At 35.8% G+C, this 115,343-nt stretch carries 83 protein-coding genes, 1 tRNA gene and 1 other RNA gene (2 of these 85 running past the window's edge); 37 read left to right on the top strand and 48 right to left on the bottom strand.

Features of this window, described 5'->3' with window-relative positions; genetic code table 11:
• The 4 genes in view from dnaA to AC1B0Z_RS00890 are tightly spaced (at most 58 nt apart) and all read left to right on the top strand, a layout consistent with a single transcriptional unit that may run on beyond the window.
• A protein-coding gene (gene dnaA / locus AC1B0Z_RS00905; RefSeq protein WP_483793624.1) for a chromosomal replication initiator protein DnaA crosses the window boundary here: on the top strand, positions 1-725 show its 3' portion. The gene continues 703 nt to the left of window position 1, outside the view; the window shows 725 of its 1,428 coding nt (coding positions 704-1,428); its start codon lies off the left edge, out of view; the stop codon is at positions 723-725.
• A 13-nt stretch (positions 726-738) separates the two neighbouring features.
• A complete protein-coding gene (locus AC1B0Z_RS00900) occupies positions 739-1,191 on the top strand; it encodes a low molecular weight protein-tyrosine-phosphatase (RefSeq protein WP_483793623.1) in 453 nt (150 codons plus the stop codon).
• A 58-nt stretch (positions 1,192-1,249) separates the two neighbouring features.
• Positions 1,250-2,674 carry a PQQ-dependent sugar dehydrogenase gene (locus tag AC1B0Z_RS00895; protein ID WP_483793622.1) on the top strand — a complete coding sequence of 475 codons (1,425 nt, stop codon included), beginning with the start codon at positions 1,250-1,252 and terminating at the stop codon, positions 2,672-2,674.
• Positions 2,674-3,384 (top strand): SAM-dependent methyltransferase, encoded by a 711-nt coding sequence (locus AC1B0Z_RS00890; RefSeq protein ID WP_483793620.1) that lies wholly within the window; start codon positions 2,674-2,676, stop codon positions 3,382-3,384. The genes AC1B0Z_RS00895 and AC1B0Z_RS00890 overlap by 1 nt, the downstream gene beginning before the upstream one ends.
• A 7-nt stretch (positions 3,385-3,391) precedes the next feature.
• Here AC1B0Z_RS00890 and AC1B0Z_RS00885 read toward each other — a convergent pair whose 3' ends face one another.
• The 5 genes from AC1B0Z_RS00885 to dapF form a co-directional block, all read right to left on the bottom strand.
• Positions 3,392-4,057 carry a lysozyme family protein gene (locus AC1B0Z_RS00885; RefSeq protein ID WP_483793619.1) on the bottom strand — a complete coding sequence of 222 codons (666 nt, stop codon included), beginning with the start codon at positions 4,055-4,057 and terminating at the stop codon, positions 3,392-3,394.
• Positions 4,058-4,168: 111 nt separating this feature from the next.
• Positions 4,169-5,077, bottom strand: coding sequence for a DUF2279 domain-containing protein (locus AC1B0Z_RS00880; protein ID WP_483793618.1), 909 nt, complete (start codon positions 5,075-5,077; stop codon positions 4,169-4,171).
• Positions 5,078-6,121 carry an endolytic transglycosylase MltG gene (mltG, locus tag AC1B0Z_RS00875; RefSeq protein WP_483793617.1) on the bottom strand — a complete coding sequence of 348 codons (1,044 nt, stop codon included), beginning with the start codon at positions 6,119-6,121 and terminating at the stop codon, positions 5,078-5,080. It abuts the gene before it with no gap.
• Positions 6,122-6,646: a GNAT family N-acetyltransferase gene (locus tag AC1B0Z_RS00870; protein ID WP_483793615.1), complete on the bottom strand. Its 525-nt coding sequence runs from the start codon at positions 6,644-6,646 to the stop codon at positions 6,122-6,124.
• Entirely contained in the window at positions 6,643-7,416 is a 774-nt protein-coding gene (gene dapF / locus AC1B0Z_RS00865; protein ID WP_483793613.1) for a diaminopimelate epimerase, read from the bottom strand. The genes AC1B0Z_RS00870 and dapF overlap by 4 nt, the downstream gene beginning before the upstream one ends.
• 126 nt (positions 7,417-7,542) lie before the next feature.
• Here dapF and AC1B0Z_RS00860 point away from each other — a divergent pair, with 126 nt between their 5' ends.
• From AC1B0Z_RS00860 to AC1B0Z_RS00840, 5 genes are all read left to right on the top strand, one after another.
• On the top strand, positions 7,543-8,946 hold the full coding sequence (locus AC1B0Z_RS00860) for a trypsin-like peptidase domain-containing protein (RefSeq protein WP_483793611.1): 1,404 nt from the start codon (positions 7,543-7,545) through the stop codon (positions 8,944-8,946).
• A 100-nt stretch (positions 8,947-9,046) separates the two neighbouring features.
• Positions 9,047-9,568, top strand: a complete 522-nt coding sequence (locus AC1B0Z_RS00855; protein ID WP_483793609.1) for a hypothetical protein — start codon at positions 9,047-9,049, stop codon at positions 9,566-9,568.
• A gap of 7 nt (positions 9,569-9,575) precedes the next feature.
• Positions 9,576-10,310, top strand: a complete 735-nt coding sequence (locus AC1B0Z_RS00850; RefSeq protein WP_483793608.1) for an LVIVD repeat-containing protein — start codon at positions 9,576-9,578, stop codon at positions 10,308-10,310.
• Positions 10,311-10,516: 206 nt separating this feature from the next.
• Positions 10,517-11,965: a glyceraldehyde-3-phosphate dehydrogenase gene (locus AC1B0Z_RS00845; protein WP_483793606.1), complete on the top strand. Its 1,449-nt coding sequence runs from the start codon at positions 10,517-10,519 to the stop codon at positions 11,963-11,965.
• Positions 11,966-12,103: 138 nt separating this feature from the next.
• Entirely contained in the window at positions 12,104-12,724 is a 621-nt protein-coding gene (locus tag AC1B0Z_RS00840) for a tRNA (guanine-N1)-methyltransferase (RefSeq protein ID WP_483793604.1), read from the top strand.
• A gap of 69 nt (positions 12,725-12,793) precedes the next feature.
• Here the strand turns inward: AC1B0Z_RS00840 and fsa are convergent, their stop codons facing one another.
• From fsa to ffs, 4 genes are all read right to left on the bottom strand, one after another.
• The gene (fsa, locus tag AC1B0Z_RS00835) at positions 12,794-13,447 is read right to left on the bottom strand and encodes a fructose-6-phosphate aldolase (protein ID WP_483793602.1); all 654 of its coding nucleotides are present in this window, start codon (positions 13,445-13,447) and stop codon (positions 12,794-12,796) included.
• Positions 13,448-13,744: 297 nt separating this feature from the next.
• Positions 13,745-14,164 (bottom strand): hypothetical protein, encoded by a 420-nt coding sequence (locus tag AC1B0Z_RS00830; protein WP_483793601.1) that lies wholly within the window; start codon positions 14,162-14,164, stop codon positions 13,745-13,747.
• Positions 14,165-14,207: 43 nt separating this feature from the next.
• On the bottom strand, positions 14,208-15,011 hold the full coding sequence (locus tag AC1B0Z_RS00825; RefSeq protein ID WP_483793600.1) for an SDR family oxidoreductase: 804 nt from the start codon (positions 15,009-15,011) through the stop codon (positions 14,208-14,210).
• A gap of 69 nt (positions 15,012-15,080) precedes the next feature.
• An RNA gene (gene ffs / locus AC1B0Z_RS00820) (signal recognition particle sRNA small type) lies at positions 15,081-15,179 on the bottom strand.
• Between the two features lie 89 nt (positions 15,180-15,268).
• Here ffs and AC1B0Z_RS00815 point away from each other — a divergent pair.
• Positions 15,269-16,312: a glutaminyl-peptide cyclotransferase gene (locus AC1B0Z_RS00815; protein WP_483793598.1), complete on the top strand. Its 1,044-nt coding sequence runs from the start codon at positions 15,269-15,271 to the stop codon at positions 16,310-16,312.
• Positions 16,313-16,366: 54 nt separating this feature from the next.
• Here the strand turns inward: AC1B0Z_RS00815 and AC1B0Z_RS00810 are convergent, their stop codons facing one another.
• The 6 genes from AC1B0Z_RS00810 to AC1B0Z_RS00785 form a co-directional block, all read right to left on the bottom strand.
• A complete protein-coding gene (locus AC1B0Z_RS00810) occupies positions 16,367-18,601 on the bottom strand; it encodes a TonB-dependent receptor (RefSeq protein ID WP_483793596.1) in 2,235 nt (744 codons plus the stop codon).
• Positions 18,602-18,722: 121 nt separating this feature from the next.
• A complete protein-coding gene (locus AC1B0Z_RS00805) occupies positions 18,723-19,193 on the bottom strand; it encodes a hypothetical protein (RefSeq protein WP_483793595.1) in 471 nt (156 codons plus the stop codon).
• Positions 19,186-22,305 carry a non-ribosomal peptide synthetase gene (locus AC1B0Z_RS00800; protein ID WP_483793594.1) on the bottom strand — a complete coding sequence of 1,040 codons (3,120 nt, stop codon included), beginning with the start codon at positions 22,303-22,305 and terminating at the stop codon, positions 19,186-19,188. The genes AC1B0Z_RS00805 and AC1B0Z_RS00800 overlap by 8 nt, the downstream gene beginning before the upstream one ends.
• 16 nt (positions 22,306-22,321) lie before the next feature.
• The gene (locus AC1B0Z_RS00795) at positions 22,322-22,555 is read right to left on the bottom strand and encodes an acyl carrier protein (protein WP_483793593.1); all 234 of its coding nucleotides are present in this window, start codon (positions 22,553-22,555) and stop codon (positions 22,322-22,324) included.
• 1 nt (position 22,556) lies between these two features.
• Positions 22,557-24,119, bottom strand: coding sequence for an amino acid adenylation domain-containing protein (locus AC1B0Z_RS00790; RefSeq protein WP_483793592.1), 1,563 nt, complete (start codon positions 24,117-24,119; stop codon positions 22,557-22,559).
• Position 24,120: 1 nt separating this feature from the next.
• The gene (locus tag AC1B0Z_RS00785; protein WP_483793590.1) at positions 24,121-25,272 is read right to left on the bottom strand and encodes an acyl-CoA dehydrogenase family protein; all 1,152 of its coding nucleotides are present in this window, start codon (positions 25,270-25,272) and stop codon (positions 24,121-24,123) included.
• Positions 25,273-25,721: 449 nt separating this feature from the next.
• Between AC1B0Z_RS00785 and AC1B0Z_RS00780 the strand changes: the two genes are divergently transcribed.
• Positions 25,722-26,348 carry a hypothetical protein gene (locus AC1B0Z_RS00780; RefSeq protein ID WP_483793589.1) on the top strand — a complete coding sequence of 209 codons (627 nt, stop codon included), beginning with the start codon at positions 25,722-25,724 and terminating at the stop codon, positions 26,346-26,348.
• Between the two features lie 75 nt (positions 26,349-26,423).
• Here the strand turns inward: AC1B0Z_RS00780 and AC1B0Z_RS00775 are convergent, their stop codons facing one another.
• A complete protein-coding gene (locus tag AC1B0Z_RS00775; RefSeq protein WP_483793588.1) occupies positions 26,424-27,488 on the bottom strand; it encodes an ornithine cyclodeaminase family protein in 1,065 nt (354 codons plus the stop codon).
• Between the two features lie 235 nt (positions 27,489-27,723).
• On the opposite strand from AC1B0Z_RS00775, the gene AC1B0Z_RS00770 reads away from it, so the two are divergent.
• Genes AC1B0Z_RS00770 through AC1B0Z_RS00745 form a run of 6 tightly spaced genes read left to right on the top strand, consistent with a single transcriptional unit; the run spans position 27,724 to position 38,343 of the window.
• A complete protein-coding gene (locus tag AC1B0Z_RS00770) occupies positions 27,724-28,950 on the top strand; it encodes a HupE/UreJ family protein (RefSeq protein ID WP_483793585.1) in 1,227 nt (408 codons plus the stop codon).
• Positions 28,951-28,995: 45 nt separating this feature from the next.
• Positions 28,996-31,935, top strand: a complete 2,940-nt coding sequence (locus AC1B0Z_RS00765) for a non-ribosomal peptide synthetase (RefSeq protein ID WP_483793584.1) — start codon at positions 28,996-28,998, stop codon at positions 31,933-31,935.
• Positions 31,936-31,946: 11 nt separating this feature from the next.
• Entirely contained in the window at positions 31,947-32,738 is a 792-nt protein-coding gene (locus tag AC1B0Z_RS00760) for a class I SAM-dependent methyltransferase (protein WP_483793582.1), read from the top strand.
• Positions 32,735-35,200: a condensation domain-containing protein gene (locus AC1B0Z_RS00755; RefSeq protein ID WP_483793581.1), complete on the top strand. Its 2,466-nt coding sequence runs from the start codon at positions 32,735-32,737 to the stop codon at positions 35,198-35,200. Before AC1B0Z_RS00760 ends, AC1B0Z_RS00755 begins: the two co-directional genes overlap by 4 nt.
• 11 nt (positions 35,201-35,211) lie before the next feature.
• Complete coding sequence (locus tag AC1B0Z_RS00750; protein WP_483793580.1) at positions 35,212-37,620, top strand: condensation domain-containing protein; 2,409 nt, start codon at positions 35,212-35,214, stop codon at positions 37,618-37,620.
• 9 nt (positions 37,621-37,629) lie between these two features.
• Positions 37,630-38,343 carry a 4'-phosphopantetheinyl transferase family protein gene (locus AC1B0Z_RS00745; protein ID WP_483793579.1) on the top strand — a complete coding sequence of 238 codons (714 nt, stop codon included), beginning with the start codon at positions 37,630-37,632 and terminating at the stop codon, positions 38,341-38,343.
• A gap of 5 nt (positions 38,344-38,348) precedes the next feature.
• Here the strand turns inward: AC1B0Z_RS00745 and mnmE are convergent, their stop codons facing one another.
• A complete protein-coding gene (mnmE, locus tag AC1B0Z_RS00740; RefSeq protein ID WP_483793578.1) occupies positions 38,349-39,737 on the bottom strand; it encodes a tRNA uridine-5-carboxymethylaminomethyl(34) synthesis GTPase MnmE in 1,389 nt (462 codons plus the stop codon).
• Between the two features lie 350 nt (positions 39,738-40,087).
• Between mnmE and AC1B0Z_RS00735 the strand changes: the two genes are divergently transcribed.
• Positions 40,088-40,540 (top strand): hypothetical protein, encoded by a 453-nt coding sequence (locus AC1B0Z_RS00735; RefSeq protein ID WP_483793577.1) that lies wholly within the window; start codon positions 40,088-40,090, stop codon positions 40,538-40,540.
• A gap of 96 nt (positions 40,541-40,636) precedes the next feature.
• Here AC1B0Z_RS00735 and AC1B0Z_RS00730 read toward each other — a convergent pair whose 3' ends face one another.
• The 5 genes from AC1B0Z_RS00730 to AC1B0Z_RS00710 form a co-directional block, all read right to left on the bottom strand.
• Positions 40,637-41,476 carry a CvfB family protein gene (locus AC1B0Z_RS00730; protein WP_483793576.1) on the bottom strand — a complete coding sequence of 280 codons (840 nt, stop codon included), beginning with the start codon at positions 41,474-41,476 and terminating at the stop codon, positions 40,637-40,639.
• Positions 41,477-41,757: 281 nt separating this feature from the next.
• Positions 41,758-42,096: a DUF2853 family protein gene (locus tag AC1B0Z_RS00725; RefSeq protein ID WP_483793574.1), complete on the bottom strand. Its 339-nt coding sequence runs from the start codon at positions 42,094-42,096 to the stop codon at positions 41,758-41,760.
• Between the two features lie 87 nt (positions 42,097-42,183).
• Positions 42,184-43,944 (bottom strand): 2-succinyl-5-enolpyruvyl-6-hydroxy-3-cyclohexene-1-carboxylate synthase, encoded by a 1,761-nt coding sequence (menD, locus tag AC1B0Z_RS00720; protein WP_483793573.1) that lies wholly within the window; start codon positions 43,942-43,944, stop codon positions 42,184-42,186.
• Between the two features lie 52 nt (positions 43,945-43,996).
• On the bottom strand, positions 43,997-45,112 hold the full coding sequence (locus AC1B0Z_RS00715; protein WP_483793572.1) for a chorismate-binding protein: 1,116 nt from the start codon (positions 45,110-45,112) through the stop codon (positions 43,997-43,999).
• 4 nt (positions 45,113-45,116) lie between these two features.
• Positions 45,117-45,542 carry a PaaI family thioesterase gene (locus tag AC1B0Z_RS00710; RefSeq protein WP_483793570.1) on the bottom strand — a complete coding sequence of 142 codons (426 nt, stop codon included), beginning with the start codon at positions 45,540-45,542 and terminating at the stop codon, positions 45,117-45,119.
• A 39-nt stretch (positions 45,543-45,581) separates the two neighbouring features.
• Between AC1B0Z_RS00710 and AC1B0Z_RS00705 the strand changes: the two genes are divergently transcribed.
• Positions 45,582-46,151, top strand: coding sequence for a GNAT family N-acetyltransferase (locus AC1B0Z_RS00705; protein WP_483793568.1), 570 nt, complete (start codon positions 45,582-45,584; stop codon positions 46,149-46,151).
• Here the strand turns inward: AC1B0Z_RS00705 and AC1B0Z_RS00700 are convergent.
• Positions 46,148-47,320, bottom strand: a complete 1,173-nt coding sequence (locus tag AC1B0Z_RS00700) for an alpha/beta hydrolase-fold protein (protein WP_483793567.1) — start codon at positions 47,318-47,320, stop codon at positions 46,148-46,150. The two genes, AC1B0Z_RS00705 and AC1B0Z_RS00700, sit on opposite strands and share 4 nt — an antisense overlap.
• A gap of 152 nt (positions 47,321-47,472) precedes the next feature.
• On the opposite strand from AC1B0Z_RS00700, the gene AC1B0Z_RS00695 reads away from it, so the two are divergent.
• On the top strand, positions 47,473-48,327 hold the full coding sequence (locus AC1B0Z_RS00695; protein WP_483793565.1) for an AraC family transcriptional regulator: 855 nt from the start codon (positions 47,473-47,475) through the stop codon (positions 48,325-48,327).
• 10 nt (positions 48,328-48,337) lie between these two features.
• Here AC1B0Z_RS00695 and AC1B0Z_RS00690 read toward each other — a convergent pair whose 3' ends face one another.
• Genes AC1B0Z_RS00690 through AC1B0Z_RS00675 form a run of 4 tightly spaced genes read right to left on the bottom strand, consistent with a single transcriptional unit; the run spans position 48,338 to position 51,563 of the window.
• Entirely contained in the window at positions 48,338-49,237 is a 900-nt protein-coding gene (locus tag AC1B0Z_RS00690; RefSeq protein ID WP_483793563.1) for an SMP-30/gluconolactonase/LRE family protein, read from the bottom strand.
• 34 nt (positions 49,238-49,271) lie between these two features.
• Complete coding sequence (gene murA / locus AC1B0Z_RS00685) at positions 49,272-50,579, bottom strand: UDP-N-acetylglucosamine 1-carboxyvinyltransferase (protein ID WP_483793562.1); 1,308 nt, start codon at positions 50,577-50,579, stop codon at positions 49,272-49,274.
• An 8-nt stretch (positions 50,580-50,587) separates the two neighbouring features.
• On the bottom strand, positions 50,588-51,217 hold the full coding sequence (locus AC1B0Z_RS00680) for a DUF4290 domain-containing protein (protein WP_130963912.1): 630 nt from the start codon (positions 51,215-51,217) through the stop codon (positions 50,588-50,590).
• Between the two features lie 52 nt (positions 51,218-51,269).
• Complete coding sequence (locus tag AC1B0Z_RS00675) at positions 51,270-51,563, bottom strand: DUF493 family protein (protein ID WP_483793560.1); 294 nt, start codon at positions 51,561-51,563, stop codon at positions 51,270-51,272.
• Between the two features lie 90 nt (positions 51,564-51,653).
• Between AC1B0Z_RS00675 and AC1B0Z_RS00670 the strand changes: the two genes are divergently transcribed.
• The 5 genes from AC1B0Z_RS00670 (at position 51,654) to AC1B0Z_RS00650 (ending at position 56,190) form a co-directional block, all read left to right on the top strand.
• Entirely contained in the window at positions 51,654-52,196 is a 543-nt protein-coding gene (locus tag AC1B0Z_RS00670) for an AAA family ATPase (RefSeq protein ID WP_483793559.1), read from the top strand.
• The gene (locus AC1B0Z_RS00665) at positions 52,193-54,100 is read left to right on the top strand and encodes a RecQ family ATP-dependent DNA helicase (protein ID WP_483793558.1); all 1,908 of its coding nucleotides are present in this window, start codon (positions 52,193-52,195) and stop codon (positions 54,098-54,100) included. Before AC1B0Z_RS00670 ends, AC1B0Z_RS00665 begins: the two co-directional genes overlap by 4 nt.
• Positions 54,097-55,044 carry a methionyl-tRNA formyltransferase gene (fmt, locus tag AC1B0Z_RS00660; RefSeq protein ID WP_483793557.1) on the top strand — a complete coding sequence of 316 codons (948 nt, stop codon included), beginning with the start codon at positions 54,097-54,099 and terminating at the stop codon, positions 55,042-55,044. Before AC1B0Z_RS00665 ends, fmt begins: the two co-directional genes overlap by 4 nt.
• A gap of 189 nt (positions 55,045-55,233) precedes the next feature.
• Complete coding sequence (locus AC1B0Z_RS00655; RefSeq protein WP_130935332.1) at positions 55,234-55,506, top strand: HU family DNA-binding protein; 273 nt, start codon at positions 55,234-55,236, stop codon at positions 55,504-55,506.
• Between the two features lie 123 nt (positions 55,507-55,629).
• Positions 55,630-56,190: a YqgE/AlgH family protein gene (locus AC1B0Z_RS00650; protein WP_483793555.1), complete on the top strand. Its 561-nt coding sequence runs from the start codon at positions 55,630-55,632 to the stop codon at positions 56,188-56,190.
• Here the strand turns inward: AC1B0Z_RS00650 and AC1B0Z_RS00645 are convergent.
• Positions 56,187-57,029, bottom strand: coding sequence for an aminotransferase class IV (locus AC1B0Z_RS00645; RefSeq protein ID WP_483793553.1), 843 nt, complete (start codon positions 57,027-57,029; stop codon positions 56,187-56,189). The two genes, AC1B0Z_RS00650 and AC1B0Z_RS00645, sit on opposite strands and share 4 nt — an antisense overlap.
• Before the next feature lie 60 nt (positions 57,030-57,089).
• Positions 57,090-57,482 (bottom strand): START-like domain-containing protein, encoded by a 393-nt coding sequence (locus AC1B0Z_RS00640; RefSeq protein WP_483793552.1) that lies wholly within the window; start codon positions 57,480-57,482, stop codon positions 57,090-57,092.
• A gap of 132 nt (positions 57,483-57,614) precedes the next feature.
• Between AC1B0Z_RS00640 and AC1B0Z_RS00635 the strand changes: the two genes are divergently transcribed.
• Positions 57,615-57,688, top strand: a tRNA-Met gene (locus AC1B0Z_RS00635).
• A gap of 332 nt (positions 57,689-58,020) precedes the next feature.
• Here the strand turns inward: AC1B0Z_RS00635 and AC1B0Z_RS00630 are convergent.
• From AC1B0Z_RS00630 to AC1B0Z_RS00605, 6 genes are all read right to left on the bottom strand, one after another.
• A complete protein-coding gene (locus AC1B0Z_RS00630) occupies positions 58,021-59,064 on the bottom strand; it encodes a Gfo/Idh/MocA family oxidoreductase (protein WP_483793551.1) in 1,044 nt (347 codons plus the stop codon).
• 290 nt (positions 59,065-59,354) lie between these two features.
• On the bottom strand, positions 59,355-60,653 hold the full coding sequence (locus AC1B0Z_RS00625) for an MFS transporter (protein WP_483793549.1): 1,299 nt from the start codon (positions 60,651-60,653) through the stop codon (positions 59,355-59,357).
• Between the two features lie 109 nt (positions 60,654-60,762).
• Entirely contained in the window at positions 60,763-62,169 is a 1,407-nt protein-coding gene (gene uxaC, locus AC1B0Z_RS00620; RefSeq protein WP_483793547.1) for a glucuronate isomerase, read from the bottom strand.
• A 58-nt stretch (positions 62,170-62,227) separates the two neighbouring features.
• The gene (gene uxuA, locus AC1B0Z_RS00615; RefSeq protein ID WP_483793545.1) at positions 62,228-63,403 is read right to left on the bottom strand and encodes a mannonate dehydratase; all 1,176 of its coding nucleotides are present in this window, start codon (positions 63,401-63,403) and stop codon (positions 62,228-62,230) included.
• Positions 63,369-64,382, bottom strand: coding sequence for a Gfo/Idh/MocA family protein (locus AC1B0Z_RS00610; RefSeq protein ID WP_483793544.1), 1,014 nt, complete (start codon positions 64,380-64,382; stop codon positions 63,369-63,371). The genes uxuA and AC1B0Z_RS00610 overlap by 35 nt, the downstream gene beginning before the upstream one ends.
• 22 nt (positions 64,383-64,404) lie before the next feature.
• Positions 64,405-65,259 carry an SDR family oxidoreductase gene (locus AC1B0Z_RS00605; RefSeq protein ID WP_483795222.1) on the bottom strand — a complete coding sequence of 285 codons (855 nt, stop codon included), beginning with the start codon at positions 65,257-65,259 and terminating at the stop codon, positions 64,405-64,407.
• Positions 65,260-65,788: 529 nt separating this feature from the next.
• Here AC1B0Z_RS00605 and AC1B0Z_RS00600 point away from each other — a divergent pair.
• From AC1B0Z_RS00600 to AC1B0Z_RS00580, 5 genes are all read left to right on the top strand, one after another.
• Positions 65,789-78,400 carry a M14 family zinc carboxypeptidase gene (locus AC1B0Z_RS00600; RefSeq protein WP_483793543.1) on the top strand — a complete coding sequence of 4,204 codons (12,612 nt, stop codon included), beginning with the start codon at positions 65,789-65,791 and terminating at the stop codon, positions 78,398-78,400.
• Between the two features lie 221 nt (positions 78,401-78,621).
• Positions 78,622-85,584 (top strand): choice-of-anchor D domain-containing protein, encoded by a 6,963-nt coding sequence (locus AC1B0Z_RS00595; RefSeq protein ID WP_483793542.1) that lies wholly within the window; start codon positions 78,622-78,624, stop codon positions 85,582-85,584.
• Positions 85,585-85,785: 201 nt separating this feature from the next.
• Positions 85,786-88,971, top strand: a complete 3,186-nt coding sequence (locus tag AC1B0Z_RS00590) for a LamG-like jellyroll fold domain-containing protein (protein ID WP_483793541.1) — start codon at positions 85,786-85,788, stop codon at positions 88,969-88,971.
• 164 nt (positions 88,972-89,135) lie between these two features.
• A complete protein-coding gene (locus tag AC1B0Z_RS00585) occupies positions 89,136-94,037 on the top strand; it encodes a LamG-like jellyroll fold domain-containing protein (RefSeq protein ID WP_483793539.1) in 4,902 nt (1,633 codons plus the stop codon).
• Between the two features lie 138 nt (positions 94,038-94,175).
• Positions 94,176-98,093: a DUF8202 domain-containing protein gene (locus tag AC1B0Z_RS00580; RefSeq protein ID WP_483793538.1), complete on the top strand. Its 3,918-nt coding sequence runs from the start codon at positions 94,176-94,178 to the stop codon at positions 98,091-98,093.
• Between the two features lie 56 nt (positions 98,094-98,149).
• Here AC1B0Z_RS00580 and hisS read toward each other — a convergent pair whose 3' ends face one another.
• From hisS to rpsF, 6 genes are all read right to left on the bottom strand, one after another.
• The gene (gene hisS, locus AC1B0Z_RS00575) at positions 98,150-99,529 is read right to left on the bottom strand and encodes a histidine--tRNA ligase (protein WP_483793537.1); all 1,380 of its coding nucleotides are present in this window, start codon (positions 99,527-99,529) and stop codon (positions 98,150-98,152) included.
• Between the two features lie 154 nt (positions 99,530-99,683).
• Complete coding sequence (locus AC1B0Z_RS00570) at positions 99,684-100,154, bottom strand: DUF6495 family protein (RefSeq protein ID WP_483793535.1); 471 nt, start codon at positions 100,152-100,154, stop codon at positions 99,684-99,686.
• A 92-nt stretch (positions 100,155-100,246) separates the two neighbouring features.
• On the bottom strand, positions 100,247-101,134 hold the full coding sequence (locus AC1B0Z_RS00565; protein WP_483793534.1) for a glycerophosphodiester phosphodiesterase family protein: 888 nt from the start codon (positions 101,132-101,134) through the stop codon (positions 100,247-100,249).
• A gap of 156 nt (positions 101,135-101,290) precedes the next feature.
• Positions 101,291-101,743, bottom strand: coding sequence for a 50S ribosomal protein L9 (gene rplI / locus AC1B0Z_RS00560; RefSeq protein WP_483793532.1), 453 nt, complete (start codon positions 101,741-101,743; stop codon positions 101,291-101,293).
• 13 nt (positions 101,744-101,756) lie between these two features.
• The gene (gene rpsR / locus AC1B0Z_RS00555) at positions 101,757-102,053 is read right to left on the bottom strand and encodes a 30S ribosomal protein S18 (protein WP_130965196.1); all 297 of its coding nucleotides are present in this window, start codon (positions 102,051-102,053) and stop codon (positions 101,757-101,759) included.
• 2 nt (positions 102,054-102,055) lie between these two features.
• On the bottom strand, positions 102,056-102,394 hold the full coding sequence (gene rpsF / locus AC1B0Z_RS00550) for a 30S ribosomal protein S6 (RefSeq protein ID WP_130965197.1): 339 nt from the start codon (positions 102,392-102,394) through the stop codon (positions 102,056-102,058).
• 200 nt (positions 102,395-102,594) lie between these two features.
• Between rpsF and AC1B0Z_RS00545 the strand changes: the two genes are divergently transcribed.
• Positions 102,595-103,290, top strand: a complete 696-nt coding sequence (locus tag AC1B0Z_RS00545; protein ID WP_092580221.1) for a LytR/AlgR family response regulator transcription factor — start codon at positions 102,595-102,597, stop codon at positions 103,288-103,290.
• A gap of 116 nt (positions 103,291-103,406) precedes the next feature.
• On the opposite strand, the gene priA is transcribed toward AC1B0Z_RS00545, so the two are convergent.
• The 6 genes from priA to nadC form a co-directional block, all read right to left on the bottom strand.
• Complete coding sequence (priA, locus tag AC1B0Z_RS00540) at positions 103,407-105,857, bottom strand: replication restart helicase PriA (RefSeq protein WP_483793531.1); 2,451 nt, start codon at positions 105,855-105,857, stop codon at positions 103,407-103,409.
• A gap of 22 nt (positions 105,858-105,879) precedes the next feature.
• Positions 105,880-106,308: a DUF2147 domain-containing protein gene (locus AC1B0Z_RS00535; protein WP_483793529.1), complete on the bottom strand. Its 429-nt coding sequence runs from the start codon at positions 106,306-106,308 to the stop codon at positions 105,880-105,882.
• A 92-nt stretch (positions 106,309-106,400) separates the two neighbouring features.
• Positions 106,401-107,369, bottom strand: a complete 969-nt coding sequence (locus tag AC1B0Z_RS00530) for a T9SS type A sorting domain-containing protein (protein ID WP_483793527.1) — start codon at positions 107,367-107,369, stop codon at positions 106,401-106,403.
• Positions 107,370-107,371: 2 nt separating this feature from the next.
• Positions 107,372-108,409: a right-handed parallel beta-helix repeat-containing protein gene (locus AC1B0Z_RS00525; protein WP_483793526.1), complete on the bottom strand. Its 1,038-nt coding sequence runs from the start codon at positions 108,407-108,409 to the stop codon at positions 107,372-107,374.
• Positions 108,410-108,604: 195 nt separating this feature from the next.
• Positions 108,605-109,555 carry a YihY/virulence factor BrkB family protein gene (locus tag AC1B0Z_RS00520; protein ID WP_483793525.1) on the bottom strand — a complete coding sequence of 317 codons (951 nt, stop codon included), beginning with the start codon at positions 109,553-109,555 and terminating at the stop codon, positions 108,605-108,607.
• A gap of 97 nt (positions 109,556-109,652) precedes the next feature.
• Positions 109,653-110,513 carry a carboxylating nicotinate-nucleotide diphosphorylase gene (nadC, locus tag AC1B0Z_RS00515; RefSeq protein WP_483793523.1) on the bottom strand — a complete coding sequence of 287 codons (861 nt, stop codon included), beginning with the start codon at positions 110,511-110,513 and terminating at the stop codon, positions 109,653-109,655.
• Between the two features lie 110 nt (positions 110,514-110,623).
• Here nadC and rlmH point away from each other — a divergent pair, with 110 nt between their 5' ends.
• The gene (gene rlmH / locus AC1B0Z_RS00510) at positions 110,624-111,097 is read left to right on the top strand and encodes a 23S rRNA (pseudouridine(1915)-N(3))-methyltransferase RlmH (RefSeq protein WP_483793521.1); all 474 of its coding nucleotides are present in this window, start codon (positions 110,624-110,626) and stop codon (positions 111,095-111,097) included.
• On the opposite strand, the gene AC1B0Z_RS00505 is transcribed toward rlmH, so the two are convergent.
• Positions 111,098-111,397, bottom strand: coding sequence for an HPF/RaiA family ribosome-associated protein (locus tag AC1B0Z_RS00505; protein WP_483793520.1), 300 nt, complete (start codon positions 111,395-111,397; stop codon positions 111,098-111,100).
• A gap of 152 nt (positions 111,398-111,549) precedes the next feature.
• Between AC1B0Z_RS00505 and AC1B0Z_RS00500 the strand changes: the two genes are divergently transcribed.
• The 4 genes from AC1B0Z_RS00500 to AC1B0Z_RS00485 form a co-directional block, all read left to right on the top strand.
• Positions 111,550-111,933: a thiol-disulfide oxidoreductase DCC family protein gene (locus AC1B0Z_RS00500; protein WP_483793519.1), complete on the top strand. Its 384-nt coding sequence runs from the start codon at positions 111,550-111,552 to the stop codon at positions 111,931-111,933.
• Between the two features lie 236 nt (positions 111,934-112,169).
• Positions 112,170-112,757: a non-canonical purine NTP diphosphatase gene (locus AC1B0Z_RS00495; protein WP_483795220.1), complete on the top strand. Its 588-nt coding sequence runs from the start codon at positions 112,170-112,172 to the stop codon at positions 112,755-112,757.
• 45 nt (positions 112,758-112,802) lie between these two features.
• On the top strand, positions 112,803-115,022 hold the full coding sequence (locus AC1B0Z_RS00490; protein ID WP_483793518.1) for a RelA/SpoT family protein: 2,220 nt from the start codon (positions 112,803-112,805) through the stop codon (positions 115,020-115,022).
• Positions 115,023-115,044: 22 nt separating this feature from the next.
• Positions 115,045-115,343 carry the 5' portion of a Fur family transcriptional regulator gene (locus AC1B0Z_RS00485; RefSeq protein ID WP_483793517.1) on the top strand. The gene runs 169 nt beyond the window's last position, so only the first 299 of its 468 coding nucleotides appear in the window; the start codon lies at positions 115,045-115,047; its stop codon lies off the right edge, out of view.

Raw genomic sequence — 115,343 nt, 5'->3', positions numbered from 1 at the left:
AAATCATTGATGTTTTAATTATTGATGATGTACAGTTTCTTTCTGGTAAATCAGGGACACAAGATGTATTTTTCCATATTTTTAACCATTTGCATCAAAATGGCAAACAGGTAATTTTAACCAGTGACAAGGCGCCTGTTGACATGCAAGACATTGAGCAACGTTTGCTATCCCGTTTTAAATGGGGGCTTTCTGCTGAGTTACAACATCCTGATTTCGAGACTCGTGTTTCTATACTAAAGAACAAGTTATATCGTGACGGTGTTGAAATGCCTGATGAAATAGTGGATTACGTCGCCAAAAATATTAAGACTAATGTACGGGAATTAGAGGGTGCAATTATTTCATTAATTGCACAATCCTCTTTCAATAGAAAAGAGATAACACTTGACCTTGCGAAACAAATCGTTGAGAAATTTGTTAAAAACACAAAACGTGAAGTATCTATTGACTATATACAAAAAGTAGTATCAGATTACTTCCAAATGGATGTAGACACCTTACAATCCAAGACACGTAAGCGTCATATTGTACAAGCAAGACAGCTAGCTATGTTCTTTGCTAAGAAAATGACTAAAGCCTCATTGGCAAGTATTGGTTCCCAAATTGGTAAACGCGATCATGCAACAGTACTTCACGCATGTAAAACAGTAGACAACCTTTCTTCCACGGATAAACAGTTTAGAAAATACGTAGAAGATATAGGTAAAAAACTTTCAGTTTAAATTAAATACAAAAATGACTAAAATTCTGATGGTCTGTTTAGGCAATATCTGCCGTTCTCCATTAGCTGAAGGCATTTTAAAATCCAAACTTCCACAAGACAAATTTGTAATTGATTCTGCAGGAACTGCCGCTTACCATATTGGAAGCAAACCAGATCCCCGCTCTATTTCAGTAGCCAAAAAATACGGTATTGATATTTCGCACCTTAGAGGCAGACAATTTGTTAAACAGGATTTTGAAGTATTTGATTTTATTTACGCAATGGACGAGTCAAATTTTAATCATATCATGGCCATGGCCGAAAATGACAATGATTCATCTAAGGTGAAACTTATTTTAAATGAAATCATGCCAAACGAGAATTTGAGCGTTCCAGATCCTTATTATGGTGGAGATCAAGGCTTTGAAAATGTGTTTCAAATGCTTGATGAAGCCTGTGAAATCATCAAAACTAAACTGGTTTAACACCTAACAATCACTCCATTCGTTTCATATTTAGTAACTTTATACAAAAAGATACGTTATGAAACCGCTTTTTCCCATTACACTGGCATTCCTATTATCGATGTTAAGTTTTAGTCAAACTGTTACTTTATCATCATTTGCCTCAGGCTTCAATAATCCAGTTGAAGTGGTAAATGCAGGCGATGGCCGTCTTTTTGTTGTAGAGCAAGCAGGCATTGTTAAAATTTTAAATGCTGATGGTTCTGTCAATCCAATACCTTTTTTGGATATCTCCTCAATAGTTGGCTCTGGTGGTGAACGCGGGTTATTAGGTTTAGCTTTCGCACCAGATTACACAACTTCTGGTAGGTTTTATATCAACTATACTGATAACTCTAGTACCCAAACACCAAATACAGTAATTGCGAGATACACCGTTAGCGCAAATCCTGATGTAGCAAATGCATCATCAGGCACAATATTGCTGACATACCAACAACCATTTGACAACCATAACGGTGGGAAAATCGCATTTGGACAAGATGGGCTTTTGTATATAGCTTCAGGTGATGGAGGTAGCGGTGGAGACCCTGGAGACAGAGCACAAGACACTACAACTAATTTAGGGAAAATATTGAGAATTGATGTTAGTGGTGCAACTTATAGCATACCAAGTACAAACCCATTTTCTTCATCCGCTAACGGACCTAACAATCCCAGGCCAGAAATATATGCTATTGGATTGCGAAATCCATGGAAGTTCTCTTTTGATAAGGCAAATGGAGACTTGTGGATTGCTGATGTTGGTCAAAATGCATATGAGGAAATAAATAAAGTTAGTGGCTCAGGCAATCCTGGTGATAATTATGGATGGCGTTGTTTTGAAGGCAGCAGTACTTTTAGTGCTTCCGGGAGTTGTCCTTTACCTGGAGATTTTGCAAGTACCATTGCTCCCGTTTCAGAATATGCCCATGTTGTTGGAAACGGTTGTTCAGGTTCAATTACCGGTGGCTATGTATACAGAGGCACACAATACCCGAACTTTATAGGAAAATATTTTTTTGCTGAATTTTGCAAACAAACTATCGGTATTCTTACCGAAACGAGTTCAAACGTCTGGTCTTTATCATTTCAAACACCAAATGTTACAGAAAGATGGACAACTCTTGGTGAGGGAAACGATGGGGAACTTTATATTGTTGGAGGCGCTACAATCTATAAGATACAAGATGCCAGCTTAAGCATTAATAAAAAAACTAAACTTAATTTTAAATTGTTTCCAAACCCTACACAAGATAACGTAATTATAGACTTAGGAAATTTAAGAAATGAGGTGAATACGGTCTCAATTTTTAATATTTTTGGTCAACTTATTGAAACTAAAAATAGCATTGCAGAACGTACCATACATATACCGCTTATTGCTTACAATAAAGGAGTGTATTTAGTTGAAGTTAACTATAAGGATAATTCCAAAGCAATCAAAAAATTACTAATACATTAATGCAGAAAGGAAAACTATTTTTAATACCAACAACACTTGGCGACAATGCACCGCTTGAGGTATTACCAATTTCAGTAAAAAAAGTAATTGAAGATATTTCGATATTTATAGTTGAAAATGAAAAATCTGCGCGACGATTCATAAAAAAAATAAGTCCTAAGAAATCACAGCCAGCCTTAGAACTGTTTTTATTGAATAAATTTACCCAGCCCATTGAATTGCCAGAGTTTTTAGAACCATGTTTGAACGGTAAAAATTTAGGACTGCTCTCAGAAGCGGGCTGCCCTGGTGTTGCTGATCCTGGAGCTGATGTTGTAAAACTAGCCCATGAGAAAGACATTCAAGTAGTGCCACTGGTGGGGCCGTCATCGATATTAATGGCCATTATGAGCTCTGGTTTAAACGGACAAAGTTTTTCTTTTAATGGTTACTTGCCCATTGATAAAGGTGAAAGAAAACGAGAGCTAAAACAACTGGAACGTCTATCATTTGAGCAAAATCAATCCCAAATTTTTATAGAAACACCTTATCGCAATAATAAAATGTTAGAAGATATTTGTGCCACGGTTTCAGGTGATACAAATGTTTGTGTAGCATGCGATATTACGCTGCAAACTGAATTTATAAAAACACTACCAGCTAAGGTATGGGCAAAAAAAAATGTAGATCTCCATAAGAGACCTACAATTTTTATTATCCATAAAAGGTAATGCGCTCCTAAAGCGTATTCACTTTTGCTTTTTTATCCGCTATTAAAAATGATGTATCATAACCAGAAAATCGTTTCATATAATTCGATATGGTTGTGCCATATCCATCTGCAAAGTTATCCAAACCATAACTTCTCAAATACTTTTTCACACTTCCGGGACCCGCAAGATGTGCTGCTGCCAAAATACCTGATTCAGTTACCAAAACACCATTAATACGTTTTCCAACAAATCGGTTAATATCTCTACGTAAAATCCATTTATTACGTTGGGCATTAGCTATAAACGCCTTTTCTTGAAGTTTTGGGCTATTTAAAAAGTTATGAAGATTTCTAACTCCAATTAACTTTAGCGTCTCTTTTCCAAATTGATACTTCCCTAAATATCCATAAGTATTAATCGTCCCATAATTCCCTCCTGATTCCTTGAAAGCCAAAGCTTCCTTGAACCCAACGAACGATTTCCCAAGATATGGGGAAAAAGTTTCGTATCCATCATTTGATGTCTCAACATTATCAGTAATGCTCACATCTGGCTTAACTGTGTAATTTAACACCAAGCCATCGGTTGAATACCTGCTAAAATCTACAGTTTCCTCTCTTGAAAACAATACTTGCAATAGTATACATATTGTAAGTACTAAACCTAGATAACTTGCAATATTTTTTACCATATAATTTAAATTTCTTCAGCAAAATTTAAACGTAAATTTGCTTGAAAATTTGAGCCGGCAAAATTACGCTTTTTTTTGATTTTATCAAAACTAATCGTTGAAGTACAATTTTTAATAATGGAATAGATGAAAAACAGCCCCATTTTTATTAAATTCTAAGGTAGGAAACGGTATTTTTATCATATTAAAAATGCTAAAAATTGACTTCAATAGTGCTGAATTAGTGCTTAGGTTAGACAAATTTACGTCTAAACTTAGATATAACTGCCGATATCTTGGAATAGTTGTTAACAATTGATTGTCAGTATTATTAACACCTGTTAGCATACCCTCTCCACCATAGCCTAATGCTATATTTAGCCACTTAGGGATTTTACTTTGCTTAAAAAAAGATTGTAAATTAAAGCTAAGCCAATACGTTTGCCCGTTGTAATCTTTCAAAATCTGTTCAACGAACGATTCCCCAAGTTTATCGGGACGCAGTGCTGCGTATTTTGACTGGCTAAAACTGAACTTGACGTCAATTCGCTGCTCATTCCATAATAATTCTTGCGAAATATAGAGTCCTGTCCCTAAGGCGTTTGCCCCCACATCTCCCCATGAAAAGCCCCATTGGCTTGAATAGCCGTCCAGCACTTCAACAGCAGTTAAAAATCCAAAGCCCAGGGTAGCCCCATAAATAAGTTGATCTTTTTTACTAACGCCACTCCAATTTAAAACATTAGCACCTTGCTTCCCCATTTGGTAAGCAGTAAAAACATGTCCAAACTTGTCCATTTGCAACCATTCGGAATTATCGTTTATGGTACGAAACTTTGAACGCTCAAAATCTGCGTACCACAATTCATTTAAACCAATGAGTGCAGCAGAAGACAAAGTTGCTTCAGAGAGAATAACTGCATTTCTTCGTTTTTTATGTAATGTATCGCTAGGTGTTAAAAACTGATCTAAAGATGATTGTGAGAAGCTATTTAAAAAGCAAAACAGAAAAACAACAATATTAAGTGACCAAGATTTCACTTATTTATTGATGCCTTGAGACGATAAATAGCGTTGATATGCCCTAGCATTCACATTATGTTGTGCCAATGTTTTAGCAAACTTGTGGTAACCAAAACGTTTTGGATCTGCCGCAAAATAAAGATAATTGTGCTTTTCATAATTCAATACGGCATCAATGGCGGAAATATCGGGCATTGCAATAAGCCCAGGAGGCAACCCTCTGTTTTTATAAGTATTATATGGCGACTCAATTTCCTTGTGAATATTTAACACTCGTTTAATCACGGTGTTTTTATATTTTGGCAATTTATAAGCTGCAAACTTTAAAGTAGGATCCGCTTGTAGTGGCATACCAATTCGAAGCCTATTCATATAAACACCAGCAATTCTAGGCTGCTCAGAACGTTCTTTAGACTCTTCATAAACAATAGAGGCCAAGGCGATAACTTGATCTTCTGACAAGCCGATATCATGTGCTTTTGCTATTCTCTTATCATTCCAAAAACGCTTATATTCCTTTAACATACGATCTCTAAAGACTTCTGCTGAAGTGTCCCAATACAACTCATAGCTGTTAGGTAAATACATTCCTAATGCAGTTTCTGGCTTAAAACCATTTTCACTTAAAAACGTGGTATCAGTCATTGCTTTTATAAGCTCCAAACTATCCGCTTCAATTTGATTTGCAATGCGTCCTGCCAATTTCTCTAAGGAACTCTGATTATTGAAAGATACTTTAACAGGAATGTTGCCGCTTCTTATGGAATTGATAATATCGTTATTACTCATTCCTTTTTTTATGAGGTATTTGCCCGATTTTATATTACTAACGTACTGTTTTTGTTCTGCCAGAATATCAAACTTATCAATATCTTTTAGTAGAGGTTCCAACTGCGCTCTTACATCATTATAATTATCTGTTGATTTGACATAGATGTAGGCTTCATCATTATTGAATTTTGTGTTTGGCGCTAGCATTGCACTGTAAACGTAATAAGCAAAGGCACCTGCTATCACTAAGCCTATAAGAGCAATAGCCCAAAGTATTTTTTTAATGTACATTTATTGATGTATGAGTTGTAATAAATATTCGTTTTCGAATTTTCCATTATTGAAATTCCAATCTTTTTTTAATCCTATGTTTTGAAAACCTAGATTTGTAAATAGCTTGACGCTAGCTTTATTATTTTCAGAAATATTACAATACAATTGGTGTAAGCCTAAGTGTGTAAAACTATACTTTAAAAGTAACTGCAATGCTTCATTGCCAAAGCCTTTTTCTCTATCTCGAGTATCCTTTATTATAATGCCTACTCCTGCTCTCTTATTTTTAAAATCAAAATTGAACAAGTCTATTAATCCTAAAGACTTTTTGGCTTTATCACAAATTACCAATCGTAATTGCTTCACTTCAAAAATATCTTTATGGGAGTTTTCTAAATATTGTTTAATAACAAATCTTGAGAACGGTGTTTGCGTATTGCTTAAGTGCCAGGTGTCTTCATTATTTTCTACTTCTAAAACAAATTCTAAATCTTCAGGCTCAAGCGCTCTAAGGTCAATATGTTCTCCTTGCAGCGTATTCATATTTCTCCTTTAAACACAAAATTCGCTGGTCCAATCAACCATACATTCTTATAAACACCGTCTTTCACATCAAATGACACTTTTAATTCCCCTCCTTCTACTTTTAAGTCTATCTCATGGCTGGAAGTTTCATTTAAAGCATGCATTGCGATTGCCACCGCAGTAGCACCAGTACCACATGACAAAGTTTCATCCTCAACACCGCGCTCATAGGTCCTTAACCTAAACGCATTATCAGTTATTTTCTTGACGAAATTCACATTGGAACCTTCTTCGTTATAAAGTGAGCCATATCGTATTGCGGCACCTTTAGTTTTTATATCAAAATCTGATATTGCGTCTTCAAATTGCACATGATGTGGCGATCCAGTATCTAGAAACACGTGATTTTTCTGTTTATCAATCGCAGGAACATCCTGCATTTGCAATCTCACAATATCTCCATCAATTTCGGCTTGATGCAAACCATCTGTAGCCTCAAAAACTGCTTTGTTTGAAATAACACCCAACTTTTTTGCAAAGGCTACCAAGCACCTTCCCCCATTACCACACATGGTACTTTCGTTTCCATCTGCATTGTAATACACCATTTTAAAATCATAGATGTCATGATGCTCAAGAAGAATTAAACCATCACCGCCTATGCCAAAACGTCTGTCACAAAGGTGTGCCACAAGTTTGGTATTATTTTTGTCAAAATTTTCCTGACGATTATCAATCATCACAAAATCGTTGCCTGTTCCTTGATATTTGTAAAATTTCTGCTTCATTTTGAAGTAGCAAAGATATAAATATTAAACCGTTTTTTAGATTGTTAAATCGTCGTTAAAGTTGAAAGCGCAGTTCAATAAATATTTAAATTTATTCGTTAGAGAATATATCTAAAACTGAAGATTATGAAGAAGATTTTAACATTAATTATGATTTCAGCTCTTGGTGGTACATTAACATTAGGGGCTTACAAATTATTTATCGAAGAAGACAAAACCTTGGTAGTTGACACTGTTGAAGCGCAACCCACATTGATTCCTACCAGCACATCAAACGCAATTTATAAGCCTTATGAAACTCCCGATTTTACTCAGGCTGCAGAAAACACTGTAAACGCCGTAGTACACGTTAAAAATGTAACGATAAGCAGAGGGCGTATGACTTTTGAGGATTTATTTATGGGCAGAAGTCCCCAACGTGCCCAATTGGGAACAGGTTCTGGAGTTATCATTACGCCAGATGGCTATATTATTACTAATAATCATGTGGTGGATAAATCTCAAGAACTTTCGGTTACGCTAAACAACAATAAAACTTATGAAGCCGAAATTGTGGGTACGGATCCAAAAACGGATATTGCCCTTTTAAAAATCGAGGCTGATGAAGAACTACCAGTAGTAACATTTGGAGACTCTGATGACGCCAAAATTGGAGAATGGGTTTTAGCCGTTGGCAATCCGTTTAATTTGACATCTACCGTAACTGCTGGTATTATTAGTGCTAAGGCAAGAGATTTATCTGGTAACGCTTCACAAGCTTTTATCCAAACCGATGCTGCCGTTAACCCCGGAAATTCAGGAGGTGCACTTGTTAATACTAATGGAGAGCTTATAGGTATTAATACTGCTATAACATCGCAAACTGGATCTTATGTGGGTTACTCATTTGCTGTACCAAGTAATATTGCAAGAAAAGTTGTCAATGATATTATGGAGTATGGTAATGTTCAGAATGGTATTCTTGGGGTTATGGGTACAGCCCTAAATAGTGCAAGAGCCGAAGACATAGAGATAAACGATACACAAGGATTTTATGTTAGCGGTATCGAAGAAGATTCTGGAGCTGAAAAAGCTGGCTTAAGAAAAGGCGATATCATTAAAAAAATTGATAACATCAAAATCTTAAAATTCTCCGATTTAAAGGGCCATTTAAGCACTAAAAGTCCTGATGATATAGTTGATGTAACGTTTTCAAGAGATGGAGAAATCAAAACGGTACCTGTTAAGTTAATTAGAAATCAGACCTCTGTTTTACCTTATGTTGGTCAAATTAAAAATGCAAAACCTAAGGAGTTAAAAAAATACAAGGCTGAAAATGGTGTGAAAATTTCTCTTCTTGATGAGAACTACGCTGAATATTGGAACAAGAACGGTATTAAAAAAGGTGCTATAATAACTGCAATAAACGACATAAAAGTAAACAACGTGGATGATGTTCAAAATGTTATCAAAAACATGTCTAAATATGATTCATTTAGAATTGAATTAATTAATGAAAATGGCGAAAAGGAACGCTATAACTTTAGATAAGAATATTTTACATTAGAAAAAAGTCCTCCATAGCGAGGACTTTTTTTATGAATAACACGCAACCATTTTCAAATTTGGCATCTTATAATAAAACTATAAGATGACCACCTTAAAACACAAACCACTACTTTACTTATTATGTACTTTATTGCTATCCTCCTGTATCTATTTTGGAGGTTCAGATGATGACGACCCTTTAATTGATGTTACTTCCAACAGGTATGACCCCGTAATATTAAAACGTGAAAGTTTCAATACTTCCGTTGAACTCATGCCGCCTCAAAATCAGGATGCTATGGGTAAGATTTATGTAAAAGACAATTATCTTTTTATAAATGAACCCAACAAAGGATTTCATATTTATGACAATTCTAATCCTGAAAATCCAATTAAGCTGAAATTTCTTAAAGTCCTTGGGTCTACTGATGTATCCATTAAACAAGATATTCTATATGTGAATAATGCTGTAGATCTTATCGCATTAGCATTCAGTAATGATTTTAATGAAATAACCGTTTCAAAACGTATAGAAAATATATTTCCTAAAATGGTCTCTCCTGATGGCTATCGTGCAAATATAACCTTTGATGAAGTTGTTGTAGACTGGACACTAAAAAACTAAAATTACTATGAAAAAATTAATATACATGCTATTTGCCTTGGCGTTATTAGCTTGCGAAAATGATTCCAATAGCTCCAATGAAGCCGTTTCTGATGTAGGTCAAGGTGGTTCATTAGCAACATTCACCATACTTAACGACTATTTATACACCGTTGACAACAGATTATTAAATGTATTTAATATAAGCACAAAAACAAATCCTGTTTTAGTTAACCGAGTACCTATTGGTTTTAATATTGAAACCTTGGTAAGCTATAAGGATTTTTTGTATATAGGCTCTAGAAACGGCATGTTTATTTACGAAACCTCTAACCCAGAGAGCCCAAAGCAATTAAGTGCCGTACAGCACTTTACAGCGTGCGACCCTGTAATTGCAAATGACACCCACGCCTTTGTTACTTTAGATACCAGTGCCGGGTGTGGTAATAATATTAGTGCTTTGCAGATATACGACGTTAATGATGTTACGAAACCTGTTTTAATTTCTCAACGCAACCTTATAGCACCAAAAGGTTTGGGGCTTTATGGCAACTATCTTTTTGTATGTGATGACGAAGTGAAGGTATTTGACATCTCCAATCCGGAAAATTCGAAATTAGCCCACAGCATTGATATTAGTGCTTTTGATGTTATTATACAAAACAACCATCTTATTGCGGTTGGAGATAATCAACTCAATCAATATGCATTGGACGCAAACGACATAAAAAACACGCCTTTACTTAGCAATATCAGCATATAGAAAATATATTTTGAGAATAAAAAATTATATAAAAATAACCCTAAAACTGAAAGGGTTATTTTTTTGAGATTCCCGCATTCGCGAGAATGACAAACTCAAAGGAAACCTTGTCATTTTATGTCAAGGAAAATTTTCTTTAAATAGCTTACGAAAACGTTTGAAATATGATACTTTTGCAAAACTAAAACCCACTAAACTCAAATAAAATGTCTACAGATGCAACTTATGAAAAAGAGTTAGCGTTTCAAGCAGATCGACGGAGAGCGACTGTTGAATTTATCAAAACCGTTAGCGACCTATGGTATGATAACTCCATCGAGTTAATTCTCTTTAAAAATCAATTAATTGACAAAAATGTTAGTGAGATTTTAAACCTGCACGAATATGCTGGTAAGTTTGTTCAGAAACCAATTTCCATTTTTGATTCTGTTGAAATTGCCAAAGCCATTAAAAAGCTAAATATTCCTCCTGCTAAATTAGATATCGGAAAATTGACCTACGAATTTCATTTGGAGGAAAACAAATTTGATGATGCCATTCACTTCGTGGCCAACAAAATTAAAGATGCTGGAAATGGTAATGCAATAGAACCAAAAGACGTTGTCCTTTATGGTTTCGGTAGAATTGGAAGATTGGTGGCACGCGAACTTATGGCAAAAACAGGTAAAGGCAGTCAGTTAAGGCTTCGAGCCATTGTAACACGAGATCCTGTTTCCAAGGAAGTTCTTGAAAAAAGAGCATCTTTATTAAACAACGATTCCATTCATGGGGAGTTTTCAGGAACAGTATCAGTTAATGAAAAAGATAACGCCCTTATTGTTAATGGCACAACCGTTAAAATGATTTCGGCTGATGCCCCAGAAAAAATTGATTATACAAAGTATGGTATTAACAACGCATTAGTTATTGACAATACTGGAGCGTTTAGGGACAAAGCAGCCTTGTCAAGGCACTTAAAAGCAAAAGGTGTTAAAAAAGTACTACTGACTGCACCTGGAAAGGAAGTACCCAATATAGTGCATGGCGTAAATCATAAAGACTATAGCCCTGATAAGTTAAATATATTTTCAGCAGCATCATGTACCACAAATGCTATTACGCCAATTTTAAAGGCAATTGAAGATTCTTATGGGGTAAAAAGCGGACATTTAGAAACCATTCATGCATACACAAACGACCAAAACTTAGTAGATAACTTCCATAAAAAATATCGCCGTGGTCGAGCAGCTGCATTAAATATGGTGATTACTGAAACTGGTGCGGGAAAGGCAGTTGCAAAAGCCTTACCTAGTCTTGAAGGTAAATTATCTTCAAACGCCATTCGTGTGCCCGTGCCAAATGGTTCATTAGCTATTTTAAATTTAGAATTAGATAGAAAGACATCCTTAAACGGTATAAATTCAACTATTAAGAAGTATGCGCTTGAAGGCGATTTAGTAGAGCAGATAAAATACGAATTGAGCGATGAGTTAGTATCCAGCGATATTGTAGGCTGCTCTGCACCAGCAATTTATGATAGCAAAGCAACCATCGTACGTTCTGATGGCAAAAACGTTATACTTTATATTTGGTATGATAACGAATATGGGTACAGCCATCAAGTGATTAGGTTAGCAAAATATGTCTCAAAAGTAAGACGCTATACGTACTATTAAAAACATCTAAATTCTCTCAATAATCGTAAATATATCATAATAGCCTCAATTTTTTGGGGCTATTTGGTAATATAATTATGTTTTTAAACTTTATTTTATATTTTCGCATCAACAGTTAACCTATTTAAACACAACCAAATGAATTCCTCAAAATACCTTATTACCTTCGTATTTTCATTTATTTTTAGTTTATCATTCTCTCAAACCACGCAACAACCAGAAACACTTTCTCTTAATAATGGCACTATCGACAGCCAATTTGAATACATTTTTAGAAAATCTGGAAATTTTAAAGGCACCAATGGCCAACCTTATGAAGCCGTAAAAACCGCATGGTTATTGAAATTAAGAAACCATGTAAGAGATTCTTTAAAGGAAATTCGTAAAGATTTAAACGAAACACAAACGGTTGTAAAAACGCAAGCTGGTGAGATTACAGAATTAAAAAGTAATCTTTCTACAACGCAGTCAGATTTAGATAAAACCAATTCAGAAAAAAACAGCATGTCGCTATTTGGTATGCAAATGAGTAAAACTGGATATAATACCTTATTATGGAGTATCATTGCCGGTTTACTTGCTTTATTGTTGTTATTTATTTACAAGTTTAAGAACAGTAATGCCATCACCAGACAAGCTAAACAAAGCCTTTCAGAAATTGAGGAGGAGTTTGATGAACACAGAAAAACCGCGCTAGAACGCGAGCAAAAAGTGAGAAGGCAATTGCAAGACGAAATTAATAAGCAGAAAAAAGCATAAGCTTAATTATATAAATAAAAAGCGCAACAATCAATCTAATTATTGCGCCTTTTTCTTAAAACCTATCTTCTAGTTTCCTTTCTTGTAATCAGCTAAAAATTTAGCTAAACCTATATCAGTTAAAGGGTGCTTCAATAAACCTTCAATAGAGCTTAGAGGTCCAGTCATCACATCCGATCCTATTTTAGCACAATCAATAACGTGCATGGTATGACGTACTGAAGCTGATAAAATCTGAGTCTCAAAGCCATAGTTATCATAGATATGGCGGATTTCAGAAATCAAATTTAATCCATCCGTAGAAATATCGTCCAAGCGCCCTAAAAACGGAGACACATAAGTTGCGCCAGCCTTGGCAGCTAATAACGCTTGTCCTGCTGAAAACACCAAAGTCACATTGGTTTTTACGCCTTTACTAGAAAAATATTTACAGGCCTTTACACCATCCTTAATCATTGGTAATTTTACCACAATTTGTTCGTGTAGTTCAGCTAGAGCCTCTCCCTCTTTTATCATGCCATCCACATCAGTAGAAATCACCTCTGCACTTACGTCGCCATCTACAATATTACAAATATCAACATAGTGCTTCATAATATTATCATGTCCCGTAATGCCCTCTTTGGCCATCAATGACGGGTTTGTAGTTACACCATCTAAAACTCCCATATCTTGAGCTTCTCTAATTTGGTCTAAATTTGCTGTGTCAATAAAAAATTTCATTATTTCAGTTATATAGTTTTCAATTTATCTTATCGTAATACTTTGGGCGCCTGCCTGCCGGCAGGTTACCCCACCCTTCTACAAGCTCAGGGCAAGCGAGGTCGGGCTTTCGGTAGTCGCTCCCTCCTACGTCGGGGAGCTTCAACAAACCTGTACTGAGTAAAGTCAAATGTATGCCCCAATCCCTAACGCAACGAATTTACAACATTAACGTCTTTTGTTATACCCCATTACTTAAAATCTTTTAATAACTTGCTAAAAGTTTTCGGAGTTGAAAATAAATAGAGGATTGTTTAATTAATTAACCGTCAAAATATAGGTTCTTGCGGTACTTTCTTCGCAGAGTCCGTCGCAGTCATTCAAATTATTTTCACAATAATTATCAGCTTGCTCCACATCAAGTCTTATAGTAAACCTGTACCTTCCACGTTCTAGTGGCCTGCCCTCAATAATGACGTCCCTGTAGTCAAAGTACACATCTACTCCGCGCGGCAAATCTCCAATTACGGAAAAAAAGTAAAAATAATCGTTGTCTCTAGGTTCATTCTGAATTTCGGCGGTAATTAATTCAAAATAATCTTGATTGACAAAAGCAGTACGTAATCTGTTATCGGATAAAATAGGTTTTCTGTTAATAACACATTCTAAAATATCTTGACAACCTGTTGCCAAAAAAAATAGAGCTAAAATCGAGGGAAAAAGAATTTTTTTATACATCTGGCTACATTTGTGCTATCTAAATGCAAATAGTGTACCAAATCTATATCTTGTAGTGGTTCATCAGCAATTTCTCATAAACCCTATCTGGAAGTATCCGTTTTAATACAATGGAAAACTTTTGCATGAACTCCCCTACCTTGTAATGAATTTTTGGTCTATTAGTATTAATAATGTTGTACACTGCTTTCGCCATCATTTCTGGGTCGCTGCCCGCATCAACATGTGTATTCATTAATTCCAAGGATTTCCCATAACTAGCATTATATGGCGAATCATCCTTTAAAGGTGCATGATAGCGTCCAGCAGCGATGTTGGTAGCAAAATCTCCCGGAGCAACATTGGTCATTTCTATATTAAATGGTTTTAACTCCATCCTAAATGCTTCCGTCAAAATTTCCAGTGCACCTTTGCTTGCACTGTAAACGCCACGATAGGGCAATCCCATGTATCCTGCTATAGATGTTATATTGATAATCAATCCAGATTTTTGTTGACGCATTTGTGGCAAAATTGCCTTTATCATATTTATAGGACCAAAAAAATTAGTATCAAAATTTGCTTTGATTTCTTCCTCTGGTATTTCTTCAATAGGCCCGGTAATACCAGCACCAGCATTATTTATAAGAACATCTAATCTACCTGTAGAATTAATCACCGTTTTAACCGCGGCAGTTATGGTACTAACCTGCTTTACATCCAATTGTAAAAGTGGAAAAATGCTGTTTTTATAATTGCTTGGGTGTCTACTGGTTCCAAAGACCTTAAACCCTTTATGATGCAAAAATTCGCCAATTGATTTTCCTATACCCGAAGAACCTCCCGTTATTAAAACAACTTTAGACATACCAAATAAATTAGAGTGGTAAATTACAACAACGAAATACGAAAATAAAATTTAAATTTAGGACACAAAAAAAGGCAAGCTACCTACATCACACCGCTACAACCGTATACCTTTGCTGCGTTCCCGCCCTGGAGGATTCTACAGGAGCTGGTTGTGTAGGACTTGCCAGCTACAAAGATACAATCTTTTAAAATTTTCACAATGATTTTTTAAACCGATTTTTAATAAATATATTCGACCAAAATTAGATTCTACAAATGAAAATCTCTAAACACTTAGCTTACATATTCTTATTATCTATGGTTTTATCTTGTGGCTCAAATTCAGGGCAAAAGAAAGACTATTTCAGTATCAAAACTAATGCTCTGAAAGGTAATATTTCAATAGCTGAAACCCTCAATTTATCCATTGAAAATAAAAAAAATCACACTGTAGATTCCGTGGTGTATCAACTTAATGGCGAAACTATTTCTGCGAGTTTTAGTTTAAAGCATCATAAACTAGGAAAACATCCTATTGATGCTATGGTTTATTTTAATAACGGTGATACCCAAGCCATATCTTCATCAATAACTATTTTAAATGACAAATCCCCAAAGGTTTTAGGTGAAAAAAATTATAAAATAATAAATGAGTACCCGCATGATATAACATCGTATACCCAAGGTTTAGAGTTTTATGACGGTAAACTTTATGAAAGTACAGGACAGTATAAAGAATCTAAATTGAGACAGGTAGATTACAAAACTGGTGAAGTTTTACAAAACGTAAATTTAGCCGATGAATACTTTGGAGAAGGGCTAACAGTTATGAACGATAAAATCTACCAATTGACTTGGAGGAAAGGAGTTGGTTTTATTTATGATGTTAACACATTTGAAAAGACAGGAAGTTTTGCTTACGGAAAAAGTAAGGAGGGCTGGGGATTGACACATAACCACACCCATATATATAAAAGTGATGGGACCGAATACATTTGGCTGCTAGACCCAGAGACTTTAATAGAACAGGAGAAGATTCAAGTATACACCAACAAAGGGAAAATAAGTCAGATTAATGAAATGGAATGGATAGATGGCAAAATTTATGCTAACCGCTACCAGAAAAATGGTGTAGCTATTATTAATCCTAAAAATGGTGCTGTGGAAGCTGTAATCGATTTTACACCTCTAAAAAATAAAGTGATGCAACATGATAAACTAGATGTATTAAATGGTATTGCTTATAACCCGCAAACCAAAACTATTTTTGTTACAGGAAAACGCTGGGACAAATTGTTTGAGGTAGAGATTGCGGAATAATAAAAGACCCCATAAAAATGGAGTCTTTTATTTATAATTCTATTTAAATCCCATCTAGAATCTTACAGCCACCTTACCTCTTAAGAAGAAAGGCACTCCTGGTGTAAAATGGATTTCTTCTACAGAATTGGCTTCATTAAATAATCTACTTTCTGTTGCAAATTGGGTTTCATTCCAATCTACATCAAAAAGATTTTCAACAACTAAACCAAACGTCCAATTATTACTGTTATAATTTAAATTTAAATCTGTAACAAAGTAACCTTCGGCCACAATAGAATTATCCTCATTTGCAGGACGATCTTTTATATAACGGTAACTAATACCTCCTGAAAACTTACCTAAATTGTTAAAAGTAAATCCACCTGCAGATGTTAAGTCTGGCGCTAAAGGAATAAAATCTTCACCATCAGGCTCTTCTGTACTTCTGGCAACTGTATAATTTACATCTGTATTAAAATATAGCCAATCTGCAATCTGATATCTTAATCCAAAATCTATACCGTAACGAGATGTTTTACCACTAGGTTCTACGATGGCAGCATCACCAACATAAACAAATTCTTGTTCTAAAAATAGTGACCAAAGTGCTGCATTTATTACCAATTTGTTTGTGGGTTTTAAAACTGTACCTAAATCTGTACTAAATGCAGTGGGTAGAATTTGTTCTCCACTATTTGCCACCACTACTCTAGTATCATTTGAATGGAAACCGAGACCAGTTTTTAGAAAAAACTGAGTGTTAGGCGAAGCAGCATAAATAAAATTTAGTTTTGGGCTTAATAAAGCCTTATTCTCACTTTTGCTATCATAAGTTTCAGTTAATAAATCCTCATAATCAAATGTAAAATAATCTAAACGTAACCCTGGATTTATGGTCCATTTATTCACCTTATAATTTAGATCTGCAAAAGAAAAGGCATTAACTTCATCTACATTACCATAGGCTAACCTTTCTAGTAATTCCTTTCTGTTTTTAGTTCGAGATAATTGATTTTCATTTACATCATCATATCTAAAACCAATACCTACTCGATATTTTAATTGTTTATTATGATCTTCTAAATGCAGTGATTTCTCATAGACACTTTTTGCACCAATAATTGTTCGTTCTTCAAATTGACGAATTTGGTCAGCATTTACAGGATCATCCAAGAAAAAAGTGAAGTTTGAAAATAATTCAAAATCATAATTAGACACATAAGCAGAAGAGATTAAACTAGAGTGTTCATCAAAATGCTTAATATGGTTCATCCAAATATTAGTTCTACTGGTATTTCCACCTTCAGTATCATCAATAGCGCCAAATCTACCTATTAAACCTTGATCAACAGCACGTTGCGGTATTTGCCCAGAAGCGTCCCATTTACTTTGAAAATGAGATAAAGACAAATTAAACTCTTGGTCTTTATAATTGTTATAGTTATAACGGGCCATAATATTCAAACGGTTAAAATTTTGAGGTGAATCAAAAACACCGTCTGTTAAATTCATTTCACTTGCCACATATGCATTACTATTTTCACCATCCCAAATTTTAAGCATACTCATAGCACGAACAGTATTAAATTGCCCAGCTTCAACAGAGATTACGTTCTTGTCTATTGTCTTTTTGGTTTTAATATCTACATAACCCGCAGTGTTAAAGTTTCCTTTATCTGCGTAATAAGAGCCCTTACCAAAATCTAAATTTTCAATGGTCTCTGGAATTATAAAGTGCATATCGCCATATCCTTGTCCATGTGCATGAGACACCATATTTACTGGCATTCCATCAACATCTATAGCTATATCGGTTCCGTGATCTATATCAAAACCTCTTAAGAAGATTTGTTCTGCTTTACCTCCACCAGCATGTTGACCAATAAATAATCCTGGTATTTTCCTTAGAATTTCTTGGGAAGATTTTACTGGGCTTGTTTTTAAATCTACATCAACAATATTACTTAATACGTTTACTTTTGAAACGATTAATACCTGATCTAATGATGCTGAAGATATTTCCATGACAATTTTTACCGTACCGTCCAGATGAGATTCATCTATCGTCAATTCGTAATTTTTGTACCCCAATTGATAAAAATAGACAATATCGCCCACCGATATATCATCAATTTCAAAATAACCAGATACGTTGGTGTAAGTATAAGCCCCTGTATTTTTATTATAAACCCCAACGCCTTGCAGAGGTTTTTCATTATCTTCAGAAATTACTGTTCCGTTAAGTTCATGGGCTTGCATCACCATACTTAAAGCTAAAAGCAGTAATGTTATTGTTTTTTTTAGCATAACAATTTTTATTATGCACAACTAAAGCAGCTAAACAGCTATCGATTGAAGTGCTATTATTATTTTTTAAATTTTAATGGATTTACATGTGGCTATTACCCACATATTTTTGCTTGAAGAGCTAAAATAATTGCGGTGGCTGAAAAGGGCTTTTAAGATGCCCTCTACGCGGTTGTCCAATTATAAAATATTCTGTTTTATTTTCCTTGAGCGGAACAAAAAGTGAAGGCCTTTTGTATTTCTCTTGATAACGCGTGTGTTTATCGATTTTTTTTATTAATCGTTTGGAATCTTTCGATTTATTTTCTTTGTGTGGAGCTCCCAGTATAGTTTCAAGTATATCTAGGAGATTGTGGTTATGAATAATCTCTGAGGCTACCAAAACATGCTCACTATGTTTATATAAATCTCTTACTTCGCTAGTTTTTGTATGTGATATTATTTGCTCTGGCATGTCTAATTGGTGCGAAATCCCATGAAGAAAAGCACTAATCTCCTTATGCAGAGGGCTGAAAACATAGCAAAAACACATTGCAATCGCAACCACTTTAACCACTAACGGCTCCAAGCCTTTTTTAAGGTTGCTACTCATTAAGCAAAGTAGTTATGGTTTGTTCTATGTTATTAGAATAAGATGAAATAGTAGGGTAATTAAATACATCGGTTATCGACATATCCAATTCCAAAACAGACCTTAATCGTGACGTGATAGCAATAGCGTCTAGAGAGTTTCCTCCTATGCGTATATAGTTCTCATGTGTTCCAATAGCATCTATTTTTAATACTTCCTTCCAAATATTATGCACTATTTCTTCTATTTCATTTTTAGGCACTTCTTTTTCCTGCCTTTTAATCTTCTTACGTAAATTTATCTCAGGTAGTTTTTTTCTATCTACTTTTCCACTCGATAGCAATTCAAAACTATCTAAATGTATGTAGAATTGAGGCAACATATATTCGGGTAACGTGCTTTGGATACTACTGATTATTTTTGATGTTTCTGTTTTTTCTCCAGTATAGTAAGCGATTAGGTTTTCCTTATCATCGATTGTAACAACTGCTTTTGAAATTATCGATAATCTTTCTAAAACGCGTTCTATCTCGCCAAGTTCTATTCTTAAGCCCCTTAATTTTATTTGGTTGTCAATTCTACCGTGATACTCTATATTTCCATCGGTCCTATAACTTACCAAATCACCAGTTTTGTACATTTTGGCATCAGGATTAGTAGAGAATATATCTTTAACAAAGCTTTCATTCGTAAGAGCTTCTCTATTCAAATAGCCTTTAGCTACTTGAGTTCCCGCAATGTACAATTCGCCTTTAAGCCCAATTGGGAGCTTATTCAATGCCCTATCTAAAACATAAAGCTGTGTGTTTGCTACTGGCTTTCCTATAAGCACCCCAAACTGTAATGCATCGTTTTTACAATGCCAACTGCTTACCTCAACAGCAGCTTCGGTAGGACCGTAGAGATTGTGTACTTCAACGTTAAGTTTTTCATAAACCCTTTCAACCACAGTAGCAGAAAGTGCTTCACCGCTGCAAAAAACTACTTTTAAACTACTACAGGTTTCCACACCTTGGGTTTGGATAAATATATTCAACATTGAGGGTACAAAATGAATTTTTGTGATTTGATGTTGAGCAATAGTTTCAATCAGTTTATCAGGATTTTTATGGCCTTCGGGTATTTCTATTACAAGTTTGGCCCCTTTTTGCAAAGGTCCAAACAGTTCAGGAAGTGATACATCAAAAGTTATTGGTGTTTTTTGTAGTAACACATCATTATTTGAAATTGGCAGGTAATCGTTCATCCAGTTAAGCCTATTACAGATACCTCTGTGATGGCACTCTACCCCTTTTGGCTCACCTGTACTACCGGAGGTGTAAATTACATACGCTAAATCGTTTGGTGAAATACTTACAGTACAACTTTCAGTACTAAATTTATTTATTGCACTTTCAATAGCCTTCACATGTTTTCCATCAATATCATTTGGCACGTCTAAATTGTTATGATTGTAAAACAGCATTTTAGCATTTGAATCTTTTAAAATAAAAGCTAAACGCTCTTTTGGTGTATTGGTATCAATTGGTAAATAAGCACCACCAGCCTTTAATATACCGTAAATGTAGACCATCATCTCTAATGACCTCTCAAAACTAACCGCAACAAGATCGTTTGTTACAATTCCTTTTTGAATAAGAAAATGGGCTACTTGATTAGATTTTTCGTTAAACTCCTTATAGGTAAGTACTTCTTCCTTAAAAATAAGTGCTATATTATTTGGAGTGCGCAAAACCTGTTCTTCGAATTTAGAAAGTAGTGTTTCATTTTCTGGGTATTTAACTTCTGTATTATTCCATGCTTCAATTTTACTAATCTCCTTAGAAGTTGCCATAGGCACTGTATCAATCTCCTGATCCGCGTTATCTATAAATGCATCTAATAGTTTTAAAAAATGCTGTGGGGCTAAATCTTGTAAATCCGAATCAAAAATTTTAGTATTAAAATCAAAATATAGTTTTAAGATTCCCGTATTATCAAAATCATGCACATGGAATCTTAAATGGTGCCTTGGATCCATATGTCCTGGATGCACCCATCTAGTTTTAACAGGTTTATTATTGAAATCTGAGTCGTTCCCGGCATTAATATAATTATAAAACACATTATAGACCCTGCTCATTTCCATTGTAGATGCTCCTGTTTGTGCATTTTTTAAGAACCCATTACTCTCTACTTGTATTTTTTTAATTAAAGTAAGGAAAGTCTCACGTGCCTCTATTTCAGCAAAAATTGGGAAACTTTCAACAAAAAAGCCCAGTGTATCCTTAAAGCTTTTTTTAGTACGGTTGTGCGTTGGAGAGCCTATAACAAAACTTCCCTGACCTGAAATACGATAAACATAGGCAAAAAGAGCAGTCAAAAAAATGTTGTAAAGCGTTAAATCCAAGCTCCAGCCTTTAATACCCTTAGTGTTGGCTAATGCTTTGATTTTATCTGAACGCTCCTTTCCTAAGCTTACAAATAAACGTTTAGAATTGGTACTGAGCGATGTGTTTTTTTTGCGATATAATTCTGGGGCATTAGTGAATAACGATTGTTTTTCTTTCCAATATTTTTCTATTTCTATCCTTGCAACGTTCTCTTTTAGAGTATTGGTATGGACTATAAATGCCTTATACGAAGGATAGGTTTCAACATCGCCTAAAGTTCCAAGCAATGCCTTTTCATATAATTTGGACATTCTAGAAAAAAAGACAGTAGTACTGTAACCATCAGTTATTAAATGATGTTGATTGATATACCATACAAAATGGTTGCTTGCAAGTTTTATCAGTACGCAATCAAAAAGACACTCACTTAAATTAAAATGAAATTTAACCCTTTCCTTTTCCCAATTTTTATAAACCTCAAAAGGGTTTTCTTCTGAAGAAAAGTCTACAACATCTAATTTGTATTCAATACTTGGAAGACAAACTTGTAAGGGCACACCATCTTTCTGCTTAAAAACCGAACGCAACACATCACTAGTCTCAACCAATTTTTCGAAGGCGAGATTGAAATGTGACACCGAAATGGCATCCCTCATTTCGTATGTCATAACCATATTGTACATGGGAGATTCAGGGTTTAAATCCTGACCAATCCATAGTAAATTTTGGTTTTGAGTTAAAGGTGAATATGTGTTTTCCATAACACGCTAATCTTTTTTATTTACCTGAAAGATAAGCACAAACGCTATTAATGTTCATGAAATTTTCAATGACCATATCTTCTGGTGGAACCTTTACCTCAAACTTTTTCTCAACAAATGCAATTAGCTGCACCATACCTAAAGAGTCTAAAATGCCACTACCCAATAAATCGGTATCGCCATCTAAATCCTCATCAATCTCAGCATCCAGCAATTGCTCATTAATATACTTAATTAACACCTCTTCCATTTTAATTTTTCTTTATTGCAATTATTCTTTTTTTATCAATTTTACCTGAGCTTGTTCGCGGTAAATCGCCAAGTATTTCTATTTCATTTGGAATAGCATAGGTTGCCAAATGCTTTTTGCAGTAAAAATTCAATTCCTTCGTGGTAACCGTTTTGTTTTCAAAAAGCAATATTGCAGCATAAATCTCTTTTTCATTTCCTTTATCCAAAACTATAACAGCCACTTCATTTACATCTTGATGATTGATTAATACCGATTCTATTTCGTCCAACTCTATTCTATAGCCTCTTATTTTTACCTGCCTGTCATTGCGTCCCACAAAAAATAAAACCCCTTTTTCATCTTGAAACACTATATCTCCTGTTCTATAATACACATATTCAATGCCTGCATCCAAAGTTTCTCGATAAAGTGACTTTTCTGTAAGTTCTTCGTTCTTCCAGTAACCATTCATCATAGTTCCAGATCTAATTATCAGTTCTCCACTTTCACCTGATTTAACCTGTTCGCCATCAGGATTAAGAATTTTAAAATCAGTATTCCCCCAAACCTCACCCAGTGGAAGTGATTTGGTATCAGGAAGTGTATTTTGAAAATTAAAAAAGGTACATTGATTAACTTCTGCTGGTCCATAAACATTGGAAAACGTTACTTGTGGCCACTTTTCCATTAGTTCTTTTAAGTATTTTAATCCAAAAACCTCTCCTCCAAAAAGTACCCACCTCAAAGTACTCATGTTTAACTTATCCAGCATTCCAGAATTTAAAACTTGAATTAGCGCTAAAGGAACAGAATACCAAATAGTAAGGTTTTCATTTGCTATAAGTTGTGCCAAACTACTTGGGAGTTTGGTATGCGCATCTGATACTAAAACGGTGCAAGCCCCCACTAAAGGGGCACTAAAATACCCGAAAGTTGAAATATCAAAATTAATGGGTGCATGATTGCCCACCCTGTCTTCATGGTGTAGATTATATAAGTCTGATGACAGTTTTGCATAAGTAAGTGCGCTTCTATGCGTATGCATTATACCTTTGGGCACACCAGTAGAGCCAGAAGTAAACATAATATATGCCAAATCGCTTTCTAGAATTTTTACTGGTTGGTATTCTACTAAATCAATTTTAAATATATCTTCCCATGATATTGTTTTGAAAGGAACATCAGGTGTTTGCCCAATGATACATTTTAAACTCAAATTGAAATCCAGCAACTTCGTTGTTTTAGATTTTAGTGCTGGCGCAGAGATTAAAAATGCTATTTCGCAATTCTCGATTACAGAGGTAGTTCTGGCATGTGGTGCCGTAAAGTCCAATGGCACATATACAGCGCCTGCCTTTAAAATTCCATAAATTGCGAATACCGTTTCCAAGCACCTATTAAGGTATATGCCTACCCTGTAGCCTTTTTTAACCCCAGAATCCACTAAATATTTAGCCAATTGGCTGGTTTTCTTATCTAGTTCTGAAAAGGTAACGGTATTGGTGCCGTACTTGAAGGCTTCTCGTTCAGGATAAAGCGCAGTAGAGTTTTTTATAATATCTGTAAGCGTAAATAGCTGCATGTTATAACCCTAAAATTTGGGAGATGATGTTCTTTTGAATATCTGAAGTTCCTGCGTAAATCACACCACCAACAGCATCTCGTAAATTACGTTCTATCTCAAACTCCGTAAGATAACCTGAGCCACCATGGCATCTTATGGCATCTAAGCTAGAAGTGATGAAGCTTTCACTTAAATGTAATTTTAAAAGGGCAGCCTCCATCATTGCCGATTTGCCTTGGCTCTTTAACCATGCCACTTTATAAAGTAATAATCTGGACGTTTCTAAACGCAATTTCATATCTGCAATCCTGTTTGAAATAGACTGAAATCGACCTATGGATTGTCCAAATTGTTTTCTGTTTTTCACGAATTTGATAGTATCCTCTAATTGATGCTCCATGGCTCCTAATTGACTTGCCAAAATATTACACCTATCGTATTCCAATGAAGCAATGGTAATGCTCCACCCTGCACCTTCTTTACCCAATCTGTTTTCTTCTGGAACAAAACAGTCCTTAAACTCCAAATCGCCAATAGGTACCGTTCTTAGCCCCATTTTACTCTTATTATCACTTTGGGTAAACCCTTTGGAACCTGCTTCAACTATAAAACCGCTTACGCCCCATTTTCCAAGTTTAGGGTTTGTTTTTGCAAAAACGAGTGCGATATCGCAAATGGGACCCAGCGTTATTAATCTTTTTGAGCCATTTAAGATATAACCACCATCAACTTTGGTAGCAGTGGTCTCCATATTAAAAACATCAGAACCTGCATTGGTTTCTGTTAAACCATGGCTCCCAATCCATTCCCCGGCAGCCAAAGGCATTAAATATTTCTCCTTTTGAAACGCATTACCAAACTGGGCAATGGGCAATTGTACCGTCCACATTTGGGCATTAAGACTAAATGGTAAACCGTTGTCCCTGCAGCCATAGCCTAAGCCTTCCATGGCTAAAGTTGCTGTTAAAATATCTATATCCTCTTCACGCCCGCCATACTTTTTCGGACTAGCCAAACCTTGTATGCCAAACTCGGCACATTTGTTCCAATCTTCACGAGAAAACTCTAGGGCATAATCGCGTTTACTTATAGTATTATTAAGGTTTTGTTCTGCAAATTCAATTACTTTTTTCTTATAATCAATTTGTGCTTTGCTCCAAGATAAATCCAAAATAGTAGATGTTCATTAATATTTAAATTCTTTAAATTGTAGTATCAATTAAATGAATTTAGGATGACTAAAATACTTTATATTGTTTAGTAAATCAAACTTGTAAACAGTAGCTTAACCAATAATTGCTTATTTTGACGAAAATATAAGTGGAACATAACATAGATATTCTAATATGGACTCGATTTTACAAAAATTTCTCGGTAAAACGGAAGGGGTTTTTACCAAAGTCATTACACAAAACACTTCCCTCTTTATTAAATATCGGTCTTTTAGCAGTTGTTTTTTTTATTAAATTGGTGGTATCGCAGTCTTATTGAAATTTCGGGTACAAACTTTAGCAAATTTGTACTGGTAAAGGAGCCCCAACAATATTTTTATTATCAGTCTATTTCTTTATATGTTCTAGTGTTTATATTCTAGTTTTAACTATTTTTCGCTATAAATTATTGCTTACAAAATGGAGAGATTTATTTGGTGGTAATTTTATACGTGCAGTAATAGGATGTTGTGCAGTTATGCTTTGTTGGTTTCATGTTTCTTACCCCCATCCGTATTTCATTGATGAATCTGTAATACTTGAAAGGATAGGTGTTGCAGCACTAACGGGATCCTATGTGCCCACCGAACTTTTTTGGCCAAAGTATTTTGAATTTCACAGATTTAATTTTCACTATTTCCACAAAGAACAAACACTTAGCATTAGTTGGGTAACCGTTGGAGAAAAGAAGTTGTTCCACGATTTGATTACCCCCAAATCTGCTGAAGAACTATTTGCCGTAGAACATAAGTATGGAGAAAATAAATTTAACCAAAAGCTGAGCTCTGATTTTGAGACATATTTTAGTAAATTCATCAATGACAGAGACACCTATAAATTAAGAAAAAATCCTTGGTTGACAGGTATTTCAGCACCTCCTCAACGAATATCAATGGATAGCAAAGATAACCTATACCAAGGGAATACTAAAGTTATCAAGCTAACCGTATATCAAAAACTTTCGTATTTCGATGGGGAAACTTATAAAATTATAAGAGAGAGACCCGTATATCACTTAGATATTAATTCTCAATAACTTGGTGCTAGACGAATCTTCTAAATATGGAAGTCAAGTTTTATCAGGATAACAAACTAATTGTGGAAGACGCTGTTAGGTATTAACCTTATGCTTAATAAAATGATAAGGATTTTTCACATCCTTGCTAATATTTTCAAGTGAAATATTTTTTCCTGTGCTAAACTCCTTAGCCAAATCTAAAAACAAGTCCATTACCACTTGGTCTTCCAGAGCCAATCCTGTAGAATCAAAAACTGTTAGCGAATGTCGCTTTTCTTTATACATATCATAATTCTGAATAACATTCACTAAATCTGCACCAATCTCATCATCGTTAAGCTGCTGGCATTCACCTTCAATTTTTGCCTGTTTCGTAAAATCAGGACAAACAAAACTTTTGCGTAGTAATGCCAACGGTATCTCTACCTTTCCTGGAAAGTCTGACCCTATTGCATTGATGTGCAAATGAGGCTTAACATCAAATTCATCAAATAAAGGCCCTTCTCCTACTCCGATTGAAGTAGCGGTGCAAACAATATCACTTTGAGTTAAGATGTTTTGAATATTTGATATTACAATTTCAATATCCAAATCAAGAATTTCAATTCTTTTACTCAAAGAATCCATACATTCTATATCTGTATCAAAAATCAATACTTTTTTAATTGGGAACAGTCTTGATATGGCATGCAATTGCGTAATACTCTGTGCACCACAACCCACTAAACCAAGAGTATTGCTGTCAGGGTGCGCAAAATATTTTGTAGCCACAGCAGATGCAGCACCAGTTCTAAGCGCTGTAAGCAACACACCATCTGCCAACCCTTTTAAGTGACCCGTTTTTGTGTCATAAGACGAAATAGTTGAAAGAATTGTTGGCAAATTAAAATTGGCGGGGTTTTGGGGATGATAACCAACTACCTTAATTACAACTTCTTCTCCTTTTTTGTAAACGGGCATCCATTCTACCAATCCAGGATTTTCGTTGTTATAATTAAAACCTGAGCGTATAGGTATAATTGTTTCTTCGGGATTAAAGTTTTTAAATTCATTAATGAGTCGAAAAATCAAATCATCCATCAATTTATTCTTTCCATACTCATTCATTATGGAATTAACATCTGTTGCAGATAATAGCAGCGTAGTAATATTATTCATAGCGTTAACGAAAAGCACCTGTTGCAACTACCAACAAGCGTTTTTTTTGAAATTTAGAGATTTTTATGAAATAAAGTTGCAATATGGCACATGTTTCGACAAGTGGATACTTTTTCAAGACATTAAACATTCGCTTCAATAAAAAACAACATTTAATCGATTATTTAGGGATTTCAATATTTTGGTAAGTTTTTTTCTTTTCTTGTATAAAAATTGCTAATTTAAAACCAGTAACATGATAAAATGTGTTTTTAATAGGAAAACTAATGTCTTCCTTACCCTTTTTCTTTTCTTACCACTAATAGTCCTAAGCCATATTCCCAACCAAAGCTATATTTTCCTTAGAATTTATGAAACAGATGGTATCCATGGTAGGTTTGAGATAAACACTAGGGAAATAAATAAAATATTTGATACTAGTTTTGATGACTCTGCCACTCTTGATGACATACAGCCTTATATCGAAAAGCTTAAAGCTTACCTGCTAAACCACAGCGATTTTTCTTCGAAACTAGGAAACCATAGAGTGATTTTTGGGGATGTTGGGATGTTTGAGTTCAATTTGGGAGATTTTGTACAGTTATATTTTGAATTAGAAAACACCATACAAATGCCCGATGAATTGCAGGTAACCTACAATGCTGTTTTTGAAAAAGACGATACACATCGAGGCTATTTAATAACAGAATACAACTGGCGTGCGGGCGTAATCAATGAAGAACGCAATATTACACTAGATTTTGCGCCTAAAAGCCCAACAGACACCATGGATTTAACCAAATACTCGGTTTGGAACGGTTTTGTAGCGATGGTAAAACAGGGCGTTTGGCACATCTGGATCGGGTTAGACCACATTTTGTTTCTGTTGGCCTTAATTTTACCATCAGTTGTGAGAAGAAAGAACAACGGTATTTTTGGCTGGGAACCTGTAATGACATTTAAACCCGCGTTTTTATATATCATTAAAGTGATTACATTTTTTACCATAGCGCATACCATCACATTAACCTTGGCCTCTTTAAAGTTAGTCAATCTTCCTTCGCAACTTGTTGAATCCGTTATTGCCTTTTCTATTGGTTTAGCTGCCTACCACAACATAAAACCCATCTTTAAAATGAAGGATTGGATTATTGCCTTCATTTTTGGTCTATTTCATGGGTTTGGTTTCGCCAGCGTTTTAGGTGATTTGGGGTTAACCGGTGAATTTTTAACGCTCTCGCTTTTAGGATTTAATGTTGGTGTAGAGATTGGTCAATTGGTAATTATTGCAGCAATTTTTCCTCTTCTTTATTTTATAAGAAAACGCAGTTTTTATCCCAAATTTTTAGTGTTCATCTCTGGATTATTAATCATAATCTCCTTATATTGGTGTATTGAAAGGTTTTTTGACATAAACTTACCACTTGATGAACAGATATTTCAATTTCTGTATGAAGTAGCCAAAGCTATTGGGTTAAAATAAAAAATTGCACCTGAAAATTTTCTAAATAAAATTTTCAAAACATATATGTCCGAAAAAGAAAAGAGTAAAGCCTCGTTGCTAGAGAGGTGGAAAAATAAAAAAAAACAGGAACAAGGCTCAGCTAATGAAGTTGTTAAGGCTCCTGAAGGCATCAACATACCGTTATCTTACGGACAAAAACAGTTGTGGTTTTTGCAGCAAATGTATCCCGACAACCCGTTTTATAACTACTCTGAAGTTTATACAATAAAAGGTAAACTTAATACTACCGTTCTAAAACAAGCACTTTTAAAGGTTTATGACGACCATAATATTTTAAAAAGTACTTATTACAACGAAAATGGTAAAATATATCAAAGTATTAATGAAAAACTACCTTTTACAATTACCGAACATGACCTTTCTACACTAGACAATACTACCGTTAAAAGTAAATCACGTAATATTTTTGAAAGGAATGCTAAACATTGTTTTAACCTTGTGACAGGTCCTTTAATCAATGCCTCCATCATTAAAGCAGCTGTAAATAAGCACTTCTTACAAATAACTATGCATCATATTATTACCGATGAGAGGAGCATGATGATTTTTAGGCAACAACTTTCAGAATACTATATAAAGCTTCAGGCCAGAGATACTATTAGTGCGCAAAAGGGCAAAATTCAATTTACAGATTACGCGTATTGGGAGAACAAAAACAGTATAGATTCTGATGATATTGAGTATTGGAAAAAAAAACTTTCAGGAGGTATTCCCATATTAAACCTACCAACAGACCATAAAAGGCCTTTACAATCAAAATTCAAAGGTAGATTATCCAAAAAACAAAGTTTCAGCAAACAGTTTTCCCAAAAAGTACTTGACTTAGCAAATACACTGGAGACTACGCCTTATGTACTAATGCTATCAACATATTACGTTTTGCTTCACAAATGCAGCGGTCAAGAAGATATTTTGGTTGGCTCTCCAATTACAAATCGAGATAAAACGTCATTAGAGCATGTTTTTGGTTTTTTTCTTAACACTCTTGTACTAAGGGCAAAAATAAACCCTAATACAATATTTAAAGATTTAGTAAATAACGTTAAAAAAACCACTTTAGATGCCATTAAACACAAGAACGTACCTTTTAGTGAGCTAGTTAAAGTTGTAAAAGTGGAGCGCAGCTTATCTGCAAACCCTTTTTTTAGAGCAATGTTTGTTTACAACCAACCACTTAAAATGCCATCTTTTGGAGATAATTTAAAAGTAAAGCATAAGTTTTTAGATCCTGAGGTTTCTAAATTTGATGTAACACTATTTGTTTCTGAGGACGATGGTAAACTCAGTACAAGATTTGAATATTCTACAGAATTATTCGAAGCCTCTAGTATTGACAGGTTTCAAAATTATTTCAAAAACCTACTTGAAAACATTGTATCACATCAAGATCTAAAGGTTAAGAACATATCCATGCTTACCCAAAACGAGATGGATTTGTTCCTTGGAAATTTAAAAGTTAACAAAAATCACTTCAAAAAGTTTAGTGGTATACATGAGGTGATAGCGCAATACGCCCAAAGCACCCCAAATGCGAAAGCTGTAACTTTCAAAGATGAGTCAATATCGTATAAAGAGCTAAATGAGCGTGCTAATAGTATAGCTTTTCAAATAGTAAAGCTCACAAGAGGCAAGAATGTAACGGTAGGTTTGTGCATGGAAAGATCTTTGGAAATGATTATTGGAATGTTGGCAATTTTAAAATCAGGATGCGCCTACTTACCAATAGATGTGGAATACCCTGAGGAACGTATTTTATTTATGCTGGAAGATTCTGGGGCTTCAGTTATACTCACGAATACCGGTACCGCCCTTTCATTTAAAAATTATACAGAAAACATAATAAATGTTAATGAAATAGATAATAACGCATCTTTAAAAACACCCGATTTACCAGCATCAGATCCCACCAATACAGCTTATGTAATTTACACTTCTGGCAGCACAGGTAAACCAAAGGGCGTACCTATATCTCATAGCAACATTTTAAACTCTACCAACGGCAGGCTAAATTATTATGAAGAATATCCATCATCTTTTTTATTAATGTCGTCTATAGCTTTTGATAGTTCCAAAGCTGGAATTTTTTGGACACTTTGCACAGGGGGTAATTTGGTAATTACTGAAAAACGCATTGAGCAAGACCTTTACAAACTTTCAAATTGTATAGCTTCAAATAAAATTAGCCATACCTTGATGCTTCCTTCACTGTACAAACTCTTATTGGAGTACGTTGAAACCGATACATTGGGAAGCCTAAAAACTGTAATAGTGGCGGGTGAAGCTTGTACAACTTCCGTTTGTATTCGTCATTTTGAAAAGCTACCAAAAGTAAATCTATATAATGAATATGGCCCTACTGAGGCCACCGTTTGGTGTATAGCCCATAAAATTGAAAAAGATAGTTATATTTCCAACTCAGTTCCCATAGGGAAACCTGTTTGCGATGCTCAAATATATTTGCTTGACAAAGAATTAAACTTAGTGCCTTTTGGACGTGCTGGGGAAATTTATATTGGCGGAGATAATTTAACCACTGGTTATCTAAACAGACCTGAGCTAAATGACAACTATTTTATAGAAAACCCCTTCAAAAAGGGAGAAAAACTATATAAAACAGGCGATCTGGCAAAATATACAACCCAAGGTAATTTATTGTTTTTAGGAAGAGCAGACGAACAGATAAAAATAAGAGGGTATCGTGTTGAGCTATCTGAAATAGAAAAAGCAATAACCTCTTTCAGTAAGGAAATAAAAGCGGCGCATGTACTTGTTGATACTGCTGAAGAAAGCATAAGTATGGAGCATTTAAATGAAATATCTCCTAATAGCGAAGATGTATTACAAATGCTTTTGAAAATAAATAAAAATGAAGCGGAAGAAATGATTGCATCGATTAAGCATTTAAGCGATAGCCAAAAAGAACACCTACTTAACCGTTTATAAAAATTGAGAAAATGAGAAAGATAAAACGATCAAAGGCATTTGAGATTACACTAAATATACATGATGAAAATTTTATTCGCCCACCAAAAGATGCGCAGCGAAATGCCATAATTAATAGAGCGTTGAAGGAATTTGTTGGAGATTTAACAATCCTAAACGAACAGGCGAAGCACTTTGTACCTGGCGCAACGGCAACACCACTTAGTGAGAACAGAGAGCAAAAAATACTTGAAGCCCAAGAAATAATGGAAGATTGGCAATTACCTTTAATGCAAGAGATGGCAAAAACTATTGCTCAAAATGGTGGAGATATTCTGGAAGTAGGCTTCGGGAGAGGGATTTCTGCTAATATGATTATGAAATATTCCATAGATTCCTATACTGCTGTAGAATGTAACGACCATGTTGTAAACAACTATTTTAAAGATTTTAAATCTAAATACGGCACTAAAAATATTAATCTTGTACATGGCCTTTGGCAAGATAATATTGAAACACTTGATAAATTTGATGGCATCCTGTTTCACACGTATCCACTAAACGATGATGAATACATGCAGTATGTAAATGGCAGTATTACATTTGCTGAACATTTTTTTAAGCATGCTGCAAACCATCTAAAAAAGGGTGGGGCTTTCACTTATTTTTCTAATGAAATAGATTCTTTAAGCAGGGAACACCAACACCTACTTTTACAGCATTTCTCCTCATTTAGTGTTCACACGGTTAAATTAGATATGCCTCATGATGTTGCCGATACTTGGTGGGCTAATTCAATGGTAGTAATAAAAGCTGTAAAATGAGCCATCACGAATTAAAACATAAAATAAACCAATTATCAAGCGATGAACTAAAGCTTTTAGCTTTTACTGTTAAAAGTGCCATAAATAACAAGCTTGTTACGATTGCTGAAGATTCTCAAAAAAAAATTATTGCTTTTGTAAAATCTAAATCACCTTTAAATACTGACGATTTAATCAAATATTTAAGAGCTAACATGCCAGACTACATGGTACCTTCCTCCGTAGTTGTTTTAGAGGATTTACCCATGCTGCCTAACGGAAAGGTGAACAAAAATGAGTTATTAAGAATTTTTAGTAACAGGACTGTTACCGAACATGATTTGGCAGATGTTTTATCTCCTAAAAACGACATAGAACAAAAACTGGTAAAAATATGGGAAGACGTTCTGGGGTTTGAGCCCATAAGTACAAACGATAACTTTTTTGAAATAGGTGGCGACTCCATATTGAGCATTCAAATTGTATCAAGAGCTCGTAATGAAGGTATTGATTTAAAAGCGAATCAGCTATTCGAAAACCAAACCATTGCCGAACTTGCACTTATAGCAAGCCAAAGCACAGATTCTGAAGAAAAAAAAGATGGTATCAAAATCATACAAGATAAGCTAGTTAATATTTGGGAAGAGGTTTTAGGGTTTTCCCCCATCCATATAAATGATAACTTTTTTGAAATTGGTGGAGATTCTATTTTAAGCATCCAGATTGTTGCCAGAGCGCGTAAGGAAGGTATCGATTTACAAGCAAATAAACTGTTTGAAAACCAAACTATTGCAGAACTTGCAATTACAGCAAACCAAAGCACAGATTCTGAAGACAAAAAAGATGGTATCAAAATCATACAAGATAAGCTAGTTAATATTTGGGAAGAGGTTTTAGGGTTTTCCCCAATCCATATAAATGATAACTTTTTCGAAATTGGTGGAGATTCCATTTTAAGCATCCAAATTATTGCTAAGGCACGTAAAGCAGGTATTGAACTAAAGGCTAATGAGTTATTTGAAAATCAAACAATAGAAGAACTATCACATGTTGCCAGTACCCTTGTAACTGCAGGTCTAGAGACAAATCAGGGTATAGAACTTACTGGAGAAGTCCCCCTAACCCCAATTCAACATTGGTTTTTTGAAACGCATAAAAAAGCACCGCACTATTGGAATCAAATTATACAGTTGCATAATACCAATAACATATCAAGCAAAACCCTTGAAATTATATCAAAACAAATTATCGCCAACCATGAAGCGCTTCGGCTAGGTTTTAAAAATACATCTAAAAATTGGACTGCATTTATAAAACCCGCTTCGCAAACAAAAGCATTTAACAGCGTTAATTTAACTGAGCAGTCTATAGATGAGCAAAATGACAAAATAGACGAAGAATTACTAAAATTACAACACGAAATCGATTTGGCTAAGGACAGCCTATTTAAGGTTATATATTTTAATTGTAATTCAATTCAAACTAATAAAATAATTATTGTTGCGCATCATTTAGTTGTAGATCACATATCCTGGAATATTATTTTTAATGACATTAAAAGTGCCCTAAATGATACGATTTCAAAACACAATTATAGAACAACACTAAAAGATTGGAGCGATTACCTTATTCAATTATCAAAACATGTAGATTTCAATGAATTAAAATACTGGGAGTCACAATTAGTTGAACACCAAAATCTCCCAACCGATTATACCTCTGTAGTTTCTACTTTTACTGAAGATTCCACTTTCACACATTCAGTTGAGTTGCATAAAGAGCAAACCGCGAATTTAGTTAAGCATGCCCATTCAGCCTACAATACTACGATTGAAGATTTGTTAATTACGGCACTAATTGCCACCATTGGCAACTGGAGTAATTTAGAACGGATCACCCTAGGCATAGAAAAGCAAGGACGTACCATAAAAGATTTGGAAATGGATTTCTCCAATACAGTTGGTTGGTTTACATCTTATTTTCCTGTTATGTTCAATTCTAATAAAATTGAAGACACGGCCCTATTGATAAAAAGAACAAAGGAACAACTAAGAGCTATACCAAACAATGGCATAGGCTTTGGTATTTTAAAATACCTAACCAACAATAATGAAGTATTAGATAAACTAAACCCAAAAATTCTATTTAATTATCTTGGTAAATCTTCAACCTATCACAACGAAGATGCACTGCATTTTACCTTTGCAAAAGGCAAATTGTCAAGACATCCAGAGAGTGAACGCAACTATGAAATTGAAATTAATGCATATATTACAGATGGGCAATTGATTGCTAACTGGAGTTTTACTAAAGCCCTGTATAAAGATAGCACCGCCATAATGCTAACCAATGCGTTTATAAGTAACTTAGACAGTATTATTCAACATTGTTTAGGGAAAGATGGCGTATCTTATACGCCTTCAGATTTCTCTGAAGTAGATTTAGACCAAGACGATCTAGATAATTTATTAAGCCAATTTTAACCACAATTTTAATGGGAGCAAATACAACTAAATCATCAGTAGTAGCCATTTACCCTTTAAGCTATATGCAACAAGGGCTATTGATGCACCATTTATCCAATGATATTGATCAAGGCTTTTTAAATACTGAATGTTCTCTAAAAGGTGATTTTAAACTCGATTTTTTTAAAGAGGCATGTGCCATAGTACTTAAGAAGCACGAAGTTTTGCGAGCTACAATTCATTGGAAAAATTTAGAAAAGCCCGTTCAAGTTATCCATAAAGAGAAAGAAATTGATATTACGTATTTAGATTGGGAAAACCTATCTGAAGTAGAGCAAAAAAGTAAATGGGAAACTTTAAAAAACAGCTCTTATTCAGGAAAGGCACCACTAGAAAAAGGGGCTTTACTAAAGATTAGCATTATCAAATTATCCAGTAAGCTCCACAAACTTTTGTGGCCCATGCATCATATTCTACTAGATGGATGGTCTGGCAGTTTACTTATTAAGGATATTTTAGACAGTTACAACACTACTTATAATGGTGAAACTGTAACGGTACAGCCCTTACCAAATTACAAAGCATACTTAAGTTACATTAAAAGCTTGCCAGAAGAAAACACAAAGACTTTTTGGGGCAATTATTTAAAAGATTTTAAGAATGCATCTAACTTCGGCAATATAACTATCAACAAAGAAGAAGATGCACAAGAAACCTTTTCCACAAATAGTTTTTCGCTTACAGAGGAAGCTACATCAAAACTAAAAGCCTATTGCAAACAACATAAAATAACCACAAATACATTTATACAAAGTGTTTGGTCTCTTTTACTAGCGTTATATTTTAATAAAACCGACGTAATCCATGGAAATACCGTTTCTGGAAGAAGTGGAGATTTCCCAAGTCTAGATAAAATAGCTGGAATGTTTATGAACGTGCAACCTGTGCGAGGAAAGATTTACCCAGATTTAGATTTCCCCAGTTGGTTTACCACAATGCAAAAATTTCATTTTGAAGCTAGAAACTATGAGCATGTGAGCCTTGACAAACTTTACACCTATTTTAATTGGCCTGAACATGCCATGCTTTTTGATAGCCTCATAGTTTTTGAAAATTACCCGTCTATAAATGAAAACAAGGGTGGTCTTGAAGCCTTCAATATAAAAAGCGGGCTAACATCTACCTATCCCGTAACTTTAGCTGTATTACCGAACAATTGTATGGAATTTGTACTTACCACTAGCGCATCACATATAAATACAAATACAGTACAATGGATTGTAAATACTTTAGAAAAAGCTATTTCGCTAATTACTTCGGGAGAGGTTACTACTTATACAGCTTTAAAAAACCACATAGAGCCCTTTAAGCAATTTTTATCAAATACTGAGACGCCTTCAAGTGCAACCGATCAAGGCTACAATGTACCTAAAAACAAAACTGAACTACAACTTTTACAAATATGGGAGCGCGTTTTAGGCATTAAAAACATAAGTACTACATCCAATTTTTTTGAATTGGGCGGAAAGTCGCTTTTGGCGGTTAAAATGTTTTCGATTATCAACAAAATATTCAAAACAAAATTATCAGCAACAACACTCTTGGAATATCCATCCATAGAGCTTCTCTCTAACCATATACTTTCAGGAACTAAAAGTGAATCGTTTCAATTCATAGTGCCTATCCGCTCTTCAGGCGAAAAGAATCCTATTTTTTGCCTACACGGTGGCGGTGGCTATGTGATTTTTTTCAATCCACTTGTGCAAGCTTTAGAAAATGATATTCCTGTGTACGCCTTACAGCCGGCGGGTATAACTAATAGTGATAAAATGCACAATAGCTTAGAAGAAATGGCAATAGATTATGCAAAGGAAATAAAAACTGTACAACCTAACGGCCCATACAACTTGTTAAGTTATTGTTTTAGTACTGGCCTAGGTATAGAAATTGCAAATATTTTTAAAGCCGAAGGAGATGAAACCAACCTTATAGTGATAGATAGCATCATAAAACAAGAAGATTTTACAAGCCCCGATAGAATAAAAATGCGCATTAGCGGGTTTTTGGGCAGAATACGTAAAAATCCATTCGGCGCCATTAAGCTTATGGTCTTAAATCAATACTACAAATTCATACATCCAATAGTTTCAAACCGTTTTGCTTCTAAAAGCGACAAACATCTTGAGAAGTTAAAACTTAACTTAAGAAAAATTTATTTGAAATATGGTTGGAATAAAAATCACCCAGATAGTGTTTTGTTAATCCTATCCGATAAAGCCGATAAAAACTTAAACCCTGCCTACATTGACTCTTGGCAAAGCATTACAGATGGAAAAGTTAATGTGAAGTACACAAATGGCAAACACCATCAACTATTCACAGTTCCATATATTAACAGTATCGCAAAAACAATTGAGGCTGAAGTTTACAAGCACTAAACATATAATATGCTGAAATACGTATTAAATAATAACGTACATATTTGGCAATTTACTGTTTCCCAAACTAAAAGTCATTACGATTATTTCTACAACTTATTATCTAAAGACGAAAAGCAGAAAGTAGAACAATTCAGGTTTAAAAAAGATAGAGTTATATCCGCTATAGCTCGAGGTGGCCTAAGAGTTTTATTATCTAAGTATTTAAACTGTAATCCTAAAGATATTATATTTAAATATGGTAAGTATGGTAAACCAGAATTAGTAAATAAAGAAGCGTTAAAATTTAATGTTTCCCATGCAAATAATCTTGTTGTCATAGCATTTTGTAAAAGTTACGACATAGGTATTGATGTTGAGTATATTAAAGATAGCTTTAATGTTTTTAATATAATTAACAATTATTTTTCTAAAACAGAAATAGAAGCTTTACATAAAATCCCTAGAGCGACACAAACCGAGGCGTTTTTCAGAGGGTGGACAAGAAAAGAGGCTTTTATTAAGGCAAAATCTCAAGGGTTATCTTTTCCTCTTAATTCGTTTTCTGTATCCATAGATTCAGATCTAACAGCTGAATTATTAGAAACCCTTTGGGATAAAAAAGAAAAAAACTTTTGGCAAATTACACCTTTTGAAACTACTGAAAATTATAAAGCAGCATTTGCGGTAAAGGGACAAATAAACACTGTAAAATATTTTAAATTCACTCCAGAATTTATTTAAAACAATTACTTTCCGATGCAAAAATTAGCAAAAATATTACCCAACAAGTCGTCATTTGTGATTTCTCCAGTGATTTCTCCAAAATGGTATAACGCCTGACGAATATCAATAGCCAATAAATCTCCAGATAGGCCTGTTTGTAACCCTTCTTTTACTTTTTGTATTTCTTCAAATGCCTTTAAAAGTGCATCATAATGACGTGTGTTTGTAACTACGGTGTCATTGTTTCTTAAACTTCCTGTATTCACAAAACTCAATAAAGTAGCTTTCAAATCATCTATACCTCTATTCTCTTTGGCAGAAATTAATTTCATATTTGGAATTTCAGACTTAATTTTAGAGGTCTCTTCATCAGATAGTTTATCAATTTTATTGGCAATAACAACTAGAGGCTTTTGAGGGTATTTATTGCTTATTTTTTCAATCTCAATTTTAAATCTAGTACTTTCAGATTTAAAGTCTGTAGCATCAAATAAGTAAACAACAACTTGGGCCTGTTCAATTTTTTCAAAAGTCTTTTTAATTCCTATGCTTTCAACCACATCTTTCGTTTCGCGAATACCAGCGGTATCAATAAATCTAAAACCAATACCACCAATTGTAATTTCATCTTCAATTGTATCACGCGTTGTACCAGCAATATCAGAAACTATAGCACGCTCTTCATTCAATAGGGCATTTAACAATGTAGATTTACCCACATTTGGTTCTCCTACAATAGTAACAGGAATACCATTTTTAATCACGTTACCAACTGCAAATGAATCAATTAAACGTTTTAATACAAAAGCAATTCTATCAATTAAATCCTTAAAATCACTTCTGTCTGCAAATTCTACGTCCTCTTCTGCAAAATCTAATTCCAGTTCAATTAATGATGCAAAATTTAGAAGCTCCTCACGAAGTTTAGCAATCTCGGTTGAAAACCCGCCTCGCATCTGCTGCATTGCTATTTGGTGGGAGGCCTCATTATCACTGGCAATTAAATCTGCGACTGCTTCGGCCTGACTTAAATCTAATTTCCCGTTTAAAAAAGCACGAAGCGTAAACTCACCCGCATTAGCCATTCGGCATCCTTTTCTTAAAAATAATTGTATAATTTCCTGTTGAATATAACTTGAACCATGACATGATACTTCAACAACATCTTCTCCTGTATAAGAATTTGGGTTTTTAAAAATTGAAACCAGAACCTCATCTAACGTTTTTTCACCGTCTACAATGTGTCCTAAATGAATGGTATGTGTATGCTGTTTTAATAAAGACTTGCCAGAAACCGATTTAAACTGCTTCTCAGCAATACTAATAGCATTTTCACCAGATAACCTTATAACAGCTATAGCTCCAGCACCAGCAGGTGTTGCTAAGGCGACAATAGTATCTTGATATATCATAGAACAAAAGTAGTAAGTTTAGTTAAGCGCCATTATAAATTTTCAAAATTTAACCTCGCAATTACAATTATTTATTGAAATGTTAATTTTTAATAATTTAAATCTATTGAAAAATTATTGGTGACTTAACGCTTTCGTGGTAAAACAAGTATTAAAAACATTAAAATAATAGTAAAACTATTAAATTATAACTTATTAAATAACAATAATTTAAAAGTCATAATCATCATATTTTAACTTTTTAAAAGCATAAATCTAATATAAATTTGCTCACCTAAATAAACGTTAATAAGTATTTATTTCTAACCAACAAAAAAATAAAACAATGACATGTAAAAGAATTATTAAAAATGAAAATTATAAAATCAGATTTTTCGAACCATATTATCAAAACAGTCGAAAATAAAATTGGCAATATATTTTTCTTCGATCACATTGCCGTAATTGAACTTAATGAAGGAGTACATTTTGACAAAAGCAATTCTTCGATGATAACAGACGAGTTAACATTATTCTATGGAAAAAACTGCCCTTTTGGTGTAATTGCCAATAGAGTAAACTCATATTCTATTGATATTTTGAAACTATCAGAGTATAAAGAAAATATGTCTAATTTAATATCTTATGGTGTAGTGGGGCATGATAATGCCAGTAAAATGAACGCAGAAATAGAAAACGGTTTTTGTAAAATTGATAATATTTATTTTGATACTATTAATGATGCTATTAATAGTGTTTACAAAAGAGTTAAAACAAGTGACTTCTTTAGTCTATCTAAAGTGATAACAACATCTCAGCAATAGCATGATAAAAGTACTACAAGGTAAGCTATAGGTTGAGCAATAATAACTACACTATTATAATAAAGACTATACCTCTTTTAACAAAAAGTAAGGCATTTATGCTTTAGGCTGATTTAAATATATACCATCAGATTTTATTTTAATCTGCTTTTGTTTGTACAGATTTCCAACTGCCTTTTTAAAACTCTTTTTACTCATTTCAAGCCTGCTTTTTATAGTTTCGGGGGCTGATTTATCTGTAAGATCTAAAAACCCACTATTATCTTCAAGTTCCTTTAATATTTTTTGAGCATTAGGCTCAATATTTCTAAATCCTATTTTTTCAAGTGAAATATCAAGTTTATTACCAGGTCTTATTTTTTTAACAACACCTTTTAATACATCGCCTACACTTATATCCTTAAAAATGTTATCCTTGTAAATTAATCCTGAGTGTTTCTTATTAACAATTACGTTCCATCCAATATCAGAAGGATGGGATACGATCAAATCCACCTCATCAAACTGATTTACAGTCAATTCCTTATTATCCAAAAACCGATTGGTTTTGCTTGATGCCACTAAACGTTCCGTCTTTTCATCCAAATAGCAATGCACCAAATACCAACCTCCAGGTTTCATTTTAAAGGCCTGCTCCTTAAACGGACAAAACAATTCCTTCACCAACCCCCAATCTAAAAACGCACCAAAATCTGTAACTTGATTACATCTTAAAAGCGCAAACTCCCCGCTTTTAATATATGGAATATCAGTTGTAGCTACTGGACGTTCTTCATTATCCAGATACACAAAAACGTCTATTTTATCCCAAATTTTAAACTCAGAAGGCACATATCTATTGGGTAACAATACTTCTTCATCATTTGCATCAATTAAATACACACCATGGTCGGTTTCACGAAGTATTTCTAAGGTATTTATTTGTCCTAATTCCATAGTGTGCAAAGGTAACACTTTATTATTAGGGCGCAACCCTCCAGGTAGCTAAAGGGAGGGTCGGGCCTACCTGCCGGCAGGTAGGCTTTCACTACTCAATCCCTCCTTCGTCGGGGGTTTCAAACACCCGTGCTGAGCGGAGTCGAAGTATGCCGTTCTATCCCTTGCGCAACTGCCAGCTAAGATCAATTGTAAATCATAAACAGTAGCACATTTGCTAATTATTAGTGCAAAAAAAAGCGCTGCAAATGCAACGCTTATAATGTATAGTGTTTTTTCTACTAATAAACGGACTCTTTTCCAAAGTGCTTAGTTAATAAATAATAAACTACAGCTCTATATTTGTTACGGTTAGACTTTCCATAAGTATCCATAACCTTAGCGATAGCACCATCTAAATCATCACTAGCACTTAATCCTAGTTTTTTAATTAAGAAGTTGTTTTTTACAGTCTCTAATTCAGACTCATCAGAACCTGAAACTGTAGAAGCATCAGCATTGTAAATTGATGGACCACAACCGATAGTTACTTTCGTTAATAAATCCATATCGGCAGTAACGCCACATTTGTCTTTTAAATCTGCAGCATATTTCGCAATAAGCTCGTCACGTTTACTCATGATAAAAAGTGTTTTTTAAGTTAATAATTAAGTTACTAAAGATAATCAATTTTTTAGACACATTAACTTATGTTAAGTCACATCATTCTATCTGATAAATTCAAAATAACCTAACAGTATTTCGTCGTTTAGTTGTTTTGGTGTAAATACCTCTAGGAGTTTAGGGGCCTCTGAAGCATCAAAGAAACCAGACAGCGCATTATTCAACGTGTTTTCATCAGAGGCTCTCATATATTCAAAATTGAACATCTTGCACAAATGCTCAGCGCTTAATTGATGATGCGTTTCAAAATACGTATCAAAATTCTCGGTATTCTTATGCCCTGGCAAAATCCTAAAAATTCCACCGCCTTGATTGTTTACAACAATAATTCTAAAATTACTAGGTATGTAATTATTCCAAAGTGCGTTACTATCATAAAAGAAACTTAAGTCACCGGTAATAAAGGTGGTAGGTTTATCATTGGCAACAGCGCATCCAATGGCTGTAGAGGTACTCCCATCGATACCACTTGTACCTCTATTACAATACACCTCAATGGTTTTATGCAAGGAAAACAGCTGGGTATAACGAATGGCAGAGCTGTTTCCAACTTGTAAAATAGAATTGTTTGGTATCTGTTTCAGAATAGCATTAAAAGCCAAGAAATCGCTAAACGGAATTTCTTTTAAGTACTGCTCATGAAGTTTTAGGCGCTTTTTCTTTACATTTTTCCAAGTTTGCTGGTAGGTACTTTTTTTGTAATGATGTATCAGCGGTAAAAATGATTCAAAAAAATCATTAGGAGTTGCTTCTATATGTTTTGACAAACAAAAAAACGTGTCATTGGCTTTCTTTTCATCAACATGCCAATGTTGTTCCGGTTTATATGTCCTAAGTAAGGCTTTTATTTTTTTAGAAACGATTAACCCTCCAAATGTTACAATAATTTCTGGCTGCAACGCCTTTTGCTCCTCGCTTGACAGGGGTGCTATAATTTGATCGATACTTGGAAAAAAACTTTTATGATGCAAGTTTGACGTTGTTTCGGTAAAAACAACAACACTTTCATCCTTAGCCAACTCTTCTAATACCGATAGGTTAACTTCATTTGGGTTGTTAACTCCAACTAAAATCATCTTTTTCGAAGCAACTATCCAATCGTCATAACACGCCTTCAATACTGATGGCTCAATCCCTAAATTCTTCTTCAGATGAGAAACTGCCTTTGCATGGACCGTTGGTTTATCAACAGTTTCATATAGCGGCTCATCAAAAGGAACGTTTATATGAACAGGACCGTTTTTAAACTTCGCAAAATCAATAGCATTATTTATCTCGTGCTCATTATACTCCTGAATATCTTTTTGAAGCCCCAAAAACCGCTCCAACTTATTTTCAAGATTTTTAATAATAGGCAACTCTTCGTTACCTGGAATGTTTTTCTCATCCTTTAAGTCCAACTTTAAATTGGCTGAATATAAGATGTGATTTTTATATACATTCTTTTGGTTTATGGTTTGCCCATCTCCGATACCAATCAAATGCTTGGGTCTGTCTGCAGATAAAACCACTAGAGGAATATCGCTGTAAAACGCTTCTGAAACGGCGGGATAATAGTTTAAAAGCGCACTACCCGAAGTACATACCAAAGCAGTTGGTGCTTTAACCTGTTGTGTGATGCCCAGTGCAAAAAAAGCAGCGCAACGTTCATCAACAATACTATAGCATTTAAAATAGGAATCGTTTGTAAACCCAATGGTTAACGGTGCACTTCGGCTACCAGGAGAAATTATTATGTGTTTTATATTTTTCGCTTTACACAATTGAACTACAGTTTGTGCAATCGGAATTTTCGGGTATATCATCAACTTCTATTTCTATTCACAAAATTAAGAAATAGCCATGAGACCATTTTATTTATAACACCTTTTTAACGACCTTAGATTTTGCAACGGTTTCCTCCCACTCACTTTCCGGATTTGAAGTTTCCGTAATACCGCCACCAACATAAACATATGCAGTATCACCTTTTATTTGTAGGCAGCGTAAATTCACATAGAGTTTTGTGCTTTTACGCTTTAAAATATAGGCTCTGTTTTCTATATTGCGCTGTCCGGTTCTTGGTTTAACTTCAGCCTCAAAATTAAGTTCCCCTAAAAAGCCCGTATAAAATTCGCGATTGTAATTTTCATGTTTCAAGATAAAAGCTTTTGCAGGTGGCTTTGGCATGCCACAAACCGCAGGTGTTGGGTGTAAACTATAAAGCAACCTTTCAAAATCAACGGTAGTTTCATTTAAAACACCTTTTATCAATGTTCGTAGGTGCAACAGGTTTCCAGCTTTTACGGTCTCAACTCCGGATACTTGTATATTGCCCACAACATCCTTGATGTTTTCTAAAATAAAATCTGTTACGAACTGTTGTTCCTGCAGTTCTTTTTGCTTCCATTTTACGTTTAAATCGCCTTTATAATCCTGTGTTCCTGCTAGGGACATCATCGAGAATTGCTTACCTTCAATCTTTAAAAGCGTTTCTGGAGTTGCACCCAGCCATAAGCCGATTTTGGGATGGTACCAGCAATATACAAACGCCGATTTGTAGGCGTTTAACAATTTTTTAAAAGTGGTAAGTGGGTTGCCTTCCTTAAAATCGCAAGTCTCCTTTCGTGATAATACTACCTTTTGAAATTCGCTATTTTTAATAGCTCGTATCCCTTTCTGTACTAGTTTTAGATGAAAATCTTTTGCTTCAAAATTCACTTTAGAACTAACCTCGGAAGTTAGGTTGTCTTTATCATCAGTAATTTCGGAAAAAGACATAGTTTCAGAAGCCGAAAGCGGTATTAAAATGCTATCGGCAGAATTGTCAAAAGGAGAAAACACAAAACCAGTTTTATTGAAACCTTTTACTTTATGCAACTCATCATCTTGTTGCAGAATTGCTTTTAATGCAATGCTATTCGGTTTACGATAAACAACAAAAGGCAAGTTGGTTTTGAAGTGACGCTCTAAACGTTCAAAAAAGTGCTGCAAAATCTTATTTTTTTCTAGGTAAAGAAATTGTAGTTAGCTTACAAAGTGAAATAAGGTCACCATCATCATCAGTAACTTTTATTTCAAATAATTGCGTGGTTCTTCCTTTATGAATGAATTTGGCAGTAGCATATACGTAACCTTCCTTAATACTTTTTACATGATTTACACTTATCTCAATACCTCTAACAAAGCAGTCTTTATGGTTTAAAAGCATTTCTGCCGCAAAACTACCTGTAGTTTCTGCCAAAGCTACCGTTGCCCCACCATGTAACACGCCATCCGGTTGGTATACGCGTTTGTTTACTGGCATTCTTCCTACCACAAAATCGTCACCAAAATCCACCATCTCAATTTCCAATGTTTCCATTAGCGTATTTTTGGTAATCGCATTTGCGCGTTTAAGTATCTCTTCTTTTGAAATTTGCATGAAAATCTTTTCTATTTTTATGTTTTGTAAAAATACGAAATGCGAACTACCTTAGAAAATACCAGAGTAAAATTGTCGCCACTCACGCTGGATAATTATCACCATTTAGTTACAATTGGAAGCGAGCCCAATTTAGTTCAATACTCTCCAAGTAAAGTGGATACGCCAAAAGATTTGAAAGCTTATGTTGAAACTGCCTTAGCATGGCAAGATAGCAACACTGCTATTCCCTTTATTGTGTTTGACAAGACAGCTAATGCTTATGCCGGAACGTCTCGTTATATGAATATAAGTTGGCATCATAGTGTCTTAGAAATCGGCGCAACTTGGATTGGACGAAAATTTCAAGGCACTGGTTTAAATATGAACATGAAGTTTTTGATGTTACAACATGCTTTTGAAGCTTTAAAATTTGATAAAGTTGAATTTCGCGTGGATGAACGCAATACTGCATCCAGAAAAGCTGTTGAAAAAATAGGTGGAACACTGGAAGGTGTTTTACGTAAAAATGTACTTTTAACCGATGGTTTTAAAAGAAATACGTGCTGTTATGGTATTTTAAATGAAGAATGGAAGGGGCTTAAAACAACAATTTTTAAGGGTTTTTAATTATAGCTTTCGAGCTTTTCCTTTATCCACTTTGAAATACTTTTGTAGTAATTGTCGCTTACGTCATCCTTCTGTTCTTCCAATAATTTTTGAGTTTTAAGAAAGAAGGTTTTGGCAACTTTTTTATCTCCCATTTTGTCGTACACATCGCACATGTTTACATACACCCTAACACTATTTGGCTTTTTGTTCAATGCCAAATTATAGACTTCTAAGGCAGTTTCGTAATCATTTAAATCTCTAAAATCATTGGCCACAAAATTTAGATACCCAGCACTTGCTTCATAGGAATATCCAAATATTGCTTTCCGAGTCTTGTAAAAATCCTCTATCTTTTCTTTCAAATTGCCTTTTGAGCTTTTAGCAAAATCTTGAATCACCTTTTGGTCTGCAAAATAATTTCTGCTCATACTTAATAAGCCATCACAAATAGAAGGTCCAACTATTTGCCAGTGCCCAACACCTTTTATTAATCTCGGTTGCCAAGACAATGTATTGTTGGGGTACTTTTTAACCAAGGCATCAATATTATTCACATTCCTTTCAAACTCAACTTCCCGTCTACCTACATCACCATGTGAGAAATACAAGTATTTCCCAAATTCTGTATTGTTTTGAAGGAGCGTGTCCGCATTTTTTACAATAATATTATCATCAGTATCTCCAAACGACGGGCTAATACCAATATAAGCATCAAACATATCCCTTTTATCACTAAATAATGTGTTACCAACAAAAGCACCACCCCAAGAGTGTCCTAAAACGGCTCTGAAACCCTCTGTTCGATAGTTCGATTCAATTAATGGAAACACCTCTTTTTTAAAATGATTGTGAAGCTCAGCGTTTTTGGGATTGAACTCTGGCCCGCGATTATCAGATACAATACCTACAAAAATCATTGGCATAACCGAATAATTATTAACCATATAACCAGCATTTCCCTTAAGGATCCCCCAAAAAGATTCACTTTGTGCATCAAGTACATAAACTACTGGGTATTTCGAAATTGAATCTCTATGGTAGGTTTCAGGTAAGAATACTTTAACTTCTCGTTCCTTATCAAATATTTTGGAATCAATAGAATGGCTTATGTTAGATTTATCTTGAGCTGAAATAATATTTGCAACTAGAATAAAGCAAACTATAAAGAGATTTTGCAAAATTTTCATAAGGTTAGTTTTTTATGTAAACGTTAATCTACAGTAATTAATTGTTCATTAAAAAAACACCCAAAAAATCCGTAGCTATGACTTTTCAGCAAGAATGGATAAGAAATTCATTGGAAACTCCATTAGATTTGTAATATCAAAGTGAGAGTAAAGTGAAGCAAACTAACAAAAATTTTTATCAAGAAAAGTTAAACATTGTTACAGATTACATTAATACTAATCTTGACAATAAAATAGACATTAAGACGTTGGCAGAACTTTCATGCTTTTCACCCTTCCATTTTCATAGAATTACCAGAGCATTATTAGGTGAACCTATTGGAAAATATATTACCAGAACCCGATTAGAAACAGCAGCAAAATTATTGCGCTATTCGTCATTAAGCATCGAAGATATTGCCTATAATGTTGGTTTTGAAATGCCTTCATCATTAACAAAAGCATTTAAGTCTCATTTTAGTATAACGCCAAATGGCTATAGAAAAGATAAATCATTCACAATCAAAACAAGGGCTATTATGAAAACAACATTGAACATTAAAAAACCCAAGATTCAAGATATAGAAGAAAAAAAATGTCTTTATTTACGCATGCACGGGGCTTACCAAACGCTAGATTATGCTGGTGCTTGGGAAAAACTTTGGGGGCAGGTAAAAGAACAAAAATTATTTACAAAAGGCATCCAAATGTTTGGGATACCACATGATGACCCAAAAGTTACCGATGAAAACAAGATTAGATATGACGCATGCCTCGTGATACATAAAGATGCAAAACCAAAGGGAGAAATAGGTGTAAAAACCTTAAAATCAGGAAAATTTGCGGTGTTTTTATACCAAGGCTCTTATAGCTATTTTCCCGAAGTTTACGATTATATCTTTAACGATTGGTTATTGAATAGCGACTACGAGCTTCGGGATGAACCTGTAAGGGAGCGATATATCAGTCATCCAGATCGTGTCGCTGAGGAAAAGCTAAAAACTGAATTCTATATTCCGATTAAATAAACGTATTCCGCTACTCAAACTTTACTTTGTATGCCATTACCCTATTATGAAAAAAAGTTGGCACCAACAATGTTTGAGTAGCCGGTATATAATCGATGTCTGCGGCGTTTATCTTTTTATCACGAGTATCTAAAAGCTGAGTTTTAGTCCAATCTTTGCTATAGATATAAAATAGTTCACCCTGCCAACTAGAGACTACAAAATCACCGTTTTCCAATCTTACAATGCCGTCGCCATGTCCTATATCAGTTGTTAGTGTTTTAAACGTGTTTTGCTCTTTATTATAAATCCCAAAATTATGCGATTGTGAAGCTGCATAATACATACCTTCTTTTTGAAAAGATAATCCATTTAACCTGCCCAAACTATCTTTTGCAACTTGGGTAATTTTACCTTCCTTAATCTCATAAATAGCATCAGAATTTGAACCGGAAACATATAGCGTATTGTTTCCAACAGTAATGTCATTCAATTGCGGATTATTTTCAACAGAAAATATGTTAGTCGCTTTTTTAGTTTTTAAATCAATCTCAACAACCCTGTCAATGTCATTAACATATAGTTTCCCGTTAAGCATACCCATACCTTTTGGTCCGCTTAACCCCTCAGCCCATTTTAATTCAGTTATTCCCCCACTAGTACTGATGGTAGAAATAAAACCATTATTATCCTTTCCCCATGGAGAATTATTAACATTAGCTACATAAATGATTTGTGAAGCCTCATCATACAATACAGCTTCACAAGTAGTTAATAGTGAATCTGTCTCCCAAAGGAACTCTAAAGAAGGTTTTACAACGTTAGTTTTACTCTCAACCTCTACATTCTTTAACTTCTCCTTCTTTTTGTTATTACATGAAATAATTAGAATGGTCACCATAAAGATCAATGCAGTGTACGACGTTTTCATAATAAAGTTTTTTTTTAGTTTGTAGACTAATGCACTAAACGCGTTCTATTCTAGCACCAATGGCACGTAAACGTTCATCGATATTCTCGTACCCACGATCAATCTGCTCAATATTCATTATGGTTGAAGTCCCTTTTGCAGATAGTGCAGCAATCAATAAGGAGACTCCTGCCCTAATATCGGGAGATGTCATGGTTGTAGCTTTTAAAGTAGATTTAAAATCATGACCAATTACCGTTGCGCGATGGGGATCACATAGAATAATTTTTGCACCCATATCAATCAATTTATCTACAAAGAATAAGCGGCTTTCAAACATTTTTTGGTGAATTAAAACACTGCCTTTTGCTTGTGTTGCAACTACCAAAATGATACTTAACAAATCAGGAGTAAATCCTGGCCAAGGTGCATCAGAAATGGTTAAAATAGAGCCGTCAATAAAACTTTGTATCTCATAACCATCGGTATGCGCAGGGATATGAATATCATCACCTTGCTTTTCAACCGTAATACCAAGCTTTCTAAATATATTTGGAATTAATCCTAGGTCATTCCAACTCACATTGGTTATGGTAAGTTCGCTTTTTGTCATTGCAGCAAGTCCAATCCAGCTACCAATTTCAATCATATCTGGAAGCATCCGGTGCTCAGTTCCACCTAATTGTTCAACACCATCAATTATTAACATATTAGAGCCAACACCACTTATCTTTGCCCCCATTCTATTCAACATTTTACATAATTGCTGTAGATAAGGTTCACAAGCCGCATTGTATATTGTGGTTTGTCCTTCTGCTAAAACTGCCGCCATTACAATATTTGCTGTACCAGTAACCGAAGCTTCTTCAAGCAACATATAGGTGCCTTTAAGTTTTTCAGCTTCAACACCATAAAACTGCTCTTCTCTGCTGTATCCAAATTTTGCACCTAACTTAATGAGCCCCTCAAAATGGGTGTCCAGTCGCCGTCGCCCAATTTTATCCCCTCCTGGTTTCGGTATATAGCCCTTGCCAAAACGCGCCAGTAGAGGACCAACAATCATAATAGAACCTCGTAATCCGCGTCCATCTATTTTAAACTGATCAGACTCTAAGTATTCTAAATTTACCTCATCTGCCTGAAATGTATATGTACCTTTTGATAGTTTTTCAACCTTTACCCCAAGCTTCTTAAGTAAATTAATAAGCTTGTTTACATCTATGATGTCAGGAATATTATTGATGGTTACTTTTTCGGGTGTAAGCAGTACTGCACAAAGAATTTGTAATGCTTCATTCTTTGCACCTTGAGGTTGTATGCTTCCTTTTAGCTTATGACCTCCTTCAATTTTAAATGTTCCCATGAATAAGTTTAGTGGCGTTTTCTAGAACGGTTAGAACCTTTTTTCTTTTTATTGCTGTATTTCCCTTTAGAACGCATTAAACTGCTAGAATCTGATAAATCTTCTTCAGAATTTCTCAAATCTATCTTCCCATTAGAAAGTTCGTAAAGGTGATCGTAGATTACGGTGTCTTCAACAGTATCCTTATTCCAATTCAAAAAACATTTTTTCATGTGGTTGGCAATCGTATACACCAATGCTTCCTTTAATTCGCCCTCTTCCCATGTATTTGCCACATCAATCATAGTTTTAATATTATTTCCGTAGAAACGATATTTAGGATGGTTTTGTGGATACTTTAAAGGTTCAGGTCGCTCTGAAAGTACTTCTCTCGATGGTTTAGGAAATGGAGACTCTACGTCCAATTCAAAATCTGACATGATAAATAACTGATCCCAAAGTTTATGCTGAAAATCTGGAACATCTCTTAAATGCGGTTGCAAATTACCCATTACAGAGATAATTGCCTTTGCCAACTTTTCACGTTCTTCTTTGGTTTCTCGTGTTTTGGCATGATTAATCATCTTTTGAAGATGACGCCCGTACTCAGGAATAATTAAATGTTCTCGTTCAGTATTGTATTCTAAATTATCAATCAAAATGTTTGTGGTATTAAGTTCTTTGAAGTAGTCTGCAAAATACGAAAAAAAACTAAAGACTTATTACGCCTTCTATCTTTTCTGCAACCTCTTTATACTTGGCTATTACGGCATCGGGGTTTTTCATTCTCACATTAATGGAAACACTAGTGTATTTTCCTTTTTTTGATGGAATAGTATTTATTACAGCACCCATGTTGTCAAATAGCTTTTCAATCTTTTCAATCTCGGCAGTGTCTGTTCTTATAATAAATTTATACAAATACTCACTTGGCCAAAGTGTGGTATCATACAACTGCTCTTTTAACTTTTGATAAAATTCGTCCTGGTTTGGTGATGCTCCCATAGCTATTTTTTACGCTGCAAATATAAGGTTTCCTTTCTATTTTTTTTATAGAAGTTAAATTACGATTTTTACAATCAAAAGCTGAGTATATTGAGCCAGAAGAAAATAGTGATTACTGGTGGCCCTGGTACAGGAAAATCAACAATTATAAACGAACTAATAATTAGAGGTTACGATTGTTTAGAAGAAATTTCAAGACAAGTAACTTTGGAAGCCAAAAAGCAAGGTATTGACCAGCTGTTTTTAACCAACCCGCTACTTTTTAGTGAACTGTTATTGAAAGGAAGACAAGAGCAATTTGAAAAAGCAAAAACATTTAAAAGTAAAATAGTTTTTTTCGATAGAGGTTTACCTGATGTGCTAGCTTACATGGATTTCATTGGAGACAGCTATCCAAAGAAATTTGATATGGTAACTAAAAACACCGTTTACGACACTGTTTTTATTTTAAAACCTTGGGAAGCTATTTATAAAAGTGACAATGAACGTTATGAAAGTTTTGCTCAAGCCAAAAATATTCACAAACACCTACTTAGCACATATAAAGCTTACAATTACAAACCAATTGATGTCCCTTTTGGAAACGTTGAAGATAGAGCAGACTTTATTTTGAGTAGTCTAAATTTAAAATGAACAAGCACCCTATAAACATACTAGAGCGTTACTGGAAATTCACCTCATTTCGTGGGAATCAAGAAGCCATTATAGATGCAGTGCTTGAAGGAGAAGATGTTTTTGCTTTAATGCCAACAGGTGGAGGAAAATCTATTTGCTTTCAGATACCCGCATTAATAAAAGAAGGGATTTGTATTGTTGTATCCCCCTTGATAGCCCTAATGAAAGATCAGGTACAAAATTTAAACAATAGAGGCATAAAATCCCTAGCCATTACTAGTGGTATTTCCAACAATGAATTAGATGCCATCTTAGATAATTGCATTTACGGAAACTATAAATTTTTATACTTATCGCCTGAGCGTTTACAGCAAGAATTGGTACAAGATAGAATTCGGCAAATGAATGTGAATTTGATTGCCGTTGATGAAGCACATTGTATTTCTCAATGGGGAAATGACTTTAGACCTGCATACGGCAATATTTTAAAATTGAGACAATTACAGCTATCTATTAATATAATAGCTTTAACAGCTACAGCCAAACCTAAAGTTGTTAAAGACACCATGAAACAACTCGATTTTATTAGCCCTAAAATATTTACACAATCGTTTTTTAGGGAAAATTTAAGCTATATTGTTTTGCATGAAGAAGATAAATATTATAAGCTAGAAACCATCTTAAAAAAATATCAAGGCCCGTCAATAATTTACGTAAGAAACAGAAAAGCGACTATCGATGTAAGCACACTGTTAAATTCAAAAAATATAAGTGCGACATATTACCATGGTGGACTTAATATGACGGAAAAAGACAGCAATATGAGTGCGTGGATGCAAAACCAAAAACAGGTTATGGTAGCTACAAATGCTTTCGGTATGGGTATTGACAAACCCGACGTAAAAACAGTTATACACTTAAATCTTCCCGAAAGTTTAGAAAGTTATTTTCAAGAAGCTGGTCGCGCTGGAAGAAACGGGGAGCTGTCTTACGCTGTGATATTAAAAAATAAGAATGACGAGCTTTTGGTTAAGAACCAGTTTCTAAAAGTGTTGCCTTCAATAGACTTTATTAAACAAGTCTACAGGAAACTCTGTAACTACTTTCAGATCTCCTATGGTGAAGGAGAATATCAAACCTTTGATTTTGACTTCAACAGTTTTTGTAAAACTTACAACTATAACGGAACCTTATGCTACAACACACTATTAGCTTTAGATAGAAACGGAACAATATCACTAACTAAACAATTTAAAAACAAGGTTTTAATAAAATTCATTTCAACAAATAATTCAATATTTAAATATTTAGAAAATCATCCTAAATTAGATACTGCAGTCAAATCAATATTAAGATCCTATGGTGGTGTTTTTGATCATGAGACTAATATCAATACTTCAAAAATAGCTGATAAAGCTTCCATGTCTGAACATAGCTTAATTCAAATCTTGAAACAACTGGCAAAGGATGAAATCATAACATTAAACCATTCTAAAACCGATGCTCAAATTACCTTTATAGAACCTAGGGAAGACGACAAAACTATAAACAGAATTTCTACTATTATAAAGCAACAAAATAAACTAAAAGAACAGCAGGTTAGCGCTGTAATAAATTATATAAATAATAATGATGTTTGTAAAAGCATGCAACTCCTCAACTATTTTGGAGAAAACAATATTACACCTTGTGGTATATGTTCGGTATGCACCAAAAAGAAAAAAAATGCACCTACTATCAATCAGCAGAATCTTAAGAACAAAATTATAACCCTTTTAGAAACAGGAGAAAAATCTTCAAGGTATATAAGTAGCACTTTACAATGTAGTGATACGGATATAAAAAAAGCATTAAAAATGCTGTTAGAACATCAAATAATCACAATTACAAAAACAAACAAATATAAATTAAGCCATTTATGAGGGATTTACGGATAGTATTTATGGGCACTCCAGATTTTGCGGTTACTACTTTAAAAACGTTAGTAGAACATGATTACAATATTGTTGGTGTTATTACTGCTCCAGACAAACCAGCGGGCCGTGGAAGAAGACTTAACGAAAGTGCCGTAAAAAAATATGCGAAATTAGCTAGATTACATATTTTACAACCTAAAAACCTTAAAGACGAGGCGTTTATAGGTGATTTAAAATCGCTCAAAGCAAATCTTCAAATCGTCGTAGCTTTTAGAATGCTTCCCAAGGTAGTTTGGCAAATGCCGGAATACGGCACTTTTAATCTACATGCGTCGCTATTACCTAATTACAGAGGTGCTGCCCCTATTAATTGGGCAATTATAAATGGAGAAACAACTACAGGTGTCTCCACTTTTTTCATTGATGAAAAGATAGATACTGGAGAGATGATTTTACAGGAGGAGGTTGCAATTGGATCAAATGAAAGCGCAGGCACCCTCCACGATAAATTAATGCGGTTAGGTAGTGAATTGGTGTTGAAAACGGTAAAGCTCATCGAGATTAATAACGTTAAAACCATACCGCAAGTAGAAAACAAGGGCATAAAAACCGCATATAAATTAAATAGAGATAATTGTAAGATTGATTGGAATGATAGTATTGATAACATCTTCAATAAGATTAGAGGTCTTAGCCCCTATCCTGCCGCTTGGTGCGAATTAGTTAATAGCAAAGATGTTTTAGATATTAAGATTTATGAAGCTAAAAAAGAGATTGAAACTCATAAAAACGAAATCGGAAGTATTATTACCACTAAGAAAACCTTGAAAGTTGCTGTAGATGGAGGCTATATAAATCTCCTTAAAATTAAGCTTCCAGGAAAAAAATTGATGGACGCAGTATCCTTGTTGAATGGTTACAAATTTGAAAGTAACTCAAAAATGCGCTAAGCCCTTATCCTTACTCATTTCACAAAAACATCGACAAAATACAGTTCCTTTATTAACAAATGCTGTAAGTTATCAACAAAACCCTGTATTTCCCTTGCTATTACTTGCATGAAAGCATAATCCGTATAATTTTGTAGAGGATTTAACAAAAAAAGTTTAACCAATTTATTAATAATTAAAATTTACATTATGAACAAAACAGATTTAATCGATGCAATGGCAGAACACGCAGGAATCACTAAAGCAGCTGCTAAGAAAGCTCTAGAGTGCGCACTTATTGAAATAGAGGGTGCTCTACAAAAAGGAAACAGAGTTTCTTTAGTTGGTTTTGGTTCTTGGTCAGTTTCTAAAAGATCTGCTAGAGAAGGAAGAAACCCACAAACTGGGGCTACTATCAAAATCAAAGCTAAAAACGTTGTTAAGTTTAAAGCTGGATCTGATTTATCAAGTGCTGTAAACTAGTAATTAGTTTAAAAATAATACAAAAATACCTTCCCAATCGGAAGGTATTTTTTTTATGGGTATGCCAAAAGTTGTATTTCTGACAAAATAATCTTAGCTTTATTTACTAAATTAATAAAATTCATGACGAGTACTACCCCGAAAAAAGGAAATTTACTAATTGCAGAGCCAGCTATAATTGGAGATGTTTCCTTTAACCGCTCCATTGTTTTATTAGCCGACCATACTGAGGAAGGCTCTATTGGTTTTATTCTGAACAAACCCTTAGAGTATACTATAAAAGACCTAATTCCTGAAGTAGAGGCTGCGTTTAAGGTGTACAATGGTGGTCCCGTAGAACAAGATAATCTATATTTTATTCATAAAGTACCTAATCTCATTCCAAACAGCATTGAGATTTCACTTGGTATATATTGGGGAGGCGATTTTAAAAAAGTAGCAGAATTAATAACTGCGGATACCATTAATGAAAATGATATTCGTTTCTTCTTGGGTTATTCTGGCTGGGACTCTAATCAGTTGGAGAATGAACTTAAAGCAAATTCTTGGGTAGTTTCTGAAAATGTTTACGAACAAAACATTATTGAAAAGGATTATGTGTCATTTTGGAAAGAAAAAATGCTGGAGCTTGGTGGAGAATATAGCATTTGGTCAAATGCACCTGAAAATCCTAATTATAATTAAGATAGCCTTACAGCGACATTTAGTTTTTCCAATAACTTATTAGCTAGTAGATTAGAAAATTCTTTTTTTCTATACTTTGCAATAGGCTGAATACCAGTAATTACATTTGTAATAAAAAGTTCATCTGCTTTTTGAAGTTCAAAAGGAGAAATAGATGCTTCTTGTAACTCAAAATCATGTAATTGTTCTACAAACTTTATTATTTGTGTCCGCATCACTCCCTTTAAGCAGCCATCTGACAATGGAGGTGTTTTAATACTATTACCTTTCACTAAAAATAAATTCCCATTTAAAGCCTCTACTACGCTTTTATTAGTGTTTAATAGCAAGCAGTTATCAAGTTCGTTTTCGCTGGCAAAAATGCTGCCAACTATATTTATGGCCTTATTGTTGGTCTTTAGGGTAGATAGTAAAGTTGGTGCAACATAATAATCTTTAAACAAATCAACTTTGTAATTGGATGAGTTAATCAGATACACATCATTTTGTAAAGGCCTTGCACTTATAGTATAACCAACAGAATTTTGCTCTGGCAAGTACAATCCACCTTCGGTCCTGTAAACAATTAGTTTTACTCTAGCATTTGCATTTTCAAAACCATTTGCGCTTAAGGTTTTTAAGATTTCAGTTTCAAGAAACTCCATTGTAAAATTCATGGGGATTTCCATTCGCATAATTCGCATTGATGCCATTAACCTAAAGTAATGATCCTCCCAAAACAGTTTTTTACCGTTTACCACCTTTATCGTTTCAAAAACTGCATCGCCGTAAGCAAAACCTCGATTATATATCGAAATCTGGGTATTGTCGTCTAAAATTTTACCATCAATATTTATCATAAAAAAGTCCGCTACTTATATTGATTTAAGTGCGGACAAATATAAGATTAAATTAGTGTTTTATGCTGAACCTAGTACTTGTTTTAAGTCTGAAATTTGATTCTCCCAAAGCATTTTAGCTTCTTCTACTTCATCATCATCTGCAAAATCTGTAACCATCAGCGATACATCTTTAGTTATTTCATCCACTTGTATTCTAATTTCAAAATAACATGAAGCACCTTCTTCTTCATCTGCCATCCATCTAAACTTCACACGCTCACCGCTCTTTTTACTTAATAGTTTTGCCTGTTCTTCACTATCATCCCAAATAAAAGTAAATAACTCTCCCCTAGAATTCACATTATCGGAGAACCATTCAGACAAACCGGATGGTGTAGATATATATTGAAACAACAATTGAGGTGATGCGTGAATAGGAAATTCTATTTCAAATTTAGTTTTATCGTCCATGAAAAATCATTAAAATATTGTGTTCCTCAATATATACATTAATTGATAAGATTTGCAATTATTTTGCATAATATTTTGCATAACTTATGTTTGTGAACGTTAATTTTGTTTATATATTTGCAACCTCAAAACGGCGAGGTAGCTCAGTTGGTTAGAGCGTCGGATTCATAACCCGGAGGTCACGAGTTCAAATCTCGTTCTCGCTACAAATCTTACAATGGAAAGTCAAGAAACCTCTTGACTTTTTTTATTTCTTGAAACTCAGCAAAAAAACGTACTTCCTTTTGATTAAATACTAATTAATACCAAATGCAATAAACCAACTTTAATTATTATTGAAATATAAAATTAAAGCTGCAAAACCACAACAACCAATAGGCCTATTACTTAGTCGGTTAATTGGTTCTTTAAATCAGTTTGAAATAATAAATAAAGAACTACATAATTTGTAATCGGCTAAATGTAAAATAGCATAGACAGCTAAAGTTAATCCTTAACACTACTGAAATCGTTCAAATGAATACCGATTAAACACACCTTAAAGTGTAATTACCCTTCGCTCTTTGTTGCTTCGCTTTGCAATCTCTATAATCTTAATTACATCCTTAGCTTCCTCTGCTTTTACTGGTAATTGTTTGTTGTGTCTTATGGCTTGGTAAATATCATCATAATACGCCATATAATTACCCTCTAAAGTTGGAATATATTTCTTTAACATCTTGCCTTCTTGCTCGGTGTGCAATAGGCCTCTTTCACTTTCCGGCTCTATACCAAAGTTCAATGTTCCTGGTTTTATACCCTTCTGTAGTTGTTCTTCTTGAACATCGGCCTTTGACTTTATAAAAGATCCCTTTGTTCCATGAAAAATATTACCTGGTAAAGGCTCTCTAACATAATAGCTAGATTTTAATGTAACACGATGCTTTTTATAGAATAGTTTCACCTCAAAATAGTCTTCAACTTTTGAATTCGGTCTATAGCTATCTAAATCTGCAAAAATAGCATTCGGCATTCCAAATAATACTAAAGACTGATCTATTAAATGCGAGCCTAAATCGTATAAGCTTCCTACTGCAGGAGTTGGGACTTCTTTGTGACCTTTGTGACTAAGCTCTGGATCGAAACGATCAAAATGTATTTCTGCATCTACAATATCTCCCAATACACCTTGTTTTAATACTTTTTGAACTGTTTTAAAATCACTATCGTATCGTCGATTATGATATACTGAAAGTTTTACATTTTTAGCTTTTGCCAATTGGATTAATTCCTCCGCCTCTGAAACCGTTGCGGTAAATGGCTTTTCTACAACTAAATGCTTTCCTGCATTTATAACTTGTTTAGCAAAATCATAGTGTGTTACACTTGGTGTATTTATTACTACTAGTTCTACAGCATTATCTGCCAATAAGTCCTTAAGAGACCTAAATGTTTTTATATCTGGATAAACTTTTTCAGCTTTGTTTTTAGTTCTTTCCCAAACACCGTATAGATTAAATTTGGGATTTAACTCAAGAAATGGAGCGTGAAAAACATATCCACTCATTCCAAAAGAACATAATGCTGCATTAATTGGTTTCATATTTTTTAATATTAGAAGCAAACTCTAAAATTGAGTTTAATGTAAAATTATCAATATTTGTATTGGCTTGACGGACTATAACTTCCGCAGCAATATTAATTTAGTATAACCAAACTGATTCCAACTTACCAAAAATCCTTTCAGGTAAAAATGTTTTACTTAATAATACCTAAACATAATTACTCTGCAGAATTATAAAACTATAAAACACCAATACTAACTAGATAAACATAATAAAAAAAGCTGCAATTAAAGATTTAATTACAGCTTTTAATATTTTCAAATTAAAACTATTCTGTTATCAAGTTTAAATTTTCATCCATTGGCCTCATTTTTGGCATAATTAAATGTACAATCCCTAGGATTACTAGGTAACAAGAACCTGCAATTAAGAATGCCCAAAAGTATCCAGTATTACCGGCTTGATCTAAAACAGAGCCTAAAGCAAAATCAGCAACAATACCTGCAACGGCTCCAACCATTCCTCCAACACCAACTACTGATGCCGTAGCTTTTTTAGGAAATACGTCTGATACCAACGTAAATATATTAGCAGACCAAGCTTGGTGTCCTGCTGCTCCTAAACCTATCAAGCAAATTGCTAACCATTTGTTATCTGTAATCGCAACAAAAGCTACTGGAAGAATTATAAGTCCGCATATTAATAAGGTTATTTTTCTTGCTTTATTTACAGACCAACCTTTTCTAATAAATACTCCAGATAGGTATCCTCCTAATATGCTTCCGCCATCTGCTAATATGTAAATTACAAAGAAAGGTAAAGCAATATTTTTAATATTTACACCAAAGGTTTCTGCTAAAAATTTAGCGCCCCAGAAAAGATAGAACCACCAAACTGCATCTGTAACTTTAGCTAAAGCGAACGCCCATGTTTGACGTTTTCCTAAAACACTTTTCCATGGTAGTTTTTCTTCATTTTCTGTCTCAGAATCTTCTTGTATATAGGCCAACTCTTCTTTAGACACCTTCGGATGAACCTCAGGTTTCTTATAAGTTCTTAACCATAAAAACACCCATATAGCACTAAGAACACCTGTAATCAGAAATGGTATTTGCCAGTTTTTTCCGTTTTCATGAACAATCCAACCAATAACGAATGGTGCCGCTATTGCCCCAATACTTGTGGCGGCATTAAACAATCCAGTTGCAAAAGCACGGTCTTTTTTAGGGAACCATTCTGCAGTAGTTTTAATAGCTGCTGGAAAGTTACCAGACTCTCCAAAACCCAAACCAAATCTGGCCGCAGCAAACCCTATAACACTAAAACCTGGACGCACAGCTGCATGCAGCATTCCAAATACGCTCCAAAGACCAATAGATAGCACGTATCCTTTTTTCGTCCCTAAACGGTCAATTAAACCACCCATTGAAAGCATACCTATAGCATAAGCTACTTTGAAAGATATCATAATATTTGCATAATCAGCGTTAGTCCACCCAAACATTTTTTCTAATGTAGGTGCCATTACACCAATTATACTTCTATCGAAATAGTTGATTGTTGTTGCAAACATTAACAACGCCAGAATTCGATAACGGTAATTCCCTATTTTTTTTGTTTTATTCATAATTTGTTGGTTATATATATTTTATTCGATATTCTAAAAAACTGTCTTTTCAGTGTTAAAATAAGCAACTATGTGTTATAAGTATTAGATTTGATCAAAAAGTTTGAAGTTATTTAAAATTAAAATAGTTTTTAGCATTGTAATAACAAATATCTTGGACCATTTTTCCTAAAAACTCTATATCATTTGGTATTAAACCTTGTTTTACATCTTCTGCTAAGATATTACATAAAATCCGTCTAAAATACTCATGTCTTGGAAATGACAAGAAGCTTCTACTATCGGTAAGCATACCTACAAAACGACTGAGCAGCCCCATATTAGACAAACAGTTTATTTGCTTTTCCATGCCATCTTTTTGATCTAAAAACCACCATCCAGAACCCCATTGCATTTTACCAGGGCAATCTGAATTTTGGAAATTACCCATCATGGTTGCAAATACTTCGTTCTGTGAGGGATTTAAATTATAGGTAATAGTTTTTGCTAATTGATCCGTGGAATTGAGAGTGTCAAAAAGTTTTGACATAAACTGTGCCATCGGAAAATCGCCTATGGAATCCACTCCAGCATCAAGACCTATTTGACTTAACAGTCTACTGTTATTATTTCGAACAGGACCTAAATGATATTGTTGCACCCAATTGTATTCATGATATTTCTTGCCTAAATGAATAAACAGGAAAGATCTATACTTATGGACTTCATCTTGATTAAGGTTGTTACCCTTCAAACGTTTTGAAAATATAGTTTCAATCTCTTTTTTTGTAAATTCAATAAACTTCAGTTCTTCTCCAACTCCAAAATCGGATAGTTTGCAACCTTGCGTATCAAAAAACGCTACACGCTTATCAATGGCATTCAAAAACGTATCTAAATCTTTTATTTCTAAATTGGATACTGTACCAAGTTTTTTGATATACCCTAAAAACGTTTCTTTAGTAATAAAAAACAACTCATCCGATCTAAAGGTAGGCAATACCTTTGTATAAAAATCTCCATTGGCAATACTTTTATGATATACCAAATCATCCGTGGGATCATCTGTAGTGCATACTACTTCAACCTTCATATCTTCTAAAAGCTGCGCAGGCGTTTTGTTTTCTAAAATAGAATTGGCCCTGTTGTAAATGTCTTCTGCTGTACTGGGTTGCAGTAGTTCATCAATATCGAAATAGCGCTTTAATTCTAAATGTGTCCAATGGAAGAGCGGGTTTCTTAGGGTATTAGGCACTGTTTCTGCCCATTTTAAAAACTTTTCTTTGTCTGAAGTGGCCTTGCCAGTGATATAAACTTCTTCAACGCCATTTGCACGCATTCCACGCCATTTGTAGTGATCCTCGCTTAACCAAGCCTCGGTTATGTTTTTAACAGGTTGATCTTCAGCTATTTTCTTCGCTGATAAATGATTGTGATAATCAATAATTGGTAAATCCTTAGCATGCTTATGATACAGTATCTCTGCAATATCAGATTGTAATATAAAATTATCTGTAATAAAATGTGTTGTATTCATTGATTACCCTAATTCGAGATTATACTTACTAAATTATTAATCTAATTTTGTTCGGCTACTAGATACTGTGCTTTAAACCGTATTCTAATCCTCGTAATTCTGCAAGACCTCTCAATCTTCCTATTCCTGAATACCCTGGGTTTGTTTTTTTGTGCAAATCGTCTAACATCTGGTGACCATGATCGGGTCTAACAGGAATAGCGAAATCTGCATATCCTTCAGCCTTTCTTCTTTTCTCTTCTATCAAAACTTCTTTTACAATATTATACATATCTACATCGCCCTCTAGATGATTGGCCTCGTAAAAATTACCACCCTCATCCCTTTTTGTGCTTCTTAAATGCAGAAAGTGTGCTCTATCAGCAAAGCGTTTAAAAATATTAACTAAGTTATTATCTGCTCTAACACCTAAAGACCCCGTACAAAACGTAATCCCGTTTGCTCTATCTGGAACATTATCAAAAAGATAAGCATAGTCCGACTCCGTACTAACAACCCTTGGCAGTCCTAAAATTGGATATGGCGGATCATCCGGATGAATACACATTAACACCTTGTTTTTCGAAGCCACTGGAATAATCTCCTTCAAAAAGGAAACTAAATTACCTCTTAAGGTTTGCGCATCTATATCCTTATATGTATCAAGTATGACTTGAAATTGCTCTAAAGTGTACCCCTCTTCTGCTCCTGGCAAACCAGCAATGATGTTGTTTACCAACTTTGTCCTTTTAGCATCAGAAAGATTATCAATATATGCTTTAGCCGCTTCTTGTTGTTCGCCCGTGTAGGCATGTTCTGCTCCAGGTCGTTTTAATAAAAACAATTCAAAAGCAGCAAAGGCAATAACATCAAAACGTAATGCCTTAGAACCATCTTCCACTTCAAAGTCTAAATCGGTTCTGGTCCAATCTAAAACAGGCATAAAATTATAGCAAACAATGTTTATTCCACATTTTGCTAGATTTTCAATACTTTGCTTATAGCGTTCTATATAAGTTTGAAATTGTCCTGATCGGGTTTTTATATTCTCATGTACTGGTATACTTTCAACTACACTCCAAGATAGACCCGCATCCTCGATAATTGATTTACGCTTTTGTATTTCATCCACTGTCCACACCTCTCCATTAGCAATATGGTGTAGGGCAGAAACAATCCCTGTTGCACCTGCTTGTTTAATGTCTGATAAAGATACGGGGTCATTTGGCCCGTACCATCTCCATGTTTGCTCCATTTTGTATAATTTCCTTTTTTGTAAATTCTTGCATTAATCCAGTCACTAATTTCCCATCTTCAACTGGACAAGGGTTACTACGTTTCCCTAGAAAATAGTTAACAGTTTCCTGAATCATAGGTTGCTGAATATTCTCTGGATTTTTAAATTCGAACGTTTTATTTATTTTGTTTGAATCGAGTTTAAGTTTTTCCTTGTAAAAGGAAATCTCAATAGTTCCATTTTCACCGTAAATCGTACAACGGTCTTCCTCTAAGGAATGAGGGATCGCAAAAGACCACATACCTCTAAATTGAATGCCATTTTTAAAACTTATAATCCCATTTACAGTATCATCAACTTTATTAATTTTGGATTGATTCATGGCAATACCTTTTGCCACATCGTACTCGCCAAAAAAATGATACATTAAATCTATTTGATGCGGTGCTATATCATGAAAATAGCCTCCTCCAGATACTTCTGCATCCAACCTCCAAGTGGCCTTATCATTAAAATTATATGGTTGTAAAAACCTTAAATCTACAAATTTTATTGACCCGATAGCATCACTATTAATAAGCTGTTTTACTTTTACATACATTGGTAAGAATCTGCGATAATGCGCCACAACTAACTTTAGATCACTTTTAGAAACAGCATTCTCTAGTTTTATGGCCTCATCGTCGTTAAGCACCATTGGCTTTTCAATGTATACATTTTTACCTGCCTTTAAGGCTCGCAATGCGTAGTTTAGATGTGTAGATGGTGGTGTTGCAATATATACCGCATTAATATCGGGGTTTGCCAAAAGTTTATCGGCATCGTCGTACCAAAAAGGTACATAATGGCGCTTTGCGAAATCTTTTGCTAAATCACCATTCCGTCGCATTACAGCTAATAATTTGGAATTTTCACATTTTTGAAATGCAGGCCCGCTTTTAACTTCGGCCACGTCGCCGCAGCCTATAATTCCCCAAATAACAGTATCATTAGTCACCTTACTTAATTAAGATTTTAAATTAAACTCCACTATATGCACTAAAACCTCCATCTATTGGAATAACAACTCCTGTCACGAAAGATGCGCCTTCTCCACATAACCACAATGTTGTTCCTACTAAATCTTCAGGCTTACCAAACTTACCCATAGGTGTTTGCTCAATAATTTGGTTGCCTCTTGGTGTTAAACTGCCATCACTTTTTGTAAGTAATGCTCTGTTTTGGTCGGTTAAAAAGAAACCTGGTGCTAAAGCATTAACGCGAATACCGACTTTAGAAAAATGCACTGCCAGCCACTGTGTAAAGTTAGATATAGCAGCTTTTGCTCCACTGTAAGCAGGAATCTTAGTTAAAGGGGTAAATGCATTCATTGACGAAATATTCAAAATACTGCAGCCTTCTCTTTCAACCATATCTTCAGCAAATACTTGTGTTGGTAACAAAGTTCCAATGAAATTTAAATCGAATACAAATTTGATCCCATCTGTATCTAAATCGAAAAAGGTTTTAAAACCCTCTGTGTTGTTTTCTAAGTCTCCCTTTTCGTAATGAGGGTTTGAAGTAGTTCCTAAAGGATGATTTCCCCCTGCTCCATTTATCAAAATATCGCAATTACCGAATGCTCGATTAACTTCTTCTTTGGCCTGTTTTAAGGATTCCTTTTCAAGAACGTTAGCAGCAACCCCAATGGCTTTACCACCATCAGCGTTAATTTCATCTGCTATATTATCAGCTGCTTCCTTTCTAAGGTCTAAAACAGCGATGTTATGCCCTTGTTTACCCAGTGCCTTCGCTAATGCTCCGCAAAGTACACCACCTGCTCCTGTTAAAACTATTGTTTTAGTCATTAATTTTGTTTCGTTGTTGGTTAAAATTTTACTTTGAAAGCTTTATTATGCATTATTCTAAATAATAAAACTTATCTAACAAAAATAGGAAATTCAGTTGATTACCTGTCCTGTTCTGTCCTGCTTATTTTTATTTAATCGTACCCCTTAATATTCAGCATTTTTATAGGCTTACTTTCCATTACAAGATTTTGGTTAAATATAAAGGTCATGTAGAAATCATATTCTCATGGCAAATTGTAACAATTTGAAACTAAGAGTATAAATTTCCAGTTTATCTGTATATAAATTCTCTTATATGATACTAATTTACTTGCATAATCAAATTTTTAGTTTTTTTATTAAACCTAATATTTTCTATCATATTCATAGAATAAAAATACTCAATCAGCTCATTATCAAATGAAAAAGACATATTTTTTTAAAGAAAGGCGAAACCTCTATTGCTGAATATTCTGCTAGATTATTGTATTTCATCGATTTTTTATGCTTTTCATGGAGTTTTGTTAAGTATTATACTATATTAGCGCCCATAATTCATTAACCCCTAAATCTAATGAAAAAAACTACCTACCAAAAAATTGGAATACTTCTTATTTTCAATTTATTTATCAGTTATGGTTTCTCTCAGGTAACAAATCAAACACCAAAAAGAATATCTATACCTAATCCCTCTATTATTACATTGCAAAACATTAAAGAGGCAGGAATCGATTTATCCTGTGGTCCAAAGTTTGTCAAAAACAACTTATTGATGGAACTTAGTTATGCTGAATTGCAACTTTTAGATAACAGTGGCATAACTTACAATGTTCTAATTGATGATTTAACCACATATTATAGTGAAAGAAACGCAAGAGATCTACCCAAAGCACAAGAAGAGTTAAGGCAAGCCCAACAAATAGCTGCTGCAAAAAGAGCTAGCAAAACATTAAGTAAAAAAAGTAGTCTGGTTGATAACCCAACACAACATGATGACTGCGATGAAATTGATTGGATAGAACCTACAAACTTCAAACTAGGTAGTATGGGTGGAGCATTAACATTAAGTGAAGCATATGCTGAACTTGATTTGATGCGCTCTATGTACCCAAATCTTATTTCCGTAAGAACAGATGCCTCTACCTCGGGAACAGTTACTCACGGAAACTCAACTGGCGGAACTACATGGGCAGGACAACCAGTGTATTATGTAAGAATTTCTGATAATCCCGACACGGATGAAGCTAATGAACCTGAAACTTTAATTACAGGGGCTATGCACGCCCGAGAGATTAGTAGTGTTATGAATACCTTTTACTTTATGTGGTATTTATTGGAAAACTACAGTACCGACCCTTTTGTAAAAAATATTGTTGATAATCAAGAAATATACATAATACCTATCAGTAATCCTGATGGGTATCGCTGGAACGAAGTAATCGCTCCAGGTGGAGGTGGCTTGCAACGAAAAAACTTAAGACCTGGAGTTGCTGATAATGGTACTACAAACTCAAATAACGATGTTAGGGGTGTAGATTTAAACAGAAACTTTAACTACTATTGGGGATGGGACGATGCAGGATCCTCTCCTAACACAACTAGTCATACTTACAGAGGACCTTCAGCTGGATCTGAACCAGAAACACAAATCGTGCAAGAATTTATTACGGCTCACGATATTAAAGTAGCTGTAAACCATCACGGTGGACTAAACTCTATAGTAACGTCTTCGTACAATGGAGAATCAACAGCTGCAGATTCAGGTAGAGAAGATGAATATGCTAAAATCTGTCATGATTTAACACATCACAACAGATATATTTATGGTTCTGCACCAAATACACTGTATGAAGCCAATGGTGATGTGAACGACTGGATGCTTGGTGGACCTGCAGTAACATCAGGAGGGCAAACAAGTAGTGGTTCAGGTAAAGATGTTTTAGCTTTTGCTCCAGAAAACGGAGATGATTTTTGGCCAACAACAACTTTAATCGTTGATATTGCAAGACGCGCCCTGAGAATGAATTACCTTTCTGTACTTTATTCTGGAAAATTCGCCAAACTTCATGATTTAAATACTAGTGATATTAATTCCACTTCAGGAAATTTAACCTTTGGGGTAGAATACTTGGGTAAAACCTATGACGATATCACACTTACGGTTACACCAGTTTCTTCCAACATTACTTCTATGACGTCGCCATCGGTACAATCAGGATGGACAAAATTGGAGCAAAGAGATTTAACAGTACCGTACACCTTAAATGCTGGAATTCAACCAAATGATGAAATTGAATTTCAAGTTACACTTAGCAACGATGATTTTATTATATACCGTGCCAATTATGTAAAATATTATCAACCAACAGTTTTATTTCAAGATAATGATACTGATACCTCAAACTGGACAACATCTGGTGGTACGTGGGGAACTACTGGAGACTCTTATTTAGGCTCTGTAGCGATTACAGATTCGCCATCTGGTGCTTATGTAAATGACGAAAACAAGACTATCACATTAAATCAATCGATAGATTTATCTAGTTCTAATCAAGCGTTAGTGCAATTTTATGCGAAATGGGATTTAGAGAGAAACTACGACATGGTACAGCTTGAAGCCAGTACCAATGGTGGTGGAAGTTGGACAGCGTTGTGTGGACGCTATAATAAACCCGCTGCAACACCTTTAACCAATTTTCATATAGCTAAAAATGCAAATATCTATAAACAACATCAGTCTAATAATGGAACTATTGTATACGATGGTGACAGTATGGACAAATGGGTAATGGAAGAAATACTAATTAATAATGATGATAATAGTTTTTTAATTGGACAAAATAATATTCAATTCCGTTTCAGATTTAAAACAGACGGAAATAATAGAGAGGATGATCTCACAACTACTTTTGATGGCTTTATTTTTGATGATTTTAAAATTCTAGACATTCAAATACCTTGCGTTATATCTATACCTACCAATCTTAATGTATCAAATATAGCAGCCACTAGTGCTACGATCTCATGGGATAATATTCCTTCTTCAGCATACGATTTAAGATATAAAGAAATCAGCTCTGGTACTTGGACTGAAGTCTTAGACATTTCAACAGCAAGTTATTCCATTTCTGGGCTCAGCGCCTCTACTGATTATGAAGTTCAGGTTCGCAACAAGTGTGGAGGTAGCACATCAGCTTATACAACATCAACTAATTTTACTACAACTGCAATTACTTATTGTTTACCAACAATATCAAATACACCAGACGCCTTTAATATAACAAATGTTAACGTAGGCACAATTGATAATACAACAGCAAAAAGTGCTAATGGCTATGGTGATTTTACAAATTTACAGACAGATTTAATAGCTGGAAGCTCCTCAAATCCAATAAGCATAACGGCTAACAAAACTTATAACAGTACAGATTACGACGTTTCTACTTTTGTTTGGATAGATTTTAACCAAAATGGTATTTTAGATGATTCTGGAGAAACTATTATTTCGGATTCTCAAAATATGAATACGCTAATAACAGGCAACATCAATGTGCCAGCAAATGCTGTCCTAGGGCAAACCAGAATGCGCGTTACTCTAAATTTTGACCACGATACTGATCCATGTGAAAACTATAGATATGGTGAATATGAAGATTATACTATAAATATTATCAGTAACAGCCTAACAACTTGGTATCAAGACTCTGATAATGACACCTTTGGAAATCCTGCCGTGACACAAGATGCGGCAACACAGCCTGCAGGATATGTTGCTGACAACACCGATTGCGACGATAACGATGCCAACGAATTCCCAGGACAAACGTGGTACATCGGTGTGGACAACGATAACGATACCTTCTTCGGAAGTGTAACTTCGGTAACTGCTTGTGAGCAACCGTCTGCGAATCACTCTATAACAGCACCTGCAACGCCAGATTGTGACGATAACGATGCCGATGAGTTCCCAGGACAAACATGGTACATTGGTGTGGATAATGATAATGACACATTCTTCGGAAGTGTAACCTCAGTAACTGCTTGTGAGCAGCCCTCTGCCAACCATAGCATTACGGCGCCTGCAACACCAGACTGTGATGATAACGACGCCGATGAGTTCCCAGGACAAACGTGGTACATTGGCGTGGACAACGATAACGATACCTTCTTCGGAAGTGTAACCTCTGTAACTGCCTGTGAGCAGCCGTCTGCGGATCACTCGGTAACAGCACCTGCAACTCCGGATTGTGATGATAACGACGCCAACGAGTTCCCAGGACAGACCTGGTACATTGGCGTGGACAACGATAACGATACCTTCTTCGGAAGTGTAACTTCGGTAACTGCATGTGAGCAGCCCTCTGCCAACCATAGCATTACGGCGCCTGCAACACCGGATTGTGACGATAACGATGCCGATGAGTTCCCAGGACAAACATGGTACATTGGTGTGGATAATGATAATGACACATTCTTCGGAAGTGTAACCTCAGTAACTGCTTGTGAGCAACCGTCTGCGGATCACTCGGTAACAGCGCCTGCAACTCCAGATTGTGATGATAACGATGCCAACGAGTTCCCAGGACAAACTTGGTACATTGGCGTGGACAACGATAATGATACCTTCTTCGGAAGTGTAACTTCGGTAACTGCATGTGAGCAACCGTCTGCGGATCACTCGGTAACAGCACCTGCAACTCCGGATTGTGATGATAACGATGCCAACGAATTCCCAGGACAAACGTGGTACATTGGCGTGGACAACGATAACGATACCTTCTTCGGAAGTGTAACTTCGGTAACTGCATGTGAGCAGCCCTCTGCCAACCATAGCATTACGGCGCCTGCAACACCGGATTGTGACGATAACGATGCCGATGAGTTCCCAGGACAAACATGGTACATTGGTGTGGATAATGATAATGACACATTCTTCGGAAGTGTAACCTCAGTAACTGCTTGTGAGCAGCCCTCTGCCAACCATAGCATTACGGCGCCTGCAACACCAGACTGTGATGATAACGACGCCGATGAGTTCCCAGGACAAACATGGTACATTGGTGTGGATAATGATAATGACACATTCTTCGGAAGTGTAACCTCAGTAACTGCTTGTGAGCAACCGTCTGCGGATCACTCGGTAACAGCGCCTGCAACTCCAGATTGTGATGATAACGATGCCAACGAATTCCCAGGACAAACTTGGTACATTGGCGTGGACAACGATAATGATACCTTCTTCGGAAGTGTAACCTCTGTAACTGCATGTGAGCAACCGTCTGCGAATCACTCGGTAACAGCACCTGCAACTCCAGACTGCGACGATAACGATGCCAACGAGTTCCCAGGACAAACGTGGTACATTGGCGTGGACAACGATAATGATACCTTCTTCGGAAGTGTAACTTCGGTAACTGCATGTGAGCAGCCCTCTGCCAACCATAGCATTACGGCGCCTGCAACACCGGATTGTGACGATAACGATGCCGATGAGTTCCCAGGACAAACATGGTACATTGGTGTGGATAATGATAATGACACATTCTTCGGAAGTGTAACCTCAGTAACTGCTTGTGAGCAGCCCTCTGCCAACCATAGCATTACGGCGCCTGCAACACCGGATTGTGACGATAACGATGCCGATGAGTTCCCAGGACAAACATGGTACATCGGTGTGGATAATGATAATGACACATTCTTCGGAAGTGTAACTTCGGTAACTGCTTGTGAGCAACCGTCTGCGAATCACTCGGTAACAGCACCTGCAACTCCGGATTGTGATGATAACGATGCCAACGAATTCCCAGGACAAACGTGGTACATCGGTGTGGACAACGATAACGATACCTTCTTCGGAAGTGTAACTTCGGTAACTGCTTGTGAGCAACCGTCTGCGAATCACTCTATAACAGCACCTGCAACGCCAGATTGTGACGATAACGATGCCGATGAGTTCCCAGGACAAACATGGTACATTGGTGTGGATAATGATAATGACACATTCTTCGGAAGTGTAACCTCAGTAACTGCTTGTGAGCAGCCCTCTGCCAACCATAGCATTACGGCGCCTGCAACTCCGGATTGTGATGATAACGATGCCAACGAGTTCCCAGGACAAACGTGGTACATTGGCGTGGACAACGATAACGATACCTTCTTCGGAAGTGTAACTTCGGTAACTGCATGTGAGCAGCCCTCTGCCAACCATAGCATTACGGCGCCTGCAACACCGGATTGTGACGATAACGATGCCGATGAGTTCCCAGGACAAACATGGTACATTGGTGTGGATAATGATAATGACACATTCTTCGGAAGTGTAACCTCAGTAACTGCTTGTGAGCAGCCCTCTGCCAACCATAGCATTACGGCGCCTGCAACACCAGACTGTGATGATAACGACGCCGATGAGTTCCCAGGACAAACATGGTACATTGGTGTGGATAATGATAATGACACATTCTTCGGAAGTGTAACCTCAGTAACTGCTTGTGAGCAACCGTCTGCGGATCACTCGGTAACAGCGCCTGCAACTCCAGATTGTGATGATAACGATGCCAACGAGTTCCCAGGACAAACTTGGTACATTGGCGTGGACAACGATAATGATACCTTCTTCGGAAGTGTAACTTCGGTAACTGCATGTGAGCAACCGTCTGCGGATCACTCGGTAACAGCACCTGCAACTCCGGATTGTGATGATAACGATGCCAACGAATTCCCAGGACAAACGTGGTACATTGGCGTGGACAACGATAACGATACCTTCTTCGGAAGTGTAACTTCGGTAACTGCATGTGAGCAGCCCTCTGCCAACCATAGCATTACGGCGCCTGCAACACCGGATTGTGACGATAACGATGCCGATGAGTTCCCAGGACAAACATGGTACATTGGTGTGGATAATGATAATGACACATTCTTCGGAAGTGTAACCTCAGTAACTGCTTGTGAGCAGCCCTCTGCCAACCATAGCGTTACGGCGCCTGCAACACCAGACTGTGATGATAACGACGCCGATGAGTTCCCAGGACAAACGTGGTACATTGGCGTGGACAACGATAACGATACCTTCTTCGGAAGTGTAACCTCTGTAACTGCCTGTGAGCAGCCGTCTGCGGATCACTCGGTAACAGCACCTGCAACTCCGGATTGTGATGATAACGACGCCAACGAGTTCCCAGGACAGACCTGGTACATTGGCGTGGACAACGATAACGATACCTTCTTCGGAAGTGTAACTTCGGTAACTGCATGTGAGCAACCGTCTGCGAATCACTCGGTAACAGCGCCTGCAACTCCGGATTGTGATGATAACGACGCCAACGAGTTCCCAGGACAAACGTGGTACATTGGCGTGGACAACGATAACGATACCTTCTTCGGAAGTGTAACTTCGGTAACTGCATGTGAGCAGCCCTCTGCCAACCATAGCATTACGGCGCCTGCAACACCGGATTGTGACGATAACGATGCCGATGAGTTCCCAGGACAAACATGGTACATTGGTGTGGATAATGATAATGACACATTCTTCGGAAGTGTAACCTCAGTAACTGCTTGTGAGCAGCCCTCTGCCAACCATAGCATTACGGCGCCTGCAACACCAGACTGTGATGATAACGACGCCGATGAGTTCCCAGGACAAACGTGGTACATTGGCGTGGACAACGATAACGATACCTTCTTCGGAAGTGTAACCTCTGTAACTGCCTGTGAGCAGCCGTCTGCGGATCACTCGGTAACAGCACCTGCAACTCCGGATTGTGATGATAACGACGCCAACGAGTTCCCAGGACAGACCTGGTACATTGGCGTGGACAACGATAACGATACCTTCTTCGGAAGTGTAACTTCGGTAACTGCATGTGAGCAGCCCTCTGCCAACCATAGCATTACGGCGCCTGCAACACCGGATTGTGACGATAACGATGCCGATGAGTTCCCAGGACAAACATGGTACATTGGTGTGGATAATGATAATGACACATTCTTCGGAAGTGTAACCTCAGTAACTGCTTGTGAGCAACCGTCTGCGGATCACTCGGTAACAGCGCCTGCAACTCCAGATTGTGATGATAACGATGCCAACGAGTTCCCAGGACAAACTTGGTACATTGGCGTGGACAACGATAATGATACCTTCTTCGGAAGTGTAACTTCGGTAACTGCATGTGAGCAACCGTCTGCGGATCACTCGGTAACAGCACCTGCAACTCCGGATTGTGATGATAACGATGCCAACGAATTCCCAGGACAAACGTGGTACATTGGCGTGGACAACGATAACGATACCTTCTTCGGAAGTGTAACTTCGGTAACTGCATGTGAGCAACCGTCTGCGAATCACTCTATAACAGCACCTGCAACGCCAGATTGTGACGATAACGATGCTGATGAGTTCCCAGGACAAACTTGGTACATCGGTGTGGACAACGATAACGATACCTTCTTCGGAAGTGTAACTTCGGTAACTGCATGTGAGCAACCGTCTGCGAATCACTCTATAACAGCACCTGCAACGCCAGATTGTGACGATAACGATGCTGATGAGTTCCCAGGACAAACTTGGTACATCGGTGTGGACAACGATAACGATACCTTCTTCGGAAGTGTAACTTCGGTAACTGCTTGTGAGCAACCGTCTGCGGATCACTCGGTAACAGCGCCTGCAACTCCAGATTGTGATGATAACGATGCCAACGAGTTCCCAGGACAAACGTGGTACATTGGCGTGGACAACGATAATGATACCTTCTTCGGAAGTGTAACTTCGGTAACTGCATGTGAGCAACCGTCTGCGGATCACTCGGTAACAGCACCTGCAACTCCGGATTGTGATGATAACGATGCCAACGAGTTCCCAGGACAAACGTGGTACATTGGCGTGGACAACGATAACGATACCTTCTTCGGAAGTGTAACTTCGGTAACTGCATGTGAGCAGCCCTCTGCCAACCATAGCATTACGGCGCCTGCAACACCGGATTGTGACGATAACGATGCCGATGAGTTCCCAGGACAAACATGGTACATTGGTGTGGATAATGATAATGACACATTCTTCGGAAGTGTAACCTCAGTAACTGCTTGTGAGCAGCCCTCTGCCAACCATAGCATTACGGCGCCTGCAACACCAGACTGTGATGATAACGACGCCGATGAGTTCCCAGGACAAACATGGTACATTGGTGTGGATAATGATAATGACACATTCTTCGGAAGTGTAACCTCAGTAACTGCTTGTGAGCAACCGTCTGCGGATCACTCGGTAACAGCGCCTGCAACTCCAGATTGTGATGATAACGATGCCAACGAGTTCCCAGGACAAACTTGGTACATTGGCGTGGACAACGATAATGATACCTTCTTCGGAAGTGTAACTTCGGTAACTGCATGTGAGCAACCGTCTGCGGATCACTCGGTAACAGCACCTGCAACTCCGGATTGTGATGATAACGATGCCAACGAATTCCCAGGACAAACGTGGTACATTGGCGTGGACAACGATAACGATACCTTCTTCGGAAGTGTAACTTCGGTAACTGCATGTGAGCAGCCCTCTGCCAACCATAGCATTACGGCGCCTGCAACACCGGATTGTGACGATAACGATGCCGATGAGTTCCCAGGACAAACATGGTACATTGGTGTGGATAATGATAATGACACATTCTTCGGAAGTGTAACCTCAGTAACTGCTTGTGAGCAGCCCTCTGCCAACCATAGCGTTACGGCGCCTGCAACACCAGACTGTGATGATAACGACGCCGATGAGTTCCCAGGACAAACGTGGTACATTGGCGTGGACAACGATAACGATACCTTCTTCGGAAGTGTAACCTCTGTAACTGCCTGTGAGCAACCGTCTGCGGATCACTCGGTAACAGCACCTGCAACTCCGGATTGTGATGATAACGACGCCAACGAGTTCCCAGGACAGACCTGGTACATTGGCGTGGACAACGATAACGATACCTTCTTCGGAAGTGTAACTTCGGTAACTGCATGTGAGCAACCGTCTGCGAATCACTCGGTAACAGCGCCTGCAACTCCGGATTGTGATGATAACGACGCCAACGAGTTCCCAGGACAAACGTGGTACATTGGTGTGGACAACGATAACGATACCTTCTTCGGAAGTGTAACCTCAGTAACTGCTTGTGAGCAGCCGTCTGCGAATCACTCGGTAACAGCGCCTGCAACTCCAGATTGTGATGATAACGATGCCAACGAGTTCCCTGGACAGACCTGGTACATCGGTGTGGACAACGATAACGATACCTTCTTCGGAAGTGTAACTTCGGTAACTGCATGTGAGCAGCCCTCTGCCAACCATAGCATTACAGCACCTGCAACTCCGGATTGTGATGATAACGACGCCAACGAGTTCCCAGGACAAACATGGTACATCGGTGTGGACAACGATAACGATACCTTCTTCGGAAGTGTAACTTCGGTAACTGCTTGTGAGCAACCGTCTGCGAATCACTCGGTAACAGCACCTGTAACACCAGACTGCGACGATAACGATGCCAACGAATTCCCAGGACAAACTTGGTACATTGGCGTGGACAACGATAACGATACCTTCTTCGGAAGTGTAACTTCGGTAACTGCATGTGAGCAACCGTCTGCGAATCACTCGGTAACAGCACCTGCAACTCCGGATTGTGATGATAACGACGCCAACGAGTTCCCAGGACAAACATGGTACATTGGTGTGGATAATGATAATGACACATTCTTCGGAAGTGTAACCTCAGTAACTGCTTGTGAGCAACCGTCTGCGAATCACTCGGTAACAGCGCCTGCAACTCCAGATTGTGATGATAACGATGCCAACGAGTTCCCAGGACAAACATGGTACATCGGTGTGGACAACGATAACGATACCTTCTTCGGAAGTGTAACTTCGGTAACTGCTTGTGAGCGACCCTCTGCCAACCATAGCATTACGGCACCTGCAACTCCAGACTGTGATGATAACGACGCCGATGAGTTCCCAGGACAAACGTGGTACATTGGCGTGGACAACGATAACGATACCTTCTTCGGAAGTGTAACTTCGGTAACTGCATGTGAGCAACCGTCTGCGAATCACTCGGTAACAGCACCTGCAACTCCGGATTGTGATGATAACGATCCTAATGAATTCCCAGGACAAACGTGGTACATTGGTGTGGACAACGATAACGATACCTTCTTCGGAAGTGTAACTTCGGTAACTGCATGTGAGCAACCGTCTGCGAATCACTCGGTAACAGCACCTGCAACTCCGGATTGTGATGATAACGATCCTAATGAATTCCCAGGACAAACGTGGTACATTGGTGTGGACAACGATAACGATACCTTCTTCGGAAGTGTAACTTCGGTAACTGCATGTGAGCAACCGTCTGCGAATCACTCGGTAACAGCACCTGCAACTCCGGATTGTGATGATAACGACGCCAACGAGTTCCCAGGACAAACGTGGTACATTGGTGTGGATAATGATAACGATACCTTCTTCGGAAGTGTAACCTCAGTAACTGCTTGTGAGCAACCGTCTGCGAATCACTCGGTAACAGCGCCTGCAACTCCAGATTGTGATGATAACGATGCCAACGAGTTCCCAGGACAAACTTGGTACATTGGCGTGGACAACGATAATGATACCTTCTTCGGAAGTGTAACCTCAGTAACTGCTTGTGAGCAACCGTCTGCGAATCACTCGGTAACAGCGCCTGCAACTCCAGACTGTGACGATAACGATGCTGATGAGTTCCCAGGACAAACGTGGTACATTGGCGTGGACAACGATAACGATACCTTCTTCGGAAGTGTAACCTCAGTAACTGCTTGTGAGCAGCCGTCTGCGAATCACTCGGTAACAGCACCTGCAACACCGGATTGTGATGATAACGACGCCAACGAGTTCCCTGGACAAACGTGGTACATCGGTGTGGACAACGATAACGATACCTTCTTCGGAAGTGTAACTTCGGTAACTGCATGTGAGCAACCGTCTGCGGATCACTCGGTAACAGCGCCTGCAACTCCAGATTGTGATGATAACGACGCCAACGAGTTCCCTGGACAAACGTGGTACATCGGTGTGGACAACGATAACGATACCTTCTTCGGAAGTGTAACTTCGGTAACTGCATGTGAGCAGCCCTCTGCCAACCATAGCATTACGGCGCCTGCAACACCGGATTGTGACGATAACGATGCCGATGAGTTCCCAGGACAAACATGGTACATCGGTGTGGACAACGATAACGATACCTTCTTCGGAAGTGTAACCTCAGTAACTGCTTGTGAGCAACCGTCTGCGAATCACTCGGTAACAGCGCCTGCAACTCCAGATTGTGATGATAACGATGCCAACGAGTTCCCTGGACAGACCTGGTACATCGGTGTGGACAACGATAACGATACCTTCTTCGGAAGTGTAACTTCGGTAACTGCATGTGAGCAGCCCTCTGCCAACCATAGCATTACAGCACCTGCAACTCCGGATTGTGATGATAACGACGCCAACGAGTTCCCAGGACAAACATGGTACATCGGTGTGGACAACGATAACGATACCTTCTTCGGAAGTGTAACTTCGGTAACTGCTTGTGAGCAACCCTCTGCCAACCATAGCATTACGGCACCTGCAACTCCGGATTGTGACGATAACGATGCCGATGAGTTCCCTGGACAAACATGGTACATTGGTGTGGATAATGATAACGATACCTTCTTCGGAAGTGTAACCTCAGTAACTGCTTGTGAGCAACCGTCTGCGAATCACTCGGTAACAGCACCTGCAACTCCAGACTGTGATGACACAGATAACACTATCTTTCCAGGTGCTCCAGAAATTACAAATGATGGCATAGATCAAGATTGTAACGGTTCTGATCAAACAACATTAGATAGAGATAAATTAGAGTTCCGAAATATTTCTGTATCTCCTAACCCGTTTGGTAATAACATCTATATTACATTACCACTCAGCTATAATAATGTAGAATTTAGTATTAAGATATTTGATATGAATGGTAGGTTAGTTATAGATAGACAATATTCAAGTACAAATAGCAAAATAAGCGTAAGCGATTTAGATAAGTTAGATCAAGCGCCATATATTGTAAAAATAATAAATGCCGAAACTGGATTCTCTATGATGAAACAACTAATAAAGTTCTAATCAAAAATTTAACAGATAAATGAGGTTGAGTTCGATGAAAGCTCAACCTCATTTTTTATATAAAACTTCTAAAATTATACAAAAACATGTTGATTATAACTAATTGATTTTCATATATTTGCTATTTGTTAATGCATTTAATCGATTATATTTGTATTTCATAGAGTAATAATTTATATTTGAGGCTTATATAATTAGTCCCAAGCTAAATTTAACCTCTTATGAAAAAAATTACATTTTATGGTACTCTATGTACTTATATTTTAGTTATTTTATTTTCAATTCAGCCATTATTTTCATCAACTATAAATCCTAATTCTTTTGCAAATAATTATGATGACGATATGTTTGCATGCACGGGTGTTGTTGTTAATTCATTTCCTTACGCAGAAAGTTTTGAATCTGGCTTGGGAAACTGGACTCAAGGCGCAGGTGATGATGGAGATTGGATACAGCAATCTGGCGGTACTCCCTCGGGAGCTACTGGTCCATCACAAGCTAGTAATGGAACTTCTTATTTTTATCTTGAATCTTCTGATCCCTTAATTGTTGGAGGTGCTGCTATTGGTTTTAACGCCACCAGTTATCTAAGAAGTCCTTGCTTAGATTTTACATCAGAAACAAATGCATATATTTCATTTGACTATCACATGTATGGAGCTAATATGGGAACCCTTAGTTTGGAAGTGAGTGATGATTCAGGTGCTAATTGGACATCAGTATTTTCAATTTCAGGTCAACAACAAAGTTCAGAAACAAGACCCTGGAGAAAACAAATAGTAGATTTGTCTGCATATTCTGGCACTAATATCAATGTGCGCTTTGTTGGTCTAACTGGTCCTGGTTTTCAGAGTGACATAGCTATAGATAATGTCGTAGTTACTAACCAACCACAATATTGTGGTTCTTCTGCTATTTACAATCCATCTTGTATTAGAAGAGTCGCTTTCAACACCTTAGATAATAATACTCCTATAGAAACGGTTAGTTATAGCGACTTTACAGCTTTATCAACAGATGTTACGATAGGAGATACTCATGGATTAACTGTTCAAATAAATACGAATGGAAATTTTGCTTTTGGGGGGTACGCATGGATAGATTGGAATCAAGATTTTGTATTTGATAATGCGACCGAACGTTATGATTTGGGAACAAACGCAAATGTTACTAATGGAGCATTTTCTAACTCTCCCGTAAACATTACTGTCCCTGCTGCAGCAGTAATAGGAACAACAAGGATGCGTATTTCTAGTAGGTATAATGCATACCCTGGTAGCTCATGTGATGAAGACAACAATTTCTTTGGCGAGGTTGAAGATTACACTATAAATGTGATCCCAAACGCAGGCCCAGAGATAAACATTCAGGGTAATGGTAACGACATCGCTGATGGAGATGTAACTCCAGTTGCTATAGATGATACAGAATTTGGATCTATTGCAAACGCAACAACTTTAGATCACACTTTTACTATTCAAAATACAGGAACAACAACCTTAAATTTAACTGGAGCACCAATTGTAACTATTAGCGGTAATCCTGCTTTTAGTATTCAAACTCAACCAAGTGCAAACTCCATTATTAGCGGTGGAGGCGATCTTACGTTTGTAGTTAGATTCGCTCCTACTGTTGATATTACTAATGCTCAAGCCACGATATCTATCGATAATAATGATAGTGATGAAAACCCATATACGTTTTTAATACAAGGGTCGTCTTTTACACCAGATCCAGAAATAAACATACAAGGTAATGGCAACAACATCGTAGATGGTGATACAACACCAGCAGTGGCAGACGATACAGACTTTGGCAATGTAGATACACCAGGTATGACATCAGACTCACATACCTTTACTATTCAAAATACTGGCGCAGGAACTCTTAATTTAACTGGAGGGCCGTTAGTTAGTATTTCTGGAGCACATGCAGGAGATTTTACGGTTTCAACTGCGCCACCTAGTAGTGTTGCACCTTCAGGAAGCGTAACGTTTGTAATAACTTTTAATCCTAGTGCAACCGGTTTAAGAACTGCTACTGTAAGTATTGCTAATGATGATAGCGATGAAAACCCATACAATTTCAATATTCAAGGTACGGGAATAAGTAATCAAAGAGAAATAAATATTACTGGTAATGGAATAAATATTGTGGATGGAGACACAACGCCTTCTGCTACAGATGATACTGATTTTGGTAGTATTCTAGTAACAAGTGGCAACAACGCTAATATTTTTACAATAGAAAATTTAGGAGCAGCACAAACATTAACTTTAAGCGGTGGATCTCCCTATGTTACAATTACTGGAGCTCATGCTGCAGATTTCACACTAACAACTATTCCTGTTTCTCCAATTTCTGCTAGTAGTAGCACTACTTTCGAAATCACATTCGACCCAAGTGCTCTTGGACTGAGAACAGCAACAGTAAGTATTGGTAGTAACGACAGTGATGAGAACCCATATACTTTTGACATTCAAGGTACAGGTATTAGTGGCCCACCAACCTATACCATTTATTATGAGAACTTTGATAATAACAATGGCGGGTGGACGATGACAAATACCGGCTCTGGATCAACATGGGCTTATGGAACAGAGGGAACAGAAGCAGGCGAAGGAAATTATTGGTACACCAATAGTTACAACAACTATTCAAATAATAGTGCTACTTATGCTATTAGTCCTGTTATTGATCTAACTGGGTTTTACAATCTGGAATTTCAAATAGATGTCCGTTACCTTACGGACAGCAATGACGGTGCCTATGTTGAATACTCAACCAATGGTACCACTTGGACTGTTTTAGGAACTGTAGGTGATGGAAACGAATGGTACAATTCAGCAAGTGTAAATGCCTTAGGAAGTGTAAATGGATGGAGTGGCAGTAATGGAGGAACTATTACTGCTGGTTGGAATAATTCGATTGCAGCGAGTATTGACCTACCTACGGCTTTAGATAATCAATCAACGGTTCAGTTCAGAGTATATTTTGCATCACAAACCTCCAATGGAGATGGTGTGAAGTTTGATAATATTTTTATTAAAGGAGATCCTTACACGCCATTTACAACCCCTACCTATGGGCCTGGTGGGGTAACTAATAACTTAACGTTATGGTTAAAAGCAGATTCAGAGATTGGAACTGCAACCAATGGTACAGACATTACTACTTGGTCTGATCAAGCAATCGATAATGACGCTATTAGCGTTACCACTAATAGCCCTGAGTTTTATAATAGCGCAGCAAATAACATGAACTTTAACCCTTATATAGATTTTGTTAAAGCTAACCAAGATGTAATGAAAGGTAAAGGCGGATATTATGCTAAAGACTATTACATAGTAGTGCAAACTGATGGCGTGATAGATGATCAACTAGCTAATACCCAAGCTCCTATTTCAGGTAGATTTGCATGGGAAACTATGCATAGTGATGGTAGTGGTCTATATTTTGGAGCCGGTTCGCAACGCTTCAGTAATTATAACTCCATGGTAAATCATATGGTAAGTACGACTCCTGGGGCATTAACTGGTGGTTTGGAACCCAACGGAGGTTACGGAAGAACATACTCTAGTGCTACAGACTCTTATGACAACGAAGTTATAGTTTTTAATATTAAAACTAATGCTACAAATACATCAACAGAAATTTACAAGAATGGTATTAGAATAGACAATGCTAATGGAGAAACCTCTTCAACATTTGAAACTTTACCATTCAACGAATTTCTAAATTCATATTTCTGCCTAGGAAGTGGTAGAATTTCAATCAATGGCCACTCCTTTGACACATTCTTTGATGGAAAAATAGCAGAAGTTTTGAGCTATTCTCAACAAAACTCTACAACAGACCAACATAAGGTATTATCTGCACTTTGTTTAAAATATGGAATTACACTTCATGATACTGGAAGTACTACTGCTGTCAATTTAAATGATAGAGATTATATTGATTCTCAAAATACTATAATTTGGGATACTAGTGCTAATAGTGGTTACAATTATGATGTTGCAGGTATTGGTAGAGATGACGCTTCAGAATTAACACAAAAACAATCGAGTAGTATCAATGATGCTGCCGATGGCTTTGGACCGATTGAAGGTGTATTAACCATAGGATTATCTGATATTTATGACACCAATAATGATAATATAACTAGTAACCCTACCAACTTTAATGATAGAGAATTTTTAATGTGGGGGGACAATGGTGCTAATCTTAACCTTACTACAGTTACTGTGAATGTAGATATGAGTTCTGGTATCCCGGGGTTAAGTACAATGGTCACATTTGACAGAATTAACCGTATATGGAAAGTTGTAGAAACTGGTGGAGACATACCATCTTGTAAAGTAAGCATTCCTCAGAGTGCTATTAGAAATATCACGCCTCCTGGGAATTATTATATGTTTATCTCAGATACAGGTGCATTTGACCCTACTGCAGATTATAGAGTAATGACTCCTGATGGTAGCGGAAACCTTGAAACAGACTATAACTTTAACGGCACAAAATACATCACTTTTGGATATGCTGAACAAGTTGTGAGAGAGAGATCAGTGTATTTTGATGGTGTTGTGGATTATATAGACATGGAGAACAACTTAGATCTGAACACTACCGAATATACCTTATCTGCTTGGATTAAAAGGGACACAGGGACTACAAATGCTTCAATTCTTTCAAAAAGAAACGCTGCAAATACAGAGGGATATGATTTAAGAATTAATGGTGCAGGTAGATTAGCATTTACAGTAAATGGAGCAGCAGCAATGGTAACTTCATCTGTAGCAATACCAGAAAACAGATGGCACCATGTATCGGTAATTTATACTGGTGGTACAGCAACCATTTATATTGATGGTGTCGAAGATACATCAGCTGCATTACCAGCTCCAGTGGCAACATCGCAAAAATTCTTGGTGGCAGCAGCAGATGGTTTTGACCCTAACACGACCGATTACTTTGCAGGAAACATTGATGAGGTAAGGGTTTGGAATACCGCACTTTCTGTGGACCAATTAAGATATGTAATGAACCAAGAAATTATGGATGATGGCACCTTATCATTAGAATATGGAGACGTTATTCCTACTACTATTTCAAAATGTGAAATAAGTAGCATCCCTTGGACTGATCTAGCAGGATATTACCCTATGTCTGTTTATACCTATACGAATACAGATGATATGTCTGGAAACAATATACAGGGTGCTTTAAGAAATTTAAATACGGTGGATTTCCAAACCGCCCCACTTCCATACCAAACTCAAGGAGCTGGGTCATGGGATGCGGCTGGAACCTGGTTAAACAATTCTGTGATTAATCTTCCAAACGCTCTATCAATAGTTGATGGTGTTACTCCTATAGACTGGAACATTGTTGAAATTAACCATGACACCTATCTTGGCGCTTCACCTACAGCAGCCAGAACTAGAGATTGTTCCGTACAAGCTTTAATCATAAATAGTGGTGACCTTCAAGTAAATGGAGATACAGCTGCAAATGAAGGAATAGGTTTAACGGTAACCCATTATTTAAAAATTGATGGAACACTTGATTTAGAGGGAGAATCACAATTAGTACAAATAGACAGAAGTGATTTTGATGCCGCAAGCACGGGAACACTAGAACGCGATCAACAAGGGGTTGCAAGTACATACATCTACAATTATTGGAGCTCGCCTGTATCAACCACAAGCAATGCAGATTATACTGTAGCAGATGTATTTAACAATGTTGGTTTCCTTACATCTGGATATAATGGAACCGCAACACCATCAGTACAGAACTCTGATTATTGGATTTGGACCTACACCAATTTACCAGATGATGACTACTCACAATGGCAACATGCCAGAAGTACAACTCCTATTTCAGTTGGTGAAGGGTTTACCATGAAAGGTCCTGGTGTAGCTACTCCAGAACAAGATTATGAGTTTGTAGGCCAACCAAATAATGGAGATTTTAGTTTACCAATAACTGTTGATAACGATTATTTAATTGGAAACCCATACCCTTCTGCCATTGATGCTGACGAATTTATTCGAGATAATTTGAGCACCCTTGAAGGGGCGGCAGGCGGAAGAAACCCGTCAGGAAACGTGATAAATGGCGCATTATATTTCTGGGATCATTTCTCTGATAATACTCACAATTTAGGTGAGTATCAAGGGGGATATGCCATTTACAACCTATCTGGTGGTACTGTAGCTATAGCTGATGACGCAAGAATTAATGCTACCTATGTAACAGGAACTAAAGTGCCAGAAAGGTTTATTCCTGTAGGACAAGGATTCTTTGTCTCGGCAGTAAACGACCCACTTTTAACAGGTTTAACAAATCCTATTGTCGGTGGTAACGTGTTAATCAGAAATAGCCAAAGGGTATTCCAAAAAGAGGCTGTAACCGGAACAAATACCGGATCAGTATTTATGAAAGGTAAAAATGGCTCGAAATCTTCAGCTATGAACAATTCAAACTTAAAAGAAGAAGATACTAGACAAAAAATACGATTAATGTACGACTCCCCTGGCGGATATCACAGAGAGCTGTTAGTTACGGCGGATGAAAACACTTCAAACGGCTTTGATATGGGATATGATGCTTTAAATATTGAAGACAACATAGACGATATGACATGGAAACAAGAAGGTGTTTCTCTGATAATTCAAGGTGTGAACAATTTTGACGAAGGTCAAGTATTACCTTTAATCGTAAAAACACATGAAACTGGTATTGCTACTATAAGTATAAGTAAACTACATCATGTAGATAGCAATAAAAACATCTATTTACACGATAAAGACTTAAGCATATACCATGATTTAACTGAGAGTGATTATTCTTTTAATTTACAAGCAGGAGAATACAAAGACAGGTTTGAAATAACGTTTAGCAATAGTGCTCTATTAAATACAGATGACTTAGCGCTTGACAATATTGAGATTAGTTACCTGAACGACAATAATACTTTGGTTATTAAAAATCCTCAACAACTTTCTGTAAATAATATTGAAATTTTCAACTTATTGAGTCAGTCTATAAAAGCCTTTGAGGATAGTTCAAACGATAACTTGATCGAACATAAAATAGATAACATCTCAACAGGAGTATATCTAGTTAAAGTTAAATTGGATGAAGATAAGTTCCTATCACAAAAAATTATAATTGAATAAATTATAATATGACTTTTTTTGTTTTGATCATAAATTATTAATGAACCCATATTTTTTGAATACCGAAGCTATAACAATAAATTACATTTCGTCGATATTATATGCTTTTTATCGTGTTTTTAATAAATAAATACCTATATTAGCCAAGTATAAGATGCTTAACCTATCTTATATTTAGCCTCAAACTAAATGACTATAACCATGAGGAACATTGCTATTATCACTTTGATGATATTCTCTCTATGCCTATGTTCAAAAACATACGCTCAACTTCATACTACTCCAGAATGTGGCAATAATTTTGTTTTAAATTGGTCCACCTACCCTGAAGCATCTAACGAATATGGATGGCACCCAGGAACCTTTTTAAATACGTTTACTAATGTTGACGATTCAAATGTAGATATAACCATTGCATTTACCGGGGAGATAAACACTCTTGGTTTCTGGGAGGGACAAACGCCTAAAATTGGTAAAAAATCCAGTTACTTATATAAAGGTATAGACTTGCTAACAAACGGGTTTTCTGGCGAAGGCATAACCTGTACCATTACATTTAGCAAACCTATATACGCCTTATCTTTTGACATCCATCACATTAACGTATATAATGGCAACGGTGATAAATATACCATCACTGGACAAAATTCAGAAGGTGAAACCATTTATCCTGAGTTTACAAATTCACCTTCCCCGTCATATACAACTGATACATCTACTGGCATTGTAAACGGTGTTTCTAATTTAACTTCTGGTGAAAATCCTATTGTTGGCGTTAACTTCTCAGATGAAAATTACATTACCAGCATCACAATTCTTTGGGAAGATTGTGATACTTGCAATTCCGAAAGTCTTCACGCCACAGGTATAGGCAACTTTAGTTTTTGCACACCACAAACCCTTGATTTTGATGGTATAGATGATTATATAAGTACCCCTGCTTTCTTTGGAGGCGAGCAAGAACTAACCATGATGTCTTGGATAAAAACGGAGAGCGATTCACAAGAAAGTGAAATCATGGGGCAACGGAATTTTAGACTATTTAAGGATAATAATAAACTAAGAGCTTTCATAAAAAATAATACCGGACATGAAATAGTTTCCCCAGATATTGAGGAAGCGACCATTGAAAATAATATTTGGCAACATGTAGGATTGATTTACGATGGACATTCTGGAAACGTTCAATTGTATTTAAACGGCAACGCTATTTGGAACTATTCGGACGATTCACTAGTGAATACTTCAATTAACAACAATACGAATTGGAATGATGATTTTGACTTTGAAATAGGTAGAAATTCTGAAAATAAAAGCAACTATTTTAACGGATCAATAGATGAAGTCAGAGTTTACAATAAAACATTAACGATTGAGCAATTACATCAACAAATAAATCAAGAAATAGAAGAAAACAACGGAAGCATTAGAGGTACTGTAATTCCAAAAAATATAGATGACTTGTTATGGGAAAATTTATTGCTCTATTTCAAAATGGATATTTTGCACACTGGACATACCCCTGATAGCTCAGTAAACAAAAGAGATGGTACGCTACACCATATGACCACATCTCAAGATAACACTGCCCCTCTACCCTATATCTCAAGTACAACAAGCAATGGAAACTGGAATGATGCAAACAGCTGGATACACGGTAATGTTTGGGATATACATGGCACCTCTCCGGAGCATGCAATTATTGAATTGCATGGCAATTTAAACATTAATGAAAATATACACACAACAGGATTGATTGTTAACCAAGGAAAAAACCTTACCATAAACAATAATGCGGGCTTGTTCAACTCATGGTATATAAAACTAGATGGCGCCTTAAAGCTTAAAAATGGTGCTCAGCTAATACAAAACGAGGGCAGCACACTTGATGTAACCAGTAATGGCGTAGTAGAAAAAGATATAAAAGGCACTGCAGATAGGTATACCTATAATTACTGGGCATCTCCTGTTAGCAAACAAAATAGCGCTACCAATAACTCGAATTTTACCGTTGTGGATGTGTTTGATGGCATAGAGTTCTTAACCAATGGATACGATGGTTCTGAAGTTCCTTTAGGTATTGCGGATTATTGGATTTGGAAATTCAGCAATAAACTAAGTGATGATTATGCTTCATGGCAACATGTAAGAAGTACTGGCGAAATTACCCCTGGAGAGGGATTCACCATGAAAGGTCCAGGAACGGGTACTATTGATGACGAACAAGAATACATCTTAAAAGGAAAACCTAATAATGGAGATATAAATTTAACCGTAAACTCAGGAAATGATTATTTAATTGGCAACCCCTATCCCTCAGCAATGGATGCTGTTAAATTTCTTTTGGACAATAAAGCAGAAATATCAGGCTTAGGAGCTACAAATGGTACGTTATACTTTTGGAAACATTGGGGAGGTGGTTCTCACATCGCTAATGATTATCAAGGAGGATATGCTATATTTTCTCTATCAGGGAGTATCCCAGCAGCAACTCAAGGTACTAAAAATACAGAGTTAGCTACAGGTGGAAACCCTATAGAAATACCTAATAGGTATATACCTGTGGGCCAAGGTTTTTACATAACTGCAGAAACTGACGGAACAATAAATTTTAATAATAGTCAGAGAATTTTTTATATTGAAGACAATTCAAGTTCAGGCAAAAATAGTTCACAATATAAGAGTAACATAACCAATGCTAAGGATAGTAGAATGAAACTTAGAATTGGTTTTACCTCTGTAAATACTCTAAGAAGACAACTACTAATCACAGTTGATGAAAATGCCACTTCTGGTATAGATTGGGGATATGATTCAAAATATATAGACACCCAAATTGACGACATGTATTGGCTACTGGATAATAAAAAGTTTTTAATTCAGGGGATTGATGTTATTACAGATGAAACTATGATACCGATAGGTATACATACAGATAAACCAGGCTTAAACAGTATTTCTATTGATGAAATAGAAAATCCAAATGAAAACTTGAATATATACCTTCATGATAAAGACCTAAATCTGTATCATGATTTACAAGAGTCAAAATACGAGACATATCTTGAAGCTGGTGAATATTTAAACAGATTTGAAATTACATTTTCAAAAGCCCACAGCTTAAGTGCAGAAAACGTTGACTCAGTAGATGATTTAGATGTATATTTTTCTAATGAAAAACAGAGCATTGTTATTAACAACTCAGTAGGTAAAATTATAAAATCGGTAGAGATGTTTAATATTCTTGGTCAATCCCTATTCAGTTTAAATACAAATTCTTCCAAAAACCATTTAGAATATAGAGTTCCAAAAAATATCGCGGGAAATTATATTTTAAATATTGAAACAGATTTAGGAAAAGTTACTAAGAAAGTATCAATTCAATAGTATTTAATAGTATTCAATTACATTTGGTTTTCAAGTAACAGGTACATATAATGTATTTTGTCGATATTTTTACGCTTTTCATCGGTTAATTTAAAAATATTATTATATATTTGTAGATAATTTACAGTTAAATTATTTAGCCCAAATCTAAATAACCCCTACTTATGAAAACTACCAAGTACCGTGGTAAACTAGTTTTCCTATTTGTTATGCTTTTCGCATATAAAGCTGTGTGTCAAACCATTGCTAGCTACGATTTCGAAAGTGGACTTCAATCATGGACTAGTGGTGGCTCAGATTCTGGGCTAAACGCTAATTCTATATATGCTAGTGGTGGAAATCAATCAATTTATTCAAAGGATGATGATACATCACAAAATTATTTAACATCACCAAGCCTTAACCTTACTTCCTATAGTTCTATAGATTTCTCATTTTCATTTATTGGAAGAAATCTTGATACTGGTGAAGGATTTATTCTTGAATTTTACGACGGCTCTACTTGGAATACCTTAAAAACCTCTAGTCTTGGTACCGATTTCGCTTCCAATATGGTAAAATATGAATTTTATGCTACGGTAAATAGTGGTTTGGCTAGTAATTCTCGCTTTAGATTTTCAGGGACGGCTGGTAATAATAATGAATATAATTATTTTGATGATATTACAATAAAAGTTTCATCCCCAGAAATAGATATTCAAGGCAACGATATTTCTATTTCAAATGGAGATACAACTCCAATAACCTCAGATGGCACTTCCTTTGGTACTGCAAATTTATCTACGCAAATTACAAGAACATACACGATATACAATAAAGGCGGTGCGAGTTTAAATATTTCTAATATAGCATTATCTAATACAACCGATTTTTCAATTATCTCACCATTTTACACATCTCCAATTGCTGCCTCAACTGGGTATACAACGTTTACTATTCAGTTTAATTCCACATCAATAGGAACAAAAAACTGTACTGTAACAGTAACAAATAATGATTCTAACGAAGGAACATATCAATTTGAAATAGACGCAAGAGCTGAACAAAACTTTTTTGATAGTGATGGTGATTCCATTTTAGATAATGTTGATATTGACGATGACAACGATGGTATTGCAGACAATATAGAAGAATTAGCTTGTAAAACATCTTTAACAGCAACAACGGCAAATTATAAATTCTTAAACGAGACTTTTGGAGAAGGAAATAGAGCAACAATCAATACAACATATGATGCTATTACGACATATTGTTTTGAAGATGGAACAATTGGTGTAGCAACAACTGAATGCCCCTCACTTGGAAATAGGAATCTAAGTGATGGTGAATATGTGGTATATCATAAAGCCGCTGATGGTGATGGGATAAATGACACTCCAATAGATGAAGTTGCTTCTTGGGCAGATCAATATTGGTACACAGGTGAGGATCACACCCCTGGAGATACAAATGGCAGAATGGCCATGTTTAACGCCTCGTACGATCCAGGTACGTTTTACACTGCAACCATTATAGGCGCATTACCAAACGTTCCAATAACATATAGCTTTTGGGTATTGAACTTAGATACAACAACTGCCCCAGGAATAGCAACAAGGTTAAGACCTGATATTCTGGTTGAGTTTAGAGATGTAAACAATAATGTTTTAGCATCTATAACAACTGGAGACATTCCACCTTCAATAAATGGAGATCCAGCTAATAGTTGGCACCAATTTACAGCAGATTTAACATTCAATGTAAGTGAGTTTTATGTTTATTTCATAAACAACGAAGTTGGAGGCGCAGGAAACGATCTTGCCATTGATGATATTACGATATCTCAAACACTTTGTGATAGCGATAGTGATGGGATAGCTGATGTATTTGATTTAGATTCAGATAACGATGGGATTCCTGATGTTGTAGAAGCCGGTTTTGGCAGTTATAGTGAAGGCAGAGCTACTTTAACAAACGTTGGCACATGGGTTGATTCAAATTCAAATGGCATGCATGATTCTGTTGAAGGACATACTCCAGTAAACTCTGATGCTGATGCAACACCAGATTACCTAGATTTAGATAGTGATAATGATTCTGTATTTGATGTAGATGAATCTGGTGCAACTAATATATTAGATTCTAATCATAAAAATGAAGATGGAGATATCACTGGAGATGGTGTTGGCGACGGCACAGACAGTGATAATGTAAGAGAAACCGATATTGATTCTAATGGTATTTTAGAATACTTTTCTGATGGCATATTGGATATATATGATTATTTTGATGGTGGGGCTATGACAACGGCCTATGGAAATTCAAATCAAGGACTAACGGGTTCAGGATGGACTTATTATGTTAAAGATTCAGATAATGATGGTACGCCAGACTATTTAGACGTAACATCTGATGGCGCTACTTATGATATTTCACAAACACTCTACGCCCATTTAGATGGAAATAATGACGGTATAATTGATGACACTAATGATGATGAAGGTGATGGTATTGTAAATTTATTTGATACCGATGATACATTATTTGGATCTCCTAGAGATATTAACGATAAATTACATCTATACTTTGACGGTAGAAATGATTATGCCGAAGAACCTACTTTAATTGACGCTTGGGACGAAGCTACGCTAATGGCTTGGATTAATGCAGATGCATCTTCCTCTGGTTCTCAAATCATAATAGGTCAAGACGAATTCTACATTCAGTTAAATTCAGACAAAACCATAACATCATATGCTGATGGTTATAGTATTTCTGGTTCAACAGCAATAGATACTGGCAAATGGGTGCATGTAGCAACTTCATACAGCTGTGATTGTATAGACGGTGAATTTAAATTATATATCAACGGGGCTGAGGTTGCTAGCACAACAACAAGTTCAGGTGCATTAAATTCTGATACATCTAGCTTCACTCTTGGTCGTCAACCAGATACTCATAATAAATATTTTAAAGGTTTCATGGATGAAATACGAGTTTTTAATAAAGCTTTATCTGCAAATGAAATTCATAAAATGGTGCATCAAGAAATTGAAAATAATGGAGGTGTTATTAGAGGTTCTGTTATACCAAAAGATATTACTGATTTTGTAGATGCTACAACAATTACGCCTTTAAGTTGGTCAAATCTAATACGTTATTATAGATTAGATACTTACAAAGATGATATTATTGATGATCTAACTACATCCGCTGTTGACGTTGGAACAGGAGCTAAAATATTCAATACTAAAATTATCGATAGACAATCAGCGCCTTTACCATATGTAACTACAATGTCTAGTACAGGAAGTTGGAATGATTATAATAACTGGATTAATGGCCATATTTGGGACATTAGCTCTTATACCCCAGAATGCGCTATAGTGCATATATATGGAGATGTAGAAATTTCTAGTGATTTAAATACTATGGGCCTTATTCTGGAACCAGGAAGCAGTTTGCAAGTAAATAATGATTCAGGCATTTTCAACTCATGGTATCTAAAACTTGATGGAAAAATTGACCTTGAAGGCGAATCGCAACTCATACAAACAGAAGATAGTACGCTAGACCCAACAAGTGCTGGAACATTAGAAAAGGACCAGCAGGGAACGGCCGATACCTTTACTTACAACTATTGGTCTTCTCCTGTGGGGAGAACAAATAATTCTACCAACAATAATGATTTTAACGTTACAGATATATTTTCAAACGTCAACTTCCTTTGTTCAGGCTACAATGGCTCTGCATCACCTCTAAGCATTGCAGATTATTGGATTTGGAAATTTAGTAATAGATTGAGCGACAATTATGCATCTTGGCAACACGTAAGGCAATCTGGAACGCTTAAAGTTGGTGAAGGTTTTACCATGAAAGGCCCTGGAAGCGGAGCAATTAGTGATGAACAAAATTATGTACTTAAAGGAAAACCTAATAATGGAGATATAAATCTAAGCATTAGTGCAGGCAACGACTATTTGGTAGGCAACCCATACCCTTCCGCTATAGATGCAGAACAGTTTATACTAGACAACGGTGCAACTATAGCTGGTGCAGGTTCAACAACTGGAACATTGTATTTCTGGGAACACTGGGGTGGTGGCTCTCATGTAGCGAACGAATATCAAGGAGGTTATGCCACCTATTCTTTAGCTGGTGGTGTTCCGGCTGCAGCCATTGGCACTTCAGACCCTGACGTGTCTTCTGGAGGAACACCTACAAAAATTCCCGGAAGGTATATTCCTGTAGGTCAAGGGTTTTTCGTGACCGCAGAAACTGGTGGTACCATTAAATTTAATAATGCACAACGTATATTTCAAGTTGAGGATGGTTCTAGCTCTTTATTTCTGAAGGGTGAAAACTCAAAAAAATCAAGTAAAAACAATATCTCAAAAGGGACTGATAACAGAATGAAGCTTAGAATTGGTTTTAACTCTGTTAATGCGTTGAGAAGACAATTATTAATTACCGCTGATAAAAATGCATCTACTGCTATAGATTGGGGATACGATTCCAAATATATTGATACACAAGTGGATGATATGTATTGGATAATTAACGACGAAAAATTTGTAATCCAAGCAATAGACACCATTACAGATAAAACCATAATCTCATTAGGAATACATACCAAAACTGCGGGTATTAATAGTATTATTATTGATGAATTACAAAACATTCCAAATGATCTCAATATATTTGTGCATGACAAGGATTTAGAGGTTTATCATGATTTAAGAAGCTCTAAATATGAAACAAACTTACCAGCAGGAACGCATCTAGGGCGGTTTGAAATTACTTTCTCAAAATCGCAGACACTTAGCAGTACGGAGTTTGAAACAACCAACACTATTGAAGTTTTGTTTGCGAACGAAAAACAGAGCATTATAATTAATAATCCTCAATCAAAATTTATCAAAAATGTTGAAATGTTCAATATTCTTGGGCAATCTTTATTCAAATTACAAGCTAATTCCAATAAACATCATTTAGAATACAAGGTCCCTAAAAATATTTCAGGGAATTATATAATCAAAATTGAGACAAACGTAGGAGAAATTTCAAAAAAGGTATTAATCAACTAAAATATAAAATCATCAATTGCCATAAGTCTATTTATACGAACAGCTAAAGTAAGAATAGTGATTAGCAAAAATTAAACCCAATCAATAATTACTCTAACCTACCAACCACCCCTAATAGAGTAAGCAAAACTATTAATTATGAAAAAAATAGTGCTTATCCTCAATTACGCCCTTCTATTTTACACTTTAGGTGTTTGGGGTCAATCTCCGGGTAACGTGAGTTCTAATCTACAACTTTGGTTAAAAGCAGATCAAGGGACTTCCTTAACGGGGACAGATGTAGATTCATGGAATGATCAATCTACTAATGCCTTTCTAGGAACTTCTCAAGGAGGATCTGACGCAGAATATGTGCCTACAGGCCTTAACTTTAATCCCGTAGTACGATTTTTTGGCAACTCTTTTTATAGCTATGGCAACCCTGCTGTACTAGATATAAATCCTCACACAGAGGAAATGACCATAATAACCATGGTAGTTCCTGGTGGTTCAACAACTGGTGCCGTGATTGCCAAAGGTGATAGTGGAAATAACCGTAATTACCAAGTATGGTTTGGTACAACGGATAGAGTATTACACCACACACTTGGAAGACAAGGAGGAAATCAAGCAGTACAATGGGGTACAATTTACGCTCTAAACGAACCAAAAATAACTTCGGGAGTTGTATCTGACACAGGAAATTACCTCACTAGGCTTTCTCCATTTGTTAATGGCGTTCCTGATCCTGCCGATAGAAACGATGGCACATATACAGGTGGCAACTCATATATTGATATTTTAGTTGGTGCCAGAAGAAATAGTGGTAATTCTGGTTCTGGATACCGATATAATGGGGACATTGCAGAAATAATACTATATGATAGAGATTTATCCCCTTTAGAAAGACAAAAAGTAGAATCCTATTTAGCTATTAAATATGGTGTAACACTGGGATCAAATGATGCGTATTGGGATACTCCATCGAACACATCCTCCTCATTTGGATATACAGGTACTAGCAATGATTACATCGCCTCTAACGGAAGTATAATATGGGATGGTTCATCAAATGCAGGATATGGTTTTAATGTTTTTGGTATTGCCAGAGATGATGATTCTAATTTATTACAGCAAAAATCTAAAAGTGTGAATATAATTCCTGAGTCTATACTAACTATGGAGGCAGAAACAGGGGCGCTAAGCAGCGATTTAAGTTATTTACTGGCTGGCAACAATGGTGATGATGTTACACTAACAACTTCTGGTCTCCCCATTAGATCCACCAGTGTATTGGAACGAAAATGGAAAGTAAGAGAAAGTACCAACGACCCTGGGATGATAACCTTAGAATTCGATCTTAGTACTTCTCCCATTACCGATACACAAGCTGGGAATTTAGAACTATTTATCGCCAATAATTCTAGTTTTAATAATTATAAAAATATTGGCGGTTCATACGATACCTCTACAAAAGTTTTAACCTTTACTGGTGTAAATTTTAACGATTCTGACTTTTTTACCCTTGGTACACCTGAAGAATTGATAGACGATTACCATATTGCCTTTGATGGGTCTAATGATTATCTAGAAGATAGCTCTAACATTCTTAGTGATTTAAATAACTTTACGCTAAGTTTTTGGCTTAAACCAAATAACCTTCCATTGACAGATGAAGATTTTGTTGTTGGTCAAGCTGAATATATTGATGTTAGACTAAACCAAACCTCAATTAATTTCAATATTTTCTCAAACCTTGGACTAAGCACTACTGTAAGTAGGCCAATATCCACATTAAATTGGGTTCATTATACACTTGTTGCAAATAAAATAGCCAGAACCGTAGCAATTTATGAAAATGGTGAATTAGTAAGCGACAGCAACTATTTATTCTCTTGGGGCACTAACACCAACCCTTTAAGAATTGGCTCAACATCTGGATTAAGCGTTGTTGGCACCATAAACAACCTGGATGCGCTTTTAGATGAATTAAGACTGTTCAACTTTGAACTATCCGAAGAGCAAATTCAACAAATGGTATATCAAGAAATTGAAAATAACTCAGGCAATATTAAAGGTAAAATTATACCCTATGATATTGGAACCACTTCTACATGCTCTACTATTCCTTGGAATAGTTTAATCTCATATTATGACATGTCACATATTAGAGGCAACTGTTTAATCAACCAATCACAATCGGTAAACAATGCGGTTTTATATAATATTTTAAATAGTGCTATAGAAACACAAACTGCACCAATGCCCTATGTTACAAATTCTAGCGGTAATTGGAGTTCTCAATCAACATGGGTTCATGGTAACGTATGGGACATTGAGGATGAAGCAAATAATAAAGACTGGGTTATTGTAAATTTAAGCAACGATCATACTATTACAGCCCAGAACCATCATAAAACCTTAGGCTTGATAATTAATAATAATGCCAAAATGATACTTGATACCAATTTAGAGCTAACTAACACATGGTATCTAAAACTAGATGGCAAGATAGACTTAGAAGGCGATTCGCAACTGGTACAAACCGAAGATAGCACTTTAGAGCCTACAAGTGCCGGAACTTTAGAAAAGGATCAACAAGGAACATCGGATACCTTTACATATAATTATTGGTCTTCTCCTGTAGGCAGAAGCAACAACTCCACCAATAATAATAATTATAACGTAACCGATATATTTACAAACGTCAACTTTTTAAGCTCAGGTTATAATGGAACCGCTTCGCCTTTGGGTATTGCAGATTATTGGATTTGGAAATTCAGTAACAGGCTTAGTGACAATTATGCGTCTTGGCAGCATGTAAGGCAATCTGGTATGCTTCAAGTTGGTGAGGGCTTTACCATGAAAGGCCCAGGAAGTGGAGGGATTAGTGACGATCAAAATTACGTCCTTGAAGGCAAGCCCAATAATGGTGATATAGATTTGAACATAAGTGCAGGTAACGATTATTTGGTAGGTAACCCTTATCCATCTGCAATAGATGCCGAACAATTTATTCTAGACAATGGAGCTACAATAGCGGGTACTGGCTCAACTACGGGCACCTTGTATTTCTGGGAACACTGGGGTGGCGGCTCACATATAGCCGACCAATACCAAGGTGGTTATGCTACTTATTCCCTAGCAGGTGGCGTACCAGCTGCTGCTATAGGCACAACAGATCCTGATGTGGCCTTAGGAGGAACACCTACCAAAATACCAGGAAGATATATTCCTGTGGGACAGGGATTCTTTGTTACCGCAGAAACCGGAGGAACCATACGGTTTAATAACGGACAACGTGTTTTTCAAGTGGAAGATGGCTCTAACTCTTTGTTTGTAAAAAGCAATAACTCAAAGAAATTAGGTAAGGATATAGTTTCTAAAAAAGAAGACACAAGAATGAAACTAAGATTCGGGTTCAATTCTACAAACAGCTTAAGAAGACAGTTATTGATTACTGTTGACAAAAACGCCACAAATGGTGTAGATTGGGGATACGATTCGAAATATATTGATACACAAGTGGATGACATGTACTGGATAATTAACAATGAAAAGTTTGTGATTCAGGCTATTGACACCATTACAAGTGAAAGTGTCATCCCGTTAGGCATTCATGTGAACAAGGCTGGACTTAACAACATCACTATTGATAAATCAGAGAATGTAGCCGATAACTTAGATATATACTTATATGATAAAGAACTAGATCTGTATCACGACCTTAGAGTTTCTAAATATGAGATAAGTTTTCCTGCTGGTGAGCACTTAAACCGATTTGAGATTACATTCTCAAAATCACAAATATTAAGTAATGATGATTTTGAAAACGTAAAACTAATAGAAGTATTCTTTTCAAATGAAAAAGGAAGCATCGTTATCGATAATCCAAAGTCCCATCTTGTGCAAAGTGTAGAAATGTTTAATATACTTGGACAATCATTGTTCCGCCTACAACCAAATTCGAGTAATACAAATATTGAATACAAAGTACCTAAAAATATTGCTGGAAACTATATCATAAAGTTAGAAACTGAATTAGGTAAATTATCTAAAAAAGTATCCATACAATAGTTATTTGAGTTAGTCACTTTATCGCAAATCTACTATTTCAAGTCCTGAACTGACCTTCAGGACTTCTTTTTTATAGTAGAAATTAAAACATCCAAAGAAACTTTCTCTTGAGTACCAGTTTGCATATCCTTCAAAGTATAGGTGTTCGAATTGATTTCTTCTTCGCCTACTAAAACTACATAAGGAATATTTCGTCTATTGGCATGCGTCATTTGTTTCTTCATTTTGGCAGCATCTGGATACAATTCTGCATTTACATGTTTATTTCTTAATTGTTTGATAGCTTTTAAACTGAATAAGGCTTCTTTATCACCAAAATTGATAAACAATACCTCAACATTTTTTGAAACAGTTTCTGGGAATAAACCCAATTCTTCCAATACCAAATAAATACGGTCTAAACCAAAACTTATACCAACACCACTCATATTTGGCATTCCGAAAATCCCAGTTAAATCGTCGTAACGACCACCGCCACCAATGGAACCCATTTTCACACCTTCTGGTGCGGTAACTTCAAATATGGCGCCAGTGTAATAGTTCAAGCCACGCGCCAAAGTCACATCCAATTGTAATGTTGCGGTGGATAATCCTAATTCTGAAATGGCATTATCTATAAAAGCTAATTCATCAATACCTTTTTTTCCTTCTTCCGAAGTTGACAAAATTTTATTTAAGCTTTCAATTTGAGATTCAAAATTGCCAGATAGAGAAAATAAAGGTTGTAGTTTATCTATACCAGATTGCGAAATACCTTTATCTAGCATTTCTTGTTTCACCTTCTCCTCTCCTATCTTGTCCAACTTATCTAAAGCAACCGTAAAATCAATTAATTTATCGCTTGCACCAATAACCTCTGCAATGCCAGATAATATTTTACGATTGTTTATTTTGATGGTAATACCTTCCAATTTCAACTCTGAAGACACGCTATCGTATAATTGAATAAACTCCACTTCTTGCCAAAGCGAATCACTCCCAACAACATCTGCATCACATTGATAGAACTCTCTAAAACGCCCTTTTTGAGGTCTATCGGCACGCCATACAGGTTGTATTTGATAACGTTTAAAAGGGAATTCTATCTCGTTTTGGTGTTGTACGACGTAACGTGCAAAGGGTACGGTGAGGTCGTAGCGGAGGGCTTTTTCTGAAATACTCGAGGTAAGTTTATTTGAGTCCTTTTCATTATAAGCACTCTCATCTGCTTTAGACAAATAATCCCCAGAATTCAAAATTTTAAAAATCAATCGATCACCTTCATCTCCATATTTTCCCATCAACGTTTCAGAGTTTTCAAAACTTGGGGTTTCAATAGGTTGAAATCCAAAGGTTTCAAAAGTATTTCTAATCGTATTAAAAATATAGTTACGTTTTGCAACCTGCTCCGGGTTAAAATCTCTTGTGCCTTTTGGGGTAGATGGTTTTTGTGCCATAACAATGCCTGCGGACGCAGGTATCTCTTATTTAATAATTCGTTTTTTAAATGGATTCCGCATCAAGCGCGGAATGACAAACTTCACGCAAAAATAACAAAAGGTCATATATTATGACTTTTTTTTCCACGCTAAACCAGAAGAGTTTCTAAAATCAATTAATAATCTTATAAAAATAACGATACAAGTCTCCTTTGGTAATGGAGGCTCCTTCTTCAATCATCTTGAATTTATCTAGGTTTTTGTCTTCACTATAATCTTTATCGGCCTGAAGAAACTCTACACGCTCATCCATCAAATTTTCACGCAGCCAGTTGTAACCTTCTTTAGTGGTAATATCTACGTTGTCATTTTTTACGTTTACCACAATAGCGTGCATTTTTTCTTCGCCCAAATGAAACAAGTACATGTGCTGTGGCGCAAAATGTTCCAAGTACTCTGCTTTATTTAGCACACCCTCCCAGATAAGATCACTAAAAACATCAAGTTCCATCTCAGCAACTTCTGGTTTATTAGCTTTTAAATTTGTCCATTCATCTGCTGTGATAGATTGCGTTGCTAAAAAGTTTATAAACTCCTGGTGTAATTCTTCAAACTGTTCTTTTGTAAGTCTTGCGTATTTCATAACTATTTCCTGCGAAAGCAGGAATCTTTTAAATTTTATTATAAATACCTACAAGGTTTTTAAAACCTTGCAGGATAAAATATGGTCGTATTCTAATCATAAATGGCATTGGCTGCCTTAAACGGTCTATCCGTTGCAATTACATCTATACCTCTATTAACCCAAACTTTGTAGAGCGAATCCCCTCTAGCTTCGGCACGTTTATCTAAGTTACCCAAAGTACCTAATATTGTTTTTATACCATGATTTTGAATCTTTTTATAATGACTATCTGGAGATAAACGTGTACCTGTAAAAGCCACCATATTTTCTGTAGGAATGCCTGAGTGTAGCAACCAATTTAACTCTTTATCGTTTCTTGCAGATACCGACAACATTAAATCTGGCGCTACTGCATTTGCTAATTCTGCCTGTCTTAAATCATAAGTAATGATAATTGAAACGTCTTCTGCTTTAACTTCCCTAATAAGGTCAACCACATTTTCCAAAGCCACACTTCTTTTGATATCTATAGTTAATATCACCCCATTATCTTTAGCCCATTGTAACACCTCTTTAAACTTGGGAATTTTAAACTTGGTTTCGTTGCCAAAATCGTCCTCTAGGTTAAAAGCCTGCAGTTCCGTAAATGCAAAACTTGTAATATTACCATCACCTGTGGTTGTTCTATCTAAGGTATTGTCATGCATCAACACCAAAACATCATCTTTTGTTTTTGCTACATCAACTTCAAAAATGGCGTCATCAATACTATCATTTATATATTTTAAGGTCTCCAGGCAATTCTCTGGATAATTTTTGATGCCTTTCCCTCCCCTATGTACGCTTATTAATGGCTTAGAATCTGGGGAATACCTAAATTTTTTCAGCAACATAGAAGATGTTGCCTGTTCCTTTAATACTGGCTCCGTATTGTTTTTCTTTTTGGTCTTACATGAAAAACAAAGCAGCACGAAAAAGATGATGAGTGTTTTCTTCATAAATAAATAATAATTTTAAAGATACATCTAGAAAGCGGTTTTGGTCAACTTACAACTTTAATTCTCTTTGAATATTACTAAAAACTGGGTTTTATAAATAAAAAAACCGTTTAGAGAAATATCCAAACGGTTTTAGTTCTATTAAGAATTATGAAATTACTTAGCTTGTGCTATAACTTCAAATGGTAATTCAACCGATACTTCTCTATGTAAGCGGATAGTAGCATCGTACTTACCTAAACGCTTTACATTTCCACCAGCAACAGAAATGAATTTCTTATCAATCTGATGTCCTTCTTTTTCTAAAGCAGCAGACACATCAATATTATTCACAGAACCAAATAATTTATCTCCAGATCCCACTTTTGATGCTATCTTAATTTCCAATGCTTTTATTGCTTCAGCAGTTTTATTAGCATCATCAATTACTTTCTTCTCTTTAAAAGCTCTTTGCTTTAAGTTCTCTGCCAATACCTTTTTAGCAGAAGGCGTAGCTATTACCGCGTGCCCTTGAGGAATTAAATAATTTCTACCATAACCGTTCTTAACTGTTACAATGTCGTCTTTAAATCCTAAATTTTCAACGTCTTGTTTTAATATAAGTTCCATTGTTATGATTGTTTTATTTTAATAAATCTGCTACGTAGGGCATTAAAGCCAAATGGCGTGCTCTTTTAATAGCTACAGACACTTTTCGTTGGTACTTTAAAGATGTTCCTGTTAAGCGTCTTGGTAAAATCTTACCTTGTTCGTTTACAAAGCCCAATAACCAATCTGGATCCTTATAATCTACATATTTAATACCAGATTTCTTGAAACGACAATATTTCTTCTGTTTGTTAGTCTCTATGTTAAGTGGAGTTAAATACCTGATCTCTCCGTCTTTTTTTCCTTTGGATTGTTGTTCTATCGTTGCCATAATTAAGCTTTTGCGTTAAGTTTTTCTCTTCTTCTTTCTGCCCAAGCCACAGCGTGCTTGTCTAATTTCACAGTTAAGTAACGCATGAAACGCTCATCACGTCTAAACTCAACTTCTAATTGTTCAATTACCTCACCGGCAACTTGGTACTCAAATAAGTGATAAAACCCACTTTTTTTGTTCTGGATTGGGTAAGCTAATTTTTTTAGCCCCCAATCTTCTTTAGATATCATCTTAGCGCCTTTAGAAACGAGAAAATCTTCGTATTTCTTTACTGTTTCCTTTATCTGGTCATCAGATAAAACGGGATTTAAGATGAAAACAGTTTCATAATGATTCATAAAAATCTATTTTATTGTTAAAAATTGGCTGCAAAAATAACCATTTTTTGCTATATTGCAATACTTTCCTAGCATTAAATTTATGACAGTTAAGAACTGTTAATTTTATGTTAAAATCAACAGTTTACCGATGTTTTTTGGTTTTTAGCGGAATTTATCGTACTATTGTCGATATCTTAACCGAAATAATATAAAATGTTATGACTTTAAACTGTGTAGTAGTAGACGATTCAGCGATACAACGTCTCTCTATTGTTAAGTTAGTCGAAAATCACCCTTCACTAAACTTAATAGCTGAGTACAGTAGCGCACTCGAAACAAAAAATGGTTTAAATACGCATCAAGTAGACTTAATTTTTTTAGACATTGAAATGCCAGTGCTAAATGGTTTTGAACTTTTAGACGTATTAAACAAAAAACCCCAAATTATCTTTGTAACCGGTAAAACTGAATATGCTTTTAAAGCATTTAATTATGATGCTACCGATTATTTACACAAACCAATTACAAAAGAACGTTTTAACACATCTGTTGAAAAAGCTCTTGAGCAACACAAATTGACACTAGATTTCCATGAAGAAGAAGGTGAGCATATTTTTGTAAAGAGTAACCTGAAAAAACGTAAAGTTTACATCAAGGACATTAAATGGATTGAAGCCCTTGGTGATTATGTGAAATTAGTTACTGAAGAAACGAGCTTGGTGGTATTATCTACAATGAAAGCTTTTGAGGCAGAATTGCCAGAAAACAAATTTTTAAGAATCCATAAATCTTATATTGTAAATCTTGATAAAATTGACAGATTTAACAGTAAAAACGTGGAAGTTGGTGCTTACGAAATACCGTTAAGCCGCAACAAGAAGACACAATTGGTTGATGCGTTAAATAACATTTAGAAGCTCTGCTTCGTCAAACTGAACTTGTTTCAGTTTCTCACAAATAAATTAAATAATGAGATCACGCCATAGCGTGACTAGTTCAATAACGAAATTTTTACCAAATTTCTATTTCACTAGTAATTATCGACATTTAAAATTATTTTAACCGACCGAAAATCTTTTACACTAAAGAAGCTATTGTTTATTTTAATGATAGCTTCTTTTGTTTTTGATAGGGATTGCCTTTTTGGAATCTTCACTAAAATATTTTTATAGAATTGATTCCTAATTCTTGACACTGGTGGTGACTCAGGCCCTAAAACATAATCACCAAAAACTTGCCTTAAAGATTTTCCAAACCAAATAGAGGCCTGCTCTACCCTATTATAATCTTTATGCTTTAACGTAATTTTTATCTGTTTATAAACTGGTGGGTATTTATAATTGAAACGCTCGTCCATTTGCTCCTTAAACATCGCTTCATAATTATTGCCCGAAACTTGCTGTAAAATATTATGATACGGATTATAAGTTTGTACCAGTACTTTTCCTCTTTTATCAGTACGCCCAGCTCTTCCCGAAACTTGCATAATGAGTTGGAAACTGCGTTCATGCGCTCTAAAATCTGGAAAGTTTAGCATATTGTCAGCGTTCATTACACCTACCAACTTTACGTTTCTAAAATCCAACCCTTTGGTTAGCATTTGCGTACCTACTAAAATATCAATCTCTTGTTGTTCTAAAGCAGTAATTATTTTTTCGTAGCCATATTTCCCGCGGGTAGTATCCAAATCCATACGCGCCACATTATGCTCTGGAAACAACACCTTCACCTCTTCCTCTATTTGCTCTGTACCAAAACCCTTGTTATCCAGTTCTGGACTACCACAAGCATTACAAGTTGTATGCATTGCGGTATTGTAACCACAATAATGGCAACGCAGCTGATTTCTATATTGATGATAGGTTAAACTTACATCACAATTTGGGCATTGTGGCGCATGTCCACAGGTGTTACACTCTATAATTGGTGAAAAGCCTCTACGATTTTGAAATAATATAATCTGATGTCCTTCTGAAAGTGTTTCCGTCATTTCCTCGATTAATCTATCACTAAAATGCCCTTTCATCAGTTTGCGCTTGTGCTTGTCTTTTATATCAACCAACTCTATTTCTGGCATCAAAACATTATTATAGCGGTAGTTTAGCTCTACTAATCCATAACGCTGTTGTTGAGCATTAAAATAACTTTCTAAACTAGGTGTTGCGGAACCTAGAAGTGTTTTGGCTTCATACATGTGCGCCAAAACAATGGCTGCATCTCTTGCATGATATCTTGGTGCAGGATCAAATTGCTTAAATGATTGCTCGTGTTCTTCATCTACTATTACCAAACCTAAATTTTGAAAAGGTAAGAATATCGACGAACGTGCACCCAAAATTATCTGCGCTTTCTTAGAATTATTTAAAACATTGTTCCAAACCTCAACACGCTCATGAGATGAGTATTTGGAGTGAAATATGGCAACTTTCTCTCCAAAGTAATTTTGCAATCTACTGACCAATTGCGTTGTTAAAGCTATCTCTGGCAGTAAGTACAGCACTTGCCGTTCTTTTTGCAATATTTCCTCTATTAGCTTTACATAAATTTCTGTTTTACCAGAAGATGTTACACCATGTAATAAAACCGTATGCTGATTTTTGAATTCAGATTTAATTTCTGATAAAGCTTTCTCCTGATATTCGTTAAGATGTTTTGAGGCCTGATTGGCTTCTCCTGAATATACCACCCTATCAGTTTGAATATGGTATTCCTCCAAAACACCTTTATCGATAAGCGTCCTAATAATTGCTAAAGACGCTTCACTTTGTGAAATTAATTCTGCGACTTTTACTGGTTTTTTAGTTTTAGATGACAACATAAACAAGGTCATTATTACCTGCCGTTGTTTCTTTGCCCTACTCAAATTTTCCAACAATTCTTGAAGCTTTACCTCCGAAGAATAATTAGAAGCCAGTTTCACATAGCGCACCAATTTAGGCTTGTACTTTTCAAAAACCTCTTCTTGAACTGAAATGGCATCCTTTTCAATCAATCGCTTAATAACTGGCAGAACAGTTTTCTTATCCAAAATACTCATCACATCTTGAATTTTTAAAGACGATTGATGATGCAAAGCCTCATAGACCAAAAACTCGTCATCTTTTAAATCTTCATCATTAAGTTTCGAGGTGGTTTTCGTTAGTATGGTTTCACTTTCTAAGATAAGAGCATTAGGAAGTGCGGCACGCATAATATCCCCCATAGTGCACATGTAATAGCCTGCTATCCATTCCCAAAATTTTAGTTGCATTTTGGTTACTAAAGGAACTTCATCCAAGATTTGATGAATATCCTTTGCTTCATAAACCATGGGAGCTTGCTCATGAATATTTTTTACAATCCCAGTATATATTTTTGATTTCCCAAAAGGCACCGAAACGCGCATTCCTGGTTTTAAAAAATTTGCCTCCGCAGCTGTAACACTATAGGTAAATAGTTTCTGCAAAGGAATGGGTAATATTACGTCTATAAAGTTTAGCAAAAGGAGATTATTAGTTTATAAGTTAACTTTTGATACGTTCCCAATACTGTGTGGCATAGAAAAAAGCGACATAACCCCTAACCTGCAACAAATCTTCATTGTTTTCATCCAAACCTATACGACATTTATACGTTTTTCCTTTTGAAGGATCTATAATAGTACCTCCCTGATAATACCTCCCGTCTTTCTCTAAATTTCGAATCAGCACAAATCCCATAATAGTCTTATCCTTATCGTCCCCTTCACATTTAGTACATAAGGCATCCTTGCGATCTGGATTTATAATGTCTACTATTTTTCCAAATACTTTTCCGTTTTCTTTATAAATCTCAACTATCGATTTTGCTTTGCCCGTTTCATCATCGATGGTTTTCCATTTTCCAAAGATGCTTTGTGCTTCAGCATTCAATATCGCTATTAAACATAAAAGAAGTGATAACTTAATTTTCATTTGCTTAATTTTTTAATAAACCAAAAATAAACTCTTTTAAACAAAAAACCATCCCTTTAACGAGATGGTTCATTTTTATCAAAAATCCGTCATTAATTCTTAACGATCTTAAAAGTCGCCTTTTCATCTTTACATTGTAAAGATAATATATAGGTTCCTTCGACTAGTGAAGATAGATCGATTTGTCTAAGGTCTAAAGTCGATTTATATACCGTTTTACCTGTCATATCACATACTTTAATCTTATCAAATACAAAAGCTTTATTAGCACTTATATTGATAACTGAATTAAAAGGTGAAGGACTTAATTTAACCGTATGATATAAAGTTTCACTTAACCCAAGATTATTGTCTATAGTAAAAAGTTCACAGTCAAATAATGACCAAGTTCCATCGGAGTTTTGAATGCGGATACAAAAAAGATGTTCTCCATCCGGTAAACCAGCAGTATCAAAATTAATTACCTGTGGAGAACCAGTGATTGCTATGGCTTGCCCTAATCCAACTCCTGGGTCAGCATCAACAAAATACTCTGCATTAGAAATTGCAGCAGGCATACTATTAAAATTCTTTACATATATAACTTGTCGATCATATAAACTCCAAGTACCATCAGCTACCTGTGTTCTAATATATAAACTATGAAAACCTTCGTCCAATCCCGTTGTTGGGATAACAAGTTGCTGGTTTATAACACTGGTTTCAGGATCTATATCTAAATTGGTGCCCATCCCTACTCCATTATCAATATCATAAAAATATTCTGCATTGATTATATTTTGACCGTTGTTTAAAGATGAAATGTAAAACGTACTTCTATCATATAAACTCCAATTAGACTGATTATTAAAAGTTCTTATGTACAAATCGTGAAATCCGTTAGATAAGGCAGAAACATCAATGGTGAAACTCTGCTCTAACTCGCCAGTGTTTATATTTATTGACAATACTGTACCACTGCCTACTCCAGGGTCAGAATCGAAAAAGTATTCTGCAGTGGTTATACTTTGACTTACAGCCAACCAAACATTGGTTAAAAAAATTAAAACAAAATGCTTCATGGCTAGTTGGATGATGATTCGATGGTAACCTCCACATTGCCACCTGGAGCGACTTGATCTGTTATAGCCGTTATGGTTACAGTTGGAATTCCTTGGGTAAAACCAAAATTGGTAAAGGAAAAACCAGCATTATCAAAAAGTCCAATATCAACACCTAAGGTACCAGCGCCTATTGCAGGCGAACCGCCTTGAAGACCATAATTAAATGCAGCCTCAAAGGTGTCATCTGTAACATCAGTAAATAACGGATTCATATTATCTAGATTATTAGAGCCATTCATGGCAATCACATTACCGGCTCCCGCATTATAAGACAGGCAATTTTCGAAAATTACTCCTGGCCTATTATTATCAGTATCTGCCCCCCTTTCGTCATAAAATATAGAATTTTGAATTGTAATAGATCCGTCATTGCTATTCGCGTTAGAAATTGGAAACTGACCTCCACTACTTCCTCGAAAGAAAATATTATTTCTAACTGCTACCGAGTTATAGTTCTCTCCAACATAAATAGCAATATTACCAGGTCTGAATATATTGTTACTAACTATAAGATTAGTTGCCAAACCACCAATAGAATTTATAACGCATCCTCTAATTAGCACATTATTAGCTCCAAGACTAAAGTTTGAAGACTCAAAATCTATACTGTTGATAATTCTGCAATTTTCAATTACTAAATCTTCAACAATTAATGAAGTGTTAAGAAAATCAATACCACCTGTAATATATAAACCCGTAAGTCTTGTATTGGATCCATCGTCTTCAAAGTTTACTCCGTCTACAAATGTATTCCTTAAAGGATTACTATGCCCGAAGCCAATAACATTTAAAGTTTTATCTATCGTTATATCTCCATAATTAGTTTCGGATGGATGCACATATATTATATCTCCCGATGTGGTATTGTCGATCGCATCTTGCAAGTCATCATATTGCGCACTCGAACCTGGAGTATTATCAACCGTGATTATAGATTGAGCATTAAGAAATAACGGCACCAATAAAAGTACCATAATGAGGGAAGTAATTTTTGTCATGTTAAATGAATTTTTCCGATTAATTAATAGCTTTGTAAAAACATAAAAATATCAATAAATATTATACATATTTATTGATATTAGTATTACTACAATGTTCTATTGAAATATAAATAAATTCTTTAATTGAAAAATATTTCCACGACGAAATACAGATATATCTGTCAAGTTTTATTTACAATAAAACTAAGGAATTTATAAAGACTTTCTTGAATTTTTTCTTAGTCTCCTCAAGGTAGCGTTAAGTTCATAACCAAGAAGTAAAATATTGGCATTTAGCCACAAATAAAGTAAAAGAATAAGTAAAGCGCCTATAGAACCATAAAGCTTGTTATACTGAGAAAAATTTTCAATATAAACACTAAATAAATAGGACGTGATTATTATAAGTAGTGTAGTTAATAGAGCACCAATAGAAAAAAAACGCGTGTTCCGCCCTTCTTTTGTACCAAAATAGTACAGAGTAGCCGTTGCTAGATATACCATAATAACGAAGAACATATATTTAGCAAAAATAATCCATCCTAATCCCTGGTCATCATCAAGCACTTCTCCACTTAAGCTCTCGTAAATAGGACCTAATATATATATCTGAAAGTATCCAAATACGGCAACCGTGAGTAATACTAAAATAGCCAGTATTAACGCTATTCCTAAAGCATACATGTATTGTTGAAAAACATTTCGTGTTAACTGTTCGTGATAGGAGTTTTCAAAACCTGAAAAAACCGCATTTACACCATTCGCCATTAGTAACATAGACAGTAAAAACACCGATGATATAAGGCCCGCACCACTACCACTACTAATGTTTTCAAAAATATTTGAAAAGAAAAAATCTGAAGTTTGGGGTGGTAAAAAAGAATTTAAAAAATCGAGAAACTCGGTTTGAAAATCGTCAATGGGTATATAAGGTATAAGGATGATGACAAATAGCAAAAAAGGGAAAATTGCAGTGAAAAAACTAAATGCAATAGCACTGGCTCTGGTGGTAAGTGCACCCTTTACCACTCCTAAAGCATATAATTCTAATAAGTCGTAAACGGACAGTCCTTCAAAACCTGGTAATTTAATCTGCTTTAAAAACCTAACTAAGACATTTATAACGGGTATTTTGTCTAATTTGTCTTCAATCAGTTTCGTCATTAATCACTGTAATTTTCAAATATATCTTGCTATTAACGCAAGTTAAAAAATTAGTAGCACTAACTAAGAGAATGTTTAAGAAATAAAAAGAAAATTGCTATTTAACGGCTTTCAGGCTTAAGTCCATATTATGCACGGAATGTGTCAGGGCACCACAAGAAATAAAGTCCACTCCACATTCAGCATAATGTCGTACTGTGGTTTCATTAATGTTCCCAGAGGACTCGGTTAAGCACTTATCCCCTATTAATTCTACAGCTTTTCTGGTATCTTCATAGTCAAAATTATCCAATAGAATACGGTAAATACCATCACTCTGTAAAATCTCTTCTACCTCAATTAAATCTCTAGCCTCTACCATTATTTGAAGATCCTTACTTGTTTGGGCTAGATATTCTTTGGTAAGGTCAATTGCTTTAGTAATACCTCCCGCAAAATCAATATGATTGTCCTTTAACATAATCATATCGTAGAGTGCAAAACGATGATTTTTTCCTCCTCCTATTTGAACCGCCCATTTTTCGAGCACCCTAATACCTGGTGTCGTTTTTCTAGTGTCCAAAATTTTAGTATCTGTACCCTCAAGTAAGTCCACAAAAGTTCTTGTTTTAGTGGCAATGGCACTCATACGTTGCATTGCATTAAGTACCGTTCGTTCGGCCTTTAATATGGATTGAGAAGGCCCTTCTACATAAAGCACAATATCTCCATAGGTTACAGGAGTGCCATCCTCAATTTTTACTTCTACCCTAAGTTTTTTATCTACATAATCAAAAACACGTTTTGCAAAATTAACGCCTGCAACTACACCTTTATCCTTCACTAAAAGCTTGGCTCGTCCTCTTGCATTTTCTGGGATACACGCCAAAGAACTATGGTCGCCATCTCCAACATCCTCTCTTATAGCATTTTCAATAATGTATGCTACTTCTTTTTCAAAATACTCTTTCGTAATCATATTAGGGAATTTGCGCTAAAATAATAAATGGAAGTTTAATTTGCGAATTTTTTAGTTTTAATGCCGAAAAATGCTAATCTCATAAATAAATGAAATTGTAATTTTGTAGCATGACTATAAAACTACTTGCCATTGGCAAAACTGATAATAAGGAACTTAATACCTTAATCGATATTTACATAAAGCGTTTAAGCCATTATATCTCCTTTAATTTTGAAATAATTCCCGATTTAAAAAAGACAAAACACTTAAGCGAAGCTGAACAAAAGCAAAAAGAGGGTGAGCTCATTTTAAAACAACTAAATTCAGCTGACACTTTAGTTCTTTTAGATGAAAATGGGAAGCAATATACTTCGGTAGATTTTTCTGAGTATCTCCAAAAACACATGAATTCTGGAATAAAACGACTGGTTTTTGTTATTGGTGGCCCCTATGGATTTTCTAATGATGTTTATAAAAAAGCGAATGGGAAAATATCACTTTCAAAAATGACATTTTCCCATCAAATGGTTCGATTATTTTTTATTGAACAACTGTATCGTGGGTTCACCATTTTAAGGAATGAACCCTACCACCATCGATAACTAGTGCGTTTTAAACACTTGCTTACGTTTTTTAAGTTGTCGGTCTAAATCTCTTATGGTCTCTCTTACAGCAACTTCAAAATTATGTTCATTGGAAGTTGCGTATATTCTTGGTCCGGGAAGGCTCAATTCCATATTACATATTTTACCTGCGTCATGATCCTTTTCGTCTTGCTTAAAGTACACCATCGCACTTATTAAAAATTCATATTTATTAAACAACTTACCTAATTTTTCTTCTGTGAACTCAGAAAGCGTTGCACTAACATCTACATTTACATATTGAAAATTTACTGTCATAATCCGATTACTTTTAATTGTTAATTCTTTTCTAAGATACAAATTTCCAGTCTCATCTTGAATGACCAAAATCATAAAAAAAATTAAAAGTTTTGGGTTTTATGAAAGTTAAACGAACCCTTTTCGTCTACAATTATATAAATCAGCACATTATGGAAAGTACAATAAAACGTGATATTATTATTTTTGATGGCGAATGTAATTTATGTAATGGTGTTGTGGGCTGGTTGTTAAAATTTGCCCCAGATAAAATGTTTCAATTTGTAGCTTTTCAATCACCTTATGGGCAACAACTACTACAATATTATGGTTTCCCCACAAAGCAGTTGGACACTGTAATTTTAATAGACAGTAATGGTGTAAAAACCCGTTCGGATGGTTTTTTGAAAATTGTTTCAAAAATACCAAAATGGCAAAGAGTTGCAGCTCTTTTAGCATTTATCCCACGTATAATTCGTGATTACATTTACAAAACAGCTTCAAAACATAGGTTAAAATGGTTTGGCAAATCTAAAAGCTGTACGATTAGCTTCTAGAACTACTCCAAAACTATTTAATGTCCCGCAGTTCTTAAATACATTGAAATTGGATTTACCTCCTGCTTTAGGATAAAGAAGGTTGTCATATTAGGGTGTTTTAGTAATAACCTTAACGATTTAACTTTCACTATATGAAAAACGCCATACAACCATGCTTACGGTTAATAATATTTTTTTCATATCTAATAAATTTTAATTTGTTTTATAGCCTATAAAGCTTATTAGAAATAATGATACATCTTGTTTTTGCCACCAACAATCAAAATAAACTTAAAGAAGTTCAAACTTTAATTCCTAAAAATGTTCAACTACTTAGTTTGAAAGATATTGGATGTTTTGAGGATGTTCCTGAAACCAAAGAGACCATAGAGGGTAATGCTATTCAAAAAGCCGAATATATCCAAACCCACTACGGTTATGATTGTTTTGCCGATGACACTGGATTGGAAGTTGACGAACTTAATGGAGCCCCAGGAGTTTATTCAGCAAGATATGCTGGTCCAGAACGAAATGCAGAAAACAACACAGCACTTCTTCTTAAAAACCTTGAGCAAACCACAAATAGAAATGCGCAGTTCAAAACCGTAATTGCACTCTCTATTAACGACAAACTGTCGACCTTCACAGGTATTTGTAAAGGAGAAATCACAATAGAGAAACGCGGAGAAAAAGGTTTTGGTTACGACCCTGTTTTTAAACCGTTAGGCTATGATGAAACCTTTGCCGAAATGGATTTGGCATTAAAAAATCAAATTGGACATCGTGGAAAAGCCGTACGTCAGCTTATAAATTTCTTGAATAAACTTTCTGAAAAAAAATAGAAAATCTGTATTGGCTATTAAAACGGTTTATCTTATTTTTATTCGATGTCTGAAGAAGAGATCGAAAAAGAAAATAAGTTAATAGCCAAGGCCTACAAAAACCTTTTAAAGGTTAGCTACACTACCTTGACCGATGAGGATAAGAAGCTAATTAGAAGGGCGTTTGAAGTTGCGCTTGATGGTCATAAAGACCAGCGTAGAAAGTCTGGTGAAGCCTATATTTTCCATCCACTGGCTGTTGCTAGAATTGTTGCCCAAGAAATTGGTTTGGACGCAACATCCATTGCTGCGGCGTTACTTCATGATGTAGTAGAAGATTGTGAAGATTATTCCATTGATGATATTGAACAATTATTTGGCGAAACCGTTGCCAGAATTGTTGATGGACTCACTAAGATTTCGTCCTTAAGCAAGGAGCAAGATATGGATGTATCTCTTCAGGCAGAAAATTTTAGAAAAATGCTGCTCACTTTAAATGATGATGTTCGCGTTATCATCATAAAAATAGCAGACCGTTTGCACAATATGCAAACCATGGATTCCATGAGACCTGATAAACAGGTAAAAATTGCTTCTGAAACCTTATACATTTATGCACCTTTAGCTCATAGAATTGGGCTTTATAATATTAAAACAGAGCTTGAAGATTTATCCCTAAAGTATACCGAACCTGAGGTTTATAAAGATATACTCTTGAAAATAAAGGAAAGTAAAGAAGAGCAGGATAAGTATATTGAACAGTTTAGTGAAGTCATAAAAAAATCGTTAGACAAAGAAGATTTTGAATACACTATAAAAGGGCGTCCAAAATCTATTTTTTCCATTCGTAAAAAAATGGTGAAGCAAGGCGTTTCCTTTGATGAAGTTTATGATAAGTTCGCCATAAGAATTATATACAAAAGCGACGAACAAAATGAAAAGTTTTTAGCTTGGAAAATATATTCGATAGTTACCGATCATTTCAGACCCAACCCCTTACGCCTTCGGGATTGGATTACATCTCCTAAAGGCACTGGCTACGAGGCTTTACATATTACCGTTATGGGGCCTAAAGGCAATTGGGTAGAAGTACAGATACGCAGCGAGCGCATGAACGAAATAGCGGAAAAAGGATATGCGGCACACTATAAATACAAACAAGGAGAAGAAAAAGAAGATAACCTAGAAAACTGGATTAACAGACTACAGGAGACGCTGGAAAACCCCAGTTTAAATGCTGTCGATTTTGTGGAGCAATTTAAATTGAATCTCTATGCGCAGGAAATTTTTGTTTTTACACCTGCAGGTGAATTGAAATCGTTACCTAAAGGGGCTACCTCTTTAGACTTTGCATTTCATATTCATACCGAAGTAGGTATGCATACCAGGGGAGCAAGAGTTAACGGGAAATTGGTACCGCTAAGTCATGAATTGCAAAGCGGCGATCAAGTAGAGATAATCACTTCTGAAAGTTCAAAACCAAACGCCAACTGGTTAAATTACGCCACAACTGCCAGAGCTAGGGCTAAAATAAAATCAGCACTTAGAGAAGACCGAAAGCTTATTGCAGATGAAGGTAAAGAAGTGCTTAGGCGCAAGCTTAAGCAACTTAAAATAACCCTTAACGAATCATCCGTTAACGATTTAGTGCGCCACTTCAACTTAAAAACGAGCTTAGATTTGTTTTATCGTGTAGGTATTGGTTCTATTGACAATACCATGCTTAAAGATTTTGCGTCTTCCAGAAATAATGCGCTAGTTAGTTTTTTTAAAAATAGAATCTCGAGAAAACCATCTATTTCAAAAGAACAAATTGAAAAAGACGAAATCACTTCAAATTTCGATTCACTTGTTTTTGGTAAGGAGGAAGAAAAACTGGATTATAAACTATCCAACTGCTGTAACCCAATTCCTGGGGATGACGTTTTTGGTTTCCTAACAGTTTCAGAAGGCATAAAGGTTCATAAAAACAATTGTCCAAATGCATTGAGTCTAAGGTCCAACTATGCATACAGGATTATGCCTGCAAAATGGATAGACTCAAGCCAACAAGAATACGCAACTGAAATTAAGGTTTCAGGAATTGATCATATGGGTCTTGTTAATGACATTACAAAAGTAATATCAAACAACTTACATGTAAACATGAAAAGTTTAAGTTTTGAGACCGATGATGGTATTTTTTCAGGAAAAATAAAATTAGTAGTTAAGAACAAAGCATTGTTGAAAAAAATATTAGATAATCTTAAAAAAATTAATGGTATCGATAAGGTTTCCAGAGTTTAAAGTGTAAATTTGCAGCGCGATTATGAATTCAAATACAGACAGCAAAAACCAAGAGATTGTAAAAAGCGTTTTCACTAGTTTTCTAGAAGAAAATGGGCATAGAAAAACACCCGAACGCTATGCGATACTCCAAGAAATATACGATAGTAACGAGCATTTTGATATTGAGTCCTTGTATCTTAATATGAAAAACAAAAATTATCGCGTTTCCAGAGCTACACTTTACAATACTATAGAGTTATTATTGGAATGCAAACTGGTAAGAAAGCATCAGTTTGGGCAAAACCAAGCCCATTACGAAAAGTCTTATTTTGACAGACA

It is taken from the genome of Hyunsoonleella sp. J2K-J805 (assembly GCF_057167125.1).
This window is presented reverse-complemented; position numbering and strand designations above follow the sequence as displayed.

What these genes read in the sequence shown, in the direction of transcription:
- AC1B0Z_RS00760 (WP_483793582.1), top strand. Translation starts at nt 31,947, where the DNA reads ATGAGAAAGATAAAACGATCAAAGGCATTTGAGATTACACTAAATATA.
- hisS (WP_483793537.1), bottom strand. Translation starts at nt 99,529, where the DNA reads ATGGCACAAAAACCATCTACCCCAAAAGGCACAAGAGATTTTAACCCG.
- AC1B0Z_RS00725 (WP_483793574.1), bottom strand. Translation starts at nt 42,096, where the DNA reads ATGAGTAAACGTGACGAGCTTATTGCGAAATATGCTGCAGATTTAAAA.
- AC1B0Z_RS00830 (WP_483793601.1), bottom strand. Translation starts at nt 14,164, where the DNA reads ATGTATAAAAAAATTCTTTTTCCCTCGATTTTAGCTCTATTTTTTTTG.
- menD (WP_483793573.1), bottom strand. Translation starts at nt 43,944, where the DNA reads ATGATATACCCGAAAATTCCGATTGCACAAACTGTAGTTCAATTGTGT.
- AC1B0Z_RS00755 (WP_483793581.1), top strand. Translation starts at nt 32,735, where the DNA reads ATGAGCCATCACGAATTAAAACATAAAATAAACCAATTATCAAGCGAT.
- AC1B0Z_RS00775 (WP_483793588.1), bottom strand. Translation starts at nt 27,488, where the DNA reads ATGAATAATATTACTACGCTGCTATTATCTGCAACAGATGTTAATTCC.
- AC1B0Z_RS00845 (WP_483793606.1), top strand. Translation starts at nt 10,517, where the DNA reads ATGTCTACAGATGCAACTTATGAAAAAGAGTTAGCGTTTCAAGCAGAT.
- AC1B0Z_RS00530 (WP_483793527.1), bottom strand. Translation starts at nt 107,369, where the DNA reads ATGAAGCATTTTGTTTTAATTTTTTTAACCAATGTTTGGTTGGCTGTA.
- AC1B0Z_RS00870 (WP_483793615.1), bottom strand. Translation starts at nt 6,646, where the DNA reads ATGAATACGCTGCAAGGAGAACATATTGACCTTAGAGCGCTTGAGCCT.
- AC1B0Z_RS00570 (WP_483793535.1), bottom strand. Translation starts at nt 100,154, where the DNA reads ATGAAATACGCAAGACTTACAAAAGAACAGTTTGAAGAATTACACCAG.
- AC1B0Z_RS00545 (WP_092580221.1), top strand. Translation starts at nt 102,595, where the DNA reads ATGACTTTAAACTGTGTAGTAGTAGACGATTCAGCGATACAACGTCTC.
- mltG (WP_483793617.1), bottom strand. Translation starts at nt 6,121, where the DNA reads ATGTACATTAAAAAAATACTTTGGGCTATTGCTCTTATAGGCTTAGTG.
- AC1B0Z_RS00665 (WP_483793558.1), top strand. Translation starts at nt 52,193, where the DNA reads ATGAACAAGCACCCTATAAACATACTAGAGCGTTACTGGAAATTCACC.
- AC1B0Z_RS00625 (WP_483793549.1), bottom strand. Translation starts at nt 60,653, where the DNA reads ATGAATAAAACAAAAAAAATAGGGAATTACCGTTATCGAATTCTGGCG.
- AC1B0Z_RS00765 (WP_483793584.1), top strand. Translation starts at nt 28,996, where the DNA reads ATGTCCGAAAAAGAAAAGAGTAAAGCCTCGTTGCTAGAGAGGTGGAAA.
- AC1B0Z_RS00795 (WP_483793593.1), bottom strand. Translation starts at nt 22,555, where the DNA reads ATGGAAGAGGTGTTAATTAAGTATATTAATGAGCAATTGCTGGATGCT.
- dapF (WP_483793613.1), bottom strand. Translation starts at nt 7,416, where the DNA reads ATGAAGCAGAAATTTTACAAATATCAAGGAACAGGCAACGATTTTGTG.
- AC1B0Z_RS00850 (WP_483793608.1), top strand. Translation starts at nt 9,576, where the DNA reads ATGAAAAAATTAATATACATGCTATTTGCCTTGGCGTTATTAGCTTGC.
- rplI (WP_483793532.1), bottom strand. Translation starts at nt 101,743, where the DNA reads ATGGAACTTATATTAAAACAAGACGTTGAAAATTTAGGATTTAAAGAC.
- AC1B0Z_RS00505 (WP_483793520.1), bottom strand. Translation starts at nt 111,397, where the DNA reads ATGACAGTAAATTTTCAATATGTAAATGTAGATGTTAGTGCAACGCTT.
- AC1B0Z_RS00520 (WP_483793525.1), bottom strand. Translation starts at nt 109,555, where the DNA reads ATGACGAAACTGATTGAAGACAAATTAGACAAAATACCCGTTATAAAT.
- AC1B0Z_RS00700 (WP_483793567.1), bottom strand. Translation starts at nt 47,320, where the DNA reads ATGAAAATTTTGCAAAATCTCTTTATAGTTTGCTTTATTCTAGTTGCA.
- AC1B0Z_RS00705 (WP_483793568.1), top strand. Translation starts at nt 45,582, where the DNA reads ATGCGAACTACCTTAGAAAATACCAGAGTAAAATTGTCGCCACTCACG.
- rlmH (WP_483793521.1), top strand. Translation starts at nt 110,624, where the DNA reads ATGACTATAAAACTACTTGCCATTGGCAAAACTGATAATAAGGAACTT.
- AC1B0Z_RS00590 (WP_483793541.1), top strand. Translation starts at nt 85,786, where the DNA reads ATGAGGAACATTGCTATTATCACTTTGATGATATTCTCTCTATGCCTA.
- AC1B0Z_RS00580 (WP_483793538.1), top strand. Translation starts at nt 94,176, where the DNA reads ATGAAAAAAATAGTGCTTATCCTCAATTACGCCCTTCTATTTTACACT.
- fmt (WP_483793557.1), top strand. Translation starts at nt 54,097, where the DNA reads ATGAGGGATTTACGGATAGTATTTATGGGCACTCCAGATTTTGCGGTT.
- AC1B0Z_RS00735 (WP_483793577.1), top strand. Translation starts at nt 40,088, where the DNA reads ATGAAAATTATAAAATCAGATTTTTCGAACCATATTATCAAAACAGTC.
- AC1B0Z_RS00500 (WP_483793519.1), top strand. Translation starts at nt 111,550, where the DNA reads ATGGAAAGTACAATAAAACGTGATATTATTATTTTTGATGGCGAATGT.
- AC1B0Z_RS00535 (WP_483793529.1), bottom strand. Translation starts at nt 106,308, where the DNA reads ATGAAAATTAAGTTATCACTTCTTTTATGTTTAATAGCGATATTGAAT.
- AC1B0Z_RS00885 (WP_483793619.1), bottom strand. Translation starts at nt 4,057, where the DNA reads ATGGTAAAAAATATTGCAAGTTATCTAGGTTTAGTACTTACAATATGT.
- uxaC (WP_483793547.1), bottom strand. Translation starts at nt 62,169, where the DNA reads ATGAATACAACACATTTTATTACAGATAATTTTATATTACAATCTGAT.
- AC1B0Z_RS00750 (WP_483793580.1), top strand. Translation starts at nt 35,212, where the DNA reads ATGGGAGCAAATACAACTAAATCATCAGTAGTAGCCATTTACCCTTTA.
- AC1B0Z_RS00645 (WP_483793553.1), bottom strand. Translation starts at nt 57,029, where the DNA reads ATGATAAATATTGATGGTAAAATTTTAGACGACAATACCCAGATTTCG.
- AC1B0Z_RS00745 (WP_483793579.1), top strand. Translation starts at nt 37,630, where the DNA reads ATGCTGAAATACGTATTAAATAATAACGTACATATTTGGCAATTTACT.
- AC1B0Z_RS00790 (WP_483793592.1), bottom strand. Translation starts at nt 24,119, where the DNA reads ATGCAGCTATTTACGCTTACAGATATTATAAAAAACTCTACTGCGCTT.
- rpsR (WP_130965196.1), bottom strand. Translation starts at nt 102,053, where the DNA reads ATGGCAACGATAGAACAACAATCCAAAGGAAAAAAAGACGGAGAGATC.
- mnmE (WP_483793578.1), bottom strand. Translation starts at nt 39,737, where the DNA reads ATGATATATCAAGATACTATTGTCGCCTTAGCAACACCTGCTGGTGCT.
- fsa (WP_483793602.1), bottom strand. Translation starts at nt 13,447, where the DNA reads ATGAAATTTTTTATTGACACAGCAAATTTAGACCAAATTAGAGAAGCT.
- AC1B0Z_RS00770 (WP_483793585.1), top strand. Translation starts at nt 27,724, where the DNA reads ATGATAAAATGTGTTTTTAATAGGAAAACTAATGTCTTCCTTACCCTT.
- AC1B0Z_RS00815 (WP_483793598.1), top strand. Translation starts at nt 15,269, where the DNA reads ATGAAAATCTCTAAACACTTAGCTTACATATTCTTATTATCTATGGTT.
- AC1B0Z_RS00900 (WP_483793623.1), top strand. Translation starts at nt 739, where the DNA reads ATGACTAAAATTCTGATGGTCTGTTTAGGCAATATCTGCCGTTCTCCA.
- AC1B0Z_RS00855 (WP_483793609.1), top strand. Translation starts at nt 9,047, where the DNA reads ATGACCACCTTAAAACACAAACCACTACTTTACTTATTATGTACTTTA.
- AC1B0Z_RS00800 (WP_483793594.1), bottom strand. Translation starts at nt 22,305, where the DNA reads ATGGAAAACACATATTCACCTTTAACTCAAAACCAAAATTTACTATGG.
- AC1B0Z_RS00640 (WP_483793552.1), bottom strand. Translation starts at nt 57,482, where the DNA reads ATGGACGATAAAACTAAATTTGAAATAGAATTTCCTATTCACGCATCA.
- AC1B0Z_RS00655 (WP_130935332.1), top strand. Translation starts at nt 55,234, where the DNA reads ATGAACAAAACAGATTTAATCGATGCAATGGCAGAACACGCAGGAATC.
- rpsF (WP_130965197.1), bottom strand. Translation starts at nt 102,394, where the DNA reads ATGAATCATTATGAAACTGTTTTCATCTTAAATCCCGTTTTATCTGAT.
- AC1B0Z_RS00600 (WP_483793543.1), top strand. Translation starts at nt 65,789, where the DNA reads ATGAAAAAAACTACCTACCAAAAAATTGGAATACTTCTTATTTTCAAT.
- murA (WP_483793562.1), bottom strand. Translation starts at nt 50,579, where the DNA reads ATGGGAACATTTAAAATTGAAGGAGGTCATAAGCTAAAAGGAAGCATA.
- AC1B0Z_RS00630 (WP_483793551.1), bottom strand. Translation starts at nt 59,064, where the DNA reads ATGAAACCAATTAATGCAGCATTATGTTCTTTTGGAATGAGTGGATAT.
- AC1B0Z_RS00730 (WP_483793576.1), bottom strand. Translation starts at nt 41,476, where the DNA reads ATGGAATTAGGACAAATAAATACCTTAGAAATACTTCGTGAAACCGAC.
- AC1B0Z_RS00585 (WP_483793539.1), top strand. Translation starts at nt 89,136, where the DNA reads ATGAAAACTACCAAGTACCGTGGTAAACTAGTTTTCCTATTTGTTATG.
- AC1B0Z_RS00650 (WP_483793555.1), top strand. Translation starts at nt 55,630, where the DNA reads ATGACGAGTACTACCCCGAAAAAAGGAAATTTACTAATTGCAGAGCCA.
- AC1B0Z_RS00895 (WP_483793622.1), top strand. Translation starts at nt 1,250, where the DNA reads ATGAAACCGCTTTTTCCCATTACACTGGCATTCCTATTATCGATGTTA.
- AC1B0Z_RS00690 (WP_483793563.1), bottom strand. Translation starts at nt 49,237, where the DNA reads ATGAAAACGTCGTACACTGCATTGATCTTTATGGTGACCATTCTAATT.
- AC1B0Z_RS00595 (WP_483793542.1), top strand. Translation starts at nt 78,622, where the DNA reads ATGAAAAAAATTACATTTTATGGTACTCTATGTACTTATATTTTAGTT.
- AC1B0Z_RS00805 (WP_483793595.1), bottom strand. Translation starts at nt 19,193, where the DNA reads ATGAGTAGCAACCTTAAAAAAGGCTTGGAGCCGTTAGTGGTTAAAGTG.
- AC1B0Z_RS00490 (WP_483793518.1), top strand. Translation starts at nt 112,803, where the DNA reads ATGTCTGAAGAAGAGATCGAAAAAGAAAATAAGTTAATAGCCAAGGCC.
- AC1B0Z_RS00840 (WP_483793604.1), top strand. Translation starts at nt 12,104, where the DNA reads ATGAATTCCTCAAAATACCTTATTACCTTCGTATTTTCATTTATTTTT.
- AC1B0Z_RS00825 (WP_483793600.1), bottom strand. Translation starts at nt 15,011, where the DNA reads ATGTCTAAAGTTGTTTTAATAACGGGAGGTTCTTCGGGTATAGGAAAA.
- AC1B0Z_RS00890 (WP_483793620.1), top strand. Translation starts at nt 2,674, where the DNA reads ATGCAGAAAGGAAAACTATTTTTAATACCAACAACACTTGGCGACAAT.
- AC1B0Z_RS00810 (WP_483793596.1), bottom strand. Translation starts at nt 18,601, where the DNA reads ATGCTAAAAAAAACAATAACATTACTGCTTTTAGCTTTAAGTATGGTG.
- AC1B0Z_RS00860 (WP_483793611.1), top strand. Translation starts at nt 7,543, where the DNA reads ATGAAGAAGATTTTAACATTAATTATGATTTCAGCTCTTGGTGGTACA.
- uxuA (WP_483793545.1), bottom strand. Translation starts at nt 63,403, where the DNA reads ATGGAGCAAACATGGAGATGGTACGGGCCAAATGACCCCGTATCTTTA.
- AC1B0Z_RS00675 (WP_483793560.1), bottom strand. Translation starts at nt 51,563, where the DNA reads ATGGGAGCATCACCAAACCAGGACGAATTTTATCAAAAGTTAAAAGAG.
- AC1B0Z_RS00710 (WP_483793570.1), bottom strand. Translation starts at nt 45,542, where the DNA reads ATGCAAATTTCAAAAGAAGAGATACTTAAACGCGCAAATGCGATTACC.
- nadC (WP_483793523.1), bottom strand. Translation starts at nt 110,513, where the DNA reads ATGATTACGAAAGAGTATTTTGAAAAAGAAGTAGCATACATTATTGAA.
- AC1B0Z_RS00525 (WP_483793526.1), bottom strand. Translation starts at nt 108,409, where the DNA reads ATGACAAAAATTACTTCCCTCATTATGGTACTTTTATTGGTGCCGTTA.
- AC1B0Z_RS00565 (WP_483793534.1), bottom strand. Translation starts at nt 101,134, where the DNA reads ATGAAGAAAACACTCATCATCTTTTTCGTGCTGCTTTGTTTTTCATGT.